Origin of the sequence: Geothrix fuzhouensis, from assembly GCF_024609325.1 — a bacterium.
GTDB lineage: Bacteria > Acidobacteriota > Holophagae > Holophagales > Holophagaceae > Geothrix > Geothrix fuzhouensis.
Genome location: NZ_JANHMQ010000002.1, coordinates 668776 through 779668 on the forward strand (window position 1 = coordinate 668776; position 110893 = coordinate 779668).

Sequence of the window (110893 nt, forward strand, 5' to 3'; positions counted from 1 at the left end):
GGCATTGAGCGAACGCCCGAATGGGTGGCCATCCAGATCACGCTTCGGAAGGGGCGCACCGTGGAGATGAAGCAGGCGCTGTACCGTCGGATCGTCGAGAACCTCGCAAAGGATCCGGGCCTCCGTTCCGAGGATGTGATGATCAGCCTGATGGAGAACGACCTGGCCGACTGGTCCTTCGGGAAGGGTGAAGCCCAATATGTCCGCTGACCTCGACCTGGAGGCCTACCTGCGGCGCATCGGTTTTTCCGGCGAGGCGCGGCCGGACGTGGCGACCCTGCGGGCCCTGCACCAGGCCCACGCCTCGACCATCCCCTTCGAGAACCTGGACGTGCAGATGGGGCTGCCCATCCGGCTGGATCTGGCCTCGCTCCAGGCCAAGCTGGTGCAGCGCCGCCGCGGCGGCTACTGCTTCGAGCAGAACAGCCTGTTCCTGGCGGTCCTGCGGCGGGTGGGCTTCGCCGTCATCCCTTGCGAAGCGCGTGTGCGCCGGGGCGCCACCACCCTGCTCCCCCGCACCCACATGCTGCTGATCGTGCAGGCCGGGGGAGGCCGATGGCTCTGCGACGTGGGCTTCGGCGGCGATGGTCCGCTGCTCCCCGTGCCCCTGGATGGCCAGGCCCACGCCCAGTTCCTCAGCACCTTCCGCGTGGTCGAGGAGGCGGATGGGGAACGGCTGAACGTGCTCCAGTCCTTCCAGAACGGCGCATGGGTGGACCTCTACGCCTTCCGCCCCGAGGAGCGGTTCCCGGTCGACTACGAGATGGCCAACCACTACACCAGCACTCACCCCGAGTCCCGGTTCGTGAAGACATTGACTGCCCAGCTCGTCGGGCCCGACGTGCGCCGCATCCTCCGGAATCGCGCCTACGCTGAAATCCGGGGCAGCGAGGTGAGCGGTCGCGAGTTGGCGCCGGAGGAGGTGATCCCCGTCCTGCGGGAGACCTTCGGCCTGGATGTGCCCGAGGGGGCGAGGTTCCGGGCCTTCGAGGACTGATCCGGCTCAGCTCCCGTAACGCTCGGGGAGGGCGGCCAATTCCCGGGAGAGGTCGCCGGTCAACCGCCGCCGCTGCTCCTCGGGGAACTGCCCAGCCAGGGAGTAGATCCGGTTTTCCTCGAGGGTGTTGTGGCTGGTCAGCCGCTGGTGGACCGACGCCAGGGTGGCTTTCACCGCAGTCCAGTCCACAACGGGGCTTTTCAGGGCATTCACAGCTGTGGCCAGGGAGGACATGAAGAAATCATGATCCTCGCGCAGGGACTGGAGGGTGGCTCCCAGGTCCGGCTGGGCTTCCGCCACGGCGGGGAAGAGCACCCTGTGCTCCGCACGGATATGCACGGCCAGACGCATCCAAATCCTGTCCAGGGCGTGGTGGGCCTCGGCTTGGAGCTTGTGCTCCACGGCGGCCCGGGCCTGCCCGAACAGATGGTCGATCTCGTGGTGGTCCGCCGTCAGCTTGGCGGCGAGGGGATCCGGGGATTCTTTCCGGCCGTCGTGCACGGCTTCAATGATGTGCTCGGCCTTGCCAGATTCGAAGATTTTCTGCAGTTCCAGGAAGGTGGCGCCCAGGGCGGAACCCTGGGCCCTCCGCTTGCGCCAGTAGATCCAGCCGCGGCTTTCCATCCAAAGCCCCAGGCGATCCAGGAGGCCGAGGGCCACGAAGACGAGGGCGATCGCGAGGAGGGGGTCGGGTGGCGAGATGGACACGGGCCTCCTTCCGATTGGTGGAATCATGGTGCCATGTCCAAGGCCCCGTCCACCAATGCGACACGTCTGCTCAGGCAGGCTGGCGTGCCCTACACCGAACACTTCTACCGCTACGAGGACCACGGTGGCACGGCCGTGAGCGCCCGGGAGCTGGGCGTGGCCGAGCATGCCGTCATCAAAACCCTGGTGATGGAGGACGACAAGGGGGCGCCCCTCATCATCCTCATGCACGGGGATCGCGAGGTGAGCACCAAGGAACTTGCCCGGCAGATCGGGGCGAAGTCCGTGCAGCCCTGCAAGCCCGAGGTGGCCAACCGCCACAGCGGCTACCTGGTGGGGGGCACCAGCCCCTTCGGCACGAAGAAGCCCATGCCCGTGCACGCCGAGGCCACGATCTTCGAGCTGGACCGCATCTACCTCAACGGCGGCAGCCGCGGCTTCCTTGTGGGGCTGGATCCGAAAGAGCTGGACAAGGTGCTGAAGGTGAATCGCGTGACAGTGGCGATTCCATAGGCGCCGGCAGACCTGTGAGTGAGTTGTCTAACCGCAGATGACGCAGATTCCGCAGATGAAATGCAGAAAGTGCTGAAAGCCAAATCATCTTTGTCTTTCTCTGCGCCATCTGCGTCATCTGCGGTTAAAAAGATTTGTTCGTTCCCCGCGGACCTTCGGAGGACTTCACGATGCGAACCAAGCGCCCCCTCGGCCGCACGGGCCTCTCGATCTCACCGCTGATCTTCGGCGGAAACGTGTTTGGCTGGACCGTCGATAAGCCGACCTCCTTCGACCTCCTCGACCACTTCACGGCTGCCGGCTTCGAGACGGTGGATACCGCCGACGTGTACTCATACTGGAAGCCCGGCAATGTGGGCGGTGAGTCGGAAACCATCCTTGGCGAGTGGATGCGCGCCCGTGGCTGTCGTGACCGGATCACCCTGATCACCAAGGTCGGCATGCCGATGGCACCGGACCGGAAGGGCCTGTCGGCGGCCTGGATCGAGCGCGCGGTGGAAGACTCCTTGCGAAGGCTGCAGACCGATTACCTCGACGTCTACCTGTCCCACAAGTTCGATCCTGATGCACCGCAAGAGGAAACCCTCGCCGCCTACCAGAAGCTGATCGCGGCGGGCAAGGTGCGGGCCATCGGGGCCTCCAACTTCGACGCGGCTCAGCTGCGCGCAGCCCTGGATGTGGCCGAAGCCAAGGGCTTGCCGCGCTACGAGGTGCTGCAGCCGGAGTACAACCTTTACGACCGTCAAAAGTACGATGGCGCGTTACGCGAGCTGGCCATGACTGAGGGCCTCGGCGTCATCACCTACTACAGCCTGGCCAGGGGCTTTCTCAGCGGCAAGTACCGCAGCGAAGCCGACCTCGGGTTGAGCCCGCGAGGGGGCGGCATCAAGGCCTACCTCAATGAACGTGGCTTTCGCACGCTTCAGGCGCTCGACGAAGTGGCCCGCCGGCACGGGGCGAAACCAGCTGAGGTGGCCCTGGCCTGGCTGATGGCCCGCCTGGGGGTCACCGCGCCCATCGCCAGCGCCACCAGCCTGGGCCAGGTGGACAGCCTCATCAAGGCCGCCTCCCTGGCACTGGCTGCGGAGGACATGGCCGTGTTGGAGGAGGCCAGCCGGTACTGAGAGCGCTCATTCCATTTACCCATCTGGTGTGCAGATTGCATGGGGAGGTGTGGGCTGGGGCCTGGAGGCTCCGGGATACGCACAGCTGTGATCACCGTCATCCTTTACCGGCTGAGGGTGGCAGTCCCGTGCTACCTTCCCTCCCAATCAACCCCATCCGATCCACCTCATCCCGTTCTCGGAGTCCTCCATGAGCGACGTGGAAATCAGCATCACCCAGCAGAAGACCATCCAGGCGCTGCAGAAGGGGGAGGCCCCCATTCCCATGCGGGGCTGGCTGGCCAAGCAGGCTGCCATCAACTACGAGGTGGAGCGGGCCCTGGCCGAGGACGATCCTGCGGCCTTCTGGGGCGATAAGGCCAAGGGCCTGGACTGGGCGGAGCCTTGGACGAAGGTGTTCGAGTTCAACGTGCCCAACCACGCCTGGTTCCTTGGCGGCAAGCTGAACGCCACGGTGAACTGCATCGATCGCCATGTGCACAGCGACCGGCGCAACAAGGCCGCCCTGCTGTGGGTGGGCGAGGATGGCGACGAACGCTCCTACACCTACAACCGCCTCTACCGCGAGATGAACCGCTTCGCCAACGCGCTCAAGCGCTTGGGTGTGAAGAAGGGCGACCGCGTCATCCTCTACATGCCGCTCACGCCGGAAGGGATCATCTCCATGCTGGCCTGTGCCCGCATCGGCGCCATCCACAGCGTGGTCTACGCGGGCATGGGCCAGGCGGCCCTGCGCACCCGCATCGAGGACGCCGGGGCTCGAGTGGTGGTGTGTTCCGATTTCACCTACCGCCGCGGGAAGGCCATTCCCCTGAAGCCCATCGTGGACGAGGCCGTGCGCGATCTGACCTCGGTGGATCATGTCATCGTCCACCGACGGGGTTCCCGCCCTGGCGACGCGCCCGTAACCTTCGCCAGCGAGCGCGAAAAGGACTTCTACGACATCCAGCAGGGCCGCGATATCCATTGCGAGGCGGAGATGGTGGATGCCGAGCATCCGCTGTTCATCCTCTACACCAGCGGAACGACCGGGAAACCCAAGGGGGTGGTGCACACCACTGGTGGTTATCTGGTGGGTGTGAACTACCTGAGTAAGGCCTTCTACCAGATCCAGGAACGGGACATCTACTGGAGCACTTCGGACATCGGCTGGATCGTGGGGCACAGCTTCATCGTCTATGGCCCGCTCAGCATTGGCGCCACGGTGCTCTGCCGCGAGGGCGCGCCGGACTATCCGAGCCCGGAGGTCACCTGGGAGATCTGTGAGCGCTTTGGGGTGAATGTGATGTTCACGGCGCCTACGGCCGTGCGCATGTGGATGAGCCACGGCGCCGAGGCCCCGGCCAAGTTCGACCTCAGCAAGCTGCGCCTCATGGCCTGCGCCGGCGAGCCCTTGAATCCCGAGGCCCACCGCTGGGCCCAGCAGCACCTGGTGGGCCAGGGCAACGGCCAGGTGGTGGACAACTGGTGGCAGACGGAGATCGCCGGACCGGTGATCGGCACGCTGCCCACCTTCGAGGTCCGGCCCGGCAAGGCTGGCAAGGCCCTGCCCGGGGCCCAGCTGGCCGTGGTGAATCACGATGGCTCCCCCGTTCCCGACGGGCAGGGCGGGCTGCTGGTCATCAAGTTCCCGCTTCCCTACATGCTGCGCACCGTGTGGAATGACCACAAACGCTACGAGGACTACTGGAATGAGATTCCGGGGTACTACACGGTGGGCGATGTGGCCGTGAAAGACGCCGATGGCTACATCGCCGTGCTGGGCCGCTCCGATGACGTCCTGAACGTGGCGGGCCACCGCATCGGCACTTCCGATGTGGAAGGGTCCCTGATCCGCCACCCGGCGGTGGCCGAAAGCGCCGTGGTGGGGCTGCCCGATCCCATCAAGGGCGAGCGCATCATGGCCTTCGTGGTGGTGCGGGCGGGCATTGACACGGGCCCTGGCCTCATCGCCAGCCTGAAGGATCATGTCCGTGAGGACCTGGGCGGCATCGCCATGCCCAGCGAGATCCAGATCCGCGCCAGCCTGCCCAAGACCCGCTCCGGCAAGATCGTCCGTCGCGCCCTCAAGGCCGAGGCCCTCGGGCAGGATCCGGGGGATCTGAGCACGCTGGCTGATTGATGCTGTCCGGGGGTTCCTCGCTGCGCGCATACCCCCGGGCCCCCGCACTCGGCTCGGATGAGCCGCGCCTCGCTTTCGCTGTCCCCGTGAGCTAGAAGATCCGCACGAGATTGAACCCCAAAGCCCACCGGCTCGGGGGCCTGGGGCCGCCGGCGTAGTCGCCTCCCAGCACCTGGTGGGCGGTGGTGCCCTGGACGTTGGTGGCGAGCAGGGTGAAACGGTGGCCCTTGGTCTGGAATCGATAGCCGAAGGCGAACCCCTGCTCGAAGGTGGCGGAGTCCAGGCGGGCGGGGCGGGGATAGTACTCCGCGAGGATGGACTGGCCTTCCACGATGCGCCACCGGATACCCGCGCCGGCGGTAAAGAGGGCCCGATCCTGAGTGGTGGTGCGGGAAAGCCAGGTGGGGACGAGGCTGAAGGTCACCGGCCCCGCCAGGAACTCCGTGGGCAGTTGGAGGGTTGCGCCGGTGATGCCAACGGTTCCAAAGGCATAGGTGGCGCGCTGGATGGTTTCGTCGAAGCGCTCACCGCGAACCGCCATGCGGAGGTGCGGCCGGTCGAGAAGTCGCTCCTGGAGGGCCAGGATCACAGTCTTGCCATCGGAAGTGCGGTAGACCTGGGCGTTGAGGCCCGGTATCGCGGCGATACCGAGATCGAAGCCCAGGCCGGCGAAGTTGCCGCCGTCCAGACCGTAGAAATCTTTCGAGTTCCCCCGTGCCGGCTCGGCAAAGCGATGGGTGAAGCGGATGGCGGGTTGCCAGCCGTGGAGGTGGTCGGCCGTGGGCAGGTTGAGGCCCAGGGGAAGTTCGGAATCCTGGGCCAGCAGGGTGGTCGACAAACTTAGGGCCAGGAGGAAGGGCGGGACGATCGATTGGATGAGCATGGGCGTTCCGGGCGGATCAGGTGAGCCGCGTGGTGGCGGAGACGGGCTTGGAAGGATCGATCACGAGCACGCCGCCCGGCGTGGACTCGCTGACCTGGTAGTGCTGGAGGATGGCCCCCACCGGCGCCGGTCCCAGGGTCACCGTGCCGTTGAGGTCGTACTGGCTGCCGTGGCAGGGGCAGCCGAAGCCGGTCTGGGTGGTGTTGAGGCGGCCGCCCTGGTGCAGGCAGCTGGCGTTGAAGGCGTAGATGCCGGCGCTATCACGGACGAGGTAGTAGCCCTGGGCGGCCCCCAGGACCAGGGGGCAGCTGCCGGACGCGGTGGTGGTGTAGTCCCGCACCGTTCCGGCGGGTTGGCCCATCATGCTGGCCTTCGTTTCGGAGGTGGTGACCGGGCTGGGCGGAGGTGGCGGCGGTGGCGGAGCCGGGGTAGAACTTCCGCCCCCACCTCCACCGCAGGAGACGACCGCGGCGGCCGCGGCCAGGGCCAGGGCGCAGGCGCAGAATTCCCGGCGATCGAGACCACTGGCTGGTCCGGCCGGTGTGGAGCGTTCGGGTTGAGACATGGGACCTCCCTGGGTTGGGGCCGCAGCGATGGCGGACTGGCTTGGGGATGAGAATGCGGCGGCGACCGGGGAGCCCCCAGATCCGGATGGCAGAAACCGGCCCATCCGGTCTGGCCTTCGCCCCGGCGGTGGGCGCATCCTCTTGGCAGATGCTGTCCGACCCCTGCCTGGAGCCCGCCGTGCCTCCCTTCAATCACGTCCACCCCGCCATCGTGCATTTCCCCATCGCCCTGCTGGCGACGGCCCCGCTCATCTTCCTGCTGGGCGGCCTCTGGCCGGCCCAGCGCCGGGGCATCCACGCCGTTGCGCTGCTCCTGCTGCTGCTGGGGCTCCTGGGCGGGCTGCTGGCCCTGGCCACCGGGGATGCCGCGGAGAAACTCGCCCACCGCACGCCGGAGCTGCGCGCCGCCTTGAACCATCATGAGTTCCTGGCCCAATGGACGGTTTCGATATTCGGGGTGCTGGCCGCCTCCTGGCTTATATACCTGGGATTCCTGCGCTTCTCCCACCGGGAGCTTCCTCAAGGTTTGGGCAGGCTCTTGTTCCTCCTATGGCTGCTCCTCAGCGCTAGCGGTGTCGTCACACTCGTCCTCACGGGCCATGAGGGTGCTCGGATGGTCCACGAATTGCACACCCATGCGGGAGACACCCAGAACGGCTGGTAACGCAACTCCGGTTGGGCTGATGGGATGAAGCCCCGCCAGTACACCGTCCTCCTACTCCTAGGCTTCGCCCTCTGTACCTGTGGCACGAGGTCAGCGAAGACAAGGTCGATAAATTAGACCTTCTTCCAGCAAGCGCAGCCGCAGCGAGGCGTGGGGCGCATAGCCACCGTAGAAAGAAAAGCAGTTTGAACCACCGATAAACACCGATGCACACTGATCAAAACCAATCTTTTTATCGGCGTTTATCGGGGGTAAATACTTTCTTTGCGAGGTGCATTCTCACCCCGCGGCCGCTTCTTCTGTTTCCGGTTTCGCCCAGCGATCGAATCGCATCAGCATCAGCATCCCCGGCACGGCGATCACGGTGCAGAAGAGAAAGTAGTTCGACCAGCCCCAGTGCTTCACGAGCGAGCCGGCTGGGGCGGCAAGAACGGTGCGGGTGAGGGCGGTGAGGCTGCTCAGAAGGGCGAACTGGGTGGCGGTGTATTTGAGGTGGCATTGGCCCATGAGGAAGGATGTGAAGGCCGCAAGGCCCAGCCCGTAGCAGAGGTTCTCCAGGGACACAGTGAGGGCCAGCAGGGAGAGCCTAGGCCCCGCATGGGCCAGCCACAGGTAGGCCAGGCTTGAGATCCCCTGCAGGATTCCGAAGACTACGAGGGCCCGCTTCAGTTTCATGTGCAGCATGAGTGTGCCGCCTGCCGCCATGCCCACAATGATGGCGCCCGTTCCCACGAACTTTGTAATGGTTCCGATCTGGGTCAGGGTGAAGCCGACGTCCAGGTAGAAGAGTGTGGGCAGGGCTTGGGCCAGCATGTCTCCCAGTTTGTAGAGCACGGCGAAGGCCAGCACCTCCCAGGCACCACGGCGGCCCATGAATTCGCGGAAGGGCTCCACGACAGCCTCTTGCAAATTCTTGGGCGGGGGGGAGTCGTGAAGGGATGGGGGAGATAACCAGGTGCCTACTACACCCATTGCCATCAGTGTGGCCATAAGCAGGTACACCGTGCGCCATGAAACATGCTGCCCCACCAGGATCAGCGCCCCCGCGCCTGAAATCAGCATGGCGATCCGGTAGGAGCCAATGTGAAGGGCGTTGCCTAAGCCCAGCTCTGATGGCTCCAGGGATTCGGCTCTGAAAGCATCAGAAACCACATCCTGGCTGGCACTGAAGAAAGCCACAACCAGCGCCAAGGCAGCCACCAGACTCAGATTCCGGGCTGGCTGCAAGTTCGCCAGGGCCACCAGGGCCAGTACCAATCCCACCTGGGTCAACAGCAGCCAGCCTTTCCGACGTCCCCGGAACCCCGGGAAGCTCGGCGCAAGGCGATCCATGATGGGGGCCCACAGGAACTTCAGGTTGTAGGGAAGGCCCACCAGGGCGAAGAGCCCGATGGTGGTGTAGTCGACATTCTCCCTTTTCATCCATGTCTGGAGCGTGTCCCCAATCAACTTCAGGGGCAGGCCCGAGGCCAGGCCCAATGGGATCCAGACAGCGAGACGGCGGAAGCGTGGGGGCATCTGTGCATCATCGCAAAGAACCAGCGCTGGAAACCGCAGATTTCGCTTCTGGGGGCTGACCAGGTCCTATCGCTATTTGGCCACCGGCCGGTTCGCGCCGCGCCAGGCGCGCATGCCGCCCTTGAGCACGTAGACCCACTCGAAGCCCCGGGCCAGGAGCTGGCGCAGGGCGCGGTGGGAGAGGGCGTCGGTCTCGTCGACCAGGACGAGGGCCCGCTTGGCCATGGGATCCGGGGCCTTGAAGCGCTGCGCGAGTTCCGCGTAGGGGACGTGGAGGCAGCCTCGAATGTGGCCCTGGCGGAAGGCGGCATCCTCCCGCAGATCCACCAGCAGCACACCCGGTCCCTGCAGGAGTTCCTCGACCTGCAGCGGGTCCAGCACGGGCCGCCCCTTCCCGCGGAGCCAGGATCGGAGCCGCGGCAGGGCCACTGCGAACAGCAGCACGAGGCAGAACGCCGCGAAGACCAGGCCGGGCAGGAAGGGATAGGCTTCCATCCAGTCTTTCAGCGTCGTCAGATCCTGGGCGAAAGCGGACATGGTTCCCCCGGTACGGGGATGATGCGCCCGCCTCAGAACTCCGGCAAGCCCAAGGCGATGGCCAGGGCCCTGAAGGCTGCGGGGATGGGGGCCACCGCGTCGATCCGCGCGCCGGTCACGGGGTGGTCCACCGACAGCTTCCAGGCGTGGAGGGCCGGATGGGGCAGCAACAGAGCTCCGCCGTCCACATCCTTCCAGCGGCCCGGCCCGCCGTAGAGCGGGTCGCCCATGAGCGGGGCCCGGAGGTGGGCCAGGTGCACGCGGATCTGGTGGGTGCGCCCCGTGAGCAGCTCACATTCCACGAGGGCAATGCTCGTGGTGCGAGCCAGCACGCGGATGCGGGTCTGGGCGGGGCGCCCGCCATCCGCCACCACCATGCGCAGGCGGTCCCGCTTGTGGCGGGCAATGGGCTCGTCGATGAGCAGGCTGCCCAGCTGGGGCAGTTTCGGAGAATGGCGCACCAGGGCCAGGTAGCGTTTCTCCACGGTGCGAGCCTTGAACTGATCCTGGATGGCCCGCTGGGCTTCCGCGGTCTTGGCGAGGCAGAGACAACCGGTGGTGTACCGATCCAGGCGATGCACAAGGCCCGGCCAGCCGGAGGCCAGTTCCTCGGCATCCTCCGCTGCCTCGTCGGTGGGCTCGAGGATCACGGGCGCCTTGAGGCGGTGCAGCAGGGCGTTCACGATGGTCCCGCCCGCATGGCCGGGGCCCGGATGCACAACCATCCCCGCGGGCTTGTCCACGATCCACAGATGGGCGTCCTCGAAGAGGGTGGGCAGGTCGATGGCCTCGGCCTCCAGATGCGCCGCCGGAGCGGCGATCACCGGCAGTTCCGTTTCCACCAGGTCGCCCGGGCGCAGCTTGACACCGCCCTTGGTCACGGGCTGGCCATTCACCTTGATTTCACCCGTGCGGACATGAACATCCCAGCGGGCGCGGGGGACTTCGGGAAAGCGGTCGGCCAGGAAGCGGTCCAGGCGGGGGGCGCCTTCTTCAGCGATGAGTTGCATCATTTTGCTTCCTTCCGGCGCTGCCAGAACAACCAAAGACCCAGGCCCAGCATCATGAAGGCGATGCCGGTGAGGCGGCCCGTGCTGAGCCACACCCAGCCCAGCCAGCCGGTGCCTCGATCCACATCGCCCCGCCAAGTCTCCGTGATGACACGGCCCAGGCCCTCCACCAGGAAATAGAGGGCGAAGATCTGACCCTGGAACGAGCGCTTGCCGCGGGCCACCAGCAGGATGGCCATCACGGTGAGGTTGGCGAGGGAGTTGTAGAACTGCACCGGGTGTAGGGGGATGCCCAGGGGCGTGCCGCTGAAGGCCTGGGCCAGCGGATTCGTGAACGTGGCGGCCCAGGACACGTGAGTCTCGGTGCCATAGCAGCAGCCGGCGGAGAAGCAGCCCAGGCGGCCGATGGCCTGGCCCAGGGCTACACCGGGCACCAGGGCGTCACCCGTGAGGCGCAGCGGCAGGCCCTGGCCCTTGCGGAGCTTCCAGAAGAACACCGCCGTGGCGGCGATGATGCCGCCGTGGATGGCGCCGCCGGCCCGCAGGGTCGAGAGGGTGAAGACGTCCCGGAGGGCCATGGCGCCTTCCTGGCCGGCGGGCGTGAAGAGACCCACGATGATCATCAAGAGCTTGGACCCCACGATGGCGGCGATCAGCACGGCGATGGCCAGGTCCGTGATGCCGTCCGGATTCAGGCCATCCAGCTTCGCCTGCCGCTTGGCCAGGGCCGCGCCCGCGAAGAACGCGATGGCCAGCAGCAGCCCGTAGGTCCCGAGGGGGAAGGAGCCGATCTCGAAAAGAACTGGATGCATGGTGGATTCCGAACGGATGACTGGAAACTGAGGGCTGAAGACTGAAGACTGAAGACTGACGAGGAGGGTGCCATGCCGACCATCACAGCTCAGGACCTGGCGGAGCGTCTGGGTGGCAGCCTTGAGCATTGTCCCCCGGATCGGCCCATTTCCGAAGTGAAGCCCCTGGAAGAGGCGGGGGCGGGCTCTGTATCCTTCCTGGCGAATCCGAAATATGCCGCGAAGGCCAAGGAAAGTGCCGCGGGCCTGATCTTCGTGGACGCGACCGCCGACATGGGCGAGCACCCCGTGCTGCGGGTGAAGCATCCCTACTGGGCCTTCGCCCAGGCCATCGGCTGGCTGCACCCGGAGCCGGCCCCCGAGTGGAGTGACCGCCCCGTGCATCCCACGGCCATGATCGGCGCGGGCTGCCGCATCGCGCCCGGAGCCACGATAGGGGCCCGCACCGTGCTGGGAAAGGGGTGCGTGGTGCATCCGGGCGTCCATGTGGGCGATGACTGCGTGCTGGGCGAGGGTTGTGAGCTGTTCTCCGGCGCCGTGCTCTACCGCCGCACCCGGCTGGGGAACCGCGTGGCCATCCACGCCAACTCCGTGGTGGGCAGCGACGGCTACGGCTACGTGCTGGTGGAGGGCCGGCACGCCAAGATCCCCCAGGTGGGCTGGGTGGAGGTGGGCGACGACGTGGAGATCGGCGCCTGCGTGTGCATCGACCGCGGCGTGCTGGGCCCCACGCGCATCGGCCTGGGCACCAAGATCGACAACCAGGTGCAGGTGGGCCACAACGTGCAGGTGGGGAACCACTGCCTGCTGGTGAGCCAGACCGGCATCAGCGGCTCCACGAAGCTGGGCGACTACGTCACGCTGGCCGGCAAGGTGGGGGTGGTGGGCCACATCGAGATCGGCAGCCGCAGCGTGGTGGGCGGCAACAGCGTGGTGGCCAAGAGCCTGCCCGAGGGGAGCTTCGTCACGGGCTTCCCCGCCCGACCCCACAAGGAGTGGACCGAGGCCCAGGCCGCCCTGAACCGCCTGCCGCGCCTCATGAAACAGTTGCGGAAGGGCGGGGCGCTCTAGCCCTTCAGAACTCCGCGATCATGGCCTGGTCCCGCTCGACGGCGGCGCGGACGTCCGTCTTGAGGCGGGCCAGCACCCCAGGCGCCAGATGGAGGATGTCCACGGCCTGCCGGGAGGCCGCCTCCAGACGCAAGGGGTCGCCAAGGCCAGCCCTCACCTCCAGGGCCAGCTGATTGGCCAGGGCCACCACGGCGGTCAGCTTCCGATGGGCCAGGCCCGCCCGGAGGGGCTCGTGGTGCCAGCGCACGGCGGCCTGCAGGCCGGGAGCCAGACTCCACTGGCCGGCCAGCGCCTCGCCGACCATGGCGTGATCGAACCCGAAGGCCTCCTGTTCCCGCTCGAGGCAGGCGCCATTCTGCTCGTCGACCGCGCGCAGCAGGGGCCCATAGCGCTCGGGGAACTTCACGCCCAGGACCGATTTTCCGAGGTCGTGCAGCAGGCCGCCGACAAAGGCTTCTTCCGTATGCGGAAGTCCCAGCCGCTCGGCGAAGGCGCGGCTGGCCACGGCGGTCACCAGAGCGTGTTCCCAGAGCAGCCGCTCTTCAGGGCCCACGGTGCCGCGGAGGTAGAGGGTTCTGGCGGAGCTCGCGAGGACCACGCTCTTGAGGGCGGAGACCCCCAAGGTCGTGATCGCCTGCGTCAGGGTGGTCACCTCGCGCATCAGGCCGAAGGCCGTGGAGTTCGAGACTCTCAGAACCTGGCCGGCGAGGGCCGGGTCCAGGGCGATGATCCGGTGGAAGTCGCCAGCAGTGGCTTGTGGATCCGCGGAGAGCCGCAGCACCTCGGCCGCCACCCGGGGCACGGGCGGGAGGTCGCCGAGGTTTGCGATGAGCTCGTGGGGGGTGATGGGCATGGTCGGCTCCTCGCCGCTCAGGTGCTGCTCCGAACCTCGGCCCGATGGGGGAACCGCGGGGGTCCCGCCTGGTCAGTCCTCGATGACGACCACGGCCAGGGCCAGATCTCCATCATGGGTCACGCTGCCATGGAGGTGCCGGATGCCGCGGGCCGCCAGCAAGCCCTCAAGAGCCCCCACGGCCCACAGGCGCCCATTCACGTACCGCAGCTCTTTCCAGGACCAGCCATCCAGACCCGTGCCCAGGGCCTTGCCGAAGGCTTCCCGGAGCGCCCAGCGACCAGCCAGCCGCTCCGGCAGTCGCTCCCGGTTGCCCGCCAGCAGGTAGGCTGCCTCCTCCGGATGCAGGATCCGCCCCGCGCACTTCTCAGCCCCGAAACGCGCGACCAGGTGCCGCCAGCGGCTGGGGGGGCAGAGGTCGGTACCTAGTCCGAGGATCACTTCAGCCTCCAGTCCCGTAAAGACAATTGGGGGACGAGAATCTGATTCACCGAGGAGAGGATGTCGTTGTCTTTATCACCGTTTCTCACTGTTCATCACCGGTTTATCTTTCTTTCTTCTTTGGAGGAGGCACCATCGAGGAGCAAACAGATATAGAAGAAACCAGTGATAAACGGTGATGAACGGTGAGAAAAGCAATGATTTCGGTGGGGGGCTTTCATTTCAATTCCACGGTGAACCAGTGGTCGCAGCCGCCATGCCCGGTGCGGCCCAGGGGCGCGCAGAGGGGCTTGAAGCCGACCTTGTTGTAAAGACGGATCGCCTGGTCCATGCCGGTGAGGGTCTCCAGATAGCAGGTGCGGTAGCCCAGGTCCTTCGCCACCCTGAGGCAATGGCGGAGCAGGGCCTCGCCCATGCCCTGGCCCCGGGCCTCGGGCAGGAAGTACATCTTCCGCAATTCACAAACGCCGGGATCACCGCCCTCCAGGGCCGCGACACCGCCACCGCCGACGAGGTGTCCGGCCTCATCCACCACCACGAAGTAGGCTGCGCCCGGCACCCCGTAAGCCCGGCTCATGAAATCCACCTCGGAATCGTGGAGGGCGAAGCCTGGCCCGTCCGCCCCGAATTCCGGCATGACTGCGCGGATGATGGCGGCCACGGCGGCGTCGTCCTCGGGCTGGATGGGGCGGAAGGTCAGCATGGAGTCCAGGTTACCCAAACCGGACCTTCCGGATCCGATCTGGTCCAATCTTGGGGTGGAGGTACCCATGTCCCCGACTCAGTTCCGCGACCGTCTCCGCGCCGGGGAGCGCCTGCTCGGCACCCTGGTGCAGATCCCCCGGCCCGAGGTGGCCGTTCGCCTGGCCGGCCAGGGCTTCGACTGGCTCTTCCTGGATGGCGAGCATGGCGGCTTCGGTCCCGCGGAGACGTCGCGGACCCTGGCTGCGCTGAAGGGGGCCGTGCCCTGTCTGCTGCGGGTGCCCTCCTTGGATCCCGCGGTCCTCGATGATGCGGCTGGCTGCAGCGCGGCGGGGCTCATCGTGCCCCACGTGGACACCGCGGCCCAGGCGGAGGCCGCCGTCCGCACGGTCCGGGGCCGGGGCCTCGTCGTGGTGCAGGCGGAATCCGCCGAGTCCGTCATGAACATCGGGGCCATCGCCCGGGTGCCGGGCGTGGACGCCGTGTTCGTGGGCCCCTACGACCTGAGCGCCAGCATGGGGATCTCCGAGCAGTTCAGCCATCCGGCCTTCCTGGACGCCGTAGCTTCCATCGCCCGGACCTGCCGCGAGGCTTCGATGCCCCTCGGCATCTTCCGCATGACCGCCGCAGAGATCCGGACCCAAGAGGATGACGGCTTCACCCTGCTGGCCACTGGGTTGGATGGCACCCTGCTGGAAGCGGGCGCGCGGGCGCTGCTGGCCGAGCTTCGGGGTTGAGCAGGGATCCATCGGAAAACCTGGTCACGGAAGGCACAGAAGAAAGCCGGAAAGCACGGAATATCGCACTGAAAATCTATTCTGGGGCTTGGCTGGATTCAGAAGGTACGTCGAGAGGATGGAGTTCCTTCTGTGTCTTCCGTGACCAGCCATTTGTTGGTCTGATCCAGCTCACTCCGGCCAATGATGCTTTGGATACCGCCGCGACAGGCCCGGGCGCAGGTCCTTGTAGACCCGCTGCCAGAAACCGGCGAGGTCGGTGGTGACCTGAAGCGCCCGCATGTTGGGGGCCAGCAGGTGCAGCACCAAGGGGACCGCGCCGCCGGCCACCGCGGGGGTCTTCTTCAGACCCCAGAAATCCTGGAGCCGTGAGGCGATCCAGGGTGGATCGTCCTCGTAGTGGACCTTGGTGGGCCGGCCCTTGGGGAGCTGGATGGCTTCCGGTGCCCAGGCGTCCAGCAGGCGCAGGGTCTCAGCGGGGAAGGCCTGGCGGAGGGCCCCGGGCCAATCCACATCCTGCACCTCGCGCAGGGTCGTGCGACCCCGGCAGGCGCCCGCGAGCAGCGGACCCAGCAGGTCTTCCGGCAGGCCCAGGTCTGGCCGATGCTTCCGGAGGAAGGCCAGGCGGGCCAGGAAACGCGCAGGCACCTCGTCGAGCGGGCGGCCATGCAGGGCCTCGGCCAGCAGGACGGCCACCCGGGGGTCCGACGGATCCGCGGGGCCGCGGCTGGCGTCGATGGGGAGGCCTTCAAAGCGGATCTCGGAGCGCCGCTCCACGCGCCCCGCCGAAGCGTTGAACAACACTTCGTCCACGTCCTGCAGGTACTCGGGGAAGGCCTCCAGCAGCCAGTCCGCCTCGCAGCGGGAGGCCAGCCGGATGAGCGTCTGGCCTCCCGTGCCTTGCTTCACAGCCTCCGCTTCCAGGGCCAGGATCAGGCCCGGCCGCCGCACGCGGCTGGCGGGGTCCAGCTTGGCACCGCCGCCACCCGCAAAGGCGCAGGTGCCGTTGGCCGAGAGCTGCCCCACGCGATCCGGGTAGGCCTGGAGCAGGGCTTTGAGCAGGCGGGTTTCGGCCTCCGCCGGTTCGGCAGGCGAGGGCAGCAGCCGCGACAGGGACTGCACGGCCCGCTTGGCCCGGTGCACGGCGGCGGCATCCAGCCCCGCGGCCCGGCAAGCCCCGGCGCCGAAGCCCGCGGCCTCGGCCTCCTCGAACTGGTCCAGGCGCAGCAGCAGATCCGAGTCCGCGCCATGGCCGGTCTTCACGGGCGCCCGGTCGAGGCCCTGGCGGGCGGTGAGGTTGCCGGTCTCCAGCAGGGCCGCCGCACGCAAGGCCAACTGGGGCACGCCGAGATCGTCGCCGGCCACGGCGAGGCGGGCCAGGCGCGGGTGCAGGGGCAGGTCGGCCATGCGCCGGCCCACGGGCGTGAGGGTGCCGTCCGCCAGGGCGCCCAGGCGCGTGAGCAGGCTTTCTGCGGCTGTCATGGCCGCAGCGGGCGGGGCCTCGAACCAGTTCAGGGCGCCGGGATCGGTGATGCCCATCCCATGCAGCGAGAGCAGGGGTTCTGCCAGATCCGAGCGCTGCAACTCCGGCGTGTCGAAGGCGGGACGGGCCCCGAAATCGGCCTCGGTGTAGAGGCGCAGGCAGCGGCCCGGCCCCGTGCGGCCGGCTCGGCCCGTGCGCTGGGTGCAGCGGGCCTGGCTGATGCGCACCGTGCGCAGGCCCGAGAGGCCGGACCAGGGGGAGTGCGAGGCCTCGCGGCCCAGGCCGGAATCCACCACGGCGCCGATGCCATCCAGCGTCACAGAGCTTTCCGCCACGTTGGTGCTGAGGATGACCTTGGGAGTGTCGGTGGCTTCCAGCGCATGGGCCTGGGCGTCGGGCGAAAGCTCGCCGTGCAGAGGCCGGAGGCTCAGGCCGCGCCTCGCCGCCACGGCGTCGCAGCCTTTCAGGCAGGCTCGGATCTCCGCGGCCCCCGGCAGGAAGACCAGGGTGTGGTTCTTCAGTCCCTCGCCATAGAGGCGGTCCAGAGCGTCTGCAACCTGCAGCTCGATGGGCCGGTCGTCGGGACGCGGCAGGAACGCCGTATCCACGGGGAAGGCGCGGCCCTCGCTCCGGATGACCGGGGCGTCCAGGAAGGCGGCTACGGGGCCCGGATCCAAGGTAGCGGACATGACCAGCAGCTTCAGATCAGGCCGCGACCCGAGCTGGAGGCGGCGCAGCAGGGTGACGCCCAGATCCGTGTGTAGGTGCCGCTCGTGGAATTCGTCCAGCACCACGGCGGCGATGCCTCGCAGCTGCGGATCGCCGTGCAGGCGCCGCAGCAGCAGGCCCTCCGTCACGAAGCGAAGGCGCGTGGCCTTCGAGACCTTCTGCTCGAAGCGCACGGCGTAGCCCGCCCGCTCACCCAGCGCCTCGCCCAGTTCGTCCGCCACGCGGGTGGCGGCCAGGCGCGCCGCGAGCCGCCGGGGCTCCAGGATCCAGCACTCGCCGTCCCCTAGCAGACTCGCTTCCAGTAGGGCCGGAGGCACCCGCGTGGTCTTGCCCGCGCCTGGATCCGCCTGGAGCACCAGGTTCGGGTGCCGGCGCAGACTCTCCGTGATCTGCGGCAGCAGGGGATCGATGGGCAGGCTCAGGCGCATGGTTGACCCAAGGCGGTGAGGAACGCGGCGGGATCGTCCACGGAGACGGCAAGTCGGTCCGTGGGGCACCCGGGGCCTAGCAGGCCCAGCACCCGGACGGGTTCGGAGAGCTTCAGTTCGAGCACCGGGGCCCCCCGGGCCACCAGCCGCTGCACGCCCTTCATGTGGGCGTGGCGGGCCCAGTCGTCGTCGAACTCCGGCAGGGGCGCGGCGGACAGGACCCAGGGGGCGGGAAACGCCACAGACTTCACCAGGCCCTGGTGGAGGCGGACTTGGCCCTCATGGATCTGATGGGGCCGGGCCTTGAGGGCGGCGTAGAAACCGAACAGCCAGAGCACGGCGTAGACCGTGGAGCCGTGCAGCACCCACCGCAGCCAGGGCGCCAGTCCCGAGAAAAGCACCTTCATGAGCAGGAAGTCGCCGGGGATGAGCAGTGGCAATGCGGGGAGGAAGGCGTGGAGCCCCGATTCCCGGTGATGGCTGAACCCCTCGGGTGCCGTATCGCGGAAGCCGCCGCCCAGATAGCGCAGGGCGCTGCCCAGCATCACCAGTTCCAACGCCATGAGCCTGGCGGCTTTCGGTGGGACGAAAGCCTCGAAGGCCGCGGCGATGCGGTCCTCGGGCCATTCACCGGGGAGATTCCGGGCTTGCCGCCAGGCGCCTACCGCCAGGACCAGCAGCAGCACCTCCAGGGGCAGGACGGTTCCCAGGCGCAGTTCGAGGGCCAAGCCTGAAGCTCGGGTAAGGATGAGTCCCAGGCCCTCCACGAGAATCAGGATCGGCAACAGGACCCGTGTGCCAGGAATCCGGCCCTGCCGCCAGTTCCGGATCAGGGCGAGCACGCGCAAGGCCAATAGGCCCAGGAACGCGGCCGAGATCCAGGGCAGGGCCCGGTGTCCAGGGGCCCGCAGGCGCAGGTCCAGGCCCCATCCGCCCAGGGCGACAAGGAGGCCCCAGAGCAGGGTGGAGGGTCGGAAGGGCTGGCGCACCCCTCCAGCCTACGGCCTCCGCGCCGCCTCGCGTAGAATGGAGCCTTCGAGGGGAGTTGGCATGGCGGGTATGGAAACGGCGGGCGTGGGCGGCAAGGTCGGCGGGGTGATGGACAGCTTGCGGGACGCCTACGGAGACACCCTGGTGGAGCTGGGGAACGAGGGCGCCAACATCATCGTTTTCGACGCAGACCTGGCGTCATCCACCCGCACCAGCAGGTTCGCCAAGGCCTTCCCGGAGCGCTTCTTCGACATGGGGGCCGCCGAGCAGGGCATGGTGGCCGCCGCCGCAGGTGCGAGCACCACAGGCGTGGTGCCCTTCGTGAGCACTTTCGCCATGTTTGCCACGGGCCGGGCCTACGAGTTCGTGCGCCAGGCCGTGGGCGTGGGCCACCAGAACGTGAAGATCGTGGCCACCCACGCGGGCCTCACCGTGGGCGAGGACGGCGGCACCCACCAGTGCCTGGAGGACCTGGCCCTCATGCGGATGATCCCCGGCATGACGGTGATCTCGCCCGCGGACGGCATCGAAACCAAGCAGGTCATCCGCGCGGCCTACGCCCACCAGGGCCCCGTCTACGTCCGCCTCACCCGGGACAAGTTCCCCCGCATCCATGCAGAGGACTACCGCTTCCAGATCGGCAAGGCCGTGATGATGCGTCCCGGCACGGACGTGCTGCTGGTAGGCTGCGGCCTGGGCACTTCCATCTGCCTCGCCGCGGCGGAGATGCTGGCCGCCGAGGGCATCGAGGCCACGGTGCTGCACAGCCCCACGATCAAGCCCTTCGACCGCGAGACGCTGCTGAAGCTGGCGAAGGCCCACCGGGCCGTCGTCACCTGCGAGGAGCACCAGGCCCACGGCGGCCTGGGCGGCGTGGTGGCGGAGATCCTCTCCGAGGCCCATCCCATGCCTTTGCGGCGCGTGGGTGTGCAGGACCAGTTCGGCCAGAGCGGCAAACCTGAGAAGCTGCTGGAGGCCTACGGCATCACGCCCCAGGCCGTGGCCGCCGCCGCGAAGGCGGCCCTCTGATGGCCACCGAGACCTTCCAGGCCAGCCGCTGGACCCAGGGGAACCACCTGTTCGCCACCGTCATCGAGGTCACGGATACCGCCGTGATCCGCCGCAAGCGATCCTGGTTCACCGTGAACGAGATCAGCATCCACCTGTCGAAAGTGGCCAGCGTCCGCATCGAGACTGGGCTGCTCTGGTCCGACATCACCGTCGAAAGCACCGGCGGCAGCGACCCCTTGGCCAGCCATGGCCACACCAAGGCCGACGCCCGCCGCATCAAGGAGCTCATCGAAGCGGCCCAGAGCCGGGGAATGCGCTAGCCGGGGACGATCATGCAGCCAGCCGCGCCAGCGTCCCCGGATCCGGGATCTCCAGGGCCTTCCGGGGTTACCGTGCTGGCTGCCGGAGCCCAGATCGGCCGTTTCCAGGTGCAGGCTCTTCTCGGCCAAGGAGGCATGGGGGCGGTCTACCTGGCCTGGGATCCCGTGCTGGAGCGGCGGGTCGCGCTCAAGGCGATCCATCTGGGCGAGGATGGGAAGGCGTCGGCCAAGACCCGGTTCCGCCGCGAGGCCAAAGTGCTGGCCCAGCTCAACCATCGGAATGTCTGCCAAGTGCATGACTGGGTGGAGGCTCGGGGAAGTGCCTACATCGCCATGGAGTTCATCGAAGGGGAGATCCTGTCCAAGGTGGCGGAACGGCTGGATCTCCGGCGGAAGCTGCAGGTGCTCCGATCCATTGCCCACGCCTTGGAGGCGGCCCACGCCAAGGGGATCGTCCACCGGGACCTGAAGCCCAGCAATGTGATGGTCGATGCAGGCGGGCAGATCAAAGTCCTGGACTTCGGCCTGGCCAGACTGGTTGATTCGGCTTCGGCCCCTGGGGATGACCCGACCGGGGACGCCCCCCATCTTCTGAGGCTGCCCGAACCACCCGGTGGCGAGCCTACCGTGGTGGTCCCGGCGACGCCTGGCCCTGAGGAGAGAACCAGTGTCGGTTCGGCGTCTCCCTCGCCAGCCTCCTCCAGTTGGGGGGAGGTGACGGAGGCGGGCGTCTTCATGGGCAGCCCCACGTACGCCTCTCCCGAGCAGATGTGCGGGAAGCGTGTCGGCCCGCCGAGCGACGTGTTCTCCCTCGGCGTGGTGGCTTGGGAACTGCTGCTGGGGGACTACCCGTTCCCCGGCAAGGAGCGGGCGAGGATGACCGCCACCGTCCAGGGACAGCTCAAGCCGCTGCGGGGCCGTGGGCTACCCCGCCACCTGGGCGCCCTGCTGCGGGCGATGCTCCACCGGCATCCAGACAAACGGCCGACAAGTCGTCAGGTGGCCGAAGCCATTGACCATCACTTAGCGGGGAAGCCGGCGGTGTGGTGGGTCGCGGTGGCCCTGGTCGCCCTCGGCGCGGTGTTTGGAGGTGGCTACTACCTGTTCGGGCGCAGCATCATCGCGGATCTGGTCAAGGAGACTCCCCCCCGGATGGCGGTCATGCCGATCCGCAACGACACGGGGGACCCGGTCCTCGATGCCCAAGTCGGGGTGGGCCTGACGGAGCTGCTCGCGACGGCCCTGCAGGGCTCGCCCAACATGACCGTGGTGGAGCCCGAGTCCGTCAACCGGGTGATCTCCAACCTGCGGATCTCCCCGGCCGATGCCATGAAGCCGGCCAGCCAGCCCAGGATCGCGACGGCCCTGGGCGCGCAGCTGTTCCTCCGGGGCGCCCTGAGCCGGGATCCTGCCGGACAGGCGAACATGCTGACCTATGAGCTGGTGGACGGGGCCGGGCAGGCCCGTTTTTCCGGGGTCGTGCGGGCCCCCCGCCAGGGATCGTTCGCCCCCTACGAACTGGTGGATCCGGCGGCCAAGGACCTGCTCCACAAAGTGGACCCGCTCCGGTCGAACGCGGCCCAGAACCTGCCTGTCCCGCCTGGGGTCTTCGCGGCCTACGCCGAGGGGAAGGCCTTGTTCCTGAAGGGCGATTTCAAGGGCAGCGAGCCTCGCCTGCAGGAGGCAGCCATGCTGGCACCGGCCTTCTCCAGCGCCGTGTCGGCCTATGCCGCCTGCCTCCGCCGCCTCGGTCGGGATCAGGCGCCCGCTGTGGCCAACTGGGCGCTCATGTCCGCCAAGGCCACCGGGGACCGCTGGGCGGAGGGACGCGCCCTGGCTCTGAAGGCCTACCTGGCCAAAGATCTGGGGCACCTCGACGAATCCCAGAAGCTCCGGGAGGCCACCCTGACGCTTGCCCAGGCGGTGGGCGATCGGGATGGGGAGACCATCGCGTACAACCACCTGGGCCTGATCGCCGCCGAGCGGGGGAAAGACAAAGAAGCCGGCGAGTTCTATGAGCGCTCGCTCAAGCTCAGCCAGCAGACCGGAGATCAGGTGTACCTGTCTCTGGCCCAGAACAACCTGGCGAACCTCGCACTGAAGCGCGGGGATCTGGGTACGGCCGAGGCCCTCTACCGGAACAATCTGAGCCTGCAGCAGGCCCTCGGGAACCGCTGGGGTGAAGCCCTGGCCCAGAACAACCTGGGCGTAGTGGCGCTCATGACCCGGGATCTGCCGGCCGCCGAGAGCCGGCTGACCGCGGCCCTGACCATTCGCGAATCCGTGGGCGACCGGGTCGGGCGGATCACCTGTCTGAGGAACCTCGGCATCCTGGCCTTGATGAAAGGGGACGTGGCCGAGTCCGCCAGGTTCCATGGGCGCGCCCTGGATCTGGCGGAGGCTTCGGGGCTGCGGACCATCGAAGCCGAGTGCCGGTTTTACGTGGCTGAGCTGGATCGGCTTCAGCAGCGGTACTCCCAGGCCTTGGCCGGCTACCGGAAAGTCTTCGATCAACTCTCCGAGGGCGTGACCCCCGAGGTCCGGTGGAACGCCCAGGCCGCTGGCGCCGAGTGCCTGCTCCGCAAGCCCAGGCCCGACGTGAAGCAGGCCGAGGCACGGCTTCTGGCGATTCCCGCCAGAGAGGCGGACTCGCCCTACGTGCATCGGGCGAAGGCCTGGCTCGCTTCCCGGACGGGGCAACGCGACGTGGCCCTGGCGGAACTGGCCCGTGCCTCAGAGGACTCCCGCCGCCAGGCCCCGGAGATCCGAGCGGAACTCGAGACCCTGCGGGCCGCCCTCCTGGCAGAAGGCCGTTAGGCCCGTCAGGCGAACTTAGGCGCCCGCTTGCCCAGGAAAGCGGCCAGCCCCTCCAGGGCGTCGGGATGGTGCATGGCGGCCTTCATCTGCGCGCCTTCGGCCATCAGGCGGGCGCGGAGGCTCTCCGAATCCAGACCCTGGTTGCGCAGCAGTGTGGCCTTGATGCGGGCGAAGGTCTCAGTAGGCCCGGCCGCGAGGCGCTGCGCCAGGGTATCCACTGCGGCTTCCAGCCGCGCCGCAGGTTCCACGCGGTTGACCAGGCCCAAGGTCTGGGCCCGATCGGCGTCGAGGGTCTCGCCAATCAGCATCAGTTCCGCCGCGATGGCCGAGTTCACTAGGCGCGAGAGCATGACGCTGCCGCCCCAGTCCGGATGCAGGCCGATCTTGACGAAGGCCATGCCGAAGGCGGCCTCGGGTGTGGCGAGGCGCAAGTCCGCGCAGAGGGCCAGGCTCATGCCGGCTCCCGCAGCCGGTCCCTGCACCACGGCCACCACGGGTTTGGGCAGGGTGGCGAGGCCGTGGGCCACGGCGGCGCCCAGGTCCAGCAGCGCTTCCAGTTCCGTCCAGCGGCCTTCAGCCAGGGCCTTCGAGATCCAACCGAGGTCGCCCCCCGCGCAAAAGGCCCGGCCCGCCCCACGCAGAAACAGCGCCTTCACGCCGGGCGCCGCCGCCTTCGCCAGGGCCTCCTCGAAGCCCTCCTTCATCTCGGGAATCAGCGCGTTGAGCTTGTCAGGCCGATTCAGGGTCAAGGTCGCGATCCGGTCGTGCACGTCGAAGAGGATGGGGGTGGGCATGAACACTCCGGGTGACCACATGGGGGGTCATTCATAGTGCCCAAAGTCGGCGGCCAGCTCTACGGGGCCTTCAGGGGCTGGCCTCCTCCGGGGGGCCTCCGGAATCCGGGCATCCCAGGCTTCGCATTGCCTATCTCGCGAAGGAATCCCCCGACCTGTTCCGTTTCGCTTCATACATGGCGCTGTCGGCCTGGTTGATCAAGGCTTCCACAGTGGCGCCGTGGTTCGGGAACAGCGAGATCCCGATGCTGGCATGAATGCTTAGGCTGATGCTCTGGCCGCCCACCACCAGGTGGCAGGGCGCCTGGATCGCCTCGATCAGCTTGCCTGCGATGACGGTGACATCCCGTTCGTCCTTGACCTCCATCAGCAGGTACAGGAATTCATCGCCGCCATGGCGGCTGACGGTGTCGTCATCGCGGGTGCTTTCCCGCAGGCGGTCCGCGATGGTCCGCAACACGGCATCGCCGGCATCGTGTCCATACGAGTCGTTGATGGTCTTGAAGTCGTCCAAGTCCACGAACATCACGGCCAGGGTCCAGCCATGTCGGTAGGCCTGGGCCAAGCCATGTTCCAGGCGATCGTTGAACAAGCTGCGGTTGGGGAGGCCCGTCAGCAGGTCGTGGAGGGAGGCATGGCGATCCGCTTCCCCCTGTTCTTTGACAGCCGCCAACTCATCTTCCAGTTCGCTCCGCTCCTTGACTTCATCCTTCAGGGCCTGGTTCACGTCCGACAATTTCTCGGAGGCTTCCAGCACTTTTTCCTCGACGGCCTCGCTTTTCTCGAGGGCAGCCTCCATCCCAGGGCCACTGTTGCCGTCGGCGAGTTCCTGCTTGAGAGTCAGGTTGACCGAGGCCAGGTCCTCGGCACTGGCTGCCATCAATCCCTCGATGTGTTCGTTCTGTCCGAGCGCTTGGTCCAGGGACTTGGCAAGTCTGGTGTTTGCGGGTGTCGGCGTCATCGGATCAGTAGCCATGGGGTTCCTCGACTGGTTCCAGACGGTCTAGGCCATCGAATCCGCTGCGACTTTGGATGGGGGAGCCGGGTTTGATCCGGACGGGCACCTTCGTCGTTCCCTTGTCCCTATCTGGGACGCGGACCATCCCATCGCTCGCGGGACCATCCTCGGCGGAATGCATTTCCTGGGGGCTCGGACGCAAGAACAGGACCTCCCTATACGCTGGTTACGCGCCCATCAGGGCGCTGATGAGAGTTCAGAAGAAGGACGGGATGAAGGTGAAGCCCTTGTGCCTTCCTGATCTGCCTCCCTCGGACAGACCTATCCATGCAAACCGTAGTCCCATAATTAAACACAACATAATTAATGTTTATGGTCTTGCTGTGCTGAACCGGAGCGGCAATGACCGATCAAATTGATCCGCCTGGAGGTCAATTCGAAGGAGTACGGTCGCCAGAGCAGAGGACTTTCACAAACGCCGCGAACAGGTCCCGCGCGGCGTCTCCGGCGGGGCCTTTGAGGGTCACGAGGTTCTCGGGATGCCACTGGACGCCGAAGACCCAGCGCGTGGCGTCGATGGCTTCCACGGCTTCGATGATGGGACCGCTGACCGGGTGGGTCGTGTCCAGATGCCAGCCCACGGCCACGAGAGGCGGGGCCACGCGCTTCACGGCCTGATGGTGGCGGCTGTTCACGAGGAAGACATCCTCGCCCAGCAGCGCCCGCAGGCGGGAGCCCGGGGCCAGCTGCACGCGATGCCGCATGTCGGGGACGTCCGGGGTGCCGTGCTGGTGGCGGGATGGCTCGCAGCCGTAGTAGTCCGGCACATCCTGGCTCATGCTGCCGCCCAGGGCCACGTTGAGGATCTGTTCGCCGCGGCAGATGCCTAGGATGGGCAGGTTCCGCGTCCAGGCCGCCTGGATGAGCGGGATCTCGAAGGTGTCGCGGTCGGTGTCCACTTCGGCCTTGGGGTGGACGGCCTCGGCCTCGTCCCAGTGCCGCGGATGGATGTCGTCGCCACCTGTCAGCAAGAGGCCGGCGATCCCGGCCAGGTCCGGAACGGGGTCGCCGGGGGCCACCAATTGGATGGGCCCCGTCCAGCCAGCCGCCTTCAACGCGGGAAGGTAATGCTTCTCGGCGCCAGACTTGTTTTTACAGCTCACCAGAAGATTTGAGTTGCCGCTTGACATGGTCCTTCCCCGGGGAAATCCTCTCACCCTACCACCCCCTCAGATGGTCTGAGTCGACGGTGAGGCGGAGAGCTCCGCCGGTACAAAGGAGGACATCATGTCCGGTTCATTGAACAAAGTTCTGCTCATCGGCAACCTCGGGCGCGACCCCGAGCTGAAGTCCACGCCCTCGGGCCAGAGCGTCGCCCGCTTCTCCGTGGCCACCACGGAGACCTGGAAGAACCAGGCTGGCGAGAAGCAGAGCAAGACCGAGTGGCACAACATCGTCGTGTGGGGCAAGCAGGCCGAGATCGCCGAGAAGTACCTGCGCAAGGGCAAGCAGGTGATGGTGGAAGGCCGCATCCAGTACCGCGAGTACACCGGCCAGGACGGCGTGAAGAAGACCGCCTGCGACATCCGCTGCGACAACTTCGTCATGCTGGGCCGCATGGAGGACGGCGGCGGCAGCCGTGATTCCGGCGGCTACGGCGGCAAGGCGACCGGTGGCGGCTCCCAGGACTTCGAGGATCACGGCGCCCCCAGCCCCGCAGGCGGCAGCTTCCCGGATGACGACATTCCGTTCTGAGGGGTGGTGCCCCGCCGAGGGGTTCGGCACAGTTACCAAACGGCGCCCATGCGGGCGCCGTTTGGTAGATAGGGAAAGATCTTCCGGCGACGATGCCGCCGGTTGGAGCTAGATGCTCGGAGAAACCGGATTCTTCCCGTACAATGGTGGGTTCGGGAGTTTCCATGCTTGCAGTGCAGAACGTCACCATGCGCTATGGCGCGAAGATCCTCTTTGAGGACGTCACCACGACCTTCAACCCTGGCCGCCGCTACGGCCTGACGGGGCCGAACGGGTCGGGGAAGTCCACGTTCATGAAGATCCTCGCGGGCGAATTGGAACAGCAGATGGGGAACGTGATCCGTCCCCGCAAGATGGGCATCCTCCGCCAGGATCAGTTCGCCTTCGATCAGTTCCGGGTCATCGACACGGTGATCATGGGCAACGCGGGCCTCTGGAAGGCTCTGCAGGAGCGGGACGCCATCTACGAGAAGGCGGAGATGACGGATGAGGACGGCATGCGCGTGGCCGAGCTCGAGGGCGTGGTGGCCGACGAGGATGGCTACACGGCCGAAGCCGATGCGGCGGTCTTGCTGGACGGCCTCGGCATCCCGGAGTCCCTGCATGGGCGCAAGATGGGCGAGCTGCAGGGCGGGCAGAAGGTCCGCGTGCTGCTGTCCCAGGCCCTCTTCGGGAATCCCCAGGCCTTGCTGCTGGACGAGCCCACCAACCACCTGGATCTGGATTCCATCCACTGGTTGGAGGAATTCCTCATCCGCTACAAGGGCACGGTGGTGGTGATTTCCCACGACCGCCACTTCCTGAACAACGTCTGCACGCACATCGCCGACATCGACTACCAGACGATCATCCAGTACACCGGCGGCTACGACGACATGGTCATGGCCAAGATCCAGGTGCGGTCCCGCATCGAGTCGGACAACGCCCAGCGCGAAAAGAAGATCGCCCAGCTGAACGAGTTCATCCAGCGCTTCGCGGCGGGCACCCGCAGCAGCCAGGTGAACAGCCGCCGCAAGGAAGTGGAGCGACTCCAGCCCAGCGACCTGGCCCGCAGCAACATCCAGCGCCCTTTCATCAAGTTCAGCCAGGCGAAGCCCGGAGGCCGCTACGCGCTGGAATTCGAGGGCGTCAGAAAGGGCTACGACACGGATAAAGCCGGGAAGGGGGGCCGCCTCGAGGTCATCAAGGGCTTCTCGGCCATGGTGCAGCGGGGCGAGAAGGTGGCCCTCCTGGGCCGCAACGGCATCGGCAAGACCACGCTGCTGAACGCGCTGCTGGCCAACGCTCCCCAGGTCACCGAGCTGGGGCTGAAGCTGGATGGGGGCGAGGTGAAGTGGGGCCACGAGGCCAACGTGGGCTACTTCTCCCAGGATTTCGCCGAAAGCATCCCCAAGGGCTACGAGCTGGTGACCTGGCTGCACCAGTTCGACCCCGACGCCACCAAGGAGCAGATCCGCGGCGTCATGGGCCAGATGCTCTTCCGGGGCGAGGAAGGCAACAAGATGACGGACGTGCTCAGCGGCGGCGAATCCTGCCGCCTGCTCTTCTGCAAGCTGATGCTGCAGAAGCCCAACATCCTGGTGCTGGACGAACCCACCAACCATCTGGATCTGGAAGCCGTCATCGCCCTGAACGATGCCCTGCAGCGGTATGAAGGGACCATCCTCCTGGTGACCCACGATGAAGACATCATCGACGAGGTGGCCACCCGCATCTGGCACCTCACCGACGACGGCATCGAGGATTTCCAGGGCACCTACGCGGAGTACGGCGCGCCGCTGGGGCGCTGAACCGCCAAGCCTTCTGCGAGGAACCCTTCCAGTTCCGGCCGAAGGCCTACCTCGCTAGTGCTTTGGGCCTATCTTGCCTAGTGATTGAGTGGTTTATACTGAGTCCAGGTCTATTTTGACCTCTGACCTGTTGAAGAGGACCCTTCGTGACGTTTCGGCAGGGAACCAGGAACACCTCTTCCGATGAACCCACGGATCCCGGCGGGTCGGGCAAGTCGGCTTCGCGCGTCACCCGGCTCCTGCGGGAACTGGAGAACTTTAAGCGGGCCCTGGATGAGCACGCCATCGTGGCGGTGACCGACGCCCGGGGCCGGATCACCTACGTGAACGAAAAATTCTGTGCCATCTCCAAGTACTCCCGCGAAGAGCTGCTGGGCCAGGATCACCGGATCATCAATTCGGGACATCATCCCAAGGCGTTCATGGCGCAGTTGTGGAAGACGATCCAGGCTGGGAAGGTCTGGAAGGGTGAGATCAAGAACCGAGCGAAGGACGGGAGTCCCTACTGGGTGGACACCACCATCGTCCCGTTCCTGGGCGAGGGCGGCGTGCCGGTGCAGTTCGTGGCCATCCGGGCGGACATCACCCAGCGGAAAGAGGCGGAGGAGGCCCTGCGCCAGACCCAGAAACTGGAGAGCCTCGGCGTCCTGTCCGGCGGCATCGCCCACGACTTCAACAACCTGCTCACCACCATCCTTGGCAACGCGAATCTGGGGGCGATGAAGCTGCCGCCGGAGAGCCCGGCCCTGCCTTATCTGCACCAGATCGAGCAGGCCACGCTGCGGGCCGCGGACTTGACCCGGCAGCTGCTGGCCTATGCGGGGAAGGGCCAATTGCAGGTCATTGATGTGGATCTGAACCGCCTGGTGCTGGAAATGACTCAGCTCCTCACGGTGTCCATCTCCAAGAAGGCGATGGTGCGGTATGACCTTGCTCCCGGGCTGCCGCACATCTCCGCGGATCCGTCGCAAATGCAGCAGCTCGTCATGAACCTGGTCACCAACGCGTCCGAGGCCATCGGGGACGAGATCAGTGGCCTCATCACCATCCGGACCGGCCTCCAGGCGGTGGACGAGGCCTACAACGGCGGCCTGCTGCCCGCCCTGCCACTCACCGCCGGGAGCTACGTGACCCTGGAGGTGAGCGACACTGGCTGCGGCATGGCGCCAGAGGTGCGGGACCGGATCTTCGATCCCTTCTTCACCACCAAGTTCACGGGGCGGGGGCTGGGCCTCTCCGCCATGCTGGGCATCCTGCGGAGCCATCACGGCAGCCTCAAGGTCTACAGCGAGCCGGGCCGAGGTTCAGTCTTCAAGCTGTTCCTTCCGGCCCTGGTCCCCGCGGCCGAGACGCCCCTGCTCCCGGCGAGGGATGTGGGTTGGCAGGGTCGGGGCATCCTCCTGCTGGTCGATGACGAGCCCGGAGCCCGTGGTGTGGCCCGGGATCTGGCCGAGAACCTGGGCTTCCAGGTCCTGGAGGCCGCGGATGGCCAGGAAGCCGTCGGCCTGTTCGAGTTGCGTCATCGGGAGATCACCGCGGTGCTGATGGACCTGACCATGCCCCATCTGGACGGGCGGCAGGCCTTCCTCCGGATGCACGCGGTGGATCCGGGCGTCCCGGTGGTGCTCACCAGCGGCTACAGCGAACAGGACGTGCTGGCGGATTTCCTGGGCCGCGGCCTGGCCGGGTTCCTCGCAAAGCCCTACCAGAGCGGGCAGTTCCTGGCGGTGCTGCGGCAGGCCGTGGAAGGGGACTAGGCCGAGGGTTGCAGCAGCAGCCGCAACACCTCTTCGGCCACCTTCAGCCCCACGATGGCGGGCATGTAGGAGATGGTGCCCACGGGGCGGCGCTGGCGTCCGGGACCACGGTGGGGTTCGATGTCGATGGGGTTCGCTGGGCGCTTGTTGTCGGCGGGCTCCAGCGAATAGACGCAGCGGATGCCCTTCGTGATGCCCACCTTGCGCAGCTCCTTCCGGACGCGGGCGGCGAGAGGGCAGAGGCGGGTTTCACTGAGGTCACCCACGAAAAGCCGACTGCTGTCCGTGCGTCCTCCCGCGCCCATGGCCGAGATGATCGGCAGGCCCTGCTCATGGGCGGTTTGCATGAGGGCCACCTTGCAGGTCATGGAGTCGATGGCGTCGATCATCACGTCGGGCCTTGGTGTCAGCAGGTCCGGCAGGGTGTCGGTGTGGATGAAGGTGACGCGGGGCTCCACGTCGCAGTCGGGGTTGATGTCCCGCACGCGAGCGGCGGCCACCTCGGCCTTGGGCAGGCCGATGGTGGAGCGCAGGGCGTAGAGCTGCCGATTGAGGTTGCTGGGGCCGATGACATCGTGGTCCACCAGGCGCAGGTGGCCCACGCCGGCGCGGGCCAGGGCCTCTACCGCGAACGAGCCCACGCCGCCCAGGCCGAAAATGGTGACGCGGGAGGCGCGCAACCGTTCCAGTGCCGCTTCGCCAAGCAGCAGCTCACTGCGGGAATACCACCTCATGCCATAACTCCCTGAAACAACGGCTGCCATTGTCCCAGGTCAGGAGTTCCAGTTCCGCCACGGGGATGCCACGGATTCTCGCGGCCGTCTCGAAGACGTGCTCCAGTTCCGAAGCGCCATCCGTCTCCAGGAGAAGGTGGTCGGAGGATACGGCCCGCAAGGTTTCCCGCAAGCTCAGGCGATCCGGTTTCTGGATGTCGCCGGAGAACGACAGGAAGACGCCCATGGCCTGGAGTTCCCGGGCGATCTCCAGGCTTCCGGAATAGGCGTGGACCATGGCGCCGCTGGCAGGCACACCCTCTTCACGGAGAACGTCCAGAAGGGCCCCCCAGGCCTTGACGACATGCAGAGCAACCGGTCGCCGCAGGACACGAGCCAGCTGCAGCTGGACGCGCAGCGCCGATTCCTGGGCGTCCCGGTCCGCTTCCTTCCGGGCAAAGTCGAGCCCGCACTCTCCCAGGCCTGCGGGAGTGGAGCGCAGCAGGCCTTCGAGCCGTGCCGCCCACCCCGGGGCGGCATCTTCCACGAACCAGGGGTGCAGGCCGAGCATGGGGAGCACCTGGCCATGGGAAGCCGCATGGGCCAGGACCGCCGGCCAGTCTGCTTCACAGGTGCCACAGACCACCCGGCGATGGTCCCTGCGCAGGACCGGCCCTTCCAGGGCACCGACTCTGGGCAGGTGGCTGTGGGCATCAAAAAGGGGGGGCATGGGCTCGCTCGTCGGATGGGGTGGGCGATCTGGGATCCTCCCTTCCATGATAGGCGAGGGGATCGAACATGACATGAAATGATATGCCAGTACATCGGCCTGCGGATTGATTAACGATGGGCAAAAACAGGTAACATCCTGAACATATTCGCTGAATTCAACCATTCGTGGCGCCAACCAGGAGGTTGAACGTGAATCGCCTCCTCTTGGCGCGGATGATCCGGGCCATGCCCGAGGGACAGAGACCGGGCCCAGGCTGTGAGAAACGGGTGGATCGGGGTCCCGTAGGGCACAACATGGGCACAACTGGTAATCTGGAAGCTACGTAAGTGCCGTGGGTCCCGTAGCTCAGCTGGATAGAGCAGCTCCCTCCTAAGGAGCAGGTCGTGCGTTCAAATCGCATCGGGGCCACCATTTGAGTTGCTTCCTTTCCCCTTCTTCCCACGTCCGAACAGAAGCTCCTTGGGAGCTTCTGTTCGGATGCGGAAACGATGGGAGGGATCTGAAGCGATCAGTGGATGGGCGCGTAGGCCAGCCCGGCGCCGGGAGCGAGGAAGACGGCTTCGTGATCGAGGAGGCCCACCAGCCGGTGGCCATCGGCGAGGGTGGTGGGGATCCACTCCAGGGCGCCGTTGCGCAGGTCGAACCGGGCGAGCATCAGGCCCTTGGATTCGGGCGCGCCGCAGGACTTGACCTGGCTGGGGGCGAAGACACCGAAGATCACGTCCTTGCCCGCCCAGGAGAGCAGAGGCCCGCGGCCCACAGATCCCAGCACGGCGCGGCCGGGCAGGGCTTCGTGGCAGGTGAAGAAGGTCTGGCCGGGCTCCTTGGGGCCCTTGATGGGATCCAGGACGGTGAAGGCCAGGCTGGCGCCCTCCGCCAGGTAGACCGTGCCGTCCACGCCCAGGGCCATGCGGTTGAGGGGCACCAGCAGGGGCTGGGCCGCGGCGTCCTTCAGTTGAGAGCGATCGCCGTAAGTCCAGAGCACCCCGCCGGTCCTGAGGTCGCGCTTCTCCAAGCAGGGTTTCAGGGTGCGGTAGAGGATGAGGATGCCTTCGCGGCCCACGGCGATGTCCTCGACCGGGGCGGGGAGCGCCGAGGCGCTCTCGATCTGTCCATCCTTGTTGAGGATGACCAGGCGCCCGTCACAGACCATCCAGGTCCGGCTGTAGGAATCCATCACCCAGCGCTCGGGGACTGCCTCGCAGGCAGGAGCCACGGGAGCCTGCTGGGGCACGGGTTTGGGCGCTGTGGTCGAGGGCCGCTGGCGATGCGGAATGCCGTACAGCAGCGCGCCCGCGGCGTCATAGTCGGTCGCGATGGGCCCCGCCTTGGCGGCCGGGGCGGTCTTTGCGATCGGTGCGGGCTTGCGGACCTCGGGAAGGGTGATCGGCAAGGTGGACAGGAGACCGCTGCCCTTCATCCAGGCCCGCAGCGATCGGGTGGCCGGATCAAAGAACACCAGGGACCCATCCACTTCCTGATAGGCCCATCCCCCGGCGATGCGCGTGGGGTCCCATCCCTGGGCTGGGGCCTGGGCGCGCAGAGGGCTCAGACCACAGAGGGCCAAGGCGGCAAGAAGGAAGGTCAGAAGGCGGAGTCTCATATATTACCTGCCTATATTTTATTATGCCCATGCAAGACTGCAGTTGAATCCCTTTGGCTGTGACGAAGCGCACGATTTATTCCAAGGATGTCGATGTCCATTGATTCCTCCCTGGCCCGTCCATGACCCCGAACTTCTTGCGATGATGAAGGTTTCCCGAGGGGCCCGTGACGCGATCCCAGCTGAAGGACGAAGTCTTCATGAACATGGCGCTGGAACTCAGCCGCCTTGGGACCTGCTGCCGCCTCCAGGTGGGCGCAGTCCTGCTGCGGGGCGATGGCGGCATCGCGGCGGCGGGCTTCAACGGGGCGCTGCCGGGCATGCCCCACTGCACGCCGGAGACCTGCAAGCCCGGTCAGCGCTGCCTGCATACGAGCCACGCGGAGGAGAACGCGCTGGGCTTCTGCGATGGCCCCGTGGCCACGGCTTTCGTCACGCACGAGCCCTGCCTCATCTGCTGCCGGGCCCTGGTGCGCCGGGGCATCCGCCGGGTGGTGTTCCGTCACCCCTACACGAGCATCGCGGAGCAGGAGCGGCTGGAGCGCCAGCACATCCTCGACCACTTCGGCGTGAAGTGGGAGCAGCACGGCCAGCCTTGAACTCCAGGGCAGGTGGCGCATACTTCTGACCGCCCCTTCCTTCAGGAGACAAGCTGGTGACCGGAACCCTCATCCGCCTGCGGGTGAATGGCCGCGACGTCGTGGCACAGGTGGGAACCATGCTGCTGGAGGCCTGCCGACAGAACGGCATCGAGATTCCCACCCTCTGCTCGGATCCGCGGCTGAAGCCGGCCTCCAGCTGCCGGCTGTGCGAGGTGGAGGTGAAGGGCCGCGAACGCCCCCCATGCGCTTGCGCCACACCCGTGGAGGAGGGCATGGAGGTGGCGACCCACACCCCAGCACTGGAGGACTTCCGCCGCGCCATGCTGGAGCGCCTGGCCGAGCGCATTCCGGCGGAAGATCCGGCCAGGATGGCGGGCAAGCCTTTCCGGAGGCTGTTGGACACCTATGGTGTGGCGCCTTCGGGCGTGCGGCGGCCGGAGGCGAAGCATCCAGACCATCCGTACCTGGACGTGGACCTCTCCTGGTGCGTAGCCTGCGGCCGCTGCGTCCGCATCTGCGACGAGGTGCAGGGGCAGAACATCTGGACGTTCACGGGGCGCGGAGGAGACCTGGCCTTGGCGCCGGAGCTTGCACCCGGCCTGCGGGAGAGTGCCTGCGTGAGCTGTGGTGCCTGCGCCGACACCTGCCCCACGGGGGCCATCGAGGATGTCTCACGGTTGGCGGTGGGGCTTCCAGAGCGCTGGGTGCGCACCACCTGCCCCTACTGCGGCACCGGCTGCGAACTGGATATAGGTGTGAAGGATGGATACATCACCGAGGCGCGTCCGGTGCTTGCCTCGCCGGTGAACCGCGGGCATCTCTGCGTGAAGGGACGATACGGCTGGGGTTTCAACGATGCGCCCGACCGGATCACGGAGCCGATGATCCGGCGGAACGGGACCTGGGAATCGGCCACCTGGGACCAGGCGTTGGAGGCCGCGGCCTCCGCTCTCCGCTCGGCCCGCCTGACCGGTGGCCCTGGCGCCATCGGCGTGCTCGCTTCCAGCCGCTCCACCAACGAGGAGAACTACCTGACGCAGAAATTTGCGCGCCTCGCGCTGGGCACACACAACGTGGACTGTTGTGCCCGGGTCTGCCACGCGCCCAGTGCCGCGGGCCTTGGCCAGACCTTCGGCACCGGGGCGGCCACCAACAGCTACGCGGACATCGAACTCACCGGACTGCTGATGGTGGTGGGCGCCAACCCCACCGAGAACCATCCCATCGTCGGAGCCCGCATCCGCCAGCGCGCTCGGGCCGGTGTGCCCCTCATCGTGATCGATCCCCGGCGCACGGAGCTGGCGGATCTGGCCACGGTCCACCTCACGCCGCGACCCGGCACGAACCTGCCCCTGCTCCAAGCCATGGCGAACCTGATCCTCGGTGAGGGGCTCGCGGACCTGGACTTCCTCGCCGCCCGCACTCAGGACCTGGAAGCCTACACGGCTTCTCTGCAGGCGTGGACGCCCGAGCGGGCGGGCGCCATCTGCGGGATCGAGCCAGAGGCCATCCGGCGCGCGGCGCGCCTCTACGCCACGGTGCGGCCCGCGATGATCTTCCATGGCCTGGGCGTCACCGAGCACCGTCAGGGGACGGACGGCGTATCGGCCCTGGCGCATCTCGCCCTGCTCACGGGGAACGTGGGCATTCCCGGTGCCGGCGTGAATCCCCTGCGGGGCCAGAACAACGTCCAGGGCAGTGCCCAGATGGGTTGCGAGCCGTCGCGGCTCACCGGCTACCAGAAGGTGGCCCAGGCCCGAGGCACCCATGCACAAGTGTGGGGGGCCGAACTGCCCCATGAGCCGGGACTCAACGCTCTGGAAATGATCGACGCCGCCGGAGAAGGGCGGTTGAAGGCCCTGCTGGTGATCGGCTACGACCCCCTGCTCAGCCACCCCGGCGCGCGGGAGACGGCAGAGAACCTGAACGGGTTGGATGCCCTCATCGTGGTGGATCTGTTCCTCACCGAGACGGCCAAGGCCTTCGGCACGGTCTTTCTGCCCGCCGCCAGCCCCTTCGAGAAGGAAGGCACTTTCATGAACGGTGAGCGGCGCGTCCAACGCATCCGCCGGGTGGTGGCGCCGAAGGGGGAAAGCCGCACCGACCTGGCGATCCTGGGTGCCCTCGCGGAGCGGCTCGGCGCCGGACAGCATTTCCGGCACCCGGATGCCGCCGCCGTCTGGGACGAGGCACGCCAGGTCTGGCCGGCCATCGCCGGCATCAGCCATGAGCGGCTGGATCGCGTGGGAGGGATCCAGTGGCCCTGCCCCGCGGAGGACCACCCGGGCACCCCAGTGCTTCACGCGGACGGTTTCCCGGGGGGGCGGGCGACCTTCCGGCCCCTGGCCTGGACGCCCAGCGCTGAGCGGCCCGATGAGGCGTTCCCCTTCCTGTTGAACACCGGGCGCAGCCTCTTCCACTTCAACGCCGCCACCATGACCGGGCGGACCCGCAACCACGAACTTCGGGCGGATGACGAGCTGGAGCTCCATCCCGACGACGCGGCGGACCTGGGCCTCGCCGCAGGGGACGCGGTCCAGGTGCAGAGCCGCCACGGGGCCTTCACCCTCCGCGCCCGTCCCACGGAGCGAGTGCGGCGGGGCGAGCCCTTCGCCACCTTCCACGCGGTGGCCGCCTACGTGAACCTGGCCACAGGCCCGGGTCGGGACACGGTCACCGGGACGCCGGAGTACAAAGTCACCGCGGTGAACCTGCGCGCAGCCATCGGTCCTGGGAGCCGGTAATCTGGGACATGCTCAGCCACGCCGCCAGCCCCAACCCGCGCACCTTTCGCGAGAATCGCTTCCTCCAGGTTCTCTGCCTGGCCTACGGACTCGTCTGGATGGTGGCGGCCATCCGGCCGCTCTATCCCAGCGACTGGCGGATGGAGAACCTGTTGGTGGTGCTCGCGGTGGGCGGCCTGGGGTGGACGTACCGCCGTTTCCCGCTGTCGGATCTCAGCTATCTGTTGATCGCCGTGTTCCTCACCCTGCATGCGGTGGGAGCCCACTACACCTATGCCAACGTTCCGCTCGGCTTCTGGATGAAGGCGCAATGGGGATTGACGCGGAATCCCTTTGACCGCATCGTCCACTTCAGTTTCGGCCTGCTGCTCGCCTATCCCGTGCGCGAGGTGTTCATGCGGGTGGCCCGCACCCGCGGTTTCTGGAACTACTACCTGCCCCTGGACGTGGTGCTGGCGGCCTCCGCCGTCTACGAGATCATCGAGAGCATCACGGCCCGCCTCGCCGCGCCGGAGCTGGGCGATGCTTTTCTGGGCACGCAGGGGGATATCTGGGACGCCCAGAAGGACATGACCGCCGCGGCGATCGGCGCCGTCCTCACCATGCTCGTGGTGGTCCTGGTGAGGCGGTTGAGGCAAATGCCCGAACCCGCCGATTGAACCTAGATCCCGCCGTGCTCCCAGGTGGGCAGGGGCGTGTTATCCAAGGCCACCTCGGTACCATCGTCCAGTACCAGCAGGGGCGGATTCCCAGGACGCAGATCGACGATGGTGCGGCCCAGAAGGCGCTCCCGCTGGTCGTGGTGCCAGGGGATGCCCACGGGATAGGTGCGGCGATAGCTGTCCAGGGGGCCTTCGAGCCGGTAGCAGAGGCGGTGGAGGGCACCTTCGAAGGCGGCTTCGAAGCCCTTGGGCGGTTCCGGATCCAGGCCGGCAGCCCGGAGGAAAGCCTCGGCCGGGGGGAGGTCCCCGGCTCCCCCGGCCACCCAACGGCGCAGGCCGGGTCCGAAGGGGGCGGGACCATCCAGCGCCACGGCCCGGTCCCGGTGGATACCGAGCCAGAGGGACACCCGTCCGCAGGAACCGGCGCCTTCGAAATCGAGGGGCAACTGGGCGTCGTCATGAAAGACCACCGCACGAAGAGGAAGCCACTCGAAGGTCTCGGCCACTTTGGCACCCACGGGACCGAGGCTCTCCTGGCGTAGTTCGGAGACGGCTTCCGCGAAGGTCTGCCGGAGGCTGGCCAGGCTCAGCACGCCCTCCGGGAGGCCCTGGGCGTCCAGGGCGAGGGGCGGTTCGTGCCAGTCCGCCGCGAGGGCCGGGAGCACCTGCTGGAAGAGGATCAGGGCCGGATCCCAGTCCCAGTGGCGGGCGGGCTCGTAGCCCAGCTCCCGGCAGAGGTCGAACCAGGCGCGGTCCGGAGCAGAGGCCCCGGGCAGGTAGATGGACCGGCCATCCAGGAAGATCTCACAGCCCGGCTGAGCCGTCGGGCCCTGCCGCCGACTCAGGCCCAGCTCATGCCGGCCCAGGGTGGCCAGGGTGGTCTCGTGGTACGGATGATCCTCTTGCCGCAACACCTTCAGCGGCGCACCGAGGATCCAGGCGTCCAGGGACATGGCCCCTCCCAGGAAGGCAAGCCTGGGTCGACCCCGGGCTTCCGTCAATCCCAGAAAGAGATTTGTTGGTTGAAAATCAATCGACTCGCTTGAGTTCAATCCCGGGGTAGTAGTGCAGCAGGATCTGCTGGAAGGTGGCGCCCTCGAGGGCCATGCCGTAGGCGCCGGTCTGGCACATGCCCACGCCGTGTCCCCAGCCCCGCCCGTAAAAGACCCACCGGCGCTGGGCGCCCTGGCCCAGGGTGATCCAGCGGAAGACGTTGTCCTTCAGCCCAAGGAGGCCGCGGATGTGCATGCCGCGGACCCGGTGTGGCGCGCCCTGGCTGTCCACGAGGGTCAGGTCCAGCACCCGGCCCTCTTCGTTGTATTGGGCTTTGAGTTCGCGGATGCCGGACACCTTGATGCGTTTGCGCACCAGGGCCAGCAGGTCGGCCTCGGTGTATTCCACGCGCCAGTGGGCCGTGGGGTTGTAGCGGTCCCAGGCCGCGCCATCGGGATCGAGCCGGCGCACCAGCACGCTGGCGGAACCATCCTCGGCCGGGATCCACCTCAGCCGGTCACCCACCTGGATGTCGGCCTTCGGCACCAGGCGCAGGCTGCCGTCGGGCGCCTCCTCCGCGAGGAGCAGCCTCGGCGAGAGAGCCAGGGGTTCGGGGCCGCCCCGCTTCCGGCGCACTTGCCGATCCATCAGCAAGGCGCCCTCGCCGGGGACCAGGGGATCCAGGTCCTGCCACATCCGGCCCAGGGCCAGCAGGGCCTGCCGCAGGGTGGGAGCTTCTTTGGCGGCCCAGGTGGCTGCGGGGACGATGCCTCTTCGGGTGAGGAACGCAGCCAACAGGCGATCGCCCGCGGGCAGGTCGGCGGGCAGGAAGTAGGCGGCATCCTGGGGCCGTTCCTGGCCTTCCACCACCTTATGAAGGCCCAGGGCCCGGGCCAGGGCGAGCGTGAGGTTCCCGGCGCGGTCCAGGGGTGTGGGGTCGATGCCGAGACGCTGCTGGAGGGCCAGCACCGGGGCGGCCAGGTCGTTCGCCGTGGCAGGACGCGCGAGGCGTTCGCTGGAGAGCCATTCCACCGGCACAATGCCCGCCGCAAGCCTCAGCAGCTCCCAGCTGAGCCAGGGCTGCTGGGCCTCGGTCGTGACGATTGCGCCTGAAGCGAAGGGCAGCGTGAGCGGCTTGGCGGGATAGCAGGGAGCCGCCTTCAGATAGGGGGCGTCGCCGCCGAATACGTAGGCCACGTCCACGGTGTGGCCACCGCAATTCGCCATGAAGAGGGCCAGGATGGGCTTGCCGCCATAGGTGGCGAACAGGCCTTCCGTTTCCTGGATGGCCCGGTCCGTGAGGGGCTGCTCGCCGTCGTGCCCGCCGTAGACCTGGTCGGCCACGGTGTCGCCCATGTCGAAGCCATCGGCCAGGCGCTTGCCCCGATTGGCCACGGCGTAGGTTCGCGCTGCCACGGCCTGGGCCTTGAGGGCCTCGAGGGAGGGGAATTCCCAGGCGCCCATCTCCTTGGGCACCACGCCACGGAGGTAGGTCTCCAGGTCGAGGGTGTTCACCACGGTCAGGCGACCCTGGGCGTTGGGGAAGATCTCGACCTTGCCGCGGTAGCGCCCTTTGCCCTGGAGCGAGGTCAGGTCGCCGGAAGGTTTCAACCACACGCCGCCAAGGGGCAGGGCCCGGCGCTCGTAGCGTTCAGTGACCCCGTAGAGGGCCCGGCCCTTGCGGGGCTGGCTATCGCGGGGTTCCGAGGCCACCCACAGTTCGTCGAAACCCAGGTCCTGAAGCTTCTGGAGCAGCGGTTCGGCCTTGGGTGCCTCGGGGAAATGGCCCACCAGCACACGCCAGGTGTCCGCGTCCGGCACCTTGACCCGATTCGAGGGCACCCCCAGCTTCTTCAGGCGCTTCATCAGGGCATCCGCTTCCTCAAGGCCCAGCGGCCGGCCCACCTGGACGCGGTACTCGCTGGTGGGATCGGCGACGCCGCGGCTATCCCACCAGATACGCAGCTTCTCATCCGGGGCCAGTTTCAGCAGGGGCCTGCCCGCACGATCACAGACCTGACCGCCGCCTTCCAGCGACACGATCCATTCCGTGGCCTGGGTATCGAGGCCGATCTTCAGCGGGGGCAGGGCGGCGGAGGCGGAAGCGAGCGATAGAACCAGGGCGGGAACGAAGAGTGGCTTCATCCTTTCCATTGTCCCACGAATCGCGCCAGGGTCTCCCAGCGTCGGGCTCGCAGGGCCTCGACATCGAGCATCAGCCCGTCTGGCCGGCTCCGGTGGAGGAGGAGGGCGATGCAGCTCTGGTCCGCCGGCCGGTAGAAGAGCGCGGGGCCCGTGTAGCCCAGGTGGAACCACCAGCCGGAAGGCCCGCCGGTTTCCGAGCGCAGGGCTGGCGCCGCGGCGGGGAGCGCGTGGGTGGGCTCATCGAGGACATGGATGCCGATGCCCTGAGGGAGTCGCGACAGCAACTGTCCAAAGCGCCCCGTGCCTGAGAAGAGCACCTGGAGACCCAGGCCCCACCGGCTGCCTTGCTCGCCTTCCGCCACGTCCAGCGCCATGCGGTGCGGCCAGCCGGCGGCCACCCAGCGGGTCAAGGCCGCCTCCAGCTGGGGGGCGGTGGTGCCGAAGCCCGCATGCCCCGGCATCCCGGCACGCGCATTGGCATCGTGGGGCAGGTGGGCCGCCCGGGGCGGCAGTGGCGCATCTGTAGCGAGGGTCCAGGCCGCGGCATCGGGACCGTCCGGGACGTATTGGGGTGCCTCCACCCAGGGAGCAGGGCTCAGGCCTGAGGCCAGACCGAGCTTGCGGAAGGGAACGCGGGTTTCAGCCTCCAACAGCTCCGCCAGCAGCCGATAGTTCAGGTCCGAATAGGTGGCCAGGCCGGGCGTCGCGGGACGCAGCAGGGGATGGTCCGGGACTGCGCGGCGCAACTGCGCGGCCACAGCTTCGCCCGTATAGGGCCGCCATGGTGGCAGGCCCGCGCTGTGGGACAGCAGCTGCCGCACGGTCAGCGGCAGCAAGCGGTCATGGAAGCCCAGGGCCCAGCGCCGATCCGCCTCCAGGTCCAGGAAGGCCAGCGCCAGCGGCGCCGTCACCAGGGGCTTGGTGAGAGAGGCGAGGTCGTAGAAGGCGCTCACGCCCTGTTGATCTCCGCGAGGCTCTTGGCCACGGCCTTCTGCACCTGGTCGGCGACGCGCATGGCCTCCTGGCCCTCCTCCCAGGTGACGCCTTCGGTGCCCTGGCCCAGGCAGGCGGCGTGGAAGGCCTCGATCTCCAGGCGCAGGGGCTCGCCTTCCTCGATATCGGCGGTTTCGGGCTGCACTTCGGGGCCGTCGGGGCCCATAACGAGGCGCAGAATTTCCAGTTTTTGGGCGGCGAAGTCGAGGCTGGCGTACTCCTTGTCGCCGAAAGCGCGGAGGGTGCGTTCCTTCTTGCGGGCCACCCGGCTGGCGGTGACGGTGGCGAAGGCGCCGCCCTCGAACTTCAGCCGGGCGTTCACCAGATCAGCATAGGGAGTCAGGACGGGCACACCCACGGCCTCCACCTCGATCACGGGGCGGCCCACCAGGGCACGAAGCAGGTCCAGGTCGTGGATCATCACGTCCATCACCACATCAACCTCGAGGCTGCGGGCCGGGAAGGGGGAGACGCGCACGGCCTCGAGGAAGCGGGGCTTGAAGCCCCGTTCGCGCAAAGCGGTAACGGCTGGGTTGAAGCGCTCCAGATGACCCACCTGGGCCACGATTCCCGGCGTCGCCAAGCGGGCCTGGGCCAGGGCTTTCAGGAGGGCTGACCCCTCGTCGAGGGTCGCGGCCAGGGGCTTCTCCATGAGCACGTGCTTGCCCGCTTTCAGGGCCTGAAGGCCGAGGGCATGGTGGAAGCCCGTGGGTGCGGCGATCTGCACGGCGTCCACCTCCGCCAGCACCTCGTCCAGCGAGGCGGCCCAGGGGGCCTTGAACTTCGCGGCGATCTCGGGGCCCCGGGTGGGATCCGGATCCACCACGGCAGACAGGATCGCGTCCGGTGCGGAAGCCGCAATCCGGGCGTGGTGCTGCCCGAGGTGTCCCACACCGACGACGGCGACGCGCAGCTTGGACATGACAGCCTCCTGATCCATCTGATCCATTGAGCCTACCAGGGCTGCTACCCTGGGATTCCTACTCCCGAGGCGACCATGAACTTCAAGCTCGAAGCTGTGAACCTTGTCCGGTGGCTGCACTTCGTCACCCTCACCGTGGGTGGTGGCGCCGCTGTGGTGGCCCTACTGCTCTCAGGCTTCGAGGAAGGCCGCGAGGATATCCGCGGTCTCGCCGCCACCATCTGGGCCAAGGTGGTGGCCTGGTCCTTCCGGTTGGCGCTCATCGCCGGGATCGGCCTGCTGATCCTGATGATCCAGGGTGGTCAGAACCCCCTGAAGCACGGCCACTACTTCCACATCAAGCTGGTCCTGGTCCTGGTGTTGGTGGGTCTGTCGGAGATGACGCCCAAAGCCCTGGCGGTGGGCAAGCGGGGCACCGCCCTGCTGGCGTTGGTGTTGTTCCTGGCCTCCAGCTTCATTGTCTACAACAAGGGGCTCTTCGGTGGCTCTCCGGCCCCGGCCACAGTGATTCCCGCCACCGCGGACAGCACCTTCACCGCTCGCTGACCTGTGTGGCGCCTGCTTCTTGCCCTGGCGGGGACGACGCTTCTCGCCGGGTGGCCCCAGACCGTCCCTGAACGCACGCAGCTGAAACGCACGTCCACGGTGGCGGAGGTGCGCGCCTTCATGGAGGCCCTGCGAAAGCAGGCCCCGGGCCTGGAGCCCTACCAGCCCAAGGGCGCGCCGCGGGTCACGGAGAGCGGCAAGCCCCTGCTGGCCTGGCGGCTGAAGGGCACGGGGAAGGATCCCATTCGCGTCTACGTGAATGCCAACATCCACGCTGGCGAGGTGGAGGGCAAGGAGGCCATTCAGCAGATCGTCCGGGAGCTGCTCCAGGGGAAGCATCCCCTGTTGCGGCGGAACCTCGATCTGGTGGTGATGCCCGCCTACAACGCCGATGGCACGGACGCGCTGGATCCCGCCATCCGGCCCTGGCAGCCCAATCCCACGGAAAGCGGTGTGGGCCGCCGCGAGAACGCCCTGGGCCTGGATCTCAACCGCGACCTCATGAAGGCCGCCGCGCCGAACACCCGCTGGCTCCTGGCCATGCTGCAGGACTTCGACCCTGCCGCCGTGCTGGACCTCCACACCACCGATGGCAGCACCCACGGCTTCCACCTCACCCACGGCCCCGCCTGCACGCTGGGCGCGGACGAGGGCTTGCTGGCCTTCAATCGGAAGATGCTGGTGGAGGTGCGTGAGCGCCTGAAGGCCGAAGGCATGCCCACCTACGACTACGGCAACTTCGTGCCCTACAAGCCTACGTCGGAGAAGCCGCCCACCGCCTGGGAGACCTACGACGCCCATCCCCGGCTGCTGACCAACTACCCGGCCCTGCGGAACCGCCTGGCGGTGCTTTCCGAGAGCTATGTCTACCGGGCCTGGCCGGACCGGATCTCGGACACCCGCCGCTTCGTGCTGGCCTGCCTGACCTGGATGGCGGAGCACCGGAGCGAGATCCGCGCTCAGATTCACGAAGCCCAGGCTCGTTGGACGGACGGATGGAACCGCGGTCCCGTCACGCTACCCCTTTCCGCGAAGCTGAAAGAAGTCGAACGCGCCGCATTCGACTGGGTGGACCCCATCCGGGATGAAAAGGGCCGCGTGGTGGGCGAGAAGAGCCGCACCCACCTGATCCTGCCCAGCTTCGTGGGTTTTGAGGGGAGGGACTTCGTGTCCGTGCCGGCCGGCTACCTGGTGGATCCAGCCTACGCCGCCACGGTCCGCCCCCTGCTGGAGGCCCATGGCCTGAAGGTGCTGGAAGGCCTCGCCCGGCCGCGGACCCTGCCCCTCCTCCGCTTCGAGGAGACAGGTCGCAAGCTCTCTCCGTCGGCCTACCAGGGCGTGTTCACGCTGGAACTCCAGGGCGCCTGGAAGGCTGGGGCCACGCCGAAGCCGATGGAGCTGCCCTGGACGCCTGCTGACCTGGATCGGGCGCTCTACGTGCCCCTGGACCAGCCCCTCGGCCGCCTCGCCTTCTACCTGCTGGACCCCCGCAGCACCGACAGCCTGTCGTTCTGGGGCCTTTTCCACACGGTCCTGCTCCGGGGCAATGGCATGTGGGGTGAGCCACCCAGGTTTCCCATCCTGGCGGTGGGACAAGGAGATGCTGGCCTTGTGACAACCCAGCCTTCTCCTGCGCCTTTGGCGCAGGAATAGCTCGGGGCGCCGAAAGGCGCCCCGAGGTTGCCGATCTCCAAGTTCGGAACCTCAGTCCTCGGGTTCCTCGTAGTCGCCGTTGTGCCGGGGGTCCCGCTCCACGAGCCCGCGAAGCGGGGGAGTGGGAGCAGGCCGCGGTGCGGCCTGCGATCGCGGGCTGCCAGAAACGCGTGAGACCGGCAAGGCCGGTCGCTCAGCGTTCGCCCGGAGGGCGTGGGGCACGGAACCTCAGTCCTCGGGTTCCTCGTAGTCGCCGTTGTGCCACACGTTCTGCACGTCGTCGTTGTCCTCCAGCAGGTCCACGAGCTTGAGGAAGCTGGCGAGCTTGGAGCCTTCGAGGGCGGTGCTGGTGCTGGGGGCCATGATGATCTTGGCCTCGATGACCGGGAGCTTGGCGGCATCCACGGCATCCTTCACGGCCTGGTAGACCTCGGGACTAGTCTTAATGACCCAGGCCTCACCCTCGTTGACCACATCGTCGGCGCCGGCATCCAGGGCCACTTCCATGACCTTGTCCTCGGAGACTTCAGGTTCGACCACGATCTGGCCCTGCTTGCTGAACAGGTAGGCCACGGAGCCATGGGCGCCCAACTCGCCGCCGAACTTGGTGAAGTAGCTGCGAACCTCAGGGGTGGTGCGGTTCTTGTTGTCGGTCATGGCTTCGACCATGATGGCCACGCCGCCCGGGCCATAGGCTTCGTAGACCACTTCCTCATAGGTCACGCCTTCGAGTTCGCCGGTGCCCTTCTTGATGGCGCGTTCCCAGTTGTCCTTGGGCATGTTGCTGCCCTTGGCCTGGTCCACGGCCAGGCGCAGGCGGGGGTTGGCGTTCACGTCGCCGCCGCCCAGGCGGGCCGCCACGGTGATCTCCTTGAGGATCTTCGTGAACACCTTGCCGCGCTTGGCGTCAGCGGCGCCCTTCTTGTGCTTGATGGTGGACCATTTGCTGTGGCCGGACATGGTGTGGCTCCTTCAATCGTTCATTTCATCCTGTTCAGCAATCGCTCCGCGTTCGCTGAGAAAGTAAAAAAGGGTCATTTCAAGGCTGCGAAATCGGCGCGCACCGGCGATTCCGCATGGGCGTCACCCACGCAGCGCCCGACGCGACACCCGCGCGAAGGCCGGGGCCTCCTGCCGGATCATGGGGCGTTCCAGGAGGAACTGATACCACTGTTCGCCGTAGACCTTCATCTTGAGGGCTTTGCCATTCTGCAGCAGATTGCGATTGGTGATGAGGCGCTCGTCGCCCTTGCAGATGCCGAGGCCCTGATTGAGGACCTCGATGGCCTTGTCCCGCTCACCCATCTCCACCAGCACGTAAGCGTAGACGGCATAGAGCAGGCTCTCCTTCTTGCCGGCCTTCAGGGCCAGGGCGAAGGTCTCCTTGGCCTTCTTCTTCTCGCCGCGCTTCCACTGGAGGATGCCCAGCATGGCCTTGGCGATGTAGTGCTGCATGGAAGCGGACGCGAGCAGGGGCTCAGCCTCCTCGTTCTTCTTGCGGAGGTACTGCACCACGCCGATCTGGCCGTCGATGCTGCCCTTCACGAGGAACTGTTTCGGGGCGAAGCGGTAGCCCTCCTTCATGATCTCGATGGCCTTGTCGAACTGCTGCTTCTTCAGCGACTCGCCCGCGCGGGTGAAGATTTTCTCGAGTTCCTGCTGGACCTTGCGGCCCTGCCAGATGAAAAGTCCGCCACCGGCCAGGATGCCGATGGGAACACTGATCCAAGGGCTGATGTGCAGCACGAAGGACAGCAGGATCACGGCAAGGGCGGCACCCAGGCCGAGCAGGAGATTGATCACGGAGGCTCCGATGGGGCCCGGAACCGGGCCAAAGGGCCATTTTATCGGCCTTCGGGCCCTTTTTCCATGAGGAGCTTCAGGAGCCTACGCGATGACCCCGCTGCGGGAGGGGCTTGGGCGGCGACGGCGAAGCACGCGCTTGGTGGGAACCGCAATGGCCTCCTTGCGGGGCCGGCCAGGCCCGCGCTTCACGGCGGGATCCTTGGGCTTGGCCACCTTACGCACTTTGATCTTCTTCTCTTTCTTCACCCGCTCCCGGCGGACGAGGGCGGCGGCGGCCCGACCGGTGACCACGACCCGGCTGCCGTCCTTGAGCTTCTTGACCTTGCTGCCGGGCTTGCGGCCCCGCTTGAGGCTCATGGACAGAGGTTCCGTCTCCAGCAGTTCCCGTTCGAGCCGAGCCTGCAGTTCCATCATTTCGCCATGATCATTTTCATGGTCATGGCCACAGAGATGGAGGAACCCGTGGATCACCAGGGTCTCCACTTCACGGCGGCGGCTCACGCCAAACTTCTTGGCCATTTTTTCGGCGGTGGGAAGGCTGATCACGATGTCACCAAGGTGAGGAAAGGCCCCTTTCTCCACACTTGAAGGGAAGCTCAGCACATCCGTCGTCATGTTTTTCCCGCGGTGTTCGCGGTTGAGTTTTCTCATGCCACGATCATCGACATAAGTCAGCGATACTCCCTGAGCATCTGGAGCGAGTCGATCCCGCAAGCTATGAAGCAGCTTCCCAAGAGACTGCTCGCCAGGCCCACGCATTTTGCTCCGGCTCGACCAATCGATCTGGAAAGGCAGCTTGGTCTCAGTCATGGCCGGCTCCTGTGGAAGATCAGTCAAAGGGGATTCATCATGAGGGCTTTTGAGCCATTCGTCAACGTCTTCATTCTAGGTGCATGAATTACATCAATTGTTCGCTGTTCAGATGATAGATCGGGCGGGTGACCATTCCAGCTCAAAATGTCACAAAAATGTTGAATCTAAAGAAGAAAAGGATGAGGTGAAGAGGTTTCAATGCTCGAAGGTGATCCCTGGCATCCTGAAGGTATGGAGCCTCGCCTGCCCCCCCATCTGCCAGCCACCCTGCGCCGCTACCTGGTGCTGCTGGACCGCTGGAACCGCACCCATTCCCTGACCTCGCTTCCTCAAGCCGAGCGATGGGAAGAGTTGATTCTGGACGCCGCCGCGATCCTGCCCTTCCTGGCCCCCCTCGCCCCTGGCTGCCGAGTGGCCGACCTGGGGACGGGAATGGGTTGCCCGGCCGTGGTGCTGGCCCTGGCCCGCCCGGATCTGGAAGTACTCGCTGTGGACGCCTCCGCCAAGAAGCTGGCTTTCGTCCGTCAGGCGGCCCTGGAACTCCCGGTGCCCAACCTGAAGCCGGTGCATGGCCGTCTCGAGGATCTGCCACCCTTGGAAGCGGATCTCGGGACTGCCAAGGCGCTGGGATCCCTGGGGCAGCTGACGCAGTGGTGGCTCCGCCACGGCAAAGCGGGGGCCCCCCTGCTGGCCCTCAAGGGGCCGGACTGGACGGGAGAGTCCCTTCCGCCCGGCTGGGAGGCCACGCCCCATCCCTACGCTCTGCCCACCCGGGGACAGCGCGTGGTGGTGGCCCTTCGGCACCCAAACAACTGAGGCCCCCGAGAGAGGGGCCCCAGGGTGGAACGCGTGCCCGCTCAGTGGGTCAGGGTATCGCCGAGGAGGATCTCCTCTGTGGTTCTGAGCAGACGGCAGGTGGCGGTCTGGGCGTCGGTGCGGACCACCAGGGCCTGGCCGATGTAGTGAGTCGTGGTTTCCGTAGCAGCCTTCCGGTCGCCGTCCGGTCCTACTGAGAAGGTCTTTGTGCGGACGGCCAGCAGGACATCACCGACCTTCAAGCCATCGTTGGTGCCCTTGTCCACGATCACCATGTCACCGTTTGCGGTGTGCTGGTGGTTGTCCCGGGCATAGACCACCACGGGTGAATTCGGGGCAACCTTCACGGGGTCGATGATGTCGGTCCTGAGTTGCAGGGGCAGGTTCGCGGGCTCCGTGAACCGCACCAGATGATCGCCCACTTCCACGCCGTCAAGGCACCGCTCAATGGTGGCCACGGAGCCCTTGGCCAGGGGGGTCACCACCCGGATGACCCCGACCTGTTGCACCACGTCACCGAACTTGTGCTTAGTGGTGGGGTGCTGGACTTTGCGCGCGACGGTCTTGAGGATGAGGAACCGGTCGCCGACCTTCACGCCCTGCTCGCTGCCGGCGTTCATGTAGACCGTCTCACCCTCCAGGAGGAAGCGGCGGTCATCGCGACGGTTGCCGGTTAGGGTGAAGGCGCCCTGATTCTTGTAGTGCGCCTCGGCGCCTTCAGGGGCAAAGAAGGGCAGTTGGATAAAATCCTGGAAACTGAAGGCGAGTTCCGGCCGTCGTAAGGCGCTTGAATCCGCACGGCGCCGATCGGGCTGGAGGCCGGAAACTGACTCAGGAACGGAACCGGCGGTGGCCACGGCGCGGCTCAGATCGATGATCAGGGGATCCCCGGGGTAGATCCAATGCGGGTCCTTGATCCACTGGTTCAATTCCCAGATCTGGGGCCAGGCGTAGGGGTTGCCGAGGTACTTGCCGGACAGGTCCCAGAGGGTGTCGCCCTTCTCGACGATGTGGGTGCGGGAGCCTTCAGGTACCGTGAGTTCCTTGGGATAATCCCATTTCGAGCTGTGGGTCTCGACCTTGATCGTGCCAGCGGGCTCCTGGGCCACAAGGCCCGGAGCAGCGAGTGCCAGGACCATGAGGAGACCGGGCGCCACCGCGAGGGCGCGCCGCCGACCGACAGACAGACGATTAGGCTGGTGCATCAGGAACCCCCAGGGGATTAGGTGGTGCTGATTATAGGTCTTCGACGCGGATCATATCTGAAAATAATGCCAAGCGGTTGCGAACTTCATCCTGAGAAATCTGCTCGAGTCGTTCCGTGGAGAACTGCTCCACGGTGAAACTGGCCATGACCGAGCCCACCAGGGTCGCGTGCTTCAGGGCGGTGACGTCCGTGCGCTCAATCCAGGCCAGGTAGCCCAGGAAGCCCCCGGCGAACGTGTCCCCGGCGCCCGTGGGATCGAAGACACTCTCCAGCGGGTAGGCCGGAGCGGCAAAGATCCCTTCTGGTGTGAAGAGGGCCACGCCGTACTCGCCGCGCTTCACCACCAGCGTGCTTGGGCCAAGCGCCCGGACCTTCTTGTAGGCCTTGATCAAGCTGTATTCCTGGGTGAGTTCCCGCACCTCGGCATCGTTCACCAGGAGGATGTCGACCTCCCGGAGGACGGCCTCCAGGGCCGGGCGGGCCCCGCGGATCCAGTAATTCATGGTGTCCAGGGCGATCCAGCGGGGCCGCCTGGTCATCTGACGCACCACATCCAACTGCAGGACCGGGTCGATGTTTCCAAGGAACAGGTAATCGGATTCGCGGTAGTTGACGGGCAGGTTGGGCTTGAAGTCCGCGAAGACGTTCAGGTCCGTAGCCAGGGTCTTGGCCTCGTTCAGGTCATACCCGTAGGCGCCCTTCCAATGGAAGCTCAGGCCCTTGACCTTTGAAAGGCCCGTCAGGTCGATGGGCCGGCCTTCGAAGACCCGCATCTGGTCGGAGCCGAAATCCTCGCCCACCACGGCGACGATGCGTACAGGGTGGAAGCGGCTGGCGCTCAGGGAAAAGTAGGTCGCGGAGCCGCCCAGGGCGTGCTCACGCCTGCCGAAGGGCGTCTCCAGGTCATCAAAGGCCACACTGCCGACCACGAGCAGACTCATCGGGAGGCTCCATCAAACTCGAATTAGGATTGGGGCTGGGAGGGGGTGAGATAAAGCAGCCAAGCCTGGCTGCCACCCATGGGCACCGGCGCCTGGGCGTAGCGCGCCACCGTGGGAAGTTCCCCAGAGGCCAGCAGGGCCAGCAGGCCCTCATGGAGCTGCGGGGCCGGGCCGAGGATGACCTGGAGGGTGCGCCAGCCCAGCACGAGACCGTCTCCCAGGCGGTCCTGTAGCCGGTCCATGGCGTCCTGCAGCGTATGCCCTCGCAGGTCCAGCACGCCGTCCACTTCGATCGCCATGCCTGCCGCCAGCTGGAACCGGACCGGCAGGGGGGAGGGCGGGGGAACGTCCTGGTCAGCGGGAGCCAGATGCACCGGTGCCGCTTCGGCCACCGGAGGTTCGGTCGGAAGCGAAGGGGCCGCTGTCACGGGAGGTGCGACAGGGGATGGTGGGGCCTGGGCCGGGGCGGCCTTGGCCATCGGCCCTCGGGACAGCGGCTTCAGACCCTTCAGATCCTTGAGGGCTTCTTCGAAGGTTTCCGGTGGGGTGGGGGGAGCAGGTGGCTGGGCGGGGGCCTGGGCTGCTGAGATGGGGGCCGGTACGGGGCCAGCCGGGGCTGGGCGGGGGGAGGGCCCGGGTTTCAGCCCCATAGCCGAAAGGAAGACCGCATCCTCGTCAATCAGGCTGCCGGGCCCCTGGGGTTTGGGCGCGGGTTTGGGCGGGGGCTTGGGCGTAGGAGAAACCGGCTCCTCCGGCTTCAACTGCTGCTTCAACTTCGCCAGATCCTGCTTCCACGCCATGAACCATCCTCGTCTCGTCCAGAGTAGGCCATCGGGGCCCCGGCCCAAAGCCTGGTGTTGCAATCCCGCACCACACCGAGGCAAATCGCAGCAATCGCCGTAGGTCCTCAACCGGAGTATGCTGCGCTGGATCTAAGGATTGACGGCGCTTGCCGTAAGCTGGCACGCCCTTCGCTCCGTAGCTCACTCGCCACATCCACTGGAGGCCTTATGCGCCGAACCACGATGCTCTTGTTGCCGCTGCTGCTCGCCTCAGGAGCCGCGCTTCACGCCCAGAGCCCACACGTGGGCTTCAGCCTGAACCTGGTGATCCCCACTGGGGAGTTCGCCAGCACGACCTACCCTGCCTACCTCAACACCTCGGGGAACCTGGTTCCGCCGCAGAAGGAGACCTACGACGTGGGCCTCGGCGGCAGCTTCACGGTCAGTTTTCCTGTGGACCGGACTCTGGCCATTCGGCTGAACCTGAGCGGTTCGGCCGAGAATGGAACCAACCGGGCCCCAGGGTACGACACCATCAACCTGCGCCACTCCATGTTCAACCTGGGTGGTGATCTGCAGATCTTCCCGGATGGCACGGCCTTCCGCCACCGGGGGCTCTACTTCGTGGTGGGGCTCTCCGCTGACTTCGAACAGTTCGACCGCAGCTTCGGGGATCCCCTCTACGACTACACGGATACCACCCGGAAGAGCCGGATGGGCGGGTCCATCGGCCTCGGGCACAGCTTCGGCTACGATGCCGGGACACGGTTCACCCTGGAAGCCACCTTCCACAAGACCCTCACTGCCCACGATGTGGAGGCCGGCGATCCCCCCGCCACGGACTTCGTGAAAGTCGGCTTCGGTTTCGTCTTCTGAACCGTCTCGCCCCATGAAAAAGCGGCCCTCGCGGGCCGCTTTTTCATGGATGGAACTGATCATTTCTTAGCAGCAGCTTTCTTCTTCCGGGCCTTGGGCTTGACGGGTGCGGGTTCCTCGTCCTTGCCCAGGAGGCCGCTCACCAATCGGGCGACCCCCTTGTTGGCGGGATCGAGCTTCTGGAGGCGGCGGGCATAGGCCAGACGTTCCGACTGGGGCCGGGCATCGTCGGCCTTCACCTGCTCCAGCTTTCCCGCCACGAAGCTGGCGGTACCCCCAGCTTCAGCTATCTCTGCCTTTTCCCGATCAAGGAAGGCCTTCCAGTCCGCGGCGGCCTTGGTGGTGCTGTCCTTGGTCTGGCGCAGGCGGACGAGAATGCCATCAATGTCTTTCAGGGCGCGTTCGCTATGGGCTATGGCGGCCTTCTGCTCGTCTGTGAAGATCCTGAGCTGCTGGCGGAGCTTCATCTGATCCTGGTTCAAACCAGGGGCTTCCTCCAGTTCCTTGAGCCGTGGCGCCTGCTTGTCCATGGCATCCCGGAATTCCCGCAGCTTGAGTTCGTGTTCATTGCGGGTCTTGGCCAACAGGGGCTCGGCGGTGGCCAGATTCTCTTCTGCGGCGGCCTGAGCCTTCTGCAGATGGACGAGGGCTTCCTCCCAGCTGCCTTCGGCTACACAGGCGCGGGCGGCCAGGCTGCGCAGGGCTGCCAGGGCGTGCATGTCGTTGTAGTCGGAGGGATTGACCGTGAGGCCTTCCCGACCCAGGAGGGCCTCCACCCCGCGACGGACCGTGGCGGCGTCGCCCCGCTCCAGCTGGAGCTCCCAGGGGCCCCGGACCTCCTTGAAGCGGTCGGTGAGACTCTGGGCACCCAGGCTCGTGGCCAGGGCACAGGCAAGCAGGAATCCGAGGCGGCTCATGGTCGCTCCTTCCAAGTCATGTGCGACAGGGTCACTTCTTTTTGGCGGCCTTCTTCGCGGGCCTGGCTTCCTTGGCGAAGGGCTCCTTGCCTTGCTTCAGGTTCTCCAGGGCCTTCGCGGCACCCGCGTTGCCGGGATCCAGCACCAGCAGGCGGTTGAGGAAGGCGGCCTGGGTCTGGGTGCCGTTCAGCTTGGTGACGTTCTCGTGATTGCGAAGGACCGCGTCCACCCAGGTCTTCTTCCCGACGATCTTCGCCTTCTTCATCACCTGCTCGGTGTTGAACTTGGTGATCTCGTCGTTCTGGCTGGCCAGGACTGCCTTGGCCTTCGCGAGGGAGGTCTCGGCGGCCTTCACCATGCCCTCGGCCTCCTTGCGATTGTCGGCGAGCACCTTGGCCACCTTCGGAGCATTGACGAGGTTCTGCTTGTGGACCGGCAGGGCAGCGTTGATCTGGTCGAGTTCCAGCTGCTGCTCGGGGGCCTTGCCTGCTCGGGCCTTGAGGTCTTCCAGGCCTTTGGCATCAGGCTTCTTTGTCTTCGCGTTCACCGCGGCGATCTCTTCCTTGAGGCCGTTCAGCGTGGTCTGTAGTTCCTGCTGGCGGGCAGCGTTCTTGGCGAGGTAGTCCTGGGAATCCTTAGCAGCCTTATCCCACTGCGCGGCGATGGGTGCCTGGGCCTTGTCTAGATCAGCCTTGATGCCCTGGGCAACCGTGAGTCGCTTCTGCTGGATCTCGACAGCCTTCTCCCACTGGCCGGCCTCGGCCGCAGTATTGGCCCAGAGGCGGTAGAAGGACAGGAGGCCCTGGGCGTTGTCCATGCTCTGGCCGATGGTCTGCAGGTTGGTGCCATTGAAGGCAGGGCGCTCGGCGGGGATCAGGCCCTCCACCTTCGTCATGGCCTGCTGGGCCTGGAAGGTCTTGAGCATCTGGTTGATGCCCGGGAGTTCTGCGTTGAACCGCTGGGTCAGGTCAGCGGGGGCCGGGGCCTGGGCCACTAGCGCCACCGCGGGGAAGAGGAGGAAGGGCATCGGGCGCATGGGCACTCCACATAAGTCCAGGCTCCAGGGTAGCGAAAAGGCCCCGGGCCTGTCCGTCGCCCTGACAATTTGTGATGGGATCAGTGGCCGGCGCGTTTTTCCTCGAGTTCCAGCCAGGCCTCTTCCAGGACCTCCAGGGCCGCCTTTAGCCCATCCCGATCCCGCAGGGCCTGGTGGCCAGGGCTGTCCGCGCGGAGGAAGGCGGCGGGATCAGCCAGCAGCCCATCCAGTTCCGTGAGCCGGGCGTGGAGGACCTCCAGTTCCAGTTCCACCTCAGCGAGGCGCCGCTGCTCCTTCTGGGAGAGCCCAGGTTTCCGGGTGCGGGGTGCATCCACCTTGGCCACCACCCGCGAGCTCTCGGCCTTCGGTGCCTCCTGGGCCGCCGCCCGGGCCTCCCGCAGGCTGCGCACGGTCGAGGGTGCCCCTTCATACAATTCCCAGCGCGGGGTTCCGGCGGGGTTCCAGGCCAGGGTGTGGGTGGCCACCTGGTCCAGGAAGAAGCGGTCATGGCTCACCAGCAACAGGGTGCCGCTGAAACCCAGGAGGGCCTCTTCCAGGTTCTGGAGGGTGGGGATGTCCAGGTCGTTGGTGGGCTCGTCCAGCACCAGGAGGTCCGCGGGACTCAGCATGGCCTTGGCCAGCAGGAGCCGGTTCCGCTCGCCACCGCTGAGGGTGGCGGCCGGGCGCGCCTGCTGGTCCACGGGGAAACCGAAGCGGGTGAGGTAGACGTGGGCCAGCAGGGTGCCGTTTCCGGTGTCCACCACCGCAGCGCGCTCCGCGAGGTTGTCGAGGATGCTGCGGCCTCCATCGAGCTCACCGCGACCTTGGGAGATGGTGGTGGTGGCGAGCTTGGGGTGGCGGACGGCCTCGCCCGCGGAGGGTTCAAGCTCGCCCAGCAGCACCTTGAGCAGGGTGGACTTTCCACAGCCGTTGGGCCCCAACAGGGCGATGCGCATGCCGCGCTGGAGGCTGAGGTCCAGCCCGCCCAACAGCTCCTCGCCGCCGGGATAGGCGAAGCGCAGTCCTTCGGCGCGGATCAGGGCGTCGCTGCGGTTGCCGCCGGTGGCGAAGGTCAGCCCTTGCCGGAGCTCCAGGCGGGTGCGGTCCTCCACATCATCCTTTAGGTCCAACACTTCCTGGATGCGGAGCTTGGACTTGCGGGTGCGGGCCTTGGCGCCGCGGCGCAGCCAAGCCATCTCACGGCGCAGGCGGTTCTGCATGTGTTCCGTGAGCCGGGACTCGCGAAATTCCCGGTCCGATTTCTCCAGCAGGTAGTCGCTGTAGCCACCCTCGTAGCTGCGGAGGGCGCCGTCCTCCAGTTCGAGCATCCGGGTCGCGACCGCGTCCAGCAGGTGGCGGTCATGGGTGATGAGGAGAAGGGCCCCACCATAGGCCTGGAGCCAGGCTTCGAGCTTTTCCACCTGGTCCGGATCCAGGTGGTTGGTGGGTTCGTCCAGCACCAGGACATCCGGCTCTTTGAGCCAGGCCTGGGCCAGGGCCACGCGCTTGCGCCAGCCGCCGGAGAGGGTTTCCACTTCAACCTCGAGATCGACCAGGCCCCAGGTGGTGGCCGCCGCTTTCAGGCGCGGCTCCAGGTCCCAACCCCAGCGTTCGATCTGGTGCTCCACGTTTTGCAGTTCGTCAAGAAGTCGGGCCTCGGTTTGCCCAGAGGCCCCGTGAAGGTCTTCGTGGATCGCCTGATGGCGCGCCAGCAGGAGGGCGTGATCAGCCAACGAGGCCTCCAGGGCCTGCCGGATGCTGGCGCCCGGTACGAAGTGAGGTTCCTGGCTCAGGCGGGCGATGCGGAGGCCCTGGGTGATGACCACCTCACCGGAATCGGGGGTTTCGTCACCGGTCAGCAGCCGGAACAGCGTGCTCTTCCCCGCGCCGTTGCGACCGATGAGGCCAACTTTTTCATCCTGGAAGAGACCGAGGCTCAGTCCGTCCAGAATGGCTGTCGCGCCATATCGTTTCGTGACATTGATCAAACTAAGGGCGATAGCGGGCAAGAAGGGCTCCTACGACCTTCCAGAATCCCACGGATAGGGAGATGCTTGCCGGCAAAGAATCCGTGAGGTAGCCATGTCCCTTCAGGAAGAACTTCAGATGTCGAAACTCCCCGCTCCGGGCGTTCAGTTGATGCTTCAGCTGATGCTGACGAGGGAGGCCGTCGTCCGGGTCCAGGAGCGGCTTTTCGAGGCCCATGGACTGACGATCCAGCAGTACAACGTCCTGCGCATCGCCCGCGGCGGCCCGGTCAAGGGCCATCCCATCTATGAGATCGAGCGGAGGATGATCTACCGTTTCGCAAATGTGACGCGGCTGGTGGATCGTCTCGAAGCGCAGGGGCTGCTCAAGCGGGTGGCCGATCCCAAGGATCGCCGCGTGAGCCGGGTGGTCATCACCCCCAAGGGGCGCCGCCTCATGGACCGCCTCGACGAGCCTGTGAAGGCCATGGCCACGCAGCTCACCAGCTGCTGTGACGAGCAGGAGTGCCTGCACATCTCGAACTGGCTGGAGCGCCTGCGGGAACACTGCACCCAGCAGGAAGGGTTTCAGGAAGAACTGGTGGGCGCCATCAACTGATCCAGCAGCTGGTAGGCGGCGACCTCGGAGACGCTGTCCAGGCGCAACCAGCGCCCCTGGCCCAGATCCATCCACAAGCGGTGGGTAGCCGGATCCCACCAGCCCTCCCGGAAGGTATGCGGGCCCGCCAGTCGCCGGTTCCCTTTTAGCTGGGTCTGCCCAGGGCGCGACACGGCCTCGACGGACCAAATCCGGTTCAAGGTGAGGGCACCGTGGTCCAGGTGCCATCGGCCGCCCGGAAGGCGCAGGCGGCTGCCATCGGATGCCGTGACCTGATCGCCTTCGATGCGGGTGCCTGCGCCCCAGGGCGCCGTGCCTTCCCGTTCCGGGATCCAGCGGACGCCTGAAAAGGCCAGGGCCGCGCTGTCCCAGCCCACGCTCCCGAGGTCGGAGAGATCCGTGTCACCGAGCTTGATCCGGAAGGCCGAGGCCGGCGCCTGGTCGAACGTGGGATCCACCGGCACCCAGCGGTCCCGCAGCTTCACCTCGACCCAGAAGTGCAGACCCAGGGTGTCGCCCAGGCCCACCCAGCCGGTGACGCCGCGGGCGGGGACGCCCAGGCGTCGCAGCAGGGCCACGGCGAGGACGCCGTGTTCGGTGCAGTCGCCCCGGGGCGTGCGGCAGACCTCCAGGGCAGAGGCAAAGCCCACGGTGAAATCCTTCTCGGTGATCCAGTCGAAGACAAAGGAGGTCACCCGCTTCGCCAGCTCCCAGCGCGGCAGTCCCGGGGGCAGGGCCAGGCGCTGGAGGAGGCCGTTGAAGGCTGGATCGCGAAAGGGCACCAGGGGGCTGGATGCCAGGTAGCGGGCCTCTTCCCCCGTCGGGCTGCCCGTCACCGGGAGCTGGGCGGCCTCGGCGGCACTGGGTGCCACGGCGCGCACCAGGCGCCATCGCCCCCCGGGCAGCCGGATCTGCTGGGCATCCTCCGGCAGTATGGGCACGGCGCCCTCGGCCCTCAGCGTCAGGCTCCGCAGCCAGGGCTGAAAGGGGTGGGGTGGCAGCCTCTGGAGGGTGCGCTCGAAGAAGCCTTCCGTATCGCCGGCACGGGCTTTGGGCGGGGGGAGTTCAGCGCGCTGCATCAGGATGGTGAGGCCACCCAGCTCGGTGCTCTGGCGGAGCTCGCCCGCGCTCGGGGAGATCCAGGCTTCCACTGGGGCCGTCGAGGCACCTTGGGTCTCCTGTCCGGTGAAATGCACGGCGTCCGGGAAGCCCGGCAGGGGATCGGGCCCCGCGGGTGCGAGGGTGAGGGTGCTCCATTGCTGGACGGGGAAGGAGAAGGTGATGGCCTGGATGGGCCGGCGCAGCCGGGCGGCTTCCATCAGGCGGGCGTCGAGCTCCTCGGGCCAGAGCACGGCTCCGGCGGGCACCTGGGTGCGCAGGGCGGCCCCATTCAGGGGATGGAGGCTCAGCGAGCCCGGGTCCGCCGGCGACCATTCCGCCCTGCCTTCGAAGGGCTCTTTGGACAGTTGCAGCCGCCAGGTGAAAGTCAGTGAGCCATCGGGAGCCCGCCGAGCGGTCTGGTCGACTTCCTGTCGGATCTCCTGCCCGAGACGTGAGATGGACATCCACTCGCGATTCCGCACCTCGCGGGCTTGCCCCAGGGCCTTCGCCTCCTGGGAGGCACCACCCACTTCCTGGCCACCCACCCACTGCCGGAAAGTCCGGGTCGGAGCTTCCTGGGCGAAGAGCCGAGACCCTTGGGTGAGGAGTAGAACTCCGCTGATGGCCGCCACGAAAAGGGGGAATGCACGCATCCCCCCAGTCTACCGGTCCGTGGCGCGTCGATCAGCCGGCCATTCCCATGGCCATGCGGAAGTGGCGCAGGCGCTCCTGGCGATGGGCCTGGCGGATGGCTCGGAGTTCGGCGGCCTTGCCCCGCTGCTCCGGCGTGAGCACGGCCTGCACCTCCTGGTGGACGGCTCTGCCCGCCAGCAGCAGGTCAAACCGGGCCGCGGAGGCCTTGTCGTGCAGCACGCGGAGCTGGGCCTCGGGCGTGGCGGGATCCTGGAGCGCGGCCCGGAGGGCGGCTTGAGCCTGCCGGGCTTTGTCCCGATGCGCCACGAGGTCGGGCCGATGCTTCTCGCGGATGGCCTGGATGCTGGTTCGCTGGGCCTCGGTGAGATTCAGGACCCTGGCCATCCAGCCATCCCGGGGGCCCGGCGCGGGCTGGGCCAGGATGGGCATGACGGCGAGAGACAGGATCGCGAAGGGTCGGAACAGGGATGTCATGGCCATCTCCTTGGCAGGCGGGCTCAGGAGCCTCGCCATGTGAGACACGGCTCCGGGGTTTCGGTTGAATCCGGGCAGACTGGATGGGTGCTCCGGACCTACGCCGCCATCGTGCTCAAGGCCGTGCCCTTTGCCGAGGGCGGGGCCGTGGTGTCGTTCCTTTCCGAGCATGGGGAGCGCCTGTCGGGTCTGGCCAAGGGGGTGAAGAAGCCCACGGCCAAGTGGGTGGCGGCCTTCGAGCCCCTGAGCATGGTGCGGGTGAGCTTCTTCGGGAAGGAGCAGACCGATTTGAAGCGAGTCACCCGTTGTGAGCTGGCCTTTAGCCCCCTCACCCTGGGCCACCTGGAGTGCAGCCTGGTGATGGCCTGCCTGGCGGACCTCTTCGACCGGGTGGCCAAGGAGGGTGTAGAGGATGACCGTCTCTACCGCCTGCTCAGCGCCTGCGGACGGGCCCTCAAGGCGGACCCGGACAACGCCTTGGGGATTCTGGCCTACGCTGAGCACTGGCTGCTGCACTGCCTGGGGCTGCTGCCTCATCCGAGGGTGTGCGGGCGCTGCGGGAACGCAACCGCGCCCCTGGCCCTCCTCAGCCAGGACCACGGCTGGTGTTGCAGGGAATGCACCCCGGTGGATCCGACGGAGGCCTTGCCGCCCGGAGCCCGGGAACACTTGCGCCGACTTAGGGCCGGGGGCGCGGAGGTCGCACCCCGGCCGGATCCCGCCGACGAGGCCCAGACTGCCATCACCGCCCTCCTGCGGGCCCGCCTGCTCCAGGAACTGGGGGGTGGTCTGCGGAGCTACGACGTGCTCTGGCGGACACTCTAATACTTGGCCAGGAAGGCCCGCGAGCCGATGAAGTGCCAAGACTTGAGGGGGCGCATGCGGCTGGGAGGCTACTTCATGAGATACGGTGCGATCCGCCGCTGGGTGGTGGATCTCGCTGTGCTCCCCATCATGGGGGCCTCGGCCTACCTCCTGGTCAGGCACGCCGCCTCACTGCGGCCGCTGGAAGCCGCCATCCTGATGATGGCGGTCGCAGGGTTAGTCTTGCTGGGGCGCCGGTGGTACGCCTGGCAACGCAGCCTCGCACCGGAGAGCCTCCTGTCCGACTGGGCCAGCCGCATCCTCCGGGGCGACCGCGCACCGCTGAGACTGCCGATGGACCTGGGGAAGGAGGCCCGGCAGGTGGTGGGAGCCTTCAATGCGCTTCTGGGGGAAAGCCGCCGGACCGAAGAACGCCTGGAGTCCCTCCACCAGGGGGTCATCCGGGAATGGGCCGAGTTGGACGCACTGCTGGCGCAGATCCAGCAGCAGTCGAGTGCGGATCGGGCGGCCCGGGCCACGGCCGGGGAACGGCTGGCGACCTACGGCCAGGAACTTCGGCAGGCCATGGAGGGCTCCCTGAAGTTCGACCAAATCGGATTGGAACAGCGGCTCAGGGCCGGGCAGCACCGCTTCCAGGGTCAGGCCTTCAGGACCGCTCTGGAGCAGGCGCAGACTCGGTTGGTTCAGGTCGAGACCTTGCTGAAGGAACTGCAAGGTACCTTCCCCCGCCTGCAGGAGGAGGAAGATGCGCTAGGCCGGTTGGCGGATGTTGGCGTCCGTCAGGGCGCATGCCTGGATCTGGCGGTCAAAGGCCTGGCGGCCCATACACCCAGGCTGCTGGAGGAAACAAAGGTCCGGGCGGAGCAACTGCGGCGGTTCCGGACCTCCGCTGACGACTTGCGGGACCAGGCGGGAGCCCTGGTCCGGCGCCTGGAGGCCTTCCGACTCGAATCGCAACGGCGCATTCAATCCTTCGGGGACGCGCAGGCGGCCATTCATACCATCGGCCAGGCAGCTCAACAGACGAGACTGCTCGCGGTGAACGCTGCGATTCTGGCCCAGCAGGGCGGCGGCGGGGGCGGCATGCAGGCCATCGGGGCGCGCCTCCGCGGCCTGGCCGACCAGACCTCCCAGGGCGCTGGGGATTTGGAGCGCGCTCTGGATGCGCACCAACTGGGTATCGAGCGGGAGAGCACTGGGCTGTGGGATCTCCAGGAGGTGACTCAGCGGCTGGGAGCGGGTATCCAGGAACTCCTCCATGTGGCGGCCCACCTGGATCAGCAAGGACAGGATCTGGAACGCTCGCTGGAAACCCATGTCGGGCTGGTGGACCAGGTACGGCAGGACTCCGAACGGGCGGAACAATCCCTCCTCGTGGTCAGCGAACGCTCGGTGGCCATCCAGGCCGCCCTGAGCCGCCAATGGAGCGTGGAGGCCAAGGCGGCCGTCGAGGTGGATCAGCTGTTCCGCACTGGCAAGCGCATGGCCGAAGTGGGTCGCGAACTTTCCCAGCTCAGTCGGAAGAATGCCGAGGAGATCTGGGAGATCCTCGGGGGGCACCAGACCTTGCGGCAGAGCGAGGCCTACCGTCAGATCGCTTCCGGTGATCTGACCCGCCTGCTGGGACCGGACGGAGTCACGGATTCCATCTGGAATCGCACCACCTGGGCCCGCGCCCAACGCCATGCCCGCCTGGTGGAGGCGGAAGGTCCGTTGCAGCCCCTTGGCCGCCTGGACCCGGTGGGCGGGGTGCGGCTGCTCCTGCTCAATCTGGATGCTCTCGATCGGCCCGAGCCGTCTGCCGTCGGAGGCTGGTCCTGTGATTCGGAGGGCCGGGTGTGGCAGTTGGAATTGATCGAGGGTTTGAGGACCGAAACGCACAGGCTCGCGTTGCAGGAGGTCATTCGGGAGAGCCCCCTGGAATCCTGTCTGCCGGGAACGAATGTGCGGGTCTCCGCCCAAGGCATCGAACTCCGCCTGCCTTTTCCCTATCCGGGCCTTCCCCTATTCCTGGCAGGCCTCGGGCTGGAGATGCCTGTGGATCCCGCGGAATGGAGCGCCCCGATCAGGGGGGTGGGAACGAAAGTGGTCCCCCTGCAGCGGCTCCTCTGGTGCGGCCCGGACATGGATCCCGCACAGCGGTCGGGGCTCATGCGCCTGGTCCATGCCTGGTTGCGGGACGATCCCCAGCACGAGAGCTTCATGCCGTGGCTTCCCTATGAGGGGTCCCGCCCGCCCTGTCCCTGGTTGACTGAGCATGAGGCGGGAGACTGTCTCGAAGGGCGGCCGAAGGTCCGCTGCGTGGGCCTGGCTGCTGATCCCACCGCCCTTCACCCGCTGCGTGATCGGTTAGTCCAGGCTGGGGCGGAGGAAGGGGACGGGGGTGCCATTCTCTGCGTCACCAGTCTCGGTCATGACCATCCAGAAGCCTTGCTCTTGAGGCTCTTCCAGTCAGGAGCAGGCCTGGCGGATTCCACCCATTCCGAGCTGGCGCCCTTCCGCACCCGCTTCTATCGGGACGTACTGGGCGGCGTGGATGGCAATCCCTATCGGGCGGCCTGGACCCTGTTGGAAGACCTCCAGCGGAAGGGTTGGGCCCTTCCGCTTCCCTAGTGCTGCTGCGTTCGTGAAGCTCCGAATGACCCGCATGGGGTTGACAGCGGCGCCGCCGCGCCGATACCTGATGCAAGCGATCTTTGGACCTCCTCCAGACGGTGTGTGATCCAGGGCCCGGGATTGCCACCAACCGATGTTCGCCGCTTGCGGCGGGCCTGGGTTCTGCGGGAGGCCACAGGCGCCACCCACAGGAGATCCCATGTCCATCCTCGCGCTCCGGCGCGGCCGGGGGCCTGCCTTCCCGGACCTGCCGCCCACCCTTCAGCCGCATGCCATCCTCGCTGCGGCGCCACCTTCCGATACCCTCCGCGCCGCCTCGCTGTCCGCTCTGACGTACCTCCTGCTTGCAGGCGGAGCGGTGATCCTCGCGTCCTTCGGGCCGAAGGCCATCCTGGCGCCAGTTCTCCCGCCCGCCCCTCCCTGGAGGCCCGTGGAATTGGACGGGCCCCCGCGCACCCGTCCGGTCGAACGGGTGATCCCCACGGTCGCAGGGGGCACCGGAAGCGGGACCGTCGCAGCCCCTTCCGGCACGTCTCCGAGGGCGGATCCGGATGAGGCCGCGGCGGGCCTGCCCACGGTCGATCGTTCCTCAGAGGTCCCTGTGGATGGGCCTGCGCTTCCAGGGCCCGTCGTCCCGGCTTCCGGTGCCGCCGTGCCTGCTTCCGGTCCGGTGATCCACGACTTCTCCGCCACGGCCCCGGCGGTCCTCCGCCAGGTGGATCCCCTCTATCCGGATCTGGCTCGCCGGGCCCACGTCCAGGGCACCGTGGTGCTGCTGATGGTGGTGGACGAGGCGGGCGTACCCATCCAGGTGCGAGTGCTGGACGGCCCTCCGGCCCTCCAGGAGGCCGCCCTCCACGCGGCCCGCCAGTGGCGCTTCGAGCCAGCCCGCATGGACGGGCGGGCGGTCGCCGCCAGTTTCCGGCTCACCCTGAACTTCCGCCTGCGGTGAGGGCGCCATGGCCACGGAGCTTCGACGCGACATCAACATCACGCCCCTGGTGGACATCGTGCTTGTCCTCCTGATCGTCTTCATCGTCCTGGTGCCGGTGGTGCCCCGGGCCCTCGACGCCGCCCTCCCAGGCGGCGCCGGGGCTGGAGCACCCGGGCCGCTCCTGCGTCTTACGCTGGCTGCGGACGGTTCCCTGGATCTGGACGGGACGTCCATCACCCTGGCGGAGCTGTCCGGACGGTTGCGTTCAACGACGGGGAAGGTGGTCCTGCGGGTTCATCCCTCCTTGCCGCTGCGCCGGGCGACCGGGGTCCTGGATGCCCTCAAGGCCGCCCGTCCGGAGGTGGTGCCCGCCCTGGTCGCCACCCCGGAGAAGACCTAGACCGTGCTAGCCTCAAACCTGTGGATCAGGGCGTCGCTGCTCGCAAGGGCAGAGGAAAGTCCGGGCTCCACAGGGTGCTGGGCCTGGTAACACCAGGGCGGGGTGACCCGACGGAAAGTGCAACAGAGAGCAAACCGCCGATGGCCGGTCAGTGGAAACACAGGCCGGATCAGGTAAGGGTGAAACGGTGGGGTAAGAGCCCACCGCCGGACTGGCAACAGGACGGGCACGGCAAACCCCCCAGGGAGCAAGACCAAATAGGCCGGCGCACCGCGCAAGCGGCGAGGGTTGACCCGACCGAGCCGGCGGGTAGGTCGCTTGAGTTGGATGGCGACATCCATCCCAGAGGAATGACGCTCCACGACAGAACCCGGCTTACCGATCCACCACGGCCCCCGCAAGGGGGCCGCGCTTATATCCTCCGGGGGTCCCCCTCGCAACGCATGCGTTGCGAGGACCTAAGGGCGCGCTGCGCGCCTCCACGTGACACGACGCTTCGCGTCGTTCCCACTCGCCTTTGGCTCGTGGACGTGGAGCCTCCCCCCGGACCCCCGCGCTCAACCCGGCGAAGCCGGGCTTCGCTTTGCACCGTCAATCGGAGATCTGTGCTGCGTCTCCACGGGAGACGCGCCCTGCGTGGCTCACACTTGCCTTCAACTCGTGGGGATGGAACCTCCCACCGGAGGCCCCTCAAGGGGCTTCGCTTTTCTGCGGTTCCGGCATCGGCTAGGCTATCTCTGTTCTCTGGATAGGCCTCTGACTCACACCCTCCATCCCCGCGGTGGCACGCCTGGACTTGGCGTCGTAGCCCTGCGCCTCGGCTGACCCAAGGGCGCGACAGCGTCGTGTTTGTCAGATTTTTCAGGTCGCGGCACCGCCGATCATTCTTGAGGCGGCCAGCCAGACCTGTTCCTTCGGAGATGTCCGTGTTCCAAGACCTGACCAGCCTGGCCCGCCGCCTTGAGCGCGCCCAGGCGTTTCAGAACGAGCGCTTCAACCAGGCCGCCGGTGGCCGCAGCCTCCCCGTGGGCGGCGGCTTCGCCCACTTCCGCGGTGAAGGCCACCCCCTCAACCAAGCGCTGGGGCTCATCGAAGCTGTGACCGAGCCGGATCTGAAGGCCGTCGAAGCCTTCCTCGGCGCCCCCACCGTGCTGGAACTGAGCCCTGGCGCTGATCCCTCCCTGTGGCCGCTGTTGGCCCGGCGGGGGTATCGTCTCCATCAGTTTCAGCAGCTGTGGATGCGACCCCTCTGCGAAGTCGAGCCAACACCATTGCCCACCATACGGATTGCCGGGCCTGGGGAAGTGTCCCTCTTCAATCGGATTGTCAGCGCAGGTTTCCTGGAGCGCGATGACTGGTCCGACCTGGAGCCACCTTTCGAAGCTTCCCTTGAGGTGGACGACGCCTGGGGCTTCCTCGCGTTCGTGAACGGGGAACCCGCCGGCGGCGGCATGCTGGGGATTGTGGATGGCGTGGCACTGTTGTCAGGCGATGGCGTGCTCCCCCGCTACCGGGGCCGGGGCCTGCAGAGGGCCCTCATCCGCGCACGTCTGGCCTTCGCCCGGGAACGGGGTGGTGACCTGGCCTGCGCTTCCACGGCTCCGGGTACTGCCAGCCAGCGCTCCTATGAGGCCTGCGGTTTTCGCGTGGCCTATCCCAAGGTGGAGATGGCGCGGGACTGACGCGATAGTGGGGGATGCGCCGCCCCGCCGCCCCCACCGCCGCCCTCCTCGTGACGGCCCTGGCTTTCCACGTGGACATGCTCCTCTACTACCTGCTGGTGCCACTGCTGCCCAGGTACGCGCGGGATCTGCACCTGAACCAGATGGAGATCGGCATTCTCTTCGGGAGCTATGCCGTGGCCCTGCTGCTGGCCACCTTCCCTGTCGCCATCCTTACGGACCGGTATGGGCGCCGCGGGCCGATGCTTTGGGGCCTCGCGGGCCTGGGGATCACGACTCTGGTTTTCGCCGTGTCGAACCAGTACTGGCTGCTGGTGCTGGCGCGGTTCTGCCAGGGTGTGGCGGGGGCGGCCACCTGGCTGCCGGGCATGGCCCTGCTGGCGGATCATTTCCCCAAGGAAGCGCGTGGCCGGGCCATGGGAACCGCTTTCGCGGCGGCCAATCTGGGGGTGCTGATTGGTCCTCCGCTTTCGGGCTTTCTCGACCAGCACGCAGGGCCTTCCTCGCCCTTCCTGCTAGGCGCGGTCCTGGTGGCCCTGGATGCAGCCGGACGGGCTTTTCTGCTGCCTGAGGCGGAGCCGGAGCGGGGGCCGCGGCTCCCCTTCCGACAGTTGCTGTCCAATCCCGTTATCCGGGTGTTCGCCGGGGCCATGGCCCTCGGATCCTGCTTCTGGGCCCTGCTCGAATCCACCCTCCCGCTGGACATGGACCGTCGCCTCGGCCAATCGCCCTCCCAGATCGGGCTCTTCTTCGCTGCCGCGGCCCTGACCCACACCTTCACCTCACCCCTGATGGGGCGCCTCTCGGATCGCATCGGCCGGGTGCGGGTGTTGCGGATGGGGCTGGCGCTGACGGTGGTACTCCTGCCGCTGCCGGCGCTGCTGCCTCGGCCCTGGATGGTGGTGCTGGCCATGATGGGTCTGGGCAGCACGGCCAGCTTCATCATGAGCCCCTGCAGTCCGGCGGTGGCCGACCAGGTGGAGCACCTGGGCAGCCAGAGCTTCGCCTCGGCCTTCTCCATCCTGAACCTGGCCTACTCAGTGGGCCTGATGGTGGGTCCGCTGGCGGGTGGCGCCCTCGTCCAGGGGTTGGGCCTGCCCGTGGCCATGGGGCTTTCAGGGCTGGGCTTCGGGGCCTACCTGCTGGCTACGCGGAGCATCACTTCCTGATTGCCCGGTAGATCCACCGCTCCGCCGCGGCGGTCCAGGGCCGTCCGTCCAGCCCGCCGAAGGCCGTGACTAGCCCGAAGCCCGCGTCGGCAAGGGCGGCCCGGACCTCGGTATTCGTGGGAATCCAGATGTCATGGCGGAAGGCTTCCCCCTGGCAGCGCCGCTCGGTGCGGATGCGCCGGCCGTCGGGGCTCCAGGTGGCGCGTTCCTCGTAGCCCTCCTCAGGGAAGACCAGCCAATGGCCTTCGACTTCCGCCACGGCCTCCTTCAGGAAATTCCGGCCGGCCAGGTCGAGGAGCAGAACGCCGCCCGGCCGGAGCACGCGGGCGAACTCCGTCAACTGCCGGAGGTTCTCCGCCTCCGTGGCGAAGTAGCCCCAGCTTGTGTAGGCGCAGAAGACGCCATCGGCGCAGGCTCCCCGGAAGGGCAGGGCGCGAAGGTCAAGGCGCGTCAGAGGCGCGGGATGTTCCGCGGCGTGACGGCGCAGGTTCAGGCGACTCAGATCGCCCCCGACCACCTCCAGACCCTGGGCCTGCAGGTGGGGATGCAGACGCCCCCAACCACAGGGCAGATCCAGCACGACGCTGCCTGGTGGCAAGTCCAGCCGCGCCGCCAACGCCGGTCCTTCCGAAGCGGCGTCTGCGGCTTTGTCGGCATAGATCTGAAAATAGGCGGGGTGATCGAAGTCCCAGGCGAACCATTCCATCGCCCAAGTGTGGCAGGGCCTCTCGTCACCTGGTGGCGCAACGCGGCCTTAGGCCCGTGCAATGCATGCATTGCGATGAGCGACCCTCGGGGGAAATAAAAGCAGAGGGCCGGCTCGGCCGGCCCTCTGCGCGGGGGTCCGGGGGTATGCGCGCAGCGCGGGACCCGCGGAGAGCTTCAGCCCATCAGGCCTCGTCAGTGTCCGCCTTGACCAGTTTGACAATGGGCGTCGACTGGGGCGTGTTGACGATGCCCTTCCAGACATAGCGAGTGCCGCGCTTCTGGCCGCTCTTGGAAATCAGCTTGGCCTCTTCCAGTTCGGTGAAGAGGCGACGGAGGGTAGCCGGGGCCCAGTCGCAGTCCTTGAGGTCCAGGGCCACCTGGGCCTCGAAGCTGCTGAGGGAACCCTTGTCCTGGAGGGCAAACATCAGGTCCTTTTTCAAGTCCTCCAGCTCTGGCTTGGAGCGGCGGGCCTTGGTCTTGAACGCTGGTGGGGCGACCACGGGTGCCGGCGCGGCGGGCTTGGGTGCGGGCGGCGGGGGGGCCGGTGCGGTGGTGGAAGCTTGGGCCTGCACGAGCATGCCGTCGAGGTAGATGTCGCCACGTTCGCTGCGGAAGAGCACCACCACGGAGCCTGGCGCGAGGCCCTCCTGCTGGAGTGCCGTGATGATCCGCTCACCGATCCGGGTCTTCTGGTCCGGCGCCAGGCTGGGAGATTGAATAATGACGATGGACATAAGGGCTCCAATATATATACGGTGAATACATAATACCCTAATCATTTTTCATCTGTAAAATACGATCTGTCGAGTGGACCGGATAGACTTCTCACCGAGGACTCCATGCGCAAACCCAAGATCGAACGCCCCGAAGAACAGCAGCGCTTCGAAACCTTCCTGAGGTCGCGTCAACTGAAGTTAACGGGTGAGCGCCTCGAACTCGTGGAGGAGGTCTTCGGTCAGGTCCACCACTTCGATGCGGATCAGCTGCACATGGCCCTCAAGCAGAAGGGCAAGGCCATCAGCCGGGCCACGGTGTACCGCACCCTTGATCTGCTGGTGCAGTGCGGCCTGGTGCGGAAGAGCAGCTTCGGCGATCAGCATGCCCATTACGAGGCGGTGCGGAGCAACGAGCACCACGACCACCTGATCTGCCTCAACTGCGACGCGATCATCGAGTTCTTCCGCCCGGATCTGGAGGCCCTCCAGGAAACCATCTGTCGCGAGTACGGCTTCCGGCCCATGCACCACAGCCACCAGATCTTCGGCCTCTGCAAGGCCTGCCAGGGCCAGGACACGGACGGCGCAACCCTCGCCCACCGGATGAGCCAGCTGAACGTTTGACGGAGCCCCCCCTCTGAACGCATGCGTTGCGATCTAGGGGGTGTGCCGTTAGCCTCCGCCTGATGCGGGGCGAAGCGCCACTCCCATTCGGCTTTCCAGGGCCCGGGAGATGGAGCCTCCTCCGCACCCTCAAGGATAAGCCAGGCGGAGCCAGGCTTCTCCTTGCTCATCGGGCAGCACGTCGAATGGTTTTCGCGAGTCCATCGGCGATCAATTGGGCCGCGTCTGAAGGGAGGATCCTGTCCGTGTTGATGACAACGTGATAGAGCAGGTCGTCTTCGATGCTCACTCCGAAGTGGGCCTTCACGTAGCGGCCACGAGCCTGATCCTCTTCATGAACCAACTCCTTGGCTTGTTCCAGCGTCAATTCACGAAGGTCCCGCTCCCGTTCGAGCCGTTTCGCCAGGGAGCCGATCAAGCGCACATGGAAGACATTCGAAAGTTGCGAGGTAATGACGTTCGCGCCGCGTCCGACCAGAATCACGTTCCCGGCATCGGCCAGGTGCAGGACCGTTTCGGTGATCATCGGGACGATCTCCCAGGCAGAAGGGATCACCCCGAACGTGGAGTCCATGATCTTCCGGAAAGCGGACTGCCGGTCCTCAGGGATGAATTTGGCAAGGGCCCGGGACATCTGATGATCTTCGAGGACCTTTTCTACCAGATGGCGGTCGAACACGGTCCATGGCGGTTCTCCTTTGACACTCCCCGATTGCAGGATTCCTGCGAGTTTCACAGCGAGTTCATGGGCCCCCGAGCCAGCCTGGTAAGAGATCGTGATCGCAGGTCTTGGCGGAGCTTGGCCATGGAGCTTGGCCGTGACTTTTCCTGCTTCAACCTGCGTGTGGATGTAGGAGAGGCATTGATCCAGATAGGTCTTGTCCGTGAAGGTCCCCTGGGAGCGGTTGGTGGGCATGTTGTTCTCCTCTATCCGTGGGCTGCTGCGAATTGGTGCCTATCCAGGAATCGATAAACGGCAAGTTTGATGAGGTCGTTGAGGAAGAACCAGGCGAGTGCATAACCCCACACCACGAGCGACCAGCGCCATCCGATGGCAGGCATCAGGCCCAGCCCGAATACCGCGATGAGGGTGGCGATCAGTTGCGTGGCCACCACGGCTGTCAGCAGGTCGGGAGCCGGGCGTGTGGACCAGAACGGTCCGCGGGTGCGAGTGACGAAGATGGTCAAGTGTCCGGCGACCGAGAGTTTCAGGTAGATCAGAGTCTGGATGGTTTCCCGGTCCAGGTGGAACACCCGCCCGCCAAGAAAGAAGAGGCCAAAGGAAGCAACCACTCCCGCGAGGCCAAGGACCGAGGCCAGACTCAGCACGGCGGGCATGTTCCATGCCTCCGGCGTTGCCGAGTAGTGCACATGATCGTAAGCGATGGACAGGATCGCACCATCATTGAGCAGCGCCAGCAGAACGATCATGACCGCCGTGACGGGATAGAAGTTGAAAACGAGAATTGACAACGTCATGAAAAACAGGACGCGGATGGTTTCAGTAATGCGGTAGATGGCGTAGCTGTTCATGCGCTGGAAGATCTTCCGGCTCTCCTGAATGGCGTCGATGATGACGGACAGGCCAGGGGTGAGCAGAACGATGTCCGCGGCGGCCCTGGCGGCATCCGTGGCACCCGAGACCGCAATGCCGGCATCAGCCTTCTTCAGGGTCGGGGCATCGTTCACGCCGTCCCCTGTCATTCCGGTGATGTGCCCAAGCCTCTGCAGGGCCTCGACAATGTGGAACTTATGCTCAGGGAATACTTGGGCGAATCCGTCGGCGGCATCGATGGCTGCATCCATACCACCCTGCTGGGTTGGATCCGTATGGGCAAACATGCTGGCATCCAGGATGTTGGTTCCCAGACCAACCTGACCTGCGATCTCCTTGCCGATGGCGACCTGATCGCCCGTGACCATTTTCACCCGGATCCCCATGGACAAGGCCGTGGCGATGGTGGTCTTGGAGTCCTCACGAGGCGGGTCGGACAGGGGGAGCACACCAAGGAATTGCCAATGGCCCTGTTCATCGGTGCGGGCCACACCCAGGGAGCGGAAGCCCCGGGAGGCGAATTCGCGGATGGCCTTCTCGACCTGAGATCCTACCTGAGCGGCGTTGGATACCAGGGCTAGGACGACTTGAGGGGCTCCCTTGCTCACCAGGAACGACTTCCCATCCGCCCCTTTCAGGGAAGCCTCCGTGCGTTTGCCCACCGGATCAAAGGGGTGGAACTGGATGACCTCGAACCCGGCGAGGGCCTCCTTCTGTTGCATGCCCGAGCAATCACTCAGACCCTGTACACCAGGAAGTCCAGGCCGTTTGCTCATGGCCAATTCCTTTCCGTTCGCATGTCAGTGAGACATTCGAGGTGGATTCGGAATCTTGCTGTTCACAGAGGCAATAACCTCAAGAGCTTTGCCCCAGGGTTGCGAGCATACACCCCTCAATCCATTTCCGATTTGCAGACCTTGCCGCTCTTCGGGGCCCGCTTTCGGCCCGAAGAGCACCACTCCGGCCTACAAACTGGTGATTCCCTTGGGAGGAGTCGAGGTGGACCACCCGAGCTGCTTCCATGGGAGGCCCCGAAGAGCCGATCTGCTCAGAAGCTCTTTGTGTTCGGGTGACTCTTCCCCCAGAGCCTCTCCAGCAAGCCTTCTCTTCCTCGGTTCGCTGGCGTGTGCTGGCCTGGAGGATCATCAGTACATTCTCGCAGAAGAAGCCTTTGTCCACCTCATCACACCGGGTCAAGGGCGCGGTGCATCAAGTTCGTCTGGCACTCCTGCCCCATGTTCAACCTGGGCGTACCCTCGCTCTGATAGCCCACGACTCGGCGAAGCGCTAGGCTAGGCCATGTCGAAACTCAGCCTCCAAGATCTCCAACGCCTTCCCAAGACGGATCTGCACGTCCACCTCGACGGCAGCCTCCGCATCCCCACCATCCTTGACCTGGCAGAACAGCAGAAGGTCAAGCTGCCCGCGACGACGCCCGAAGGCCTGCGGCCCTTCGTGGAAGTGGGCGAGGACTGCAAGTCGCTGGTGGAGTACCTCCGCGCCTTCGACGTCACCCTGTCCGTAATGCAGACCTACGAGAGCCTGGTCCGCACGGCCTTCGAGCTGGCGGAGGACGCCGCCAAGGAGAACGTGCGCTACATGGAGGTGCGCTACAGCCCCATCCTCCACCAGCAGCAGGGACTCACGCTCCATGCCATCGTGCAGGCCGTGCTGGAGGGGCTGGCCCAGGCCGAGCGGCAGTACAACATCAAGACCGGCGTCATCCTCTGCGGCATGCGCCACATTTCGCCAGACATCTCCCTGCGGCTGGCGGACCTCACCGTGGCCTTCAAGAACAAGGGTGTGGTGGGCTTCGATCTGGCGGGCGCCGAGGAGAACTTTCCCGCCAAACGCCACAAGGACGCCTTCGGCCGCGTGCTCCAGAACAACATCAACTGCACCCTGCACGCGGGTGAGGCCTACGGCCCCGAAAGCATCCACCAGGCCATCCACCTCTGCGGCGCCCACCGCATCGGCCACGGCGTGCGGCTCATCGAGGACGGCGACCTGCTGAACTACGTGAACGACCACCGCATCCCCCTGGAATGCTGTCCGTCGAGCAACGTGCAGACCAAGGCCGTGAAGAAGATGGCGGATCATCCCATCCGCCTCTTCTATGACCTGGGCCTGCGGGTCACGGTGAACACCGACAACCGCATGGTCACAAACACCACCGTGAGCCAGGAGTTCAAGGTCATCCACGAGGAGCTCAACTTCAACCTCGAGGAGATCAAGGAGCTCATCATCATGGGCTTCAAGAGCGCCTTTCTGCCCTACGCCCTGAAGCGGGCCCTTCTGGCGGAGGTCGTCCATGAGCTGAAGGCCTTCAAGCCGGGCAGCCTGGAGAGCAGACGGGAGCAGCTCTGATCCTGGTATCCTGACTGTTGAGGTCAGGATTCATGCTCGATCGCTTCGCCGACTTTCTCGATGGCCACGCCAAGATTCTTCTCACCACGCACGAGAATCCGGACGGAGATGGGGTGGGCGCTGCCGTGGCCCTGGCCGCGCATTTGAAAGGGCAGGGCAAGGAGGCGCGCATCGTCGTGGTGCCGGTCCTGCCAGAGAATCTGAGGTTCCTGGATCCCGAGGGCTGGATCGAGGCCTACGAACCCGGTGGAACTCACCGGGACCTGGCCACCTGGCCGGACGCCTGGCTGCTCATCGACGCCTCCGAACCCCACCGCATGGGGCCGCTCTATGCCGCTTTCGAGACGACGAAGGCCGAACGGGCCTGCCTCGACCACCACATGAAGGACGAGCCGAAGGGCTTCGACGACGAGTTCACGGATTCGACTGCCAGCGCCAGCGCAGAGCTGGTCTACGACTTGGTGCGGCCCCGCATCGGCGGCGATCTCCCACCGGTGATGGCCCAGGCCCTCTACGCGGGCATGGTGAGCGACACGGGCAACTTCAGGCATTCCAACAGCACACCCAAAATTCACCACGCCGCTGCAGATCTCATCGCCCAGGGCATTCACCCGTCCCGTACCTTCAATGCCCTCTACCAGACCGCCACGCCCGCCAAGCTCAAGCTCTTTGGCCGGGCCATGGGTGGGCTCCAGCTGCGGAACGACGGCCGCTTTGCCTATGTGGCCGTCACCCAGGCCGATCTCACCGCCTGCGGCGCCACCCACGAGGATCTGGATGAGCTGGTGGAAGAGCCCCGCAAGCTGAAGGGGGTGGAGGTAGCCGCCCTGTTCTCCGAAGCCGCGGACGGCCGGGCCAAGGTGAGCCTCCGCTCCCGCGAGCGGGTCGATGTGAACGCGGTCTGTCGTCTGTTCGGCGGGGGCGGGCATCGTCTGGCCTCGGGTGCCAAGGCGGCCATGCCCCTGGAGACCTTTATCACCCAGGTGGAGGCCGCCGTCGTGGCCCAGATGGGACGCGATATTGTCTAGGTCATGATTCGAGGCGCCTGGGTTGCTCAGAAAAAGCTCTGGTCCCAGACTTCATTTTCCCCTCGGGCGGCATCCAAAGGACGGACCCGCACCCTATTCCTGGAACCCCATGTCCCCCAAAGAACCCAGCAGCGCCCCGAAACTCGAACTGTTCTGCAAGCTCCAGGCGGAGAAGGTGCCCTTCATCGCCAAGGCGAACGTGCCGTCGATCTTCGGGAAGTTCATGGTCTACGGCTTTCTGGAACACGCGACGGGCAAGGAGCACCTGGCCATCGTGTCCGGTGAGATCGATGCCCGGCAACGCATCCCCGTGCGCATCCACTCCGAGTGCTGGACGGGTGATGTGCTGGGCAGCCTCCGGTGCGACTGCCGTCAGCAACTGGAGGAAGGCTTCCGCCACATCGCCGAGCATGGCGGCATGGTGCTCTATCTCCGCCAGGAGGGCCGCGGCATCGGCCTCCTGAACAAGCTCAAGGCCTACGCGCTCCAGGAGCAGGGGCTCGACACCGTGGAAGCCAACCACTCGCTGGGCTTCCCCGATGATCTGCGCACGTACGATTGCGCTGTGGAGATGCTGAAGTTCTTCGGCATTACCAAGGTCAAGCTGCTCACCAACAATCCGCGCAAGATCGGGGCCCTGGAGTCCGCCGGGATCGAGGTCGAACGGGAGCGTCACCAGCTGGCTTCCAATCCCCACAACCTGCGCTACCTCAAGACCAAGGCCCGCAAGAGCGGCCACATGCTGGATTTCGAGGAAGAGGTCCTTTAAACAGGCGCACCCCTCCCGGAGGAGGCGGGCCACTTTTTACTGTCAGTCGACAGCTGACAGCTGATAGCTATAGAGCCATGCCTGTTCCGATCCCAGCTCCTGTCTCCGGCCAGACCATCTACGACATCTCCCATGTCATCCAGCTCTCGGTGGCGCCGGTCTTCCTCCTCACGTCCATCGGGACGATTCTGGGCGTGCTTTCCACACGGTTGGCCCGCATCGTAGATCGGGCCCGGGCGTTGAATGAGCTGAAGGAGAACGCCCCGGAACGGCGGCTCCCGGGCATCCAGGATGAGATGCACACGCTGGCCCGACGGCGGCAGATGATCAACTTCGCCATCACTTTCGGTACGACAGCGGCCCTGCTGGTCTGCGTCAGCATCGCCACCGTGTTCCTGGGCGCCATCCTGAAAGCCGGAGTGGCCGGGGCGGTGGCCTCGCTCTTCATCCTGGCCATGGCGGCCTTCGTCGCCGCGCTGGTGTTCTTCCTGCGGGAGATCCTGCTGGCGGTGCGGAGCCTGCACTTGGCCTGATTCGGACCAGGGCCAGGAGTGCCACAATTCCCAAGGGGAGGTCGCCCATGACTCTGGAACTGGATGGCAAAGTGGCGCTCGTGACGGCGGCGAGCCGGGGGCTGGGCCGGGCTTCGGCCGAAGCTTTGGCGCGGGCCGGCTGTGATCTGGCCATCTGCAGCCGGGACCAGGCCTCTCTGGACCGGGCGGCGGAGGAGATCCGCCGGGCCACAGGCCGCGCCGTACTGCCGGTGGTCGCGGACCTGGCCTGCGCTGAGGATGTCCAGCGGGTGTTCGAGGCGGCCATGGCCGCCTATGGCCGGGTGGACGTGCTGGTCTCCAACACGGGAGGTCCCCCGCCGGGGCCCTTCATGGCCTTCGACGACGCCGCCTGGCAGGGAGCCTTCGATAGCCTGCTGATGCCCGCGGTGCGCCTGGCGCGATCCGTGGTGCCCGGCATGACCGAGCGGAACTGGGGCCGGATCCTCTTCATCACCTCCAGCGCGGTCAAACAACCCATCCCAGCGCTGGTCCTGTCCAATTCGCTGCGGGCCGCGGTGACGGCCATGGCCAAGACCCTCGCCGGGCAGGTGGCGAAGCACGGCATCACCGTCAACTGCGTGGCGCCGGGACGCATCTTCACGGATCGGGTGCGGTTCCTCGACGGCGAAGCCGCCAAGGCCGGCGGCCGCTCCATGGAGGACATCCAGGCGGAGCAGGGGGCCCGCATCCCGGTGGGGCGCTACGGCGAGCCGCGGGAATTCGGCGAAGCCGTGGCCTTTCTCGCGGGCCAGAACGCCTCCTACATCACCGGCAGCACCCTGGCGGTGGATGGCGGGGCGATCTCGTCCCTGCTGTAGAGGCCCGCGCCCGGCTCGCTTCCGTCGGTGAAAGATTCACCACGGACACGAAGGAAGGCACGGAGAAAAGATCTTTTCGCCACCGATTTCGGTGATTGCGGTGATGGCGCTCTGGAGGCTCCTCGCATGGGCCGGCCGAAGGCTGCTTCCGGCCTCGCCGGAAGTCATGGGGGCGCCAGGGCCGCGCACCCCCAAGAGGGCTCGGCCCCGGCGCCCCCATGGAGCCCATGCTGCGCTGGGCAGTGCCCATCCTTTTCATCACTGAAATCACCGAAATCGGTGGTAAAAAAGGCTTTTACCGGAGTTTGCCACTGCCCACACCCAGCCTCTGTGGCCCTTCTCCGTGTTTCCCTCCGTGCCTCCGTGGTGGTTTTTCCTTCTGGCGGAAAATCCGGATCACAGGCTCTTGATCGCCGCGATCTCCTGCGGGTGCAGGAAACGCCAGGCTCCCGGCTTCAGCATGGGATCCGACAGGGGGCCGAACTGTACGCGGCGCAGCTTGCTGACGGGGTGCCCCACGGCGGCAAACATGCGCCGGATCTGCTGGTTCTTGCCTTCGGTGAGCGTGACCTTCAGCCAGGGGTTGTCGCCCTTCTCGGCGATTTCGATGTGGCAGGGCTTCAGACGACGCCCACTGAGCAGGAAGCCTTCCTGGAACTCCTTAAGGAGTTCGGGGCGGGGATTGCGGTGCACCTTCACGAGGTAGACCTTGGGGATCTCGTGCTCGGGGCCCATGAGGATCTGGGCCAGGGCGCCGTCATTGGTCATGAGCAGCAGGCCCTCGGAATTGAAATCAAGGCGACCCACCGGGTAGAGCCGGCCTGGGACGCCTTTGAGCAGGGCCATCACCGTGGGCCGGCCCTGGTCGTCCTTCACCGTGGTGACGTAGCCCTTGGGTTTGTTCATGAGGATGTAGACCGGCGCCTCCCGTTGGATGGGGATCAGATCCACGGTGATCTCGTCCCGGCGCGGGTCGGCACGGGTACCCAGCTCCGTGACGGTCTTTCCGTTCACCTGCACGCGGCCGTCGAGGATGATCTGCTCACAGGCGCGGCGGCTGTCGATGCCCGCGGCGGCGAGGATCTTCTGAAGACGGTCCTGGCCAGCCTGGGGAGGCCGGGGTGAACCACCGGCGGGGCGGGGCGCCACGGCCTTGCGCGGGGCCAGCTTGGCCGCAGGTCGGCTTTTGTCGATGGCGGGCCGGCGGGGAGCGCCGGAAGTGGGGCGGGCGGCTGTGCCGGAGGACGGGCGGGAGGGTGACGAGGACCGGGGCGCCGTGGAGGGCCGGGCCGGGCCTGCGGCCGGGCGGGCTGAAGCCGATGTCCGGGGCGCGTCGTTAGTTGGGCGGCCAGCGGCGGGCTTGCGGGTGGCGGGCGCGGTGCGGGGCCCCTTCGGGGCGGGCTTTCTCATGACAGCTCCTTCGGCGTCTCCCGACGCGGAAAGGTAAGTCTATCAGCTCTCTTCCCCGAACCAGGGATGGGCGCGGTAGTCCATCAGCAGTTCCTCGGCCACGACTTTCAGCACCACCGCCAGAGGCACGGCGAAGATGAGCCCCAGGACGCCGAACCAGAAACCGAAAGCGGTGAGGGCCAGCAGCACCTCCAGGGGGTGGAGCCGGCTGGCGCGGCCCACCCACACCGGGGTGAAGTAGAAGGCCTCAGCCTTCTGCACGGCGATGAAGACGGCGGCGATGGTCAGGAGATGTCCGCTGCGCCCCCCATCCAGATAAGCCAGCACCATCGCGGGCGGCAGGGCGGTCAGGTAGGGGGAGTAGGGCACGACATTGGAGACGCCCGCGACGAGACCCAGCAGCCAAGCATAGGGCACGCCGAGAATCGCCAGGGCGATCCCCTGAAGCAGGGCCATGGCGGCAGCCACGGCCGCCTGACCCCGGATGTATCCGCCCAGGCGCTGGTGGATGGATCCGACCATGCGATCCAGGCGTTCCCGATGCCGCGGGGGGGCCAGGGTCTGGAGGTTGGCCACGAGCCGGGGACCCTCCAGCAGCAGGTAGTAGAGGATCAGGGGCACGAGGATGAGGGCCAGCAGATCGAGGAAGCAGCCCAGCAGGCCGCCGCCAGTGGCCTGGAGTCCGCGCAGCAGCAAGCCCGGGTCCAGGCCCGCCAGCCCCCGATCCAGGCGGGCCTGCCAGGCCGGGTGCGCCTGCAGCCAGGGCAGCAGCTTCGCATCCAGGGCCTGTTTCCAGCCAGGCAGAGAGGCGGCGAGACGCTCGCCTTGATCCGCCAGCCAGGGCACCAGGAGCAGCAGGAGACCCGCGACCGACGCCACAAAACCGCTGAGTACTGCCACCACGCTCCAGGGCCGGCCCAGGCGCCCAGCCAGACGGTCCACCAGGGGGCCCAGCAGGTAAGCGAGGACCATGGCCAGGAAGAAGGGGGCCAGGGCTTTCCGTAGCAGCCAGAGGGCCAGCAGGGCGGTCGCTGCGGCCAGGGCGAAGCGCAGGGGTATCCGGCTCCGGCTCTCCATCAGGAAGCCACAGGTGCCCGCGTCGCTCGTACGAAGTAGTGGATGCCCGAGGCCAGCACCAGCGCGCCCACCACCCAGAACATTTCCGGCAGGAACGGGTCCATCCAGGACCGGTAGCCCAGGGCGTTGAACATCAGGCAGAGGGCGACGACGACCAGTTGGGCGGCGGTGCTCAGCTTGCCCAGAAAGCTCGGGTGGAACTTGTTGTCACTGAGGCGGTCCACGGAAGCGAAGGCGTAGAAGGAGATCAGCAGATCACGCGAGATGGCCAGAATGGCCACCCAGACGGGGATGGGGGCGGTCATGCCCTGGGTTCGCCAGGCCAAGAGGACAAAGGCCGTGGTCATCAGCAGCTTGTCCGCCGCGGGATCCAGGACGGCACCCAGGTCCGAGCCCTGGTTGAAGGCCCGGGCGATGAGTCCGTCCAGCAGATCTGTGATCCCCGCCGCCGCGAAGAGGATGAAGGCCTGCCAGTGGTGCCCGTACCAGACCGCGATGGCGAAAAAGGGAATCGCCAGGATCCGCAACAAGGTCAATGCGTTGGGCAGGGTCAGGGGGCTGGTGGCTTTCATTGCGATCTAGTTTAGACGGAGATCACATCCTTTGACTTGGACCTTGTAGCACTCTGAGGCTGGGCTAAACTGGATCACGGAGTTGAGATTATGACTCAAAATCTATTAATCCCTCTGAGTGACCTTCAGCCGGGGGACCAGGGGGAGGTGGTCCAGGTGAAGGCCCAGGGTCCTATCCGTCAGCGCCTGTTAGAGATGGGCTTCATCCGGGGGGTGCGGCTGCGGGTGGAGAAACTCGCCCCCCTGGGTGATCCCATGGAACTCGTGATCAAGGGGTACCACCTCTCGCTGCGGCGGGACGAGAGCTCCTGCATCCTCGTGCACCGGGTGGCCTGATGTCCCTCACCATCGCCCTCGCAGGGAATCCCAACTGCGGGAAGACGACGCTGTTCAATGCCCTCACCGGGGCGCGCCACCATGTGGGCAACTGGCCCGGCGTTACGGTGGAGCGTCGCAGTGGGACCTTCGAGCAGGAAGGCTCGACCCTGGAGGTGGTGGACCTCCCAGGCACCTATTCCCTGGCGGCCCGCAGTGAGGATGAACGGGTCGCCGCCAAGTTCCTGGCCTCCCCCGAGGTGGATCTGGTCCTGAACGTGCTCGACGCTTCGAACCTGGAGCGCAATCTCTACCTCAGCACCCAGCTGCTGGAGCTGGGCAAGCCCGTCGCGTTCGTCCTGAACATGGTGGACGACGCGGAGAACCGTGGTGTCCACATCGACCTGGCGGCCCTGGAGACCTTGCTGGGCGGCCCCGTGATTCCCACCGTGGGCAACCGTGAGCAGGGCATCCCCGAGCTCAAAGCCCTCCTGGCGGCCATGGCCCGGGGTGAAACCAGCCGTTGCCGCCGCATCACCGTGGACTACGGCCACGATATCGAAGGTGAGCTGGCCAAGCTTGAAACCGAGATCGGCCGGGACGAGCAGCTCGAAGCGTCCATGCCTCCGCGCTGGCTGGCCCTCCAGCTGCTGGAGAACAACGCGGATGCCAAGCGCCTTGTAACTGAGAGCCACGCCAGTGAGGCCATTGGCCAGCAACTAACGAAGAGCTTCGCGTTCCTCGAGCCCCATCTGGGCGCCGATGGAGCCACGCTGATCGCTGAACGCCGCTATGGCTTCGCCCACGGTCTGGTGAAGGAAGTGGCCTCGGCCGCGGATGATCGCCGGACGCCCACGTCCCGGCTCGATGCGGTGCTCACCAACCGGTGGCTGGGTATTCCGATCTTCGTGGGCATCCTGGCCCTGGTGTACTCCCTGTCTTTCATCCTGGGGAAGATTCCCCAGGACTGGATTGCGGAGGGCTTCAAGGCCTTGTCGGGATTCGCCGAGGCGCGGCTGCCCGCCGGCGAGCTCACCAGCCTGCTGGTGGACGGCGTCATCCCGGGCGTGAGCGCAGTGATCGTCTTCGTGCCCGTGATCATGATCCTCATGGGCTGCATCGCCTTCCTGGAGGACACGGGCTACATGGCCCGGGCGGCCTTCATCATGGACCGGCTCATGCACGTCATGGGCCTGCATGGGAAGAGCTTCATCCCCCTCATCATGGGCAGCGGCTGCAACGTGCCCGCCATCCAGGCCGCCCGCACCATCGAAAGCCCCCAGGACCGGCTCATCACGATCCTCGTCACGCCGCTGGTGAGCTGCTCGGCGCGGCTGCAGGTCTACATCGTCATCGCCGGGACCTTCTTTACGCCCTTCAAGGCCGCGCTGGCCATCATCGGCATGCACTTCCTGGGTCTGGGCTTGGCGGTGCTCATGGGCCGGATGCTCCGCAGCGCCCTCTTCCACGGTCCCAGCTCCCCCTTCGTGATGGAACTGCCGCCCTACCGGCTGCCGGTCCTGAGGGCAACGGCCATCCATATGTGGGAGAAGGGTTCCATCTTCCTCACCCGCGCCGGCACCACCATCTTCGCGGGTGCCACGCTGATCTGGTTTCTTTCCCGCTATCCGGGCATCGCCAACCGGGAATGGACGGCCCAGTACCAGGATCAGCGTCTGGCCGTGCAGGCCCTGAAGCTACCTGCCACTGAGACGGAGGACCGGCTGAAGGCCCTCCAGCTGGCCCACGAAAGCCACATCGTGAACACAAGTCTGGCGGCGCGGCTCGGCCAGAAGGCGTCGCCCCTCCTCCAGCCCATCCTGGACCCCGACCACAAGCGACCGGAGGCCTGGAAGGATGTCATCGCCCTCACGGCGGGCTTTGTCGCCAAGGAGATCGTGGTCTCCACCATGGCCGTCATTCATCAGGCCAGTGATGAGCCCAAGGTGGGCGAGCGCCTCAGCCCGCTCCAGGTGGCGCTGCGCGACAACTCGGGCCTGAGCCCCCTCACGGCTCTGGCCTTCATGGTCTTCACCCTGATCTACACGCCCTGCCTGGGCACCATCGCCATGATCCGCCGCGAGGCGGGGAGCTGGGGCTGGGCCGGGTTCACGGTCGCCTACGGCCTGGTCCTGGGTTGGGGCTTGGCCTGGGTCACCGTGGTGGCCGGCCGCTGGATGGGGTTCGTATGAGTCTCCAGCTCCTTGCCGCCGCCGCCATGGCGGGTGCCTCAGCCCTCTGGTTCCTGTGGGGCATCATCGAGGATTTCAAGGAAAAGGACGGCTGCGCCTCGGGTTGTGGCACCTGTTCGAAGCGGTGCCCTTTTCAGGCTCCGGTCCGTCCGTCCTCCAGCCATCCCCGCGCCTGAGCCCATCCCCAGACCCCGAACTCCCAGCCAGGGTTGACAGCTAACCGGGATCGGGAGGACAGTGCTGCGCACGTGCGGTCCATTCCGGGTCCCTCCGGTGTTTCCGTCTGCCACGCCCTGGAGGGCTGCCCCATTTGCGGATGCACCGTCCGTGTGGCCCAGCCGGAGGTGCCCATGATCAAGCCGATTTCCTTCAGGCTCAACGGGAAACGCGTGAACCTGACCACGGACGATGAACGGAGGCTCCTGTGGGTGCTGCGTTCCGACTTGGCGCTCACGGGCACCAAGTTCGGCTGTGGTGAGTCCCTGTGCGGGGCCTGTACGGTGCTCCTGGATGGGGAGGCCGTGCATGCCTGCTCGGTTTCCCTCAAGGCCGTGGCCGGGAAACAGGTGACCACCATCGAAGGCTTGGCGAAGAACGGCCGCCTCCACGCGCTGCAGCAGGCCTTCCTCGACCACCATGCCTTCCAGTGCGGGTTCTGCACGTCCGGCATGATCCTGAGCGCCTACGCACTGCTGCTAAAGAAACCGCGACCCTCCCGCGACCAGATCCGCCAGCACCTGGAAGGGAATCTCTGCCGCTGCGGTTCCCATGTCCGCATCCTGGATGCCATCGAGGCTGTGGCGTCCCGAAAGGCAGGTGTGGCATGAAGCGCCGCGACTTCCTCCTGGCCACCGGCGCCGCGGGCCTGGTGCTCTGGTTCCCGCTTGAAGGATCCCTCCAGGCGCAGGAGACGGAACAGACCGCCGCCCGGCCGGGCTATCCCAAGGACTTCAACGCCTACCTCAGGATCGGTCCCGATGACCGCGTCACCTGCCTGGTGGGCAAAGTGGAGCTGGGCCAGGGGGCCATGACGGCCCTGGCCATGCTTCTCGCCGAGGAACTGGATGTGGCGTTGGACCAGGTGGACATGGTCATGGGTGATACGGACCTCTGCCCCTGGGACATGGGCACCTTCGGTTCCTTGAGCATCTGGCAGTTCGGTCCCGTCCTGCGTGGCGCCGCGGCCGAAGCCCGGGCCGTGCTGCTCCAGATGGCGGGCGAGAAGTGGTCGGTGCCGGCGGAGCGTCTGCAGGTGAAGGATGGGGTCATCTCGGTGCTCGGCGAGCCCAGGCTGCAGGTGAGCTACGGGCAGCTCGTCCAGGGGCGGCGGATCGAGCGCCACCTGGAGAAGGTGACCGTGAAGCCAGTTTCCGCCTTCCGTCTCGTCGGCAAGTCGGCGGCGCGCAAAGACGCCCTGGAGAAGGTGACCGGCCGGGCGAAGTACGCCGCGGACACCGGCCTCCCTGGCACCTTGCACGCGTGTGTCCTGCGGCCGCCGGTTCATGGCGCGAAGCTGCAGCGGGTGGACACGGGCGCCGCCGAGCGGATGCCTGGCGTCCGCATCGTGCGGGACGGCGACCTGCTCGCCGTGCTCCACGAGCGCCCTGACATGGCCACCCAGGCTCGGCAAGCCATCAAGGCCGACTTCAGCCATCCCGAGGCGGGCCCTGATGACACCAGCATCTTCGACCACCTGCTGAAGACAGCGCCTCCGGCCCAGCTGGTGCACGAGGCTGGCGATCTGCGGGCGGGAGAACGTCAGGCCACCCGGACGCTCGAAGCCACCTACCTAAACAGCTACGTGGCCCATGCCCCCATCGAGACCCACTCGGCCGTGGCGCAGGTCGTCGATGGGAAGGCCACGGTCTGGGCCAGTACTCAGGCGCCGTTCATCGTGCGGACCGAGGTGGCCCGGGCCCTCGGCCTCCCCACGCAGAAGGTGCGGGTGATCACGCCCTTCGTCGGCGGTGGTTTCGGAGGCAAGAGCTCCGGCCCCCAGGCCGTGGAAGCAGCCCGGCTCGCGCGGGCGGCCGGGGTGCCTGTGCAGGTGGTGTGGGACCGCGCCGAGGAGTTCTTCCACGACACCTTCCGCCCCGCCGCCGTCGTCAAGCTCCTTGCGGGTCTCTCCGCCTCCGGGAAGATCACCTTCTGGGACGGCCAGGTGGTGGGGGCCGGCGAGCGGGAGGCCAAGCCCTTCTATGCCATCCCGCACCAGCGAACCACTTCCGCGGGCAGCTGGCAGGGCGGAAACCCTCCGGGCATGCACCCCTTCGGGGTCGGACCCTGGCGGGCCCCGTCCGCCAACACCAACGGCTTTGCGCGGGAGTCGCACATCGATGCGCTGGCCACGCTGGCAGGCCGGGATCCCCTCGCCTTCAGGCTGGACAACCTCGCGGATCCCCGGATGGCCCACGTGCTGAACCAGGTCGCCGAACGGTTCCGCTGGGTGCCCAAGCCAGCACCCAGCGGCCGCGGCGTGGGCCTCGCCTGCGCGGTCTACCGCGGTACCTATGTGGCCGCCATGGCCGAGGTGGCCGTGGACAAGACCACCGGCCAGGTGCAGGTGAAGCGGGTGGTCATGGCACAGGACATGGGAGTTGTGGTGAACCCCGATGGGGCCCTCCAGCAGCTGGAGGGTTGCATCACCATGGGCCTGGGCTACGCGCTTTCAGAGGAGGTCCGGTTCAAGGGCGGGGATGTGCTGCAGAAGAACTTCGACACCTACGGAATCCCGCGTTTTTCCTGGCTCCCGAAGATTGAGACGATCCTCATCCACAACCCGGACGTCCCGGCCCAGGGCGGTGGCGAGCCAGCCATCACCGTCATGGGCGCCCTCCTGGCCAATGCCATCCATGACGCCATCGGAGTGAGGCTGTTCCAGCTCCCCATGACACCGGATCGGATCAAGGCTGCCCTGACCCACATTTGACACGGCGCGACCGTCGACCCCTGTCGTTCCTACAGCCCCCGCGCCCACTCCGGCCGCAGCTGGGTTCGGCCTGCGAGCGCCGCGTCGATGGCAGCCAGAATGGCGTCCCGGTCGCGGGGCAGCCGCCCGCCGATGGGCAGGTAATTGGAGGCGTGGTTGGAGCGGAAAATGGCGCCGCGGGGGTGGGCTTCCTCGACGAACCAGAGCAACTCGGTCAGCAGCCCCCGGACATCCGGCAGCTCGAAACGACCCTGCTCGGCCAGCCGGGCGATGGGCGTGCGGGGAACCACCGTCAGCGTCAGCGTGGAGAGGAAGCGCGGATCCATTGCCGTGGCGAGCTGGCCGGAAGCCCGTGCATGGATTTCGCTGCGCTCGCGGCCGCCGGCGCCCAGCAGGAAGATTAGCGATTGCTCCATCCCAGCCTCTCGGGCCTTGCGCGCCGCTTCGATGTGCTCCGCCGCCGTGGCCCCCTTCGCAAGGCGGTGGAGGGTCACGTCATCGCCCGATTCTGGCCCGATGTAGAGGAGTGCGAGTCCGAGCTCCCGGAGCCGCTTCAAATCGCCAGCTGATTTCGCCAGGAGGTTGCGCGCCGTCGCGTAGGTGCTGACGCGCCGTAAGCGGGGGAAGGCCGCGGCCAGGGCGACCAGGATGGGCTCCCACATGCCGAGCTCCATGCCCAGCGGATCACCGTCGGCCACGAAGACGTGCCGCACCTCCTCCGCGTAGCGGGCGCCAGCCTCGGCGATGTCTGCCAGGACCTCCTCCAGGGGGCGCACCCGATAGCGCTTGTCCCGGTACATGGCGCAGTAGTTACAGGCGTTCCACGAACACCCGAGGGTGGCCTGCAGGATGAACGAATCCGCCTCGCTGGGCGGGCGGAAGAGGGGTTCGTCGTAGCGCATGAGCCATTCTCCCGCATCCCTGGGAATCAGGGGTTGAAGGGGCATGAGGCGCAGGGTGGTGCGCGAGGCAGGATACTCCTCCCTGGTAGACTGATCGCGTTCCCGCGAGGTCTCCATGCGAGCAGGTCGCGGAAGGATCCGGTCGGTCGAATCTTCAGCACCGTTGAGGTGTTCAGCCTGGCGTTTCCTTTTCGCGACCCTGGCTACCCTGATGGCTCTGATCACCATGGTGGCGTGGGGATCCCAGGCCGCTGAGCGGACGGTGGGTGTCGCCCGGGTCCAGGGGACCATCGGTCCGGCGACGGCAGGCTACCTCGCGCGGGCCATCGGGGAGGCCGCGGGCCAGAAGGCCGAGTGCCTGATCATCGAACTCGACACGCCGGGCGGACTCCTCGACTCCACGAAAGAGATCATCCAGAGCTTCCTCCGGTCGCCCGTTCCCATCGTCGTGTACGTGTCGCCCCAGGGAGCCTGGGCCGGCAGCGCGGGGTGCTTCATCACGATGGCCGCCGACGTGGCGGTGATGGCGCCCTCCACCAGCATCGGGGCGGCGCACCCGGTCGGGATCGGCTCTGGCGGCGAAAAACAGGATGAGGTGATGAAGCAGAAGCTGGAGAATTTCGCCTCCAGCTACCTCGAGGCCATCGCCGGGAAGCGGCATCGCAACATCGAGTGGGCCAGGGCCTCGGTGCGCGAAAGCGCCTCCATCACCGCTGACAAAGCCCTCCAGTTGAACGTGGTGGACCTCATCGCCAATGATCGGTCCGACCTGCTAAAACAGCTCCAGGGCAGGGAGGTCGGTGAGCGGCGCCTGGAGACCGCGGGGGCCGCCATTCTCGAGATCCCGATGTCGGCGAGGGAGAAGGCATTCCAGGCCATCGCGCATCCCCAGGTGATGCTGATCCTGATGCTGGTCGTGGTGTACGGGATCATCGGGGAGCTCACCAGCCCCGGGGCCATCCTGCCGGGTGTGGTGGGCGTGATCGCCCTGCTGTTGCTGCTGTACCTCTCCTCGGTGCTGCCGATGAATGTCACCGGGCTGGCGCTGATCGCCGTGGGGATCCTGCTGTTCACCATCGACGCGTTCGCCCCAACGCACGGTGTGCTCACGGTCGGCGGCGTCATCGCCTTCTTCCTCGGCCTGGTCATGCTCTTCGATCGGGGTGAGCCCTTCCTGCGCCTGTCGCTGATATGGATGGTGCCGGCTACCGTCGTCACGGCCCTGTTCTTCATCTTTGTGGCCGGGGCAGGCATCCGCGCCCAGCGGCTTCCCGCCAGGGCCGGCGCCGAGACGATGCTGGGCCGGGTCGTCCCGGCCGTGGAACCGATCGATCCCACCGGCGGGAAGGTATTCATCGAGGGCGAGTACTGGAATGCCATCAGTGCGGAGGCCATCGCGGCCGGCCAGGCAGTCGAGATCGTCGCCCTGAACGGGTTGACCTTGACGGTGAAACCGATGGGGACTTCCAAGGAGGAGCAACCATGAACGAATTCCTGTTGTACCTGGGCCCCTGGATCGCCGTGCTCCTGGCGCTGGGACTGATCGTCCTGCCCCAGGCGGCGCGCATCCTGCGTGAGTACGAACGGGGCGTGATCTTCCGCTGGGGCAAGCTCAAGGGCGCCAAGGGGCCGGGTCTGATCTTCCTGATCCCCTTCATCGACCGCATGGTGCGGATGGACCTGCGCGTGGTGACCATCGACGTGCCCAAGCAGGAGGTCATGACCCGCGACAACGTCCCGGCGACGGTGGATGCCGTGGTCTATTTCCGGGTGGTGGATCCGGAGTCGGCGGTGGTCAAGGTGGAGAACTTCCTCAAGGCCTCCTCCCTGATCGCGCAAACCACCTTGCGGAAGGTGCTTGGCCAGTCGGAACTGGATGAGCTGCTGGCCCATCGCGAAAAGATCAATGTCCAGCTGCAGGAGATCATCGACCGCCAGACCGCGCCATGGGGCGTGAAGGTGAGCACCGTGGAGGTGCGCGACGTGGTGCTGCCCGATGGCATGAAACGCGCCATGGCCAAGCAGGCCGAAGCTGAGCGCGAACGGCGCGCCAAGGTCGTCAACGCCGAGGGGGAATTCCAGGCCGCGGAGAAGATGGTGCAGGCCGCCGCCATGATGGCGGAGCAGCCCATCTCGCTTCAGCTGCGCTTCCTCCAGACCATGGTGGAGATCTCCAGCGAGCACAACACCACCAGCTTCATCCCACTGCCGAGTGAGCTCTTCCGGCCTTTCATTCAGAAAGGTTAGGGCGGAGCCGGCTTTGCGAAGCCATCGCTGGATCCGGCTTGCCCAGAGGTCCCGATACGGAGTTGCGTTCAGAGATAAAGATCACCGCCAAGGTTACCAAGTCAAGCAGCTAATATTTATTATTTCAATTATTTAGGCTCATTCAACACGCTCCGAGCCATGGCTGCGATTCACGCAGGCCCAGCGCACGGGCTGCCTCTGCCATCAAGCGAGATTAGGGGATTCTCTACATCAAGGTCGGTAGCTTGGGTGGCTTCGAAAGAGCCCATGAACCTTCCGGCCTGGCGCTATGCTGGCCATTCCGCCAAAGGAACCCTCATGAATTCCGATCCCTGCGCAGGTGCTTTTCCATCTCCCGCTGGCCTCAAGCGGTAGTCCATGCGGACCCTGTACCGGATCCTCGTCTTCGTTCTAGGGGCCACGTTGGTGGCGTGCCTCCAGGCCCAGGTCCCGGTGCGGGACGCTGCGGAGCTGCAGAAACAGCTCGACCGGCTCCAGACCGTGGGCAGTGTCCTGTATATCGCCGCCCACCCCGATGACGAGAACACCGCCGTGCTCGCCACCCTCTCCCGGGGCCGCAACCTTCGTACGGCCTACCTTGCCATCACCCGAGGAGGCGGCGGCCAGAACCTCATCGGCCACGAACTGGGCGATAGCCTCGCGGCCATCCGGACCCAGGAACTGCTGGCCGCGCGGCGGATCGATGGTGCCGAGCAGTTCTTCACGTCGGCGGTGGATTTCGGGTTTTCCAAGACGGCGGAAGAGTCCCTTCGGATCTGGGGCCACGACCGGGTCCTCGCTGAGGTGGTGCGGACCATCCGTGTCTTCCAGCCGGATGTCATCCTCACCCGGTTCCCGCCGGACGCGAGGGCAGGGCACGGCCACCACATCGCCTCCGCCATGCTGGCCATCGAAGCCTTCAAAGCCGCGGCAGACCCGGCCCGCTTCCCTGAGCAGCTCAAGGCTGGTCTCCGGCCCTGGCAGGCCACGCGGCTGCTGTGGAACCACTTCCGTTTCACGGAGGATGCGCCCAAGCCCCCCGCCGGAAGCCTCACGCTGGACGTGGGCGCCTTCGATCCGCTGCTCGGCCGTTCCTACGGTGAACTCGCCGCCGAAAGCCGCAGCCAGCATCGCAGCCAGGGGTTCGGCGTGCTGGCTCAGCGGGGCCAGCGGGAGGAAAGCTTCGAGCTGCTACAAGGCCGGCCCGCGAAAAGTGATCTCTTCGACGGAGTTGATCTCACCTGGTCCCGCTTTCCCGGTACCGGTGGCCTTGCGGCGCTCCTGCGCGAGGCCCGACAAGGCTTCCGCCCCGAACAGCCTGCTCGCATCCTGCCGCAGCTCGTGCGGGCGCTGACGGAGCTGCGAGGCCTGCCCGCCGAGATCCGAACCAAGCCCATCGTCCAGGCCAAGGCCGCGGAATTGGGCGAGGCGATACGTTCCGCCGCCGGTCTCTGGGTGGAAGCCATCGCCGATCGGCAGCGCGTGGCGCCTGGCGACCCCCTCACTGTGAACGTCGCGGTGCTGGCCCGCGAAGGCGGCCCGCTGGTGCTGGATACCCTCGCCCTGGAGTCGCATCGGCCCGAAGGAGCCCGCGTACTGCAGACGCGCAAACCCGGGAAACCCCTGCCTGACAATGCACCTGAGAAGGAAGTGTTCACCTTCACCCTGCCCATGAATACACCGCTCAGCCAACCCCATTGGCTGGGGGGCCCGGGCGCCGAAGCCTGGGCGGGCCGGCCCGAATCCCCTGCGCCATTCCGCCTCAGGGCCCACCTGAGGCTGCCGGAAGGCACCTTCGACGTCGTCGTGCCAGTACAATTCCGGTTCCGCGATCCGGTCCTGGGCGAGCGGTACCAGCCCCTGGCCGTGGTGCCCGCCGCCCTGGTCAACCTCGCAGAACCGGTGCAGATGTTTGAAGCGCCCACGGCGAAGGAGGTGCGCCTCAAGGTGCTGGCCGGCGGGGCATCCATCGCGGGACGGCTGCGGTTGAAGGTGCCTGAAGGGTGGCAGGTGGAGCCTGCCGAACAACCCTTCACGCTGACCCACGCCGGGGAGGCGCGCGAATTGGCCTTCCGCCTCACGCCGCCTGCGGCGGTGGCCTCCGGGGAACTGCGCGCTGAGGTGGACACCGGGGTGGGCTTTTTCCCCGCGCACAGCCTCGTGACCGTTGACTATCCGCACATCCCCCTGCAGACGCTCCTGCCCGAAGCGAAGGCGCGCCTGGAGCGCTTCGACCTGAAGCACGATGGCCGCCGCATCGGCTACGTCATGGGGGCGGGCGATGACATCCCCCAGGCCCTGCGCCGGATCGGCTACGAGGTGGAGCTCCTGTCGGACGAAGCGCTGGCCCGGGAGGACCTCGCCCGCTTCGACGCCATCGTGCTGGGTATCCGCGCCTTCAACACTCGTCCGGCCCTGCAGACCCTCAAGGAGCGCCTCCACGCCTACGTCGCCGCAGGCGGCACCGAGGTGGTGCTCTACACCGTGAACGTCGGCTTCCCGGGCATCAATGCCGCCATGGTCACGGAAGCCATCGGCCCCTATCCCTTCAAAGTGGGAAGGAAGCGCGTCACCGTCGAGACCGTGCCGGTGCGCCTCCTCCAACCCGGCCACCCCGTGTTCCACTGGCCCAACGAGATCACCGCCAAGGATTTCGACGGCTGGGTGCAGGAACGGAGCCTCTACCACGCCGAAGGCTGGGATGCCCGCTACACGGCCCTGCTGGGCATGGCCGACCCGGGCGAACACGAGGATGGCGGCGCCCTGATCGTGACCAAGTACGGGAAAGGCCACTACGTGTACACGGGCCTTTCCTTCTTCCGCCAGCTGCCGGATGGGGTGCCCGGGGCCACCCGACTCTTCGCCAACCTGCTGGCCCTGGGGCATGCCCATGACTGAGGGAGCCCCGCCCATCCTCGGGAGCTGGAAGCGCCTCTACCTGCTCGTGCTGGGCGAACTGCTGCTCTGCGTGCTGGGCTTCCGCTTGTTTTCCTGGTTCTTCTCATGAGCCGGATCGACTGGATCGTGCTCGGCGGCGCGCTGCTGTTCGTGGTCCTCTGGGGCCTCTACAAGGGGCGTGGTGCCACCACCGGTGAGGGCTACATCGGCGGCGGCCGCGATCATCGCTGGTGGCTGATCGGCCTGTCCATCATCGCCACACAGATGAGCGCGATCACCTTCCTCTCCACCCCAGGCCTGGCCTACGTGGATGGCATGCGCTTCGTGCAGTTCTACTTCGGCCTGCCTCTCGCGGCCATTGCGCTTTCCATCACGGTCATTCCGCTCTACCACCGCCTGAAGGTGTCCACGGCCTACGAGATACTGGAGAACCGCTTCGATCTGAAGACCCGGCTGCTCGCCGCGAGCCTCTTCCTCATCCAACGCAGCCTCGCCGTGGGCATCACCATTTTCGCACCCGCCCTCGTCCTGTCGGTGCTGCTGGGCTGGAGCATCCACGCCAACATCCTCCTGGTCGGGGTGCTGGTCATGACCTACACCGTGGTGGGCGGCACCCGGGCGGTGGCCTGGGCCCATACGTCGCAGATGGTGATCATCGCCTTCGGGATGATTCTCGCGGGGGTGATGACCGCGCACCGGCTGCCGGCCCACGTGAGCCTCAGCGATGCCCTGCATGTGGCGGGCGGGCTGGGGCGCCTGAATGCCATCGACCTCAAGTTCGACCTCAATAACCGCTACAACCTATGGTCCGGGCTGATTGGCGGGTTCTTCCTCATGCTGTCCTATTTCGGCACGGACCAGTCCCAGGTGCAGCGCTACCTGGCGGGGAGTTCCGTCACCCAGAGCCGGCTCGGCCTCCTGCTGAACGGCATGGTCAAGGTGCCCCTGCAGTTCCTCATCCTGCTGCTCGGCGTGCTGGTGTTCGCCTTCTACCAGTTCAACGCGCCGCCGCTCTTCTTCAACCCGGGTCCTGTGAAACAGGTCATGGCGGGTCCGGATGGGCCCGCCTACCGGGCCACTGAGGCCGAGTACGCGAAGGCACGGGAGGTCCAGCGCCAACGGGCCGAAGCCTTCGTGGCGGCCCGCCACGGTGGGGAGGCGGGGCTGGTCGCCGCCGCCAAGCAGCAGCTCCAGCAGGCCCAGGCGGAAAGTGAATCGGTGCGGCAGAAGGGCCTGGCGATCATCGAGAAGGCCAATCCGGGCACCCATCCCAGCGACGTCAACTACATCTTCCTCGCCTACGTGCTGAGCAGCCTGCCCGCGGGGCTGGTGGGCCTCGTGCTCGCCGCCGTGTTCTCGGGCTCCATGTCTTCCATGTCCGGGGAGATCAGCGCCCTGGGGGCGACCACGGTGGTGGATCTGTGGCGGCGCCTCATCGGGGGCAGCCGGGGCGTGCGCGAGGTCTGGGTGGGGCGCATCGCCACCTTCGCCTGGGGCTGCTTCGCCATGGCCTTCGCGGAGTACGCGGCCCGCCTGGGCTCCCTCATCGAGGCCGTGAACATCCTCGGGTCCCTGTTCTACGGCACCATCCTCGGCATCTTCATCACGGCGTTCTACGTCAAGCGCGCCAGGGGTGGCACGGCCTTCTACGCCGCCCTCGTCGCGGAAGTCGGCGTGTTCGCCTGCTTCAAGTTCACCAGCATCTCCTTCCTCTGGTACAACGTCATCGGTTGCCTCGCGGTGGTTGGCCTGGCTTGGGCTTTCAGCCTGTTCCGCACGCCGGACGCCCTTCCCCAATCGAGCTGACCCAGCTTGGCGCCAGGGCTTCGCGCCGAACATCAGCCCACCCAGCGCGCTGCCCTGGTTGCCCCTGCAATCGCCGGCCCCTAAACGACGGGCAGAATCAACTCCGGCCCATCGTTGTGGACATTGCCTACGGCCTGGCCCACCGGATGGGCGCGCATCAGGTCGCTGGGGTAGGGCACCAGCAGCGGCTGCAGCTCGCGCACCTGAGCGGCCGGGTCCAGCCAGGCTTTCCACTGGGTTTTGGGGAGGATGGCCGGCATCCGGCCATGAATCGCGGCCATGAGGTCGTTGGGCGGGATCGTGATGATGCAGGCGCTGATCATCACCTCGCCATTCGGTCCCTGCCAATCCTCCATCAGCCCGGCGAAGGCAAACAGGTCATTGTCCTTGGGGTAGATGTAGAACGGTTGTTTCACCTTGCCCTCGGTCCTCCATTCATAGAAACCCGAGGCCGGGACGAGGCACCGCTTGCGGCGGAAGGCGCCCCGGAAGGTGGGCTTCACGGCCAGGGTCTCTGCGCGCGCATTGAATGGCTTCGGGCTGGTGTTGGGATCCTTGCTCCAGCCTGGAATGAGGCCCCAGTGGGCGACATCGGCCACCAGGTGATCCCGCTCGGGACGCACGATGACGATGTGTTGGCCCGGTGCGATGTTGTAGCCCTTCACGATGGTGAAACCAGGGGGGACCAGCGCGAAGGCCTCGGCCAAGGATTTGGCGTCGAAGGTGAAGGTGTAGCGGCCGCACATGGATGGCATGATGCCCGGACTGGCGAAATCCTGCTCGCGCTGGGGCCCTGGGTGGGGAGCCTGGTCCAGGCAGGCTCGATCAGCAGCCCCGCCGCCGCGCCTCCGATACCAGGTGGAGGCCCAGGTCCACGGGATCTCCGGCGATCAGCGGCAGGCCTGCGACAAAGCCCGGGCGGCCCACGCGGTCGTCCAGCGGGGCCTGCGGGCAGAGCTTCTGGAACCGCGCCGCCAGCAGAAGGAGGTTCGCCAAGGTAGCCGGCGCCATCTCCGCGCCCAGGCACTGGTAGCTCATGCGGTGCTCATAGATCATCAGATCCGGAGCGCCGTCACTGCGTTGCACGAGAAGGAAGGGCTCTTTGGCATGGGTGGTGCGCTCCTTCGTTTCCGTCACCTTCTTCGTCAGCATCATGCCGCCGCTGAGCACCGCCCGGCCCAGGTTCAGCTCACGCTTCGTCGTCTTTTCCACTTCGGTGGACGTGTGGGTGCGGGCGCCGCGTTGCAGCAGTCGCACGGCCGCGAACGGGCAGGTGTGCACGGCGCCCTGGCTGTCCTGGGCCAGGAACCCATCCGCCGTCCAGGAGAGCCCCCGAACCAGGATGCGGCGGGCATCGGTGGGCACCTGTGCGGGATCCGAAGACCAGGCCAGGAAGCCCTCCGCGGTGAGGGCCGTGACCAGGGCGTCAGGCTCCGCCGCCGCGCGCACGAGGATGCGCGGGAAGGTCCCTGCGAGCAGGCGTGCCGCGTCGGACGGCGCTAGGCCCGCGAGCTGGGCCGCGCGGGCGATGGCGGAGGGATGGTCCGGAAGGCGGCCGAGGGTGATGAACATGGGTGAGGTGGCGGAGGAGGCGAAGACGGATTCGGCATGGGCCTGGGCAAGTTTCCGGAGTGATCCGGCACTCGGTTCGGGTCGACCTGGCACGGAGAGTCTACCGGGATGCGTTCAACAGACCGGCTCTTCCCAGTTTCCTGAACGCTTCGGCGCACTCTGGTCCCGCTAACGAGTATCCTGACTGCACTTCCTTGAAGGAGGAACCATGGGACTGGGTGGCAAGATTGCCTTGGGGTGCGGCGGGCTGGTGGTGCTGCTGCTGGTGGTGCTGGGCCTGGGGGCGGTGGGAGCCTACAACGGCCTGAACAGCCTCAGCCAGGCCGTGGACGCTCAGTGGGGGCAGGTGGAGAACGTCTACCAGCGGCGGTCCGACTTGGTCCCGAACCTGGTGGAAACAGTGAAGGGTGCCGCGGCGTTCGAGAAGGACACGTTCCAGGCGGTCACCGAGGCCCGGGCCAAGGTAGGCCAGGTTTCCACCGGCGGCAAGGTGCCAGATACCCCTGAGGCCATGGCCAATTTCCAGAAGGCCCAGGAAGGCCTGGGCTCGGCGCTGTCCCGGCTGCTCGTGGTGGTGGAGAAATATCCCGACCTCAAGGCCACCCAGAATTTCCGGGACTTGCAGGCCCAGCTGGAAGGCACGGAGAACCGCATCGCCGTGGAGCGCATGCGGTTCAACCAGGCGGCGCAAGCCTTCAACACCCGGCGCAACAGTTTCCCCACAGTCATGGTGGCGGGGTTCTTCGGCGACCGGTTCCGGGAACGGGCCTACTTCAAGGCCCAAGCCGGGGCTGACGTGGCGCCTAAAGTCGCCTTCTAGCCACCCGCTCCCATGCGGCGAATTCTTGTCCTGATCGGTTTGCTCGCGGGCCTCTGGGGTGGGGTGTGCCTGAGGGCCCAGGCCGTTCCGCCACCCGCACCTGTGCGTTGGGTGACGGACGGATCGAACCTGCTCTCCCCGGCCATGCGGGAGGGTCTGGACCAGCGCCTCAAGGCCTACCAGGCGAGCACCGGGCACCAGGTGCTGGTGTGGATCGGCGGCACCACCGGGGGGGATCCCCTGGAGGACTGGACGGTGAGGGCCTTCGCCGCCTGGAAGGTGGGCCGCCAGGGACTGGACGATGGCCTGGTCCTTTTCGTATTCACCGGGGACCAGAAGGTCCGCATCGAAGTGGGCTATGGCCTGGAGGGGCAGGTGCCCGACATCCTGGCCTCGCAGATCATCCGGGAGACGGTCCTGCCGCGCCTCAAGGACGGAGACGCCGATGGGGCCCTGAGCGAAGGTGTGGACCGCATCCTGAAGGTGGTCGGCGGGGATGCCTCGGCCCGGGAACCCCAGGACCAGGGCCGACGGGGCGGCCCACCCATCGGACTCGGCGGATGGATCCTCATCGGCGTGCTGGGCTTGGCTTTCCTGGTACTGGCCGTCACGCATCCAGGCATGGCCATCTGGCTTCTGTTCAACATCCTTTCCGGGGGGCGGGGCAGCGGCGGCGGTGGCGATGGCGGCTGGTCCGGAGGCGGCGGCCGTTCCGGCGGCGGCGGAGCCTCGGGGTCATGGTGAGAGACGGAGGGTCCCCATGGTGGGTATGAGCCGCAGAAGTCTGAGGAAGTGCGTGGATCAGGCGCAGGTTGTAGCGGCCATCCGGGCGGCGGAACAGGTCACCTCGGGGGAGATCCGGGTTTCGGTGGCGCCCTTTTTCTGGGGGAATGTCGAAAAGACGGCGGGCAAGGCCTTCCGCCGCCTCGGCATGGCGTACACCGCCGACCGCAATGCGGTGCTCATCTTCCTGGTGCCCAGTCGCCGGCGCTTCGCCATCCTGGGCGACACCGGCATCCACGAAAAGGTCGGCCAGGCCTTCTGGAACGAGGTGTCGACCTGCCTTTCCTCCCATTTCCGCCGGGGGGCGTTCACCGAGGGCCTGGTGGAAGGCATCCGCATGGTGGGAGACAGCCTGGCCACCCACTTCCCCTCCGCCGGAGCCGCGGACCGCAACGAGTTGTCGGATGGGGTCGATTTCCAGTGAGGCGTCCTGAAATGAGTGCCCTGCCGCACTTGGCACGAACGGGAATCGCAAAACCACCGCGTTCTTGGACTGGCTCTGGGGAAGAGCGGCACCCTGGCTCCTTGACCGTGGCGTACCGGCCATGGGGCCGATAACCCGAAGCTCGGAAAGTTCGGCCTCACCGTTCTCCGCGTTGAACTGGCCCTGCTGATCGGTCCCCGGGCTCGCTCTGGACTTCTCCATGGGCGGTGCAATAGTCCGTCGGCTCGGTGCCGGAGATGAAAAACTCATCCAGCTTCTGGGGACATTCATCCCGGGCCAGGAGGCCTGTGGTGGGGTCGATGCGGCAGGTCACGACGGTCTCCGGCTGGGGGAAATCCACCTCGGGCCGCGAGGCGACGACCTTGCTCATGAATCGTTCCCAGATCGGGGCTGCGACCGCTCCCCCGGTGAACCCTTTCCCGCCGGACTTGGGCTGGTCGTGCCCGATCCAGATGCCCGTCACCAGGTTCGGGGTATAGCCGACGAACCAGGCGTCCACGTAGTTGTCCGTGGTGCCTGTCTTTCCGGCGGAGGAGTGGGCCTGGCTGAAGGATCGAAGGGATTTGGCGGTGCCGTAGGTCAGGACATCCTTCAGCATCTGCGTGGTGATGAAGGAGGCCGCTGGCGACAGCACCTGGGAAACGACCGGTGGGTTCTCGATCCAGGTCTGGTGCTTGCGGTCATAGATCCGGAGGATGGTCCGGGCTTCGGCCTTCATGCCCCCATTGGCCAGGGGGGTGTACGCCTGCACCAGGTCCTTCAGGGTGACTTCGTCCGTGCCCAGGGCCAGCGAGAGGCCATTCTGGGCGTGCAGCGGGAGGCCCGCCTTCCCGGCAAGATCCACGAAGGCCGGCACTCCGACGGCCTCCAGCACCTTGACCGTGATGATGTTGTCGGAGTGGGCCAAGGCCTGCCTTAGGGAGAGCTCACCAAAGTGTTCGTGGCCATAGTTCTGGGGTTTCCAGACCCGGCCGTTCCCGGCGTCGTAGGCCACGGGTTCATCGCTCCAGAGGCTGGCGGTCGTGAGGCCCTTCTCCAGGGCTGCCGCATAGATGAGGGGCTTGATCGCCGAGCCAGGCTGGCGCCTGGAAAGGAAGGCCCGGTTGAGGGCGTTCTGGACCCCATCCATATCCCCAACAGCAGCCAGGACGTCGCCCGTGGCGGGATCCATGCACACCAGGGCGCCCTGCAGCCCAGGGGCGAGGCGCTTGACGCCCTCCCGCAGGGTCCGTTCAGCCTGGTGTTGCAGGTCCAGATCGAGGGCGGCGATCACCTCCAAGCCCCCCTGCTCAACGGCATCGGCCCCCAGGCGTCCGACCAGCTGCGCCCGGATCTGGGCCAGGTACTGCGGGGCCTGCCCCAGGGGACGCGTGGCGGCGCCGTGGGCCTGGAGCGCCCGCCTCCGCTGGTGCGAGATGAGCCGGAGATCCTCCATGCGCTTGAGGACGATGTCCCTCCGCCCCGCCACCTCCACCGGCTTGCCGAAGGGGTTGTAGCGGCCTGGGTTCTTCGGCACGCCCGCCAGGAGAATGCATTCGCCCTCGGTCAGTTCCTCCGGGCTCTTGTCGAAATAGAGGCGGGCCGCCTGGGCAATGCCCAGGGCGCCATTCCCGAAATAGATCTCGTTGAAATACATCTCCAGGATCTGGGGTTTGGTGTACCGCTTCTCGAACGCCAGGGCCAGCTTGGCTTCCTCGAGTTTCCGGTCCAGGGTCCGGGCCGAGCTCAGGTATTTGTTCTTGATCAGCTGCTGGGTGATGGTCGAGCCGCCTTCGGCCATCTTCCCTTTGAGCACATCCTTGACCGCGGCCCGGGCGATGCTCCGGTAATCGATGCCGCCGTGCTCGTAGAATCTGGCATCTTCCACGGCCAACAACGCCTGCTGAAGGAAGCTGGGGATCCGTTCAAGAGGTACCCAGTAGCGATTTTGGGGCGGAATGCGGCCCACGTACCGGCCGTGGCTATCGAGCACCGTGACGGAGCTGATCCCAGCCGGCAGCGGGGGACAGGTCGCGATGATGCTCTGGGCCTGCTGGCCCCAGGCGGCCAGGCCCTGGACCAGGCCCAGCATCAGGAGCGCCAGACGACGCCAGCGGCCACCGCGGGGTTGTTGCAAGTGGGTCAAGGTCAGAGCCATTCCTTCATCCGATCTATGCGCATCCTCACCTGCGTTCGCACGTGGTCGAACCACGTGGGTCATCACCGGCGGGTTGACGCCTCGAACAGTATGGTCGGAAAGGGAGGATGGCTCGATTGCCGGCCTTGGTCGCGCCAGGAGGTGGCACGGCCAAACCTGAGGATCAAACTGTGACCTTCGATAGCTTTGGCGCCATGATGGGCGGGGGCCCCTCCCGCGCCCTGGTGTGTCATCTTCCCTGGTCTCTCAACCGCAGAATCCCGTGCCTCACGCCCCTTCCACCCAGTTGCCCCGGCTTCAGCCTGAAGGTCGTCTGCCGCTGCTACCGGCGGGCACCCGGACCCGCGGCCAGGGGCGGTGGATTGTGCTCGGCGCGGCCCTGGTCCTGGGAGCCTTCCTTTACCTTGGCGCCCTGGCCCTGCTCCGTTCTGCACCCGCCCGACGCGCGCTCCGCGAACGCGCCGTCGCCGAACTCGCCGCCCGGTTCCCAGGCGCGCGCCTCGAGGGAACGGTCAGCGTTGATGCGGCGTTCCGGCCTGTGATGGGACCGCTCGTGCTCGGCCCACCTGGTGACAGAACCCCGCTCCTCGTGGTCGACCGAGTCACCGTTCAACCGCGTCTGTGGCGCCTCGTCGGTGGTCATCTGGAAGTCGGGACGGTCACCCTGCAAGGCGTGCATATCCAGGCGGGTTGGCAGGGGAAGCGCTTCGCGAACCTCGCACGCGCCCTCCGCCCTGACCAGATGGGGACGATCAGTTCGGGGTCGGGACGCAACGCGGCTGCGCCGCCGGTGGTCGCCTTCTCCGGGCTGGAGGTGCGGTTCGAGGGCTCGCCATCCGGGCGACCGTCCGTGGTACTCGGTCCGATGGGCGGACACATTCACCTCGATCGTCTGGGGGAACGCACCCATGCCTCGATCGCGACCGTGGGGCCAGGGCGCGCGGAGGGTGCGATCGAGGCCACCTGGGGCGGTGGCCCTGGCGCACTGCAGGTCCGGCTCCAGGGGCTGGGCGCTGAGGCGCTCCCAGAAAGCCTGCGGGCGATCCTTCCCTTTGAGATCCGAGCCGGCATGGTCGACCTCTCGTTCGAGGCGCCGCACCTTGGGGCGCTCTCCCAGGGCGAGGGTCAGCTCACGCTCGCCACGCGCAACCTCACGGTTTTCGCGAGGCGGCTCGCTCCCGAGCCGGTGGGCCCGCTCTCGCTACACGTCGCGGGTCGCCTGCGCTGGGACGCTGGGGCGCGGACTGCGGCTCTGATGGAGGCAACGGTGGCCCTGGACGACGCGGGCCGGGCCGCGCTGAAGGTCGCGCTCTCGGTCGCAGCGCACCCAGAGCCTCACTTCGAGCTCGCCCTTCGTGCGACCTCGGTGGACTGGACGGCCCTCGCCGCAGCACTCCCCCCGACGCTCGGACCACCTCGCGGAGCCCCGGGGCTCACGGGCATCCTCGCCGGCGCTCTCACCGTCGCCAGTCCGCTTCGCCAGTCGGCCGAATGGCGGATCAAGGGAGAAGTGGATCTGAGCCACCTTGCGCCAGCGCAGGCCAAGGGTGGATCTGATCTGGCGGGCCCCTTTGTGTACGAGGCGCATCTCACGCGTGGCGGTACGCGACAGGTGACCATCGGCCCGGAGAACCCCGCGTTCGTGCCGCTGGGCGAGCTTCCGACCCACCTCGTGCGCGCGGTGCTCGAAAGCGAGGATGCCGGCTTCTACGGGCACCAGGGGTTCGACCTGGCGGAAGTCCAGGAGGCCCTGTCCAACGGGGGCCGACTGCGCGGCGCCTCCACCCTCACCCAGCAGCTCGCGAAGAACCTCTTCCTGTCTCGCGACCGCACGCTCTCGCGCAAGGTTCGCGAGGCACTGGCAACCATCGCGCTCGAGGTGGCAGTGGGGAAACGCCGGATCCTCGAGGTGTATCTCAACCTGGCAGAGTGGGGTGACGGTGTGAACGGGATCGGCGAGGCCGCCCAGCACTGGTTCGGCAAGGATGCACGCACCCTGAGCCCCAAGGAGGCTGCCCTGCTCGCAACCGTGATCCCGAACCCGGTGCGCTATGAAATGTACCGCCGGCGAGGCGCACTCACACCCGCCTGGGAAGCGCGAGTGGACGACCTGCTCGCCAAGCTCCACGCCACCGGCGTGCTCGACGACGAAGGACTGCGCGATGCGGAGGCGGAGACCCTCACCTTCACCGCGAACCCGCGATCTGAACATGCCCGAACTCACATGCGTCTAAAACGAGTGGTTCCGGTAAGCCTCCTTTGAGGTCTGGGTGCGATGAGCCTGCGCAGAAGCTGCACCTTTTCGACAGCGTGACGAGGCCAGCCATGGCGACCGTGCGGAATCAACCCCGGTAGACTTGTCCAGGTTCATTCATGCGGGCTCTTACCCCGCGGGTATCATGCCGCAGGTTCGCTTCCCATGGTCACCCTTTGACGCAAAGAACCTGCTTCAGGCTGTGGACCGTCTCGACGAGGTCGGCCTGGTTGGCCATGACCTCATCGATGTCCTTGTAGGCACCTGGGATCTCGTCGATCACGCCAGGATCCTTCCGGCACTCCACGCCATAGGTCTGGGAGGACAGATCCTGCACGGAGAACCTGCGCTTGGCCTCGTGACGGCTCATGCGCCGCCCAGCTCCGTGAGCGGCGGAGCAGAAGGAGTCCGGGTTGCCGAGGCCCCGGACGATGTAGCTCTTGGCGCCCATGGATCCAGGAATGATGCCCATCTCACCCTTCTCGGCCCGGATGGCACCCTTGCGGGTCACCATCACCTTCTCCCCGTAATGGATCTCCTCTGACACGTAGTTGTGATGGCAGAGGATGGGGCTCTCGAAGGACACGCCAGGGAAGGCTGCCTTCATGACCCAGGTGAGCTCATTGAGCATGGCCTGGCGATTGGCGAAGGCATAAGTCTGGGCCCACATCAGGTCCCGGCGGTAGGCGGCCATGTCGGGGGTTCCCGCGAGGAAGACGGCCAGATCCTTGTCCGGGAGATGGGCATTGTGGGCCAGCTTTTTCGCACGGTTGATGTGGATCTCGGCGAGGACTTTGCCAATGTTGCGGGAGCCAGAGTGGAGCATGAGCCACACCCGATGTGCCTCATCCAGGCAGACCTCGATGAAGTGGTTGCCGCCGCCCAGGGTGCCGCACTGGGCCATAGCCTTGTTCCGGAGATCCTGCACCTGAGGCACCAGATCACCGAAGCCACGCCAGAGGTCCAAATGCTCAACGCCACGAAGCACGGACCTGTGCTGATTGAAGCCGACCGGGATGGAGGCTTCGATGTCGCTCCGGAGGCCGATGAGGCTGTCCGGCAGATCCTCAGCCAGGAGGCTTGTCCGCACCGCGGCCATGCCGCAACCGATGTCCACACCCACGGCCGCCGGGGACACAGCCTGCTTCATGGCAATGACACTGCCCACGGTGGCGCCTTTCCCGAAGTGGACATCGGGCATGACGGCCACATGGTGGAAGACCCAGGGGAGGGCGGCCACCTGCTTGAGCTGGTCAAGCGCCTGACCTTCCACTTCGTTGACCGGAGCCCACAGGTGGATGGTGGCCACAGCCCCTTTGAGGGTGGCGAGGCACATGGCCCTTCCTTTCAGGTCTAAACGATTGATTCGATTGGGTTGGACTTCATGGTGGCGCCCTGCACATCCTCCACCTCGACCTCACGTCCAGGTTCGGTGAGAGCTAGGCTGCAGGCAAGCGGCCAGAAGCAGGACATCCACGCCTTCATGGCCGTGTGCCAGGCGTTGGGGCGCCCGCTCTGAGGCAACCATTCACCATCCCTGGGAAAGCTCTGATTCCTGGGTGGTCCGCAGCGAACGGCTCTAGGCCCTGCGCTACCATTGGCGCCATGCGCCCCCGCTCGAACCGACGCCGACGATGGTTCTGGATCCTGACCCTGATTTTGGGCGCCTTGGGCCTCTTGGCGGGCACCTTCGGATGTCTGGCCGGTCCCGGCCTGCGTTGGGTGGCGAGCCTGAGCCGCGCGGCCGACGGGCAGAATCCGGGGAGCTGCGTGGTGGAAGAGCGCTCGATCCCCGCAGGCGGCAGGCTCCTCGCCCTTCGCCTGTACCGCCCCATGGGGGCCGTGGAGAGGGTCCTCGTACTGGTGCACGGCATCCACGGCACCGGGTACGACGAGACCCGGCTGGTCCGAAGCGCGCGGTTCATGGCGGGCCAGGGGATTCTCGTGGCGACGCCTGAGATCCCGGATTTGAAAGCCTATGACCTCACCGCTCGAACCCTCGACGACATCGAAGCCACGACCCGCTCTGTCCTTGAGGATCCTTTGCTGCGCGCCGAGGTCCCCCGGCACAGACCCATCCTATGCGGCATCAGCTTCGCCGGGGGACTTTGCCTGTCCGTGGCGACTCGGCCCTCGCTCCGGGCGCGTCTGGCCTGCGTCTTCTCCATCGGGGGACACGGGGACCTGGACCGGGTGATGGGATACCTCTCCACGGGGGAACTTCCGGAGGGAGGAGGCCACCTCCTCCCGCACCCCTACGGACAGGCCGTGCTCCTGCGGCTCTACGCCGGCCAGCTGGTCCCGCCGGAGCAGAGGGAGGCGCTGCGTGCCTCCTTGCTGATCTTCCTCCAGGAGCCCCATGGGGCCTTCGCAGATTCCGTAGCCTCCCTTCCCCGAGAATCCCGGCGGATTGCCGAACTCTGCCTGAAATGGGATGCCAAGGGCGTCTGCGACCTACTTAGACCCCTTGTGGGGCGCATCCATGCAGATCCCTTGCTCTCACCCCTGCGTGGCCCCGTGCCGGAATGCCCCGTCTTCCTCCTGCACGGCAGCGCGGACGACCTGATCCCGCCCTCGGAAACGCGCGCCTTGGCGCGCTGGGCCGGAGCATCCACAGAAACCCATGTACTGGTCTCGGACCTAGTTCGGCATGTGGAGTTTACAGAGCGTGAATCCGGGCGGTTCCAGCCGCTGGAGGTCTATCGCCTGGGCCGCTTCCTGACCCGCCTTCTGCGCTGCTGAAGGCGTCGTTCACATCACGCGCGGACCAGCGGCCAGGATGTGAACCATGCGCGGTGAGAGCGATTCGGGCACGAACTCTCCGATCCTTAACCCAAGGCTCTTTCTGGTGCCCAAAACCCTCTGAGAAGCCCGTAGATGCTGGATTTTCAGCGGCCACAAGTGGCCCACATAACCCGAAATGCAGGACGTTCAAATCCTGCTCAGTCGGGTCTCAGCTTAGGGGCTGGCGACTTCTCGTAACCTAAACAAAAGGGCCGACTTAAAGTCGGCCCTCTTCGTTGGTAGCGGGGGCAGGATTTGAACCTGCGACCTTTGGGTTATGAGCCCAACGAGCTACCGGACTGCTCCACCCCGCGGTAGAACTTGATTGTAGCAGGGATCTGGGCAGTAGCAAGGACGCAGGCTGGGCGAGTGTTGGTATGCTCGACGGACGCTCTTGGAGGATCCGATGGGACGCCGCATGGTGGCTGCGCTGGTGCTGTTCGCGGCCATGGGACTGGGCGCGGCGCCCCGAACCTGGACGCCGGATAAGTGGTTCGACAAGCCGAAATCGCCACGGATCGCCAACTACCGGATCGAGGCAACCCTCGACTTCGAGCATAAGACGCTGGAGGCGACAGAGACCCTGTCCTGGCGCAACACGGGCACGGCCGCCACGCAGGAACTCCCGCTCCACTTGTATCTCAATGCCTTCAAGGGTCCCCAGAGCCTCTTCGTGAAAGAGAGCGGCGGACGCCTGCGGACGGACCACATGGACCGGCCTTCGGAGGCCTCCTCCTGGGGCTACTGCCGCTTGCTCAGTGCCCAGTTGGAAGGCCGGGACCTGCAAGGTCACGCCGGCGAGGACGAAACGGTCTATTGGCTGAAGCTGCCGCGACCGGTGACGCCGGGCGAGACCATCCAGGTGGAGATCGCCTGGGAGAATCGTTATCCGAAAGTCTTCGCGCGCAGCGGATGGGCGGAGGATTTCCTCATGTCGGGGCAGTGGTTCCCCAAGGTGGGGGTATACCAGGGTGATCGTTGGAACTGCCACGCCTACCACGCGAATACGGAGTTCTTTGCGGATTTCGGCGTCTACGACGTGGCGCTGTCCCTGCCGAACGCGCTGGGTCTGGCCCACACGGGGACGCAGACCAACTTCATCAATGAAGTCGAAACGGATCCCAAGCGGCCCCTAAATGTGATCTGGCGCCTGCACGCAGAGGACGTCCACGACTTCGCCTGGGCGGTGATGCCGCGCGAGAGCTGGCGCAAGCCCACCATGATCGAGTACCGCGGGGTGCAGGTCTTCTACTTCATCAATGATCGCAACAGGGGCAGCTTCCAGCGCCAGCGGCGCGCGGTGGAGAATGCCCTGCGTTGGAGCGAGGAATGGTATTTCAAATACCCGTATCCCACGCTCATGGTCATCGATACACCGAAGGAGGCCCGGGGGGCCGACGGCATGGAATACCCGACGCTGATCACGGCCAGTTCGGTGGCCTTCGATCCCTTGCCGCAGCGCTTCGAGCCGGAGGTCGTGACCATGCATGAGTACGGCCACCAGTTCTTCTACGGCATGCTGGCCAGCAACGAATTCGAGGAACCCTGGCTGGACGAGGGCTTCACCAGCTGGTTCACCCACAAGGCCATGGAGCGCACCTACCACACCCTGCTGGGCGGCCGGCGCTTCCAGGTACCCACGGACTTCCTCGAGTGGGCCGGCTACTGGTCCCTGCCTTCCGCCGATCCGCTCACCCGGTTCGGGTTCTTGACGGTGGACCTGCAAAGCTACTTCGTCACTGCCTACGGCAAGCCCACCCTGGTCCTGAATCAGCTCGAGGCCATGCTGGGCCGGCCGGTGATGGAACAGATCCTCCGGGCCTACACCCAGGAGATGGCCTTCCATCACCCGACCCGGCAGGACTTCAAGCGGATCGCCGAGCGGGTGTCGGGCCGCGATTTGTCGGCCTTCTGGCGGGATTTCGTGGAGGGCACGGAGGTCCTCGACTATGCCATCCGGGGCGTGAAGACCCGGGAGGTCACCCAGGGCGGCTGGCTGTTCTCAGACAAAGCACCGGTCTTCGCGGCCCCGCAGCCCGCGGCGCCGGGCCGGGTGGGGTCCATCACCCTGGAGCGGAAGGGCGGTCTGAAGGTGCCCATCACGCTCTGGGTGCGCCTGGAGAACAAGGACGAGCAGCGGCTCGTGTGGGATGGGCAGGACCGCTGGATCACCTACGACTTCGACTCCCCCGTCGCCGCGGCGGTGCTGGACCCTGACGGCAACTACCCCATGCTGAAGGACCGACTCCACGCCAGCTACACGCCGAAGCCCATCAAGCGGGGCTTCTACTACTGGTCCCAGATGGTCTGGGGCGCCGTGGCCGGGTGGCTGCAGGGGTGCGGGATCGGCTGATCCGTCCAGGCTTCGATTCACCCAGGAATTCCGGGGCCAGAATAGCGAAGCACACAGGTCATAGGATTCCGCAGAGGACGCAGAGAAGGGCTGCGGCGTGGTTCCACCGCAAGGGCCCGCCAATTCTCTACGACTCTCTACGACCAGCACTCTGCTCTGTGCCTTCTGTGGTGCTCTGCGTCTTCTGTGTTCCTGCTGTTCCTGAAATCTCTGGAGAGCCTAAGGTTTCTGCGGCGCCGCGTCCCCCATGCGGACGGTCTTGATGTTCCCCAGGCCGTCCAACTCGACGAGGATGGGGAACCAGGCCATGCCAAGTTGCTCGAAGGCCGCGCGGCTCGGGATGTAGTAGGCAGTCCGGCTTGCGGCCTGGAGGCGGGCGGACAGGGCCTGGGCTTCGGCCAACAGGCCCCCGGGAAGGCTCGCGCTGCGGTCGTCCCGCCCCGCATCGAGACTGGGGATGATCCAGGCCACGTCGGCTGGAAGCTCCGGCAGGGTTGCATCGCTGGCAGGGAGGATCCAGAGCCGGCGGGCGCCCAGTTGATCCAGCCGCGAATCCTGGTAGTTCTGCCCAGGTAGGTTCCAGAGGCGCAGGATCGGTGACGGTCCACCCAGCAGGCCGAAGAGCCGCTGGAACTGGGAGATGACGGGATTGGCCGACTCATCCGCCCGGACCTTGAGCGAGGCGAACCTGGTCTCGTCCTGCTCCGCCAGGGCCCAGCACAGGGCATGGCGCAGGGCATAGCCGCGGATGAGTCCCGGCCCCTTCCCGAGGAGGCGATCCTCCCAGGCTCGCCGCAACGCGGGGGTGAAGTGGCCTTCGCGAACCTGGATCTGCCCCCACCGCCACAGGGCCAGGGCAGTGCCCGGCTCGTGGAGGGGCAGCGCGACGAGGCGCGGAGCCAGGCGGGCTCTGGGAGCCTTCATCAGGGCCCGCAGGGCTTCCGCCTCCCGGTGGGCGGCCCCCGGCGGAAAGGGATCGGCCGGTAATTCCTGCTGCGGATCAAACGTGGCGGCTGCCTGGAGCCACCGGTAGGCCTTGGCGCCAGGACCTTTGGGCGCCTCGGGCAGGGAGCGGCCCCAGTCATAGGCCTCCAGCAGCCGATCCTGCAGTTCGGCGGCCGTGGGCGGAGCGAGTCGGACCTCTGCGGGTGGCGTGGGCGGCGGAGCGGTCAATAGCGGCATGGGGCTTCCTTAGTGGCAGAATGATTCTCCGCATCATACGGGAGTCGCCTTGAGCCCAACCCCTTCAAATCTCACACCCCGGGAGCGCCTCGTGGTGGCCCTGGACCTGCCCTCGGCCCAGGAAGCCCTGGCCATGGCTGGGCGGCTGGCGGGCCGGGTTGGGATGCTGAAGGTGGGGCTGGAACTGTTCTGCGCCGAGGGGCCGGCCTTTGTCCGTGAGCTCCAGAAGCAGGTGCCGGTCTTCCTGGATCTGAAGCTCCATGACATTCCGACCACGGTCCGCCGGGCCCTGGAGGCTGTCCTGAAGCTGGATCCGCGCCTGGTCAACGTCCACGTGCAAGGTGGGCCCGCCATGCTGGAGGCGGCCGTGGAGGCTGTGCGCGCCCATCGCGCTGCGGGCGGCCGGACGGAACTGTTGGGCGTGACCGTGCTGACCAGCCTGGATCGCGAGGCCATGGCCGCCCTGGGGCACGCGGGTCGGGCTGAGGACTTGGCCCTGGCCTACGCGAAGCTGGCCCGCCAGGCCGGCTGTGACGGTGTGGTGTGCTCGGCCTGGGAGGCCGCGACCATCCGGGAAGCCTGCGGCGAAGGGTTCCACTGCCTCACGCCGGGCATCCGCCCCGCCGGGGCCGCCCTCCAGGACCAGGCCCGAGTCATGACGCCCGCCCAGGCCTTGAAGCAGGGCTCGACGTGGCTGGTGGTGGGACGGCCCATCACCCACGCGGCGGACCCCGCTACCGCGGCGGAAGCCATCGTGGCCGAGATGGAAGCCTGATGTCGGTTGGCTCGCCCCTTGTCTTCCGGCCCTCCTTCGCCCAACGGGCCATGGCTGTCCTGCTCTTCGCGGGGTCCTGGATGGTGGGCGTCCGCGCCTTGGCGCAGATCATGGAACGCCTGCCCGTCCTGCGCGCCTCCATGAAGGTGGCCGAAGCCGCCAGTGAGCCGACCTGGTCCTTCTGGGTCGCCCTGGTGGCGGCCGTCGGCGCCGTGGTGGTGGGCAGCTTCCTCCTCCTGGCCACCCTTCTGGGTCTGCTCCTGGTGGAGGGTTCGCAGGTGCTGGTGGACGAGCTGGGGCTCGCCGTGGAGCACAACGCCCTGCCCGCGCCCCTGGCCCGCAAGCTGGGCGCCGGGCGCCTGCCCTGGAAGCGGATCACCCGCCTCGAACACTCCGGCCCGTTCTTCGTGCTGCGGGGCGGCGGTGAGCCGGAGCATCACGGGCCGAAGGATCCCACCCTCCGCTTCCTCATGGTGGATGAGCTGGAGCGGCTGGTGTTCACGATCCTGGAGCGCAGTCCGAATCTGAAGCACGAGGAGTGATGCCCTCACTCATGGAAGTCTCCGGGTTCGTCACGGGCGCCGCCTGCGTGGGCCTGCTGGTGCGCCAGAACATCTGGAACTGGCCGCTCGGCATCGCCAACAACCTGGTGTTCATCGTGCTGTTCTACCGGACGGGCCTCTACGCCGACGTCGGCCTGCAGGGGTTCTACATCGCCATCTCCGTCTACGGCTGGTGGAGCTGGCTGCACGGGGGCCGGGATCACGGCGCCCTGGAGGTCAGCCGGGTGAGGACCGCCATGGCCGGCCTCCTGGCACTGGCGGTGGCGGCGGCCACTGGTCTGCTGGCCTGGCTGCTGCGCCACTACACGAACAGCACGGTGCCGGTGCTGGATTCGCTCATCACGGCCCTCAGTCTCGTGGCCCAGTTCATGATGACCCGCAAGTGGGTCGAGAACTGGCTGGTCTGGATCCTGGCCAACTCCCTGTCGGTGGGCCTGCTGATCTACAAGGGGCTCTACGTCACCAGTGGCCTCTACCTGGTCTACCAGGTGCTCTGCATCCTCGGCTGGGTGGCCTGGCGGCGGGCGCTCCGGGACGGCCAGGCCATGCCGGGTCTGCAGGATGGCGTCACATCTTCGGCCGGCTGAGGTAGGCCTCGGCGCCCTTCATCTCCGCCGTGGGGCCGTGGGCGGGTTTCTTCACCCGGGCCTTGCGCTGCTGCAGGCCCCAGAGGGTGGCCAGTTCCGTGGCCTCAGGATTGCCGGGGGCGAGGGCCAGCACCTCGGCCAGATCAGCCCGGGCCGGGCCCAGCCGGCCCAGCTTCTCCCGTAGCAGGGCCCGCTTCATGAAGCCCCAGGGGTTGGCCGGTTCCTTCGCGATGATCTCGGAGTACTCGGCCTCGGCCTCGGTGAGGCGGCCCTCCTCCTCGGCAGCCTCGCCGCAGAGCAGGTTAGTGACGGCGCAGAAGCCCAGCCAGGCCTTCTGTTCGGCGAACTCGGCGGGCGTGAACCGCGACTTTGCCCGAGCCTGCTGGGCGACGTGGTCGATGTGGCGCAGGGCCTTCTCCGTGTGCGCGTCCACCCGGGCGAAGATCTCGGCATCGCCGCTGGCGCGGTAGAAGTCCTTCTGGATGCGGCCTTCGGCGCGGTACTGGTCGAACATGCGGGTGCCCGGATACAGCGCCAGGGGACTGATCTGGCAGTCCTGGGGCCGGGTATCGCGGACGAAGGCGGCGGTCTCCTCCACGTCCGCCCAGGTCTCGCCGGGGATGCCGGTGATGAGGTAGATGCCCAGGTTCATGCCCACCTTGCGCACCTGGCCCAGGGCGCGGCGGGCGTGGCGAAGGTTGGTGCCCTTGTCCAGCAGCTGCAGCACGCGCTCGCTGCCGTGCTCCACGCCGAACTGCATGAACTCGCAGCCCGCGCGCTTCATGGCCACCAGGCGGTCCTCGTCCACCAGGTTCACCCGGCTCTGGCAGTTCCACAGGGGGTGCAGGCCGCTCTCCTGAATGCCCTGCATCAGCGTCAGCACCCGGTCCCGGTTGGCCGTGAAAGTGTCATCCCGGAAGCTGAAGTAGGTGAGGCCGTGCCGCTCGCGCAGCAGCCGCATCTCGCGAAGCACCGAGGGGGCGCTGCGGAAGCGGATGGAGGCGCCCCAGAACTCCGGTGTGTTGCAGAAGTTGCAGGTGGCCGGGCAGCCCCGGCTGGTGCTGAGGTAGGCCAGCTGACCCACGTCGTTCAGGAAGTCCGCCTCCAGGTGCTCGGCGGGAATGCCAATGGCGTCCAGATCCTCCAGCGGTGGCTGGGGCAGGGTGCGGCCGTCGCGCAGGATGAGGCCCGGCGTGCGCTTCCACAGGTCCGAGCCGGGCGCGGTCTGGAGGCGCTCCGCGATGCCCAGCAGCACGGCCTCGCCCTCGCCTTGCACGATGGCGTCCAGGGCCGGGCAGTCCTCGAAGACCTCCTCGGCCAGGTGCGTGGGGTGCGGCCCGCCCGCCAGGAGGACGGCATCAGGGCAGGCCTCGCGGGCCCAGGCCAGCAGCTCGTAGGAGCGCTTCCGGTTGAAGGTGAACATGGAGACGCCCACCACCGACGGGTTCTGGGCCCTCAGGTAGGCCAGGACCTCCTTCCGCCCCTTGCCGCTCAGGTTTGCCACCCGGCAGGGCAGGTCCCGGGCCTTGAGCATGGCCTGGAGGTAGCCCAGTCCGATGGGGAGGAAGGTCATCCACTCGTCCCCGAAGCCGCTGCGGGGGGCGCTGTAGGTGAGCAGGGTGCGGGGAGAGGTCATGGGCTCCGATGGCGTGACTTTCCAGTGTACGGAAAGGGATTCCCGAGGGAAGCGGACATTCCCTGTACGGATGTCAAGCCTCGTCCAGAAACCCCGGAGCCGCTAGAATCAAGGCTTCCGGAGCCTCCATGTCCGTTGCCCACGAACCGGCCGTCACTGAATCCCTGGCTCTGGAGCTGGGCTTGTCGAAGGATGAGTGGCAGGTGCTTCTGCGCCTTCTGGACGGGCGGATGCCCACCTACCCGGAGCTGGGCGTGTTCAGCGCCATGTGGAGCGAGCACTGCTCCTACAAGTCCAGCCGCATCCACCTGAAGAACCTGCCCACGGAAGGCCCCCGCGTCATCCAGGGCCCGGGCGAGAACGCGGGCGTGGTGGACCTCGGCGACGGCTGGGCCGTGGCCTTCAAGATGGAGAGCCACAACCACCCCAGCTTCATCGAGCCCTACCAGGGCGCGGCCACCGGCGTGGGCGGCATCCTGCGCGATGTGTTCACCATGGGCGCGCGGCCCCTGGCCAACCTGAATTCGCTTCGTTTCGGAGAGATCGATGCCCCGCGCATGAAGGGGCTCGTGAAGGGGGTTGCAGCGGGCATCGCGGGCTACGGCAACTGCATGGGCATCCCCATGCTGGGTGGCGATTGCGCTTTCGACGCCAGCTACAACGGCAACATCCTGGTGAACGCTTTCACGCTCGGCGTGCTGCGCAGCGACAAGATCTTCAAGGGCTTCGCCTCCGGCATCGGCAACAAGATGATGTACATCGGCTCGAAGACGGGGCGCGATGGCATCCACGGCGCCAGCATGGCCTCGGCGGAATTCGGCGAAGGCAGCGAGGAGAAGCGCCCCACGGTGCAGGTGGGCGATCCCTTCACGGAAAAGCTGCTGCTCGAGGCCTGCCTGGAGATCTTCCAGACCGATTGGGTCATCGGCATCCAGGACATGGGCGCCGCGGGCCTCACCTCCAGCAGCTTCGAGATGGCCAGCCGCGCGGGCACGGGCCTGGAGATCCGCCTCGACCAGGTGCCCATGCGCGAAGAGGGCATGACGCCCTTCGAGTTGATGCTCAGCGAGAGCCAGGAACGCATGCTGTTGGTCGCCCGGCCCGGCTGCGAGGAGAAGATCATCGCCGTGCTGCACAATTGGGGCCTCGATGCCTGCGTGGTGGGCGAAGTGACCGACAGCGGCCGGTTCATCGGCAGCTGGCACGGGGAGCCCGTCATCAACCTGCCCATCCAGCCCCTGGTGGACGCCGCGCCCAAGTACGACCGGCCTCGCCAGCGCCCGGGCTACCTCGACGCAGTGAACACCGCCCCGCTGCCCGCGGACCTCAAGCCCGCCGAGGTGGAGCGCACCCTGCGCCAGATCCTTGTGGCGCCCACCGTGGCCAGCAAGCGGTGGATCTTCGGGCAGTACGACGGCACGGTGCGCAGCAACACCCTGCTGGGCATGGGCCGCGGCGACGCCGGCATCATCCGCGTGAAG

100 protein-coding genes, 2 tRNA genes, 1 other RNA gene and 1 pseudogene (2 of these 104 running past the window's edge) are annotated in these 110893 nt (G+C 66.7%); 55 read left to right on the plus strand and 49 right to left on the minus strand.

What is annotated here, in order from left to right:
• On the plus strand, positions 1 to 210 hold the 3' portion of the coding sequence (locus NOV74_RS10295; protein ID WP_257311893.1) for a tautomerase family protein. It extends 171 nt beyond the left edge of the window; 210 of the gene's 381 nt are visible here — the last part of the coding sequence; the start codon falls outside the window, past its left edge; the stop codon is at positions 208 to 210.
• Positions 200 to 997 carry an arylamine N-acetyltransferase family protein gene (locus NOV74_RS10300; protein ID WP_257311895.1) on the plus strand — a complete coding sequence of 266 codons (798 nt, stop codon included), beginning with the start codon at positions 200 to 202 and terminating at the stop codon, positions 995 to 997. Before NOV74_RS10295 ends, NOV74_RS10300 begins: the two co-directional genes overlap by 11 nt.
• 6 nt (positions 998 to 1003) lie before the next feature.
• On the opposite strand, the gene NOV74_RS10305 is transcribed toward NOV74_RS10300, so the two are convergent.
• The gene (locus NOV74_RS10305) at positions 1004 to 1705 is read right to left on the minus strand and encodes a hemerythrin domain-containing protein (protein WP_257311898.1); all 702 of its coding nucleotides are present in this window, start codon (positions 1703 to 1705) and stop codon (positions 1004 to 1006) included.
• Positions 1706 to 1738: 33 nt separating this feature from the next.
• Between NOV74_RS10305 and ybaK the strand changes: the two genes are divergently transcribed.
• The 3 genes from ybaK to acs all read left to right on the plus strand — a co-directional run bounded on the left by ybaK (position 1739) and on the right by acs (position 5464).
• Entirely contained in the window at positions 1739 to 2218 is a 480-nt protein-coding gene (ybaK, locus tag NOV74_RS10310; protein WP_257311901.1) for a Cys-tRNA(Pro) deacylase, read from the plus strand.
• A gap of 170 nt (positions 2219 to 2388) precedes the next feature.
• Positions 2389 to 3342 carry an aldo/keto reductase gene (locus tag NOV74_RS10315; RefSeq protein WP_257311904.1) on the plus strand — a complete coding sequence of 318 codons (954 nt, stop codon included), beginning with the start codon at positions 2389 to 2391 and terminating at the stop codon, positions 3340 to 3342.
• 190 nt (positions 3343 to 3532) lie between these two features.
• The gene (gene acs, locus NOV74_RS10320) at positions 3533 to 5464 is read left to right on the plus strand and encodes an acetate--CoA ligase (RefSeq protein WP_257311907.1); all 1932 of its coding nucleotides are present in this window, start codon (positions 3533 to 3535) and stop codon (positions 5462 to 5464) included.
• Between the two features lie 91 nt (positions 5465 to 5555).
• Here acs and NOV74_RS10325 read toward each other — a convergent pair whose 3' ends face one another.
• Positions 5556 to 6347 (minus strand): DUF5777 family beta-barrel protein, encoded by a 792-nt coding sequence (locus NOV74_RS10325; RefSeq protein ID WP_257311910.1) that lies wholly within the window; start codon positions 6345 to 6347, stop codon positions 5556 to 5558.
• A gap of 16 nt (positions 6348 to 6363) precedes the next feature.
• Positions 6364 to 6912, minus strand: a complete 549-nt coding sequence (locus NOV74_RS10330) for a QcrA and Rieske domain-containing protein (RefSeq protein ID WP_257311912.1) — start codon at positions 6910 to 6912, stop codon at positions 6364 to 6366.
• Positions 6913 to 7091: 179 nt separating this feature from the next.
• Here NOV74_RS10330 and NOV74_RS10335 point away from each other — a divergent pair, with 179 nt between their 5' ends.
• Complete coding sequence (locus NOV74_RS10335) at positions 7092 to 7577, plus strand: DUF2231 domain-containing protein (protein ID WP_257311915.1); 486 nt, start codon at positions 7092 to 7094, stop codon at positions 7575 to 7577.
• A 279-nt stretch (positions 7578 to 7856) separates the two neighbouring features.
• On the opposite strand, the gene NOV74_RS10340 is transcribed toward NOV74_RS10335, so the two are convergent.
• The 4 genes from NOV74_RS10340 to NOV74_RS10355 form a co-directional block, all read right to left on the minus strand.
• Positions 7857 to 9095, minus strand: a complete 1239-nt coding sequence (locus NOV74_RS10340; protein WP_257311918.1) for an AmpG family muropeptide MFS transporter — start codon at positions 9093 to 9095, stop codon at positions 7857 to 7859.
• Positions 9096 to 9167: 72 nt separating this feature from the next.
• The gene (locus NOV74_RS10345) at positions 9168 to 9632 is read right to left on the minus strand and encodes a rhodanese-like domain-containing protein (protein WP_257311920.1); all 465 of its coding nucleotides are present in this window, start codon (positions 9630 to 9632) and stop codon (positions 9168 to 9170) included.
• Between the two features lie 32 nt (positions 9633 to 9664).
• Entirely contained in the window at positions 9665 to 10645 is a 981-nt protein-coding gene (locus NOV74_RS10350) for an RluA family pseudouridine synthase (protein ID WP_257311923.1), read from the minus strand.
• The gene (locus NOV74_RS10355; protein WP_257311925.1) at positions 10642 to 11454 is read right to left on the minus strand and encodes a prolipoprotein diacylglyceryl transferase; all 813 of its coding nucleotides are present in this window, start codon (positions 11452 to 11454) and stop codon (positions 10642 to 10644) included. Before NOV74_RS10355 ends, NOV74_RS10350 begins: the two co-directional genes overlap by 4 nt.
• Positions 11455 to 11526: 72 nt before the next feature.
• On the opposite strand from NOV74_RS10355, the gene lpxD reads away from it, so the two are divergent.
• Positions 11527 to 12525, plus strand: a complete 999-nt coding sequence (lpxD, locus tag NOV74_RS10360; RefSeq protein WP_257311928.1) for a UDP-3-O-(3-hydroxymyristoyl)glucosamine N-acyltransferase — start codon at positions 11527 to 11529, stop codon at positions 12523 to 12525.
• A 4-nt stretch (positions 12526 to 12529) separates the two neighbouring features.
• Here the strand turns inward: lpxD and NOV74_RS10365 are convergent, their stop codons facing one another.
• The 3 genes from NOV74_RS10365 to NOV74_RS10375 form a co-directional block, all read right to left on the minus strand.
• Positions 12530 to 13378 carry an HDOD domain-containing protein gene (locus NOV74_RS10365; RefSeq protein ID WP_257311931.1) on the minus strand — a complete coding sequence of 283 codons (849 nt, stop codon included), beginning with the start codon at positions 13376 to 13378 and terminating at the stop codon, positions 12530 to 12532.
• A gap of 72 nt (positions 13379 to 13450) precedes the next feature.
• Entirely contained in the window at positions 13451 to 13819 is a 369-nt protein-coding gene (locus NOV74_RS10370; RefSeq protein ID WP_257311934.1) for a holo-ACP synthase, read from the minus strand.
• Positions 13820 to 14036: 217 nt separating this feature from the next.
• Positions 14037 to 14522, minus strand: a complete 486-nt coding sequence (locus tag NOV74_RS10375) for a GNAT family N-acetyltransferase (RefSeq protein WP_257311937.1) — start codon at positions 14520 to 14522, stop codon at positions 14037 to 14039.
• 67 nt (positions 14523 to 14589) lie between these two features.
• Here NOV74_RS10375 and NOV74_RS10380 point away from each other — a divergent pair, with 67 nt between their 5' ends.
• On the plus strand, positions 14590 to 15258 hold the full coding sequence (locus tag NOV74_RS10380; protein ID WP_257311939.1) for an HpcH/HpaI aldolase family protein: 669 nt from the start codon (positions 14590 to 14592) through the stop codon (positions 15256 to 15258).
• 171 nt (positions 15259 to 15429) lie between these two features.
• On the opposite strand, the gene hrpB is transcribed toward NOV74_RS10380, so the two are convergent.
• Both hrpB and NOV74_RS10390 read right to left on the minus strand, forming a co-directional pair.
• A complete protein-coding gene (hrpB, locus tag NOV74_RS10385; RefSeq protein WP_257311942.1) occupies positions 15430 to 17898 on the minus strand; it encodes an ATP-dependent helicase HrpB in 2469 nt (822 codons plus the stop codon).
• The gene (locus tag NOV74_RS10390) at positions 17889 to 18887 is read right to left on the minus strand and encodes a hypothetical protein (protein WP_257311945.1); all 999 of its coding nucleotides are present in this window, start codon (positions 18885 to 18887) and stop codon (positions 17889 to 17891) included. Before NOV74_RS10390 ends, hrpB begins: the two co-directional genes overlap by 10 nt.
• A 61-nt stretch (positions 18888 to 18948) precedes the next feature.
• On the opposite strand from NOV74_RS10390, the gene NOV74_RS10395 reads away from it, so the two are divergent.
• The 3 genes from NOV74_RS10395 to NOV74_RS10405 all read left to right on the plus strand — a co-directional run bounded on the left by NOV74_RS10395 (position 18949) and on the right by NOV74_RS10405 (position 23036).
• On the plus strand, positions 18949 to 19917 hold the full coding sequence (locus tag NOV74_RS10395) for a transketolase family protein (RefSeq protein WP_257311948.1): 969 nt from the start codon (positions 18949 to 18951) through the stop codon (positions 19915 to 19917).
• Positions 19917 to 20219: a PH domain-containing protein gene (locus NOV74_RS10400; protein WP_257311951.1), complete on the plus strand. Its 303-nt coding sequence runs from the start codon at positions 19917 to 19919 to the stop codon at positions 20217 to 20219. The genes NOV74_RS10395 and NOV74_RS10400 overlap by 1 nt, the downstream gene beginning before the upstream one ends.
• Positions 20220 to 20291: 72 nt before the next feature.
• The gene (locus NOV74_RS10405; RefSeq protein ID WP_257311955.1) at positions 20292 to 23036 is read left to right on the plus strand and encodes a protein kinase domain-containing protein; all 2745 of its coding nucleotides are present in this window, start codon (positions 20292 to 20294) and stop codon (positions 23034 to 23036) included.
• 5 nt (positions 23037 to 23041) lie between these two features.
• Here NOV74_RS10405 and NOV74_RS10410 read toward each other — a convergent pair whose 3' ends face one another.
• The 3 genes from NOV74_RS10410 to NOV74_RS10420 all read right to left on the minus strand — a co-directional run bounded on the left by NOV74_RS10410 (position 23042) and on the right by NOV74_RS10420 (position 25951).
• Positions 23042 to 23830 carry an enoyl-CoA hydratase/isomerase family protein gene (locus NOV74_RS10410; protein ID WP_257311957.1) on the minus strand — a complete coding sequence of 263 codons (789 nt, stop codon included), beginning with the start codon at positions 23828 to 23830 and terminating at the stop codon, positions 23042 to 23044.
• 130 nt (positions 23831 to 23960) lie between these two features.
• Complete coding sequence (locus NOV74_RS10415) at positions 23961 to 24806, minus strand: GGDEF domain-containing protein (protein WP_257311960.1); 846 nt, start codon at positions 24804 to 24806, stop codon at positions 23961 to 23963.
• Positions 24807 to 25219: 413 nt separating this feature from the next.
• A complete protein-coding gene (locus NOV74_RS10420) occupies positions 25220 to 25951 on the minus strand; it encodes a gamma-glutamyl-gamma-aminobutyrate hydrolase family protein (RefSeq protein ID WP_257311963.1) in 732 nt (243 codons plus the stop codon).
• 124 nt (positions 25952 to 26075) lie between these two features.
• On the opposite strand from NOV74_RS10420, the gene NOV74_RS10425 reads away from it, so the two are divergent.
• The 3 genes from NOV74_RS10425 (at position 26076) to NOV74_RS10435 (ending at position 30090) form a co-directional block, all read left to right on the plus strand.
• Positions 26076 to 26543 carry a single-stranded DNA-binding protein gene (locus tag NOV74_RS10425; protein ID WP_257311965.1) on the plus strand — a complete coding sequence of 156 codons (468 nt, stop codon included), beginning with the start codon at positions 26076 to 26078 and terminating at the stop codon, positions 26541 to 26543.
• 164 nt (positions 26544 to 26707) lie between these two features.
• Positions 26708 to 28333: an ATP-binding cassette domain-containing protein gene (locus NOV74_RS10430; protein ID WP_257311967.1), complete on the plus strand. Its 1626-nt coding sequence runs from the start codon at positions 26708 to 26710 to the stop codon at positions 28331 to 28333.
• Positions 28334 to 28479: 146 nt separating this feature from the next.
• Complete coding sequence (locus NOV74_RS10435; RefSeq protein WP_257311970.1) at positions 28480 to 30090, plus strand: hybrid sensor histidine kinase/response regulator; 1611 nt, start codon at positions 28480 to 28482, stop codon at positions 30088 to 30090.
• On the opposite strand, the gene NOV74_RS10440 is transcribed toward NOV74_RS10435, so the two are convergent.
• Positions 30087 to 30824 carry a tRNA threonylcarbamoyladenosine dehydratase gene (locus tag NOV74_RS10440; RefSeq protein WP_257311972.1) on the minus strand — a complete coding sequence of 246 codons (738 nt, stop codon included), beginning with the start codon at positions 30822 to 30824 and terminating at the stop codon, positions 30087 to 30089. The two genes, NOV74_RS10435 and NOV74_RS10440, sit on opposite strands and share 4 nt — an antisense overlap.
• Entirely contained in the window at positions 30802 to 31533 is a 732-nt protein-coding gene (locus tag NOV74_RS10445) for a TatD family hydrolase (protein ID WP_257311976.1), read from the minus strand. The genes NOV74_RS10440 and NOV74_RS10445 overlap by 23 nt, the downstream gene beginning before the upstream one ends.
• 337 nt (positions 31534 to 31870) lie before the next feature.
• On the opposite strand from NOV74_RS10445, the gene NOV74_RS10450 reads away from it, so the two are divergent.
• Positions 31871 to 31947 (plus strand) — tRNA-Arg (locus tag NOV74_RS10450).
• Between the two features lie 97 nt (positions 31948 to 32044).
• Here the strand turns inward: NOV74_RS10450 and NOV74_RS10455 are convergent.
• Positions 32045 to 33139: a hypothetical protein gene (locus NOV74_RS10455; protein ID WP_257311979.1), complete on the minus strand. Its 1095-nt coding sequence runs from the start codon at positions 33137 to 33139 to the stop codon at positions 32045 to 32047.
• 167 nt (positions 33140 to 33306) lie between these two features.
• On the opposite strand from NOV74_RS10455, the gene NOV74_RS10460 reads away from it, so the two are divergent.
• The 3 genes from NOV74_RS10460 to NOV74_RS10470 are packed head-to-tail and all read left to right on the plus strand — an operon-like array spanning position 33307 to position 37144.
• Complete coding sequence (locus NOV74_RS10460) at positions 33307 to 33738, plus strand: deoxycytidylate deaminase (RefSeq protein WP_257311983.1); 432 nt, start codon at positions 33307 to 33309, stop codon at positions 33736 to 33738.
• Positions 33739 to 33794: 56 nt separating this feature from the next.
• Positions 33795 to 36485 carry a formate dehydrogenase subunit alpha gene (gene fdhF, locus NOV74_RS10465; protein WP_257311986.1) on the plus strand — a complete coding sequence of 897 codons (2691 nt, stop codon included), beginning with the start codon at positions 33795 to 33797 and terminating at the stop codon, positions 36483 to 36485.
• Between the two features lie 8 nt (positions 36486 to 36493).
• Positions 36494 to 37144, plus strand: coding sequence for a DUF2238 domain-containing protein (locus tag NOV74_RS10470; protein WP_257311989.1), 651 nt, complete (start codon positions 36494 to 36496; stop codon positions 37142 to 37144).
• A 2-nt stretch (positions 37145 to 37146) separates the two neighbouring features.
• Here NOV74_RS10470 and NOV74_RS10475 read toward each other — a convergent pair whose 3' ends face one another.
• The 4 genes from NOV74_RS10475 to NOV74_RS10490 form a co-directional block, all read right to left on the minus strand.
• Positions 37147 to 38100 carry a hypothetical protein gene (locus NOV74_RS10475; RefSeq protein ID WP_257311991.1) on the minus strand — a complete coding sequence of 318 codons (954 nt, stop codon included), beginning with the start codon at positions 38098 to 38100 and terminating at the stop codon, positions 37147 to 37149.
• Between the two features lie 76 nt (positions 38101 to 38176).
• Positions 38177 to 40285, minus strand: a complete 2109-nt coding sequence (locus NOV74_RS10480) for a SpoIID/LytB domain-containing protein (RefSeq protein WP_257311994.1) — start codon at positions 40283 to 40285, stop codon at positions 38177 to 38179.
• Positions 40282 to 41238: a serine hydrolase domain-containing protein gene (locus NOV74_RS10485; RefSeq protein ID WP_257311996.1), complete on the minus strand. Its 957-nt coding sequence runs from the start codon at positions 41236 to 41238 to the stop codon at positions 40282 to 40284. The genes NOV74_RS10480 and NOV74_RS10485 overlap by 4 nt, the downstream gene beginning before the upstream one ends.
• Positions 41235 to 42200, minus strand: coding sequence for a Gfo/Idh/MocA family oxidoreductase (locus NOV74_RS10490; RefSeq protein ID WP_257311999.1), 966 nt, complete (start codon positions 42198 to 42200; stop codon positions 41235 to 41237). Before NOV74_RS10490 ends, NOV74_RS10485 begins: the two co-directional genes overlap by 4 nt.
• Positions 42201 to 42275: 75 nt before the next feature.
• On the opposite strand from NOV74_RS10490, the gene NOV74_RS10495 reads away from it, so the two are divergent.
• Positions 42276 to 42746 (plus strand): hypothetical protein, encoded by a 471-nt coding sequence (locus NOV74_RS10495; RefSeq protein WP_257312002.1) that lies wholly within the window; start codon positions 42276 to 42278, stop codon positions 42744 to 42746.
• Positions 42747 to 42749: 3 nt separating this feature from the next.
• Positions 42750 to 44399 (plus strand): M14 family zinc carboxypeptidase, encoded by a 1650-nt coding sequence (locus NOV74_RS10500; RefSeq protein ID WP_257312004.1) that lies wholly within the window; start codon positions 42750 to 42752, stop codon positions 44397 to 44399.
• A 228-nt stretch (positions 44400 to 44627) separates the two neighbouring features.
• Here the strand turns inward: NOV74_RS10500 and NOV74_RS10505 are convergent, their stop codons facing one another.
• From NOV74_RS10505 to ybeY, 3 genes are all read right to left on the minus strand, one after another.
• On the minus strand, positions 44628 to 45359 hold the full coding sequence (locus NOV74_RS10505; RefSeq protein WP_257312006.1) for a YebC/PmpR family DNA-binding transcriptional regulator: 732 nt from the start codon (positions 45357 to 45359) through the stop codon (positions 44628 to 44630).
• A 123-nt stretch (positions 45360 to 45482) separates the two neighbouring features.
• A complete protein-coding gene (locus tag NOV74_RS10510; protein ID WP_257312008.1) occupies positions 45483 to 46202 on the minus strand; it encodes a tetratricopeptide repeat protein in 720 nt (239 codons plus the stop codon).
• An 84-nt stretch (positions 46203 to 46286) separates the two neighbouring features.
• Positions 46287 to 47015 carry an rRNA maturation RNase YbeY gene (gene ybeY, locus NOV74_RS10515; protein WP_306672404.1) on the minus strand — a complete coding sequence of 243 codons (729 nt, stop codon included), beginning with the start codon at positions 47013 to 47015 and terminating at the stop codon, positions 46287 to 46289.
• A gap of 201 nt (positions 47016 to 47216) precedes the next feature.
• On the opposite strand from ybeY, the gene NOV74_RS10520 reads away from it, so the two are divergent.
• Positions 47217 to 47834, plus strand: coding sequence for a 16S rRNA (guanine(527)-N(7))-methyltransferase RsmG (locus tag NOV74_RS10520; protein ID WP_257312010.1), 618 nt, complete (start codon positions 47217 to 47219; stop codon positions 47832 to 47834).
• Positions 47835 to 47875: 41 nt separating this feature from the next.
• Here the strand turns inward: NOV74_RS10520 and NOV74_RS10525 are convergent, their stop codons facing one another.
• From NOV74_RS10525 to NOV74_RS10535, 3 genes are read right to left on the minus strand one after another with little or no spacing between them, the layout of a single operon-like run.
• The gene (locus tag NOV74_RS10525) at positions 47876 to 49039 is read right to left on the minus strand and encodes a LysM peptidoglycan-binding domain-containing protein (RefSeq protein WP_257312013.1); all 1164 of its coding nucleotides are present in this window, start codon (positions 49037 to 49039) and stop codon (positions 47876 to 47878) included.
• Positions 49040 to 49070: 31 nt separating this feature from the next.
• Positions 49071 to 49982: a PfkB family carbohydrate kinase gene (locus tag NOV74_RS10530; RefSeq protein WP_257312016.1), complete on the minus strand. Its 912-nt coding sequence runs from the start codon at positions 49980 to 49982 to the stop codon at positions 49071 to 49073.
• Positions 49983 to 50005: 23 nt separating this feature from the next.
• Complete coding sequence (locus NOV74_RS10535) at positions 50006 to 50782, minus strand: Smr/MutS family protein (RefSeq protein WP_257312019.1); 777 nt, start codon at positions 50780 to 50782, stop codon at positions 50006 to 50008.
• 210 nt (positions 50783 to 50992) lie between these two features.
• Between NOV74_RS10535 and NOV74_RS10540 the strand changes: the two genes are divergently transcribed.
• Positions 50993 to 51640 (plus strand): hypothetical protein, encoded by a 648-nt coding sequence (locus NOV74_RS10540; RefSeq protein WP_257312022.1) that lies wholly within the window; start codon positions 50993 to 50995, stop codon positions 51638 to 51640.
• A gap of 59 nt (positions 51641 to 51699) precedes the next feature.
• Here the strand turns inward: NOV74_RS10540 and NOV74_RS10545 are convergent, their stop codons facing one another.
• The 3 genes from NOV74_RS10545 to NOV74_RS10555 form a co-directional block, all read right to left on the minus strand.
• Complete coding sequence (locus NOV74_RS10545) at positions 51700 to 52557, minus strand: hypothetical protein (RefSeq protein ID WP_257312025.1); 858 nt, start codon at positions 52555 to 52557, stop codon at positions 51700 to 51702.
• Between the two features lie 31 nt (positions 52558 to 52588).
• Complete coding sequence (locus tag NOV74_RS10550) at positions 52589 to 53593, minus strand: hypothetical protein (RefSeq protein ID WP_257312028.1); 1005 nt, start codon at positions 53591 to 53593, stop codon at positions 52589 to 52591.
• Positions 53594 to 53673: 80 nt separating this feature from the next.
• Entirely contained in the window at positions 53674 to 55602 is a 1929-nt protein-coding gene (locus tag NOV74_RS10555; protein ID WP_257312030.1) for an ABC-F family ATP-binding cassette domain-containing protein, read from the minus strand.
• A 73-nt stretch (positions 55603 to 55675) separates the two neighbouring features.
• Here NOV74_RS10555 and NOV74_RS10560 point away from each other — a divergent pair, with 73 nt between their 5' ends.
• Positions 55676 to 56179 carry a MarR family winged helix-turn-helix transcriptional regulator gene (locus NOV74_RS10560; protein WP_257312032.1) on the plus strand — a complete coding sequence of 168 codons (504 nt, stop codon included), beginning with the start codon at positions 55676 to 55678 and terminating at the stop codon, positions 56177 to 56179.
• Here NOV74_RS10560 and NOV74_RS10565 read toward each other — a convergent pair.
• Positions 56149 to 57933: a transglutaminase family protein gene (locus NOV74_RS10565; RefSeq protein WP_257312034.1), complete on the minus strand. Its 1785-nt coding sequence runs from the start codon at positions 57931 to 57933 to the stop codon at positions 56149 to 56151. The genes NOV74_RS10560 and NOV74_RS10565 overlap by 31 nt on opposite strands.
• Before the next feature lie 31 nt (positions 57934 to 57964).
• The gene (locus tag NOV74_RS10570) at positions 57965 to 58408 is read right to left on the minus strand and encodes a Spy/CpxP family protein refolding chaperone (protein ID WP_257312036.1); all 444 of its coding nucleotides are present in this window, start codon (positions 58406 to 58408) and stop codon (positions 57965 to 57967) included.
• Between the two features lie 87 nt (positions 58409 to 58495).
• Here NOV74_RS10570 and recO point away from each other — a divergent pair, with 87 nt between their 5' ends.
• From recO to NOV74_RS10605, 7 genes are all read left to right on the plus strand, one after another.
• Positions 58496 to 59233 (plus strand): DNA repair protein RecO, encoded by a 738-nt coding sequence (recO, locus tag NOV74_RS10575; RefSeq protein WP_257312041.1) that lies wholly within the window; start codon positions 58496 to 58498, stop codon positions 59231 to 59233.
• A 75-nt stretch (positions 59234 to 59308) separates the two neighbouring features.
• Positions 59309 to 61846: a hypothetical protein gene (locus NOV74_RS10580; protein ID WP_257312045.1), complete on the plus strand. Its 2538-nt coding sequence runs from the start codon at positions 59309 to 59311 to the stop codon at positions 61844 to 61846.
• A gap of 202 nt (positions 61847 to 62048) precedes the next feature.
• Positions 62049 to 62801 carry an energy transducer TonB gene (locus NOV74_RS10585; RefSeq protein ID WP_257312048.1) on the plus strand — a complete coding sequence of 251 codons (753 nt, stop codon included), beginning with the start codon at positions 62049 to 62051 and terminating at the stop codon, positions 62799 to 62801.
• A 7-nt stretch (positions 62802 to 62808) separates the two neighbouring features.
• Positions 62809 to 63183 carry an ExbD/TolR family protein gene (locus NOV74_RS10590; protein ID WP_257312051.1) on the plus strand — a complete coding sequence of 125 codons (375 nt, stop codon included), beginning with the start codon at positions 62809 to 62811 and terminating at the stop codon, positions 63181 to 63183.
• Positions 63184 to 63200: 17 nt separating this feature from the next.
• An RNA gene (rnpB, locus tag NOV74_RS10595) (RNase P RNA component class A) lies at positions 63201 to 63578 on the plus strand.
• Positions 63579 to 64109: 531 nt separating this feature from the next.
• Complete coding sequence (locus NOV74_RS15485; protein WP_257312054.1) at positions 64110 to 64865, plus strand: GNAT family N-acetyltransferase; 756 nt, start codon at positions 64110 to 64112, stop codon at positions 64863 to 64865.
• 14 nt (positions 64866 to 64879) lie between these two features.
• Positions 64880 to 66034 (plus strand): MFS transporter, encoded by a 1155-nt coding sequence (locus tag NOV74_RS10605; protein WP_257312059.1) that lies wholly within the window; start codon positions 64880 to 64882, stop codon positions 66032 to 66034.
• Here NOV74_RS10605 and NOV74_RS10610 read toward each other — a convergent pair.
• Both NOV74_RS10610 and NOV74_RS10615 read right to left on the minus strand, forming a co-directional pair.
• Positions 66024 to 66740, minus strand: a complete 717-nt coding sequence (locus tag NOV74_RS10610) for a class I SAM-dependent methyltransferase (protein WP_257312061.1) — start codon at positions 66738 to 66740, stop codon at positions 66024 to 66026. The genes NOV74_RS10605 and NOV74_RS10610 overlap by 11 nt on opposite strands.
• Before the next feature lie 184 nt (positions 66741 to 66924).
• Entirely contained in the window at positions 66925 to 67476 is a 552-nt protein-coding gene (locus tag NOV74_RS10615; protein ID WP_257312065.1) for a hypothetical protein, read from the minus strand.
• A 105-nt stretch (positions 67477 to 67581) separates the two neighbouring features.
• Here NOV74_RS10615 and NOV74_RS10620 point away from each other — a divergent pair, with 105 nt between their 5' ends.
• The gene (locus tag NOV74_RS10620; protein ID WP_257312068.1) at positions 67582 to 68082 is read left to right on the plus strand and encodes a Fur family transcriptional regulator; all 501 of its coding nucleotides are present in this window, start codon (positions 67582 to 67584) and stop codon (positions 68080 to 68082) included.
• Positions 68083 to 68248: 166 nt separating this feature from the next.
• Here NOV74_RS10620 and NOV74_RS10625 read toward each other — a convergent pair whose 3' ends face one another.
• Positions 68249 to 68998 (minus strand): cytidylate kinase-like family protein, encoded by a 750-nt coding sequence (locus tag NOV74_RS10625; RefSeq protein WP_257312071.1) that lies wholly within the window; start codon positions 68996 to 68998, stop codon positions 68249 to 68251.
• 11 nt (positions 68999 to 69009) lie between these two features.
• Positions 69010 to 70344 (minus strand): annotated as a pseudogene (locus NOV74_RS10630) (HAD-IC family P-type ATPase); the annotation flags it as partial.
• A 592-nt stretch (positions 70345 to 70936) separates the two neighbouring features.
• On the opposite strand from NOV74_RS10630, the gene add reads away from it, so the two are divergent.
• The 5 genes from add (at position 70937) to NOV74_RS10655 (ending at position 75173) form a co-directional block, all read left to right on the plus strand.
• On the plus strand, positions 70937 to 72004 hold the full coding sequence (add, locus tag NOV74_RS10635; protein ID WP_257312076.1) for an adenosine deaminase: 1068 nt from the start codon (positions 70937 to 70939) through the stop codon (positions 72002 to 72004).
• A gap of 32 nt (positions 72005 to 72036) precedes the next feature.
• Complete coding sequence (locus NOV74_RS10640) at positions 72037 to 73032, plus strand: DHH family phosphoesterase (protein ID WP_257312077.1); 996 nt, start codon at positions 72037 to 72039, stop codon at positions 73030 to 73032.
• Positions 73033 to 73141: 109 nt separating this feature from the next.
• Positions 73142 to 73801 carry a GTP cyclohydrolase II gene (gene ribA / locus NOV74_RS10645; protein ID WP_257312079.1) on the plus strand — a complete coding sequence of 220 codons (660 nt, stop codon included), beginning with the start codon at positions 73142 to 73144 and terminating at the stop codon, positions 73799 to 73801.
• Between the two features lie 77 nt (positions 73802 to 73878).
• Positions 73879 to 74334 (plus strand): DUF2721 domain-containing protein, encoded by a 456-nt coding sequence (locus NOV74_RS10650; protein WP_257312081.1) that lies wholly within the window; start codon positions 73879 to 73881, stop codon positions 74332 to 74334.
• 47 nt (positions 74335 to 74381) lie between these two features.
• Complete coding sequence (locus tag NOV74_RS10655) at positions 74382 to 75173, plus strand: SDR family oxidoreductase (protein WP_257312084.1); 792 nt, start codon at positions 74382 to 74384, stop codon at positions 75171 to 75173.
• Between the two features lie 396 nt (positions 75174 to 75569).
• On the opposite strand, the gene NOV74_RS10660 is transcribed toward NOV74_RS10655, so the two are convergent.
• The 3 genes from NOV74_RS10660 to NOV74_RS10670 are packed head-to-tail and all read right to left on the minus strand — an operon-like array spanning position 75570 to position 78232.
• A complete protein-coding gene (locus NOV74_RS10660; protein ID WP_257312088.1) occupies positions 75570 to 76583 on the minus strand; it encodes a pseudouridine synthase in 1014 nt (337 codons plus the stop codon).
• Positions 76584 to 76625: 42 nt separating this feature from the next.
• Positions 76626 to 77660, minus strand: coding sequence for an AI-2E family transporter (locus tag NOV74_RS10665; RefSeq protein WP_257312089.1), 1035 nt, complete (start codon positions 77658 to 77660; stop codon positions 76626 to 76628).
• Entirely contained in the window at positions 77660 to 78232 is a 573-nt protein-coding gene (locus NOV74_RS10670) for a CDP-alcohol phosphatidyltransferase family protein (protein WP_257312090.1), read from the minus strand. Before NOV74_RS10670 ends, NOV74_RS10665 begins: the two co-directional genes overlap by 1 nt.
• A gap of 156 nt (positions 78233 to 78388) precedes the next feature.
• Here NOV74_RS10670 and NOV74_RS10675 point away from each other — a divergent pair, with 156 nt between their 5' ends.
• The 5 genes from NOV74_RS10675 to NOV74_RS10695 all read left to right on the plus strand — a co-directional run bounded on the left by NOV74_RS10675 (position 78389) and on the right by NOV74_RS10695 (position 83668).
• The gene (locus tag NOV74_RS10675) at positions 78389 to 78568 is read left to right on the plus strand and encodes a FeoA family protein (RefSeq protein ID WP_371748433.1); all 180 of its coding nucleotides are present in this window, start codon (positions 78389 to 78391) and stop codon (positions 78566 to 78568) included.
• Positions 78568 to 80739: a ferrous iron transport protein B gene (gene feoB / locus NOV74_RS10680; protein WP_257312093.1), complete on the plus strand. Its 2172-nt coding sequence runs from the start codon at positions 78568 to 78570 to the stop codon at positions 80737 to 80739. Before NOV74_RS10675 ends, feoB begins: the two co-directional genes overlap by 1 nt.
• Positions 80736 to 80915, plus strand: coding sequence for a hypothetical protein (locus NOV74_RS10685; protein ID WP_257312096.1), 180 nt, complete (start codon positions 80736 to 80738; stop codon positions 80913 to 80915). Before feoB ends, NOV74_RS10685 begins: the two co-directional genes overlap by 4 nt.
• A gap of 174 nt (positions 80916 to 81089) precedes the next feature.
• Entirely contained in the window at positions 81090 to 81566 is a 477-nt protein-coding gene (locus NOV74_RS10690; RefSeq protein WP_257312098.1) for a (2Fe-2S)-binding protein, read from the plus strand.
• The gene (locus tag NOV74_RS10695; protein ID WP_257312103.1) at positions 81563 to 83668 is read left to right on the plus strand and encodes a xanthine dehydrogenase family protein molybdopterin-binding subunit; all 2106 of its coding nucleotides are present in this window, start codon (positions 81563 to 81565) and stop codon (positions 83666 to 83668) included. Before NOV74_RS10690 ends, NOV74_RS10695 begins: the two co-directional genes overlap by 4 nt.
• A gap of 29 nt (positions 83669 to 83697) precedes the next feature.
• Here the strand turns inward: NOV74_RS10695 and NOV74_RS10700 are convergent, their stop codons facing one another.
• Positions 83698 to 84570, minus strand: coding sequence for a radical SAM protein (locus NOV74_RS10700; RefSeq protein WP_257312106.1), 873 nt, complete (start codon positions 84568 to 84570; stop codon positions 83698 to 83700).
• Between the two features lie 211 nt (positions 84571 to 84781).
• On the opposite strand from NOV74_RS10700, the gene NOV74_RS10705 reads away from it, so the two are divergent.
• From NOV74_RS10705 to NOV74_RS10720, 4 genes are all read left to right on the plus strand, one after another.
• Positions 84782 to 86056, plus strand: a complete 1275-nt coding sequence (locus NOV74_RS10705; protein ID WP_257312109.1) for an NfeD family protein — start codon at positions 84782 to 84784, stop codon at positions 86054 to 86056.
• Positions 86053 to 86817, plus strand: coding sequence for a slipin family protein (locus tag NOV74_RS10710; RefSeq protein ID WP_257306502.1), 765 nt, complete (start codon positions 86053 to 86055; stop codon positions 86815 to 86817). The genes NOV74_RS10705 and NOV74_RS10710 overlap by 4 nt, the downstream gene beginning before the upstream one ends.
• A 378-nt stretch (positions 86818 to 87195) precedes the next feature.
• Positions 87196 to 89715 carry a PIG-L family deacetylase gene (locus NOV74_RS10715; protein ID WP_257312112.1) on the plus strand — a complete coding sequence of 840 codons (2520 nt, stop codon included), beginning with the start codon at positions 87196 to 87198 and terminating at the stop codon, positions 89713 to 89715.
• A gap of 105 nt (positions 89716 to 89820) precedes the next feature.
• Positions 89821 to 91521: a sodium:solute symporter family protein gene (locus tag NOV74_RS10720; RefSeq protein WP_257312115.1), complete on the plus strand. Its 1701-nt coding sequence runs from the start codon at positions 89821 to 89823 to the stop codon at positions 91519 to 91521.
• 80 nt (positions 91522 to 91601) lie between these two features.
• Here the strand turns inward: NOV74_RS10720 and NOV74_RS10725 are convergent, their stop codons facing one another.
• Together NOV74_RS10725 and NOV74_RS10730 are read right to left on the minus strand one after the other, a co-directional pair.
• Positions 91602 to 92276: an SOS response-associated peptidase gene (locus NOV74_RS10725; RefSeq protein WP_257312118.1), complete on the minus strand. Its 675-nt coding sequence runs from the start codon at positions 92274 to 92276 to the stop codon at positions 91602 to 91604.
• 70 nt (positions 92277 to 92346) lie between these two features.
• Positions 92347 to 93186: a hypothetical protein gene (locus tag NOV74_RS10730; protein ID WP_257312121.1), complete on the minus strand. Its 840-nt coding sequence runs from the start codon at positions 93184 to 93186 to the stop codon at positions 92347 to 92349.
• Between the two features lie 115 nt (positions 93187 to 93301).
• On the opposite strand from NOV74_RS10730, the gene NOV74_RS10735 reads away from it, so the two are divergent.
• The 3 genes from NOV74_RS10735 to NOV74_RS10745 are packed head-to-tail and all read left to right on the plus strand — an operon-like array spanning position 93302 to position 95120.
• A complete protein-coding gene (locus NOV74_RS10735) occupies positions 93302 to 93913 on the plus strand; it encodes a LemA family protein (protein WP_257312123.1) in 612 nt (203 codons plus the stop codon).
• A gap of 12 nt (positions 93914 to 93925) precedes the next feature.
• Positions 93926 to 94657 carry a TPM domain-containing protein gene (locus NOV74_RS10740; protein WP_257312126.1) on the plus strand — a complete coding sequence of 244 codons (732 nt, stop codon included), beginning with the start codon at positions 93926 to 93928 and terminating at the stop codon, positions 94655 to 94657.
• Positions 94658 to 94709: 52 nt separating this feature from the next.
• A complete protein-coding gene (locus NOV74_RS10745; protein ID WP_257312128.1) occupies positions 94710 to 95120 on the plus strand; it encodes a TPM domain-containing protein in 411 nt (136 codons plus the stop codon).
• Positions 95121 to 95277: 157 nt separating this feature from the next.
• Here the strand turns inward: NOV74_RS10745 and NOV74_RS10750 are convergent, their stop codons facing one another.
• Both NOV74_RS10750 and NOV74_RS10755 read right to left on the minus strand, forming a co-directional pair.
• A complete protein-coding gene (locus NOV74_RS10750; protein WP_371748440.1) occupies positions 95278 to 97212 on the minus strand; it encodes a transglycosylase domain-containing protein in 1935 nt (644 codons plus the stop codon).
• A gap of 388 nt (positions 97213 to 97600) precedes the next feature.
• Positions 97601 to 98188 (minus strand): hypothetical protein, encoded by a 588-nt coding sequence (locus NOV74_RS10755; protein ID WP_257312134.1) that lies wholly within the window; start codon positions 98186 to 98188, stop codon positions 97601 to 97603.
• A gap of 15 nt (positions 98189 to 98203) precedes the next feature.
• Between NOV74_RS10755 and NOV74_RS10760 the strand changes: the two genes are divergently transcribed.
• A complete protein-coding gene (locus NOV74_RS10760) occupies positions 98204 to 99541 on the plus strand; it encodes a transglycosylase domain-containing protein (protein ID WP_257312137.1) in 1338 nt (445 codons plus the stop codon).
• A 160-nt stretch (positions 99542 to 99701) separates the two neighbouring features.
• Here NOV74_RS10760 and NOV74_RS10765 read toward each other — a convergent pair whose 3' ends face one another.
• Positions 99702 to 100868: an RtcB family protein gene (locus tag NOV74_RS10765; RefSeq protein ID WP_257312139.1), complete on the minus strand. Its 1167-nt coding sequence runs from the start codon at positions 100866 to 100868 to the stop codon at positions 99702 to 99704.
• Between the two features lie 269 nt (positions 100869 to 101137).
• Here NOV74_RS10765 and NOV74_RS10770 point away from each other — a divergent pair, with 269 nt between their 5' ends.
• Positions 101138 to 102274: an alpha/beta hydrolase family protein gene (locus NOV74_RS10770; protein ID WP_257312142.1), complete on the plus strand. Its 1137-nt coding sequence runs from the start codon at positions 101138 to 101140 to the stop codon at positions 102272 to 102274.
• A 279-nt stretch (positions 102275 to 102553) separates the two neighbouring features.
• Here the strand turns inward: NOV74_RS10770 and NOV74_RS10775 are convergent.
• A tRNA-Met gene (locus NOV74_RS10775) sits at positions 102554 to 102630 on the minus strand.
• A gap of 92 nt (positions 102631 to 102722) precedes the next feature.
• On the opposite strand from NOV74_RS10775, the gene NOV74_RS10780 reads away from it, so the two are divergent.
• On the plus strand, positions 102723 to 104669 hold the full coding sequence (locus tag NOV74_RS10780; protein WP_257312145.1) for a M1 family metallopeptidase: 1947 nt from the start codon (positions 102723 to 102725) through the stop codon (positions 104667 to 104669).
• 219 nt (positions 104670 to 104888) lie between these two features.
• On the opposite strand, the gene NOV74_RS10785 is transcribed toward NOV74_RS10780, so the two are convergent.
• Positions 104889 to 105851 (minus strand): hypothetical protein, encoded by a 963-nt coding sequence (locus NOV74_RS10785; RefSeq protein ID WP_257312148.1) that lies wholly within the window; start codon positions 105849 to 105851, stop codon positions 104889 to 104891.
• A 49-nt stretch (positions 105852 to 105900) separates the two neighbouring features.
• Between NOV74_RS10785 and pyrF the strand changes: the two genes are divergently transcribed.
• From pyrF to pnuC, 3 genes are read left to right on the plus strand one after another with little or no spacing between them, the layout of a single operon-like run.
• Positions 105901 to 106626, plus strand: a complete 726-nt coding sequence (gene pyrF, locus NOV74_RS10790; RefSeq protein ID WP_257312152.1) for an orotidine-5'-phosphate decarboxylase — start codon at positions 105901 to 105903, stop codon at positions 106624 to 106626.
• On the plus strand, positions 106626 to 107168 hold the full coding sequence (locus tag NOV74_RS10795) for a hypothetical protein (RefSeq protein WP_257312155.1): 543 nt from the start codon (positions 106626 to 106628) through the stop codon (positions 107166 to 107168). Before pyrF ends, NOV74_RS10795 begins: the two co-directional genes overlap by 1 nt.
• Positions 107168 to 107776, plus strand: coding sequence for a nicotinamide riboside transporter PnuC (gene pnuC, locus NOV74_RS10800; protein ID WP_257312157.1), 609 nt, complete (start codon positions 107168 to 107170; stop codon positions 107774 to 107776). Before NOV74_RS10795 ends, pnuC begins: the two co-directional genes overlap by 1 nt.
• Here pnuC and NOV74_RS10805 read toward each other — a convergent pair.
• Complete coding sequence (locus NOV74_RS10805; RefSeq protein ID WP_257312161.1) at positions 107757 to 109412, minus strand: B12-binding domain-containing radical SAM protein; 1656 nt, start codon at positions 109410 to 109412, stop codon at positions 107757 to 107759. The two genes, pnuC and NOV74_RS10805, sit on opposite strands and share 20 nt — an antisense overlap.
• A 128-nt stretch (positions 109413 to 109540) precedes the next feature.
• On the opposite strand from NOV74_RS10805, the gene purL reads away from it, so the two are divergent.
• On the plus strand, positions 109541 to 110893 hold the 5' portion of the coding sequence (gene purL / locus NOV74_RS10810; RefSeq protein ID WP_257312165.1) for a phosphoribosylformylglycinamidine synthase subunit PurL. Its footprint extends 960 nt past the window's final position; the window shows 1353 of its 2313 coding nt (coding positions 1–1353); it begins with the start codon at positions 109541 to 109543; its stop codon lies off the right edge, out of view.

What these genes read in the sequence shown, in the direction of transcription:
- NOV74_RS10325 (WP_257311910.1), bottom strand. Translation starts at nt 6,347, where the DNA reads ATGCTCATCCAATCGATCGTCCCGCCCTTCCTCCTGGCCCTAAGTTTG.
- hrpB (WP_257311942.1), bottom strand. Translation starts at nt 17,898, where the DNA reads ATGCGCCTGAGCCTGCCCATCGATCCCCTGCTGCCGCAGATCACGGAG.
- NOV74_RS10805 (WP_257312161.1), bottom strand. Translation starts at nt 109,412, where the DNA reads ATGACCTCTCCCCGCACCCTGCTCACCTACAGCGCCCCCCGCAGCGGC.
- NOV74_RS10490 (WP_257311999.1), bottom strand. Translation starts at nt 42,200, where the DNA reads ATGTCCAAGCTGCGCGTCGCCGTCGTCGGTGTGGGACACCTCGGGCAG.
- NOV74_RS10550 (WP_257312028.1), bottom strand. Translation starts at nt 53,593, where the DNA reads ATGCGCCCGATGCCCTTCCTCCTCTTCCCCGCGGTGGCGCTAGTGGCC.
- NOV74_RS10580 (WP_257312045.1), top strand. Translation starts at nt 59,309, where the DNA reads ATGAGATACGGTGCGATCCGCCGCTGGGTGGTGGATCTCGCTGTGCTC.
- NOV74_RS10355 (WP_257311925.1), bottom strand. Translation starts at nt 11,454, where the DNA reads ATGCATCCAGTTCTTTTCGAGATCGGCTCCTTCCCCCTCGGGACCTAC.
- NOV74_RS10315 (WP_257311904.1), top strand. Translation starts at nt 2,389, where the DNA reads ATGCGAACCAAGCGCCCCCTCGGCCGCACGGGCCTCTCGATCTCACCG.
- NOV74_RS10625 (WP_257312071.1), bottom strand. Translation starts at nt 68,998, where the DNA reads ATGCCCACCAACCGCTCCCAGGGGACCTTCACGGACAAGACCTATCTG.
- NOV74_RS10530 (WP_257312016.1), bottom strand. Translation starts at nt 49,982, where the DNA reads ATGAGTCTGCTCGTGGTCGGCAGTGTGGCCTTTGATGACCTGGAGACG.
- NOV74_RS10715 (WP_257312112.1), top strand. Translation starts at nt 87,196, where the DNA reads ATGCGGACCCTGTACCGGATCCTCGTCTTCGTTCTAGGGGCCACGTTG.
- NOV74_RS10785 (WP_257312148.1), bottom strand. Translation starts at nt 105,851, where the DNA reads ATGCCGCTATTGACCGCTCCGCCGCCCACGCCACCCGCAGAGGTCCGA.
- NOV74_RS10540 (WP_257312022.1), top strand. Translation starts at nt 50,993, where the DNA reads ATGCGCCGAACCACGATGCTCTTGTTGCCGCTGCTGCTCGCCTCAGGA.
- NOV74_RS10740 (WP_257312126.1), top strand. Translation starts at nt 93,926, where the DNA reads ATGCGGCGAATTCTTGTCCTGATCGGTTTGCTCGCGGGCCTCTGGGGT.
- NOV74_RS10670 (WP_257312090.1), bottom strand. Translation starts at nt 78,232, where the DNA reads ATGAAAGCCACCAGCCCCCTGACCCTGCCCAACGCATTGACCTTGTTG.
- NOV74_RS10345 (WP_257311920.1), bottom strand. Translation starts at nt 9,632, where the DNA reads ATGTCCGCTTTCGCCCAGGATCTGACGACGCTGAAAGACTGGATGGAA.
- NOV74_RS10605 (WP_257312059.1), top strand. Translation starts at nt 64,880, where the DNA reads ATGCGCCGCCCCGCCGCCCCCACCGCCGCCCTCCTCGTGACGGCCCTG.
- NOV74_RS10650 (WP_257312081.1), top strand. Translation starts at nt 73,879, where the DNA reads ATGCCTGTTCCGATCCCAGCTCCTGTCTCCGGCCAGACCATCTACGAC.
- NOV74_RS10705 (WP_257312109.1), top strand. Translation starts at nt 84,782, where the DNA reads ATGGCTCTGATCACCATGGTGGCGTGGGGATCCCAGGCCGCTGAGCGG.
- NOV74_RS10735 (WP_257312123.1), top strand. Translation starts at nt 93,302, where the DNA reads ATGGGACTGGGTGGCAAGATTGCCTTGGGGTGCGGCGGGCTGGTGGTG.
- acs (WP_257311907.1), top strand. Translation starts at nt 3,533, where the DNA reads ATGAGCGACGTGGAAATCAGCATCACCCAGCAGAAGACCATCCAGGCG.
- NOV74_RS10445 (WP_257311976.1), bottom strand. Translation starts at nt 31,533, where the DNA reads ATGCCCCCCCTTTTTGATGCCCACAGCCACCTGCCCAGAGTCGGTGCC.
- NOV74_RS10695 (WP_257312103.1), top strand. Translation starts at nt 81,563, where the DNA reads ATGAAGCGCCGCGACTTCCTCCTGGCCACCGGCGCCGCGGGCCTGGTG.
- ybaK (WP_257311901.1), top strand. Translation starts at nt 1,739, where the DNA reads ATGTCCAAGGCCCCGTCCACCAATGCGACACGTCTGCTCAGGCAGGCT.
- ybeY (WP_306672404.1), bottom strand. Translation starts at nt 47,015, where the DNA reads ATGACTGAGACCAAGCTGCCTTTCCAGATCGATTGGTCGAGCCGGAGC.
- NOV74_RS10520 (WP_257312010.1), top strand. Translation starts at nt 47,217, where the DNA reads ATGCTCGAAGGTGATCCCTGGCATCCTGAAGGTATGGAGCCTCGCCTG.
- NOV74_RS10395 (WP_257311948.1), top strand. Translation starts at nt 18,949, where the DNA reads ATGGCGGGTATGGAAACGGCGGGCGTGGGCGGCAAGGTCGGCGGGGTG.
- NOV74_RS10585 (WP_257312048.1), top strand. Translation starts at nt 62,049, where the DNA reads ATGTCCATCCTCGCGCTCCGGCGCGGCCGGGGGCCTGCCTTCCCGGAC.
- NOV74_RS10590 (WP_257312051.1), top strand. Translation starts at nt 62,809, where the DNA reads ATGGCCACGGAGCTTCGACGCGACATCAACATCACGCCCCTGGTGGAC.
- NOV74_RS10780 (WP_257312145.1), top strand. Translation starts at nt 102,723, where the DNA reads ATGGGACGCCGCATGGTGGCTGCGCTGGTGCTGTTCGCGGCCATGGGA.
- NOV74_RS10415 (WP_257311960.1), bottom strand. Translation starts at nt 24,806, where the DNA reads ATGGCTACTGATCCGATGACGCCGACACCCGCAAACACCAGACTTGCC.
- NOV74_RS10535 (WP_257312019.1), bottom strand. Translation starts at nt 50,782, where the DNA reads ATGGCGTGGAAGCAGGATCTGGCGAAGTTGAAGCAGCAGTTGAAGCCG.
- NOV74_RS10525 (WP_257312013.1), bottom strand. Translation starts at nt 49,039, where the DNA reads ATGCACCAGCCTAATCGTCTGTCTGTCGGTCGGCGGCGCGCCCTCGCG.
- NOV74_RS10480 (WP_257311994.1), bottom strand. Translation starts at nt 40,285, where the DNA reads ATGAAGCCACTCTTCGTTCCCGCCCTGGTTCTATCGCTCGCTTCCGCC.
- NOV74_RS10475 (WP_257311991.1), bottom strand. Translation starts at nt 38,100, where the DNA reads ATGTCCCTGGACGCCTGGATCCTCGGTGCGCCGCTGAAGGTGTTGCGG.
- NOV74_RS10505 (WP_257312006.1), bottom strand. Translation starts at nt 45,359, where the DNA reads ATGTCCGGCCACAGCAAATGGTCCACCATCAAGCACAAGAAGGGCGCC.
- NOV74_RS10720 (WP_257312115.1), top strand. Translation starts at nt 89,821, where the DNA reads ATGAGCCGGATCGACTGGATCGTGCTCGGCGGCGCGCTGCTGTTCGTG.
- NOV74_RS10560 (WP_257312032.1), top strand. Translation starts at nt 55,676, where the DNA reads ATGTCCCTTCAGGAAGAACTTCAGATGTCGAAACTCCCCGCTCCGGGC.
- NOV74_RS10400 (WP_257311951.1), top strand. Translation starts at nt 19,917, where the DNA reads ATGGCCACCGAGACCTTCCAGGCCAGCCGCTGGACCCAGGGGAACCAC.
- add (WP_257312076.1), top strand. Translation starts at nt 70,937, where the DNA reads ATGTCGAAACTCAGCCTCCAAGATCTCCAACGCCTTCCCAAGACGGAT.
- NOV74_RS10380 (WP_257311939.1), top strand. Translation starts at nt 14,590, where the DNA reads ATGTCCCCGACTCAGTTCCGCGACCGTCTCCGCGCCGGGGAGCGCCTG.
- lpxD (WP_257311928.1), top strand. Translation starts at nt 11,527, where the DNA reads ATGCCGACCATCACAGCTCAGGACCTGGCGGAGCGTCTGGGTGGCAGC.
- NOV74_RS10710 (WP_257306502.1), top strand. Translation starts at nt 86,053, where the DNA reads ATGAACGAATTCCTGTTGTACCTGGGCCCCTGGATCGCCGTGCTCCTG.
- NOV74_RS10410 (WP_257311957.1), bottom strand. Translation starts at nt 23,830, where the DNA reads ATGCCCACCCCCATCCTCTTCGACGTGCACGACCGGATCGCGACCTTG.
- NOV74_RS10430 (WP_257311967.1), top strand. Translation starts at nt 26,708, where the DNA reads ATGCTTGCAGTGCAGAACGTCACCATGCGCTATGGCGCGAAGATCCTC.
- NOV74_RS10470 (WP_257311989.1), top strand. Translation starts at nt 36,494, where the DNA reads ATGCTCAGCCACGCCGCCAGCCCCAACCCGCGCACCTTTCGCGAGAAT.
- NOV74_RS10375 (WP_257311937.1), bottom strand. Translation starts at nt 14,522, where the DNA reads ATGCTGACCTTCCGCCCCATCCAGCCCGAGGACGACGCCGCCGTGGCC.
- NOV74_RS10685 (WP_257312096.1), top strand. Translation starts at nt 80,736, where the DNA reads ATGAGTCTCCAGCTCCTTGCCGCCGCCGCCATGGCGGGTGCCTCAGCC.
- feoB (WP_257312093.1), top strand. Translation starts at nt 78,568, where the DNA reads ATGTCCCTCACCATCGCCCTCGCAGGGAATCCCAACTGCGGGAAGACG.
- NOV74_RS10770 (WP_257312142.1), top strand. Translation starts at nt 101,138, where the DNA reads ATGCGCCCCCGCTCGAACCGACGCCGACGATGGTTCTGGATCCTGACC.
- NOV74_RS10425 (WP_257311965.1), top strand. Translation starts at nt 26,076, where the DNA reads ATGTCCGGTTCATTGAACAAAGTTCTGCTCATCGGCAACCTCGGGCGC.
- NOV74_RS10545 (WP_257312025.1), bottom strand. Translation starts at nt 52,557, where the DNA reads ATGAGCCGCCTCGGATTCCTGCTTGCCTGTGCCCTGGCCACGAGCCTG.
- NOV74_RS10765 (WP_257312139.1), bottom strand. Translation starts at nt 100,868, where the DNA reads ATGTGCCTCGCCACCCTCAAAGGGGCTGTGGCCACCATCCACCTGTGG.
- ribA (WP_257312079.1), top strand. Translation starts at nt 73,142, where the DNA reads ATGTCCCCCAAAGAACCCAGCAGCGCCCCGAAACTCGAACTGTTCTGC.
- NOV74_RS10795 (WP_257312155.1), top strand. Translation starts at nt 106,626, where the DNA reads ATGTCGGTTGGCTCGCCCCTTGTCTTCCGGCCCTCCTTCGCCCAACGG.
- pnuC (WP_257312157.1), top strand. Translation starts at nt 107,168, where the DNA reads ATGCCCTCACTCATGGAAGTCTCCGGGTTCGTCACGGGCGCCGCCTGC.
- NOV74_RS10610 (WP_257312061.1), bottom strand. Translation starts at nt 66,740, where the DNA reads ATGGAATGGTTCGCCTGGGACTTCGATCACCCCGCCTATTTTCAGATC.
- NOV74_RS10665 (WP_257312089.1), bottom strand. Translation starts at nt 77,660, where the DNA reads ATGGAGAGCCGGAGCCGGATACCCCTGCGCTTCGCCCTGGCCGCAGCG.
- NOV74_RS10330 (WP_257311912.1), bottom strand. Translation starts at nt 6,912, where the DNA reads ATGTCTCAACCCGAACGCTCCACACCGGCCGGACCAGCCAGTGGTCTC.
- NOV74_RS10755 (WP_257312134.1), bottom strand. Translation starts at nt 98,188, where the DNA reads ATGGGTGCGTTCCCCCAGACGATCGAGGTGAATGTGTCCGCCCATCGG.
- NOV74_RS10640 (WP_257312077.1), top strand. Translation starts at nt 72,037, where the DNA reads ATGCTCGATCGCTTCGCCGACTTTCTCGATGGCCACGCCAAGATTCTT.
- NOV74_RS10350 (WP_257311923.1), bottom strand. Translation starts at nt 10,645, where the DNA reads ATGATGCAACTCATCGCTGAAGAAGGCGCCCCCCGCCTGGACCGCTTC.
- NOV74_RS10365 (WP_257311931.1), bottom strand. Translation starts at nt 13,378, where the DNA reads ATGCCCATCACCCCCCACGAGCTCATCGCAAACCTCGGCGACCTCCCG.
- NOV74_RS10620 (WP_257312068.1), top strand. Translation starts at nt 67,582, where the DNA reads ATGCGCAAACCCAAGATCGAACGCCCCGAAGAACAGCAGCGCTTCGAA.
- NOV74_RS10655 (WP_257312084.1), top strand. Translation starts at nt 74,382, where the DNA reads ATGACTCTGGAACTGGATGGCAAAGTGGCGCTCGTGACGGCGGCGAGC.
- NOV74_RS10725 (WP_257312118.1), bottom strand. Translation starts at nt 92,276, where the DNA reads ATGCCATCCATGTGCGGCCGCTACACCTTCACCTTCGACGCCAAATCC.
- NOV74_RS10455 (WP_257311979.1), bottom strand. Translation starts at nt 33,139, where the DNA reads ATGAGACTCCGCCTTCTGACCTTCCTTCTTGCCGCCTTGGCCCTCTGT.
- NOV74_RS10660 (WP_257312088.1), bottom strand. Translation starts at nt 76,583, where the DNA reads ATGAGAAAGCCCGCCCCGAAGGGGCCCCGCACCGCGCCCGCCACCCGC.
- NOV74_RS10615 (WP_257312065.1), bottom strand. Translation starts at nt 67,476, where the DNA reads ATGTCCATCGTCATTATTCAATCTCCCAGCCTGGCGCCGGACCAGAAG.
- NOV74_RS10340 (WP_257311918.1), bottom strand. Translation starts at nt 9,095, where the DNA reads ATGCCCCCACGCTTCCGCCGTCTCGCTGTCTGGATCCCATTGGGCCTG.
- NOV74_RS10690 (WP_257312098.1), top strand. Translation starts at nt 81,090, where the DNA reads ATGATCAAGCCGATTTCCTTCAGGCTCAACGGGAAACGCGTGAACCTG.
- NOV74_RS10495 (WP_257312002.1), top strand. Translation starts at nt 42,276, where the DNA reads ATGAACTTCAAGCTCGAAGCTGTGAACCTTGTCCGGTGGCTGCACTTC.
- NOV74_RS10570 (WP_257312036.1), bottom strand. Translation starts at nt 58,408, where the DNA reads ATGACATCCCTGTTCCGACCCTTCGCGATCCTGTCTCTCGCCGTCATG.
- NOV74_RS10565 (WP_257312034.1), bottom strand. Translation starts at nt 57,933, where the DNA reads ATGCGTGCATTCCCCCTTTTCGTGGCGGCCATCAGCGGAGTTCTACTC.
- NOV74_RS10750 (WP_371748440.1), bottom strand. Translation starts at nt 97,212, where the DNA reads ATGCTGGGCCTGGTCCAGGGCCTGGCCGCCTGGGGCCAGCAGGCCCAG.
- NOV74_RS10440 (WP_257311972.1), bottom strand. Translation starts at nt 30,824, where the DNA reads ATGAGGTGGTATTCCCGCAGTGAGCTGCTGCTTGGCGAAGCGGCACTG.
- NOV74_RS10700 (WP_257312106.1), bottom strand. Translation starts at nt 84,570, where the DNA reads ATGCGCTACGACGAACCCCTCTTCCGCCCGCCCAGCGAGGCGGATTCG.
- NOV74_RS10300 (WP_257311895.1), top strand. Translation starts at nt 200, where the DNA reads ATGTCCGCTGACCTCGACCTGGAGGCCTACCTGCGGCGCATCGGTTTT.